At 73.9% G+C, this 86,987-nt stretch carries 85 protein-coding genes, 1 tRNA gene and 4 pseudogenes (1 of these 90 cut by a window edge); 58 read left to right on the top strand and 32 right to left on the bottom strand.

Going from position 1 to position 86,987, the window contains the following annotated elements; genetic code table 11:
• Window positions 1-102: 102 nt before the first annotated feature.
• From ABZ858_RS15320 to ABZ858_RS15305, 4 genes are read right to left on the bottom strand one after another with little or no spacing between them, the layout of a single operon-like run.
• A complete protein-coding gene (locus ABZ858_RS15320; protein WP_361377150.1) occupies window positions 103-1,173 on the bottom strand; it encodes an acyl-CoA dehydrogenase family protein in 1,071 nt (356 codons plus the stop codon).
• Window positions 1,170-2,291, bottom strand: coding sequence for an acyl-CoA dehydrogenase family protein (locus tag ABZ858_RS15315; RefSeq protein ID WP_361377147.1), 1,122 nt, complete (start codon window positions 2,289-2,291; stop codon window positions 1,170-1,172). The genes ABZ858_RS15320 and ABZ858_RS15315 overlap by 4 nt, the downstream gene beginning before the upstream one ends.
• On the bottom strand, window positions 2,291-3,460 hold the full coding sequence (locus tag ABZ858_RS15310; RefSeq protein ID WP_361377144.1) for an acyl-CoA dehydrogenase family protein: 1,170 nt from the start codon (window positions 3,458-3,460) through the stop codon (window positions 2,291-2,293). Before ABZ858_RS15310 ends, ABZ858_RS15315 begins: the two co-directional genes overlap by 1 nt.
• On the bottom strand, window positions 3,460-4,338 hold the full coding sequence (locus ABZ858_RS15305; protein WP_361377141.1) for an enoyl-CoA hydratase: 879 nt from the start codon (window positions 4,336-4,338) through the stop codon (window positions 3,460-3,462). The genes ABZ858_RS15310 and ABZ858_RS15305 overlap by 1 nt, the downstream gene beginning before the upstream one ends.
• A gap of 46 nt (window positions 4,339-4,384) precedes the next feature.
• Here ABZ858_RS15305 and ABZ858_RS15300 point away from each other — a divergent pair, with 46 nt between their 5' ends.
• From ABZ858_RS15300 to ABZ858_RS15280, 5 genes are read left to right on the top strand one after another with little or no spacing between them, the layout of a single operon-like run.
• Window positions 4,385-5,551 carry an acyl-CoA dehydrogenase family protein gene (locus ABZ858_RS15300; RefSeq protein WP_361377138.1) on the top strand — a complete coding sequence of 389 codons (1,167 nt, stop codon included), beginning with the start codon at window positions 4,385-4,387 and terminating at the stop codon, window positions 5,549-5,551.
• Window positions 5,548-6,363 carry an SDR family oxidoreductase gene (locus ABZ858_RS15295; RefSeq protein ID WP_361377135.1) on the top strand — a complete coding sequence of 272 codons (816 nt, stop codon included), beginning with the start codon at window positions 5,548-5,550 and terminating at the stop codon, window positions 6,361-6,363. Before ABZ858_RS15300 ends, ABZ858_RS15295 begins: the two co-directional genes overlap by 4 nt.
• A gap of 14 nt (window positions 6,364-6,377) precedes the next feature.
• Window positions 6,378-6,998 carry a TetR/AcrR family transcriptional regulator gene (locus ABZ858_RS15290; RefSeq protein WP_361377132.1) on the top strand — a complete coding sequence of 207 codons (621 nt, stop codon included), beginning with the start codon at window positions 6,378-6,380 and terminating at the stop codon, window positions 6,996-6,998.
• Between the two features lie 30 nt (window positions 6,999-7,028).
• On the top strand, window positions 7,029-8,186 hold the full coding sequence (locus ABZ858_RS15285) for an acetyl-CoA C-acetyltransferase (protein ID WP_361377129.1): 1,158 nt from the start codon (window positions 7,029-7,031) through the stop codon (window positions 8,184-8,186).
• A 26-nt stretch (window positions 8,187-8,212) separates the two neighbouring features.
• Window positions 8,213-8,815, top strand: coding sequence for a PadR family transcriptional regulator (locus tag ABZ858_RS15280; protein WP_361377126.1), 603 nt, complete (start codon window positions 8,213-8,215; stop codon window positions 8,813-8,815).
• Between the two features lie 101 nt (window positions 8,816-8,916).
• Here the strand turns inward: ABZ858_RS15280 and ABZ858_RS15275 are convergent, their stop codons facing one another.
• The 5 genes and pseudogenes from ABZ858_RS15275 to ABZ858_RS15255 all read right to left on the bottom strand — a co-directional run bounded on the left by ABZ858_RS15275 (window position 8,917) and on the right by ABZ858_RS15255 (window position 13,530).
• Window positions 8,917-9,858, bottom strand: a complete 942-nt coding sequence (locus tag ABZ858_RS15275; RefSeq protein ID WP_361377123.1) for a tyrosine-protein phosphatase — start codon at window positions 9,856-9,858, stop codon at window positions 8,917-8,919.
• Between the two features lie 76 nt (window positions 9,859-9,934).
• Window positions 9,935-10,999 (bottom strand): nitronate monooxygenase, encoded by a 1,065-nt coding sequence (locus tag ABZ858_RS15270; protein WP_361377120.1) that lies wholly within the window; start codon window positions 10,997-10,999, stop codon window positions 9,935-9,937.
• The gene (locus ABZ858_RS15265) at window positions 10,996-11,766 is read right to left on the bottom strand and encodes a CoA-transferase (RefSeq protein WP_361377117.1); all 771 of its coding nucleotides are present in this window, start codon (window positions 11,764-11,766) and stop codon (window positions 10,996-10,998) included. Before ABZ858_RS15265 ends, ABZ858_RS15270 begins: the two co-directional genes overlap by 4 nt.
• Entirely contained in the window at window positions 11,763-12,701 is a 939-nt protein-coding gene (locus tag ABZ858_RS15260) for a CoA-transferase (protein ID WP_361377113.1), read from the bottom strand. Before ABZ858_RS15260 ends, ABZ858_RS15265 begins: the two co-directional genes overlap by 4 nt.
• A pseudogene (locus ABZ858_RS15255) lies at window positions 12,698-13,530 on the bottom strand (enoyl-CoA hydratase family protein). The gene ABZ858_RS15260 and the pseudogene ABZ858_RS15255 overlap by 4 nt, the downstream one beginning before the upstream one ends.
• Before the next feature lie 79 nt (window positions 13,531-13,609).
• On the opposite strand from ABZ858_RS15255, the gene ABZ858_RS15250 reads away from it, so the two are divergent.
• The 8 genes from ABZ858_RS15250 to ABZ858_RS15215 all read left to right on the top strand — a co-directional run bounded on the left by ABZ858_RS15250 (window position 13,610) and on the right by ABZ858_RS15215 (window position 20,989).
• Window positions 13,610-14,386, top strand: coding sequence for an SDR family oxidoreductase (locus ABZ858_RS15250; protein WP_361377110.1), 777 nt, complete (start codon window positions 13,610-13,612; stop codon window positions 14,384-14,386).
• Between the two features lie 69 nt (window positions 14,387-14,455).
• A complete protein-coding gene (locus ABZ858_RS15245) occupies window positions 14,456-15,367 on the top strand; it encodes an SDR family oxidoreductase (protein ID WP_361377107.1) in 912 nt (303 codons plus the stop codon).
• A 211-nt stretch (window positions 15,368-15,578) separates the two neighbouring features.
• Window positions 15,579-16,361, top strand: coding sequence for a 2-keto-4-pentenoate hydratase (locus tag ABZ858_RS15240; protein ID WP_361377104.1), 783 nt, complete (start codon window positions 15,579-15,581; stop codon window positions 16,359-16,361).
• Between the two features lie 7 nt (window positions 16,362-16,368).
• Entirely contained in the window at window positions 16,369-17,280 is a 912-nt protein-coding gene (locus tag ABZ858_RS15235) for an acetaldehyde dehydrogenase (acetylating) (protein ID WP_361377216.1), read from the top strand.
• A 12-nt stretch (window positions 17,281-17,292) separates the two neighbouring features.
• On the top strand, window positions 17,293-18,324 hold the full coding sequence (gene dmpG / locus ABZ858_RS15230; RefSeq protein ID WP_361377101.1) for a 4-hydroxy-2-oxovalerate aldolase: 1,032 nt from the start codon (window positions 17,293-17,295) through the stop codon (window positions 18,322-18,324).
• A 191-nt stretch (window positions 18,325-18,515) separates the two neighbouring features.
• A complete protein-coding gene (locus tag ABZ858_RS15225; protein WP_361377098.1) occupies window positions 18,516-19,664 on the top strand; it encodes a Rieske 2Fe-2S domain-containing protein in 1,149 nt (382 codons plus the stop codon).
• 1 nt (window position 19,665) lies between these two features.
• Window positions 19,666-19,893, top strand: coding sequence for a hypothetical protein (locus tag ABZ858_RS15220; protein ID WP_361377213.1), 228 nt, complete (start codon window positions 19,666-19,668; stop codon window positions 19,891-19,893).
• Window positions 19,886-20,989 (top strand): ferredoxin--NADP reductase, encoded by a 1,104-nt coding sequence (locus ABZ858_RS15215; protein WP_361377095.1) that lies wholly within the window; start codon window positions 19,886-19,888, stop codon window positions 20,987-20,989. Before ABZ858_RS15220 ends, ABZ858_RS15215 begins: the two co-directional genes overlap by 8 nt.
• Window positions 20,990-21,153: 164 nt before the next feature.
• Here the strand turns inward: ABZ858_RS15215 and ABZ858_RS15210 are convergent, their stop codons facing one another.
• Window positions 21,154-22,062, bottom strand: coding sequence for an IclR family transcriptional regulator (locus ABZ858_RS15210; RefSeq protein ID WP_361377092.1), 909 nt, complete (start codon window positions 22,060-22,062; stop codon window positions 21,154-21,156).
• 273 nt (window positions 22,063-22,335) lie between these two features.
• Here ABZ858_RS15210 and ABZ858_RS15205 point away from each other — a divergent pair, with 273 nt between their 5' ends.
• The 7 genes from ABZ858_RS15205 to ABZ858_RS15175 all read left to right on the top strand — a co-directional run bounded on the left by ABZ858_RS15205 (window position 22,336) and on the right by ABZ858_RS15175 (window position 30,313).
• Window positions 22,336-23,991 (top strand): FadD3 family acyl-CoA ligase, encoded by a 1,656-nt coding sequence (locus ABZ858_RS15205; RefSeq protein WP_361377089.1) that lies wholly within the window; start codon window positions 22,336-22,338, stop codon window positions 23,989-23,991.
• Window positions 23,992-24,127: 136 nt separating this feature from the next.
• Window positions 24,128-25,294: a 3-hydroxy-9,10-secoandrosta-1,3,5(10)-triene-9,17-dione monooxygenase oxygenase subunit gene (gene hsaA, locus ABZ858_RS15200; protein WP_361377086.1), complete on the top strand. Its 1,167-nt coding sequence runs from the start codon at window positions 24,128-24,130 to the stop codon at window positions 25,292-25,294.
• A 61-nt stretch (window positions 25,295-25,355) separates the two neighbouring features.
• On the top strand, window positions 25,356-26,240 hold the full coding sequence (gene hsaD / locus ABZ858_RS15195) for a 4,5:9,10-diseco-3-hydroxy-5,9,17-trioxoandrosta-1(10),2-diene-4-oate hydrolase (protein ID WP_361377083.1): 885 nt from the start codon (window positions 25,356-25,358) through the stop codon (window positions 26,238-26,240).
• A 64-nt stretch (window positions 26,241-26,304) separates the two neighbouring features.
• Window positions 26,305-27,198: a VOC family protein gene (locus tag ABZ858_RS15190; RefSeq protein WP_361377080.1), complete on the top strand. Its 894-nt coding sequence runs from the start codon at window positions 26,305-26,307 to the stop codon at window positions 27,196-27,198.
• Entirely contained in the window at window positions 27,186-27,686 is a 501-nt protein-coding gene (locus ABZ858_RS15185) for a flavin reductase family protein (protein ID WP_361377077.1), read from the top strand. The genes ABZ858_RS15190 and ABZ858_RS15185 overlap by 13 nt, the downstream gene beginning before the upstream one ends.
• Window positions 27,687-27,746: 60 nt before the next feature.
• Window positions 27,747-28,655 carry a MaoC/PaaZ C-terminal domain-containing protein gene (locus ABZ858_RS15180; RefSeq protein WP_361377074.1) on the top strand — a complete coding sequence of 303 codons (909 nt, stop codon included), beginning with the start codon at window positions 27,747-27,749 and terminating at the stop codon, window positions 28,653-28,655.
• Complete coding sequence (locus ABZ858_RS15175) at window positions 28,652-30,313, top strand: FAD-dependent oxidoreductase (protein WP_361377071.1); 1,662 nt, start codon at window positions 28,652-28,654, stop codon at window positions 30,311-30,313. Before ABZ858_RS15180 ends, ABZ858_RS15175 begins: the two co-directional genes overlap by 4 nt.
• A gap of 179 nt (window positions 30,314-30,492) precedes the next feature.
• Here the strand turns inward: ABZ858_RS15175 and ABZ858_RS15170 are convergent, their stop codons facing one another.
• From ABZ858_RS15170 to ABZ858_RS15160, 3 genes are read right to left on the bottom strand one after another with little or no spacing between them, the layout of a single operon-like run.
• Window positions 30,493-31,452, bottom strand: a complete 960-nt coding sequence (locus tag ABZ858_RS15170; protein WP_361377068.1) for an alpha/beta hydrolase — start codon at window positions 31,450-31,452, stop codon at window positions 30,493-30,495.
• On the bottom strand, window positions 31,449-32,195 hold the full coding sequence (locus tag ABZ858_RS15165) for a glucose 1-dehydrogenase (RefSeq protein WP_361377065.1): 747 nt from the start codon (window positions 32,193-32,195) through the stop codon (window positions 31,449-31,451). The genes ABZ858_RS15170 and ABZ858_RS15165 overlap by 4 nt, the downstream gene beginning before the upstream one ends.
• Window positions 32,192-33,385: an LLM class flavin-dependent oxidoreductase gene (locus ABZ858_RS15160; protein WP_361377062.1), complete on the bottom strand. Its 1,194-nt coding sequence runs from the start codon at window positions 33,383-33,385 to the stop codon at window positions 32,192-32,194. Before ABZ858_RS15160 ends, ABZ858_RS15165 begins: the two co-directional genes overlap by 4 nt.
• Before the next feature lie 191 nt (window positions 33,386-33,576).
• Between ABZ858_RS15160 and ABZ858_RS15155 the strand changes: the two genes are divergently transcribed.
• Together ABZ858_RS15155 and ABZ858_RS15150 are read left to right on the top strand one after the other, a co-directional pair.
• Entirely contained in the window at window positions 33,577-34,374 is a 798-nt protein-coding gene (locus tag ABZ858_RS15155; protein WP_361377059.1) for a glucose 1-dehydrogenase, read from the top strand.
• Window positions 34,375-34,381: 7 nt separating this feature from the next.
• Window positions 34,382-34,960: a HutD family protein gene (locus ABZ858_RS15150; protein WP_361377056.1), complete on the top strand. Its 579-nt coding sequence runs from the start codon at window positions 34,382-34,384 to the stop codon at window positions 34,958-34,960.
• A 3-nt stretch (window positions 34,961-34,963) separates the two neighbouring features.
• On the opposite strand, the gene ABZ858_RS15145 is transcribed toward ABZ858_RS15150, so the two are convergent.
• Complete coding sequence (locus ABZ858_RS15145; RefSeq protein ID WP_361377053.1) at window positions 34,964-35,410, bottom strand: MerR family transcriptional regulator; 447 nt, start codon at window positions 35,408-35,410, stop codon at window positions 34,964-34,966.
• 116 nt (window positions 35,411-35,526) lie between these two features.
• On the opposite strand from ABZ858_RS15145, the gene ABZ858_RS15140 reads away from it, so the two are divergent.
• From ABZ858_RS15140 to ABZ858_RS15130, 3 genes are all read left to right on the top strand, one after another.
• A complete protein-coding gene (locus ABZ858_RS15140; RefSeq protein ID WP_361377050.1) occupies window positions 35,527-36,933 on the top strand; it encodes an MFS transporter in 1,407 nt (468 codons plus the stop codon).
• Window positions 36,934-37,011: 78 nt separating this feature from the next.
• Window positions 37,012-37,368, top strand: a complete 357-nt coding sequence (locus tag ABZ858_RS15135; protein WP_361377047.1) for an NIPSNAP family protein — start codon at window positions 37,012-37,014, stop codon at window positions 37,366-37,368.
• Window positions 37,369-37,424: 56 nt separating this feature from the next.
• A complete protein-coding gene (locus tag ABZ858_RS15130; RefSeq protein WP_361377044.1) occupies window positions 37,425-37,955 on the top strand; it encodes a GNAT family N-acetyltransferase in 531 nt (176 codons plus the stop codon).
• A 24-nt stretch (window positions 37,956-37,979) separates the two neighbouring features.
• Here the strand turns inward: ABZ858_RS15130 and ABZ858_RS15125 are convergent, their stop codons facing one another.
• Window positions 37,980-38,975 (bottom strand): MBL fold metallo-hydrolase, encoded by a 996-nt coding sequence (locus ABZ858_RS15125; RefSeq protein ID WP_361377041.1) that lies wholly within the window; start codon window positions 38,973-38,975, stop codon window positions 37,980-37,982.
• Between the two features lie 123 nt (window positions 38,976-39,098).
• Between ABZ858_RS15125 and ABZ858_RS15120 the strand changes: the two genes are divergently transcribed.
• The 3 genes from ABZ858_RS15120 to ABZ858_RS15110 all read left to right on the top strand — a co-directional run bounded on the left by ABZ858_RS15120 (window position 39,099) and on the right by ABZ858_RS15110 (window position 41,354).
• A complete protein-coding gene (locus tag ABZ858_RS15120; protein ID WP_361377034.1) occupies window positions 39,099-39,308 on the top strand; it encodes a hypothetical protein in 210 nt (69 codons plus the stop codon).
• Window positions 39,295-40,701 (top strand): amidase, encoded by a 1,407-nt coding sequence (locus ABZ858_RS15115; RefSeq protein ID WP_361377031.1) that lies wholly within the window; start codon window positions 39,295-39,297, stop codon window positions 40,699-40,701. The genes ABZ858_RS15120 and ABZ858_RS15115 overlap by 14 nt, the downstream gene beginning before the upstream one ends.
• A gap of 95 nt (window positions 40,702-40,796) precedes the next feature.
• The gene (locus ABZ858_RS15110; protein ID WP_361377028.1) at window positions 40,797-41,354 is read left to right on the top strand and encodes a TetR/AcrR family transcriptional regulator; all 558 of its coding nucleotides are present in this window, start codon (window positions 40,797-40,799) and stop codon (window positions 41,352-41,354) included.
• A 116-nt stretch (window positions 41,355-41,470) separates the two neighbouring features.
• Here the strand turns inward: ABZ858_RS15110 and ABZ858_RS15105 are convergent, their stop codons facing one another.
• From ABZ858_RS15105 to ABZ858_RS15095, 3 genes are all read right to left on the bottom strand, one after another.
• Window positions 41,471-42,355 carry a CAP domain-containing protein gene (locus tag ABZ858_RS15105; RefSeq protein ID WP_361377025.1) on the bottom strand — a complete coding sequence of 295 codons (885 nt, stop codon included), beginning with the start codon at window positions 42,353-42,355 and terminating at the stop codon, window positions 41,471-41,473.
• A 443-nt stretch (window positions 42,356-42,798) separates the two neighbouring features.
• Window positions 42,799-43,914, bottom strand: coding sequence for a PP2C family protein-serine/threonine phosphatase (locus tag ABZ858_RS15100; RefSeq protein WP_361377022.1), 1,116 nt, complete (start codon window positions 43,912-43,914; stop codon window positions 42,799-42,801).
• 88 nt (window positions 43,915-44,002) lie between these two features.
• Window positions 44,003-44,830, bottom strand: a complete 828-nt coding sequence (locus ABZ858_RS15095; protein WP_361377019.1) for an alpha/beta hydrolase — start codon at window positions 44,828-44,830, stop codon at window positions 44,003-44,005.
• 240 nt (window positions 44,831-45,070) lie between these two features.
• Between ABZ858_RS15095 and ABZ858_RS15090 the strand changes: the two are divergent.
• The 3 genes and pseudogenes from ABZ858_RS15090 to ABZ858_RS15080 all read left to right on the top strand — a co-directional run.
• Window positions 45,071-45,277 (top strand): annotated as a pseudogene (locus tag ABZ858_RS15090) (thiamine pyrophosphate-binding protein); the annotation flags it as partial.
• Window positions 45,278-45,303: 26 nt separating this feature from the next.
• Entirely contained in the window at window positions 45,304-45,513 is a 210-nt protein-coding gene (locus ABZ858_RS15085; RefSeq protein WP_361377222.1) for a hypothetical protein, read from the top strand.
• Window positions 45,514-45,772: 259 nt separating this feature from the next.
• On the top strand, window positions 45,773-47,311 hold the full coding sequence (locus ABZ858_RS15080) for a helix-turn-helix domain-containing protein (RefSeq protein WP_361377016.1): 1,539 nt from the start codon (window positions 45,773-45,775) through the stop codon (window positions 47,309-47,311).
• 57 nt (window positions 47,312-47,368) lie between these two features.
• Here the strand turns inward: ABZ858_RS15080 and ABZ858_RS15075 are convergent, their stop codons facing one another.
• Entirely contained in the window at window positions 47,369-48,019 is a 651-nt protein-coding gene (locus ABZ858_RS15075; RefSeq protein ID WP_361377013.1) for an NAD(P)H-dependent oxidoreductase, read from the bottom strand.
• Between the two features lie 148 nt (window positions 48,020-48,167).
• Between ABZ858_RS15075 and ABZ858_RS15070 the strand changes: the two genes are divergently transcribed.
• From ABZ858_RS15070 to ABZ858_RS15060, 3 genes are all read left to right on the top strand, one after another.
• Window positions 48,168-48,560: a helix-turn-helix domain-containing protein gene (locus tag ABZ858_RS15070; RefSeq protein ID WP_361377010.1), complete on the top strand. Its 393-nt coding sequence runs from the start codon at window positions 48,168-48,170 to the stop codon at window positions 48,558-48,560.
• A gap of 136 nt (window positions 48,561-48,696) precedes the next feature.
• A complete protein-coding gene (locus tag ABZ858_RS15065; protein ID WP_361377210.1) occupies window positions 48,697-50,097 on the top strand; it encodes a cytochrome ubiquinol oxidase subunit I in 1,401 nt (466 codons plus the stop codon).
• Between the two features lie 39 nt (window positions 50,098-50,136).
• On the top strand, window positions 50,137-51,168 hold the full coding sequence (locus ABZ858_RS15060) for a cytochrome d ubiquinol oxidase subunit II (RefSeq protein ID WP_361377007.1): 1,032 nt from the start codon (window positions 50,137-50,139) through the stop codon (window positions 51,166-51,168).
• 499 nt (window positions 51,169-51,667) lie between these two features.
• Here ABZ858_RS15060 and ABZ858_RS15055 read toward each other — a convergent pair whose 3' ends face one another.
• A complete protein-coding gene (locus tag ABZ858_RS15055; protein ID WP_361377004.1) occupies window positions 51,668-52,618 on the bottom strand; it encodes a TauD/TfdA family dioxygenase in 951 nt (316 codons plus the stop codon).
• A 612-nt stretch (window positions 52,619-53,230) separates the two neighbouring features.
• Here ABZ858_RS15055 and ABZ858_RS15050 point away from each other — a divergent pair.
• The 8 genes from ABZ858_RS15050 (at window position 53,231) to ABZ858_RS15015 (ending at window position 63,674) form a co-directional block, all read left to right on the top strand.
• Window positions 53,231-54,460 (top strand): ROK family protein, encoded by a 1,230-nt coding sequence (locus tag ABZ858_RS15050; protein ID WP_361377001.1) that lies wholly within the window; start codon window positions 53,231-53,233, stop codon window positions 54,458-54,460.
• A gap of 63 nt (window positions 54,461-54,523) precedes the next feature.
• Window positions 54,524-54,607: a putative leader peptide gene (locus ABZ858_RS15045; RefSeq protein ID WP_361377207.1), complete on the top strand. Its 84-nt coding sequence runs from the start codon at window positions 54,524-54,526 to the stop codon at window positions 54,605-54,607.
• A 296-nt stretch (window positions 54,608-54,903) separates the two neighbouring features.
• On the top strand, window positions 54,904-56,493 hold the full coding sequence (locus ABZ858_RS15040) for an ABC transporter substrate-binding protein (protein WP_361376998.1): 1,590 nt from the start codon (window positions 54,904-54,906) through the stop codon (window positions 56,491-56,493).
• Entirely contained in the window at window positions 56,493-57,437 is a 945-nt protein-coding gene (locus tag ABZ858_RS15035; RefSeq protein ID WP_361376995.1) for an ABC transporter permease, read from the top strand. The genes ABZ858_RS15040 and ABZ858_RS15035 overlap by 1 nt, the downstream gene beginning before the upstream one ends.
• A gap of 4 nt (window positions 57,438-57,441) precedes the next feature.
• On the top strand, window positions 57,442-58,305 hold the full coding sequence (locus ABZ858_RS15030) for an ABC transporter permease (RefSeq protein ID WP_361376992.1): 864 nt from the start codon (window positions 57,442-57,444) through the stop codon (window positions 58,303-58,305).
• Window positions 58,302-60,284, top strand: a complete 1,983-nt coding sequence (locus tag ABZ858_RS15025) for a dipeptide ABC transporter ATP-binding protein (RefSeq protein ID WP_361376989.1) — start codon at window positions 58,302-58,304, stop codon at window positions 60,282-60,284. Before ABZ858_RS15030 ends, ABZ858_RS15025 begins: the two co-directional genes overlap by 4 nt.
• 110 nt (window positions 60,285-60,394) lie before the next feature.
• Complete coding sequence (locus ABZ858_RS15020; RefSeq protein WP_361377204.1) at window positions 60,395-61,261, top strand: formylglycine-generating enzyme family protein; 867 nt, start codon at window positions 60,395-60,397, stop codon at window positions 61,259-61,261.
• A gap of 100 nt (window positions 61,262-61,361) precedes the next feature.
• Window positions 61,362-63,674, top strand: coding sequence for an arylsulfatase (locus ABZ858_RS15015; RefSeq protein ID WP_361376986.1), 2,313 nt, complete (start codon window positions 61,362-61,364; stop codon window positions 63,672-63,674).
• A gap of 38 nt (window positions 63,675-63,712) precedes the next feature.
• Here ABZ858_RS15015 and ABZ858_RS15010 read toward each other — a convergent pair.
• Window positions 63,713-64,069, bottom strand: a pseudogene (locus tag ABZ858_RS15010) (NUDIX hydrolase); the annotation flags it as partial.
• A 269-nt stretch (window positions 64,070-64,338) separates the two neighbouring features.
• Between ABZ858_RS15010 and ABZ858_RS15005 the strand changes: the two are divergent.
• From ABZ858_RS15005 to ABZ858_RS14990, 4 genes and pseudogenes are all read left to right on the top strand, one after another.
• Window positions 64,339-64,851, top strand: a pseudogene (locus tag ABZ858_RS15005) (ATP-binding cassette domain-containing protein); the annotation flags it as partial.
• A 304-nt stretch (window positions 64,852-65,155) separates the two neighbouring features.
• Window positions 65,156-65,584: a heme-binding protein gene (locus tag ABZ858_RS15000; RefSeq protein WP_361376983.1), complete on the top strand. Its 429-nt coding sequence runs from the start codon at window positions 65,156-65,158 to the stop codon at window positions 65,582-65,584.
• Between the two features lie 71 nt (window positions 65,585-65,655).
• Window positions 65,656-66,450, top strand: coding sequence for an SDR family oxidoreductase (locus tag ABZ858_RS14995; RefSeq protein WP_361376980.1), 795 nt, complete (start codon window positions 65,656-65,658; stop codon window positions 66,448-66,450).
• 92 nt (window positions 66,451-66,542) lie between these two features.
• Entirely contained in the window at window positions 66,543-66,995 is a 453-nt protein-coding gene (locus ABZ858_RS14990; RefSeq protein ID WP_361376977.1) for an SRPBCC family protein, read from the top strand.
• Window positions 66,996-67,059: 64 nt separating this feature from the next.
• On the opposite strand, the gene ABZ858_RS14985 is transcribed toward ABZ858_RS14990, so the two are convergent.
• Both ABZ858_RS14985 and ABZ858_RS14980 read right to left on the bottom strand, forming a co-directional pair.
• Window positions 67,060-67,133, bottom strand: a tRNA-Met gene (locus ABZ858_RS14985).
• 116 nt (window positions 67,134-67,249) lie between these two features.
• Window positions 67,250-67,753 carry a nucleoside deaminase gene (locus ABZ858_RS14980; RefSeq protein WP_361376974.1) on the bottom strand — a complete coding sequence of 168 codons (504 nt, stop codon included), beginning with the start codon at window positions 67,751-67,753 and terminating at the stop codon, window positions 67,250-67,252.
• Between the two features lie 224 nt (window positions 67,754-67,977).
• Here ABZ858_RS14980 and ABZ858_RS14975 point away from each other — a divergent pair, with 224 nt between their 5' ends.
• Window positions 67,978-68,706 (top strand): 4'-phosphopantetheinyl transferase superfamily protein, encoded by a 729-nt coding sequence (locus ABZ858_RS14975; protein WP_361376971.1) that lies wholly within the window; start codon window positions 67,978-67,980, stop codon window positions 68,704-68,706.
• Between the two features lie 123 nt (window positions 68,707-68,829).
• On the opposite strand, the gene ABZ858_RS14970 is transcribed toward ABZ858_RS14975, so the two are convergent.
• The gene (locus ABZ858_RS14970; protein ID WP_361376968.1) at window positions 68,830-69,786 is read right to left on the bottom strand and encodes a class I SAM-dependent methyltransferase; all 957 of its coding nucleotides are present in this window, start codon (window positions 69,784-69,786) and stop codon (window positions 68,830-68,832) included.
• A 276-nt stretch (window positions 69,787-70,062) separates the two neighbouring features.
• Window positions 70,063-71,619, bottom strand: coding sequence for an MFS transporter (locus ABZ858_RS14965; protein ID WP_361376965.1), 1,557 nt, complete (start codon window positions 71,617-71,619; stop codon window positions 70,063-70,065).
• 75 nt (window positions 71,620-71,694) lie between these two features.
• Here ABZ858_RS14965 and ABZ858_RS14960 point away from each other — a divergent pair, with 75 nt between their 5' ends.
• On the top strand, window positions 71,695-72,609 hold the full coding sequence (locus ABZ858_RS14960) for a LysR family transcriptional regulator (RefSeq protein WP_361376962.1): 915 nt from the start codon (window positions 71,695-71,697) through the stop codon (window positions 72,607-72,609).
• An 80-nt stretch (window positions 72,610-72,689) separates the two neighbouring features.
• On the top strand, window positions 72,690-73,142 hold the full coding sequence (locus tag ABZ858_RS14955) for a flavodoxin domain-containing protein (RefSeq protein WP_361376959.1): 453 nt from the start codon (window positions 72,690-72,692) through the stop codon (window positions 73,140-73,142).
• 124 nt (window positions 73,143-73,266) lie between these two features.
• Here the strand turns inward: ABZ858_RS14955 and ABZ858_RS14950 are convergent, their stop codons facing one another.
• Window positions 73,267-74,643: a serine hydrolase domain-containing protein gene (locus ABZ858_RS14950; protein WP_361376956.1), complete on the bottom strand. Its 1,377-nt coding sequence runs from the start codon at window positions 74,641-74,643 to the stop codon at window positions 73,267-73,269.
• Window positions 74,644-74,757: 114 nt separating this feature from the next.
• Between ABZ858_RS14950 and ABZ858_RS14945 the strand changes: the two genes are divergently transcribed.
• Both ABZ858_RS14945 and ABZ858_RS14940 read left to right on the top strand, forming a co-directional pair.
• A complete protein-coding gene (locus ABZ858_RS14945) occupies window positions 74,758-75,456 on the top strand; it encodes a TetR/AcrR family transcriptional regulator C-terminal domain-containing protein (protein WP_361376953.1) in 699 nt (232 codons plus the stop codon).
• Window positions 75,457-75,514: 58 nt separating this feature from the next.
• Complete coding sequence (locus ABZ858_RS14940; RefSeq protein WP_361376951.1) at window positions 75,515-76,159, top strand: dihydrofolate reductase family protein; 645 nt, start codon at window positions 75,515-75,517, stop codon at window positions 76,157-76,159.
• A gap of 175 nt (window positions 76,160-76,334) precedes the next feature.
• Here ABZ858_RS14940 and ABZ858_RS14935 read toward each other — a convergent pair whose 3' ends face one another.
• Complete coding sequence (locus ABZ858_RS14935) at window positions 76,335-76,553, bottom strand: ferredoxin (RefSeq protein ID WP_361376948.1); 219 nt, start codon at window positions 76,551-76,553, stop codon at window positions 76,335-76,337.
• 7 nt (window positions 76,554-76,560) lie between these two features.
• The gene (locus ABZ858_RS14930; RefSeq protein ID WP_361376945.1) at window positions 76,561-77,751 is read right to left on the bottom strand and encodes a cytochrome P450; all 1,191 of its coding nucleotides are present in this window, start codon (window positions 77,749-77,751) and stop codon (window positions 76,561-76,563) included.
• Window positions 77,752-78,051: 300 nt separating this feature from the next.
• Here ABZ858_RS14930 and ABZ858_RS14925 point away from each other — a divergent pair, with 300 nt between their 5' ends.
• The 5 genes from ABZ858_RS14925 to ABZ858_RS14905 all read left to right on the top strand — a co-directional run bounded on the left by ABZ858_RS14925 (window position 78,052) and on the right by ABZ858_RS14905 (window position 82,584).
• Complete coding sequence (locus ABZ858_RS14925; RefSeq protein ID WP_361377201.1) at window positions 78,052-78,618, top strand: TetR family transcriptional regulator; 567 nt, start codon at window positions 78,052-78,054, stop codon at window positions 78,616-78,618.
• A 139-nt stretch (window positions 78,619-78,757) separates the two neighbouring features.
• Window positions 78,758-79,342 (top strand): hypothetical protein, encoded by a 585-nt coding sequence (locus tag ABZ858_RS14920; RefSeq protein WP_361376942.1) that lies wholly within the window; start codon window positions 78,758-78,760, stop codon window positions 79,340-79,342.
• Window positions 79,342-79,950, top strand: coding sequence for a toxin (locus tag ABZ858_RS14915; protein WP_361376939.1), 609 nt, complete (start codon window positions 79,342-79,344; stop codon window positions 79,948-79,950). Before ABZ858_RS14920 ends, ABZ858_RS14915 begins: the two co-directional genes overlap by 1 nt.
• Complete coding sequence (locus tag ABZ858_RS14910) at window positions 79,947-81,140, top strand: MAB_1171c family putative transporter (protein WP_361376936.1); 1,194 nt, start codon at window positions 79,947-79,949, stop codon at window positions 81,138-81,140. The genes ABZ858_RS14915 and ABZ858_RS14910 overlap by 4 nt, the downstream gene beginning before the upstream one ends.
• On the top strand, window positions 81,133-82,584 hold the full coding sequence (locus ABZ858_RS14905; RefSeq protein ID WP_361376933.1) for an FAD-dependent oxidoreductase: 1,452 nt from the start codon (window positions 81,133-81,135) through the stop codon (window positions 82,582-82,584). Before ABZ858_RS14910 ends, ABZ858_RS14905 begins: the two co-directional genes overlap by 8 nt.
• 30 nt (window positions 82,585-82,614) lie before the next feature.
• Here the strand turns inward: ABZ858_RS14905 and ABZ858_RS14900 are convergent, their stop codons facing one another.
• Together ABZ858_RS14900 and ABZ858_RS14895 are read right to left on the bottom strand one after the other, a co-directional pair.
• Window positions 82,615-83,613: an alpha/beta hydrolase gene (locus ABZ858_RS14900; RefSeq protein WP_361376930.1), complete on the bottom strand. Its 999-nt coding sequence runs from the start codon at window positions 83,611-83,613 to the stop codon at window positions 82,615-82,617.
• 161 nt (window positions 83,614-83,774) lie between these two features.
• Window positions 83,775-84,455 carry a hypothetical protein gene (locus ABZ858_RS14895; RefSeq protein WP_361376927.1) on the bottom strand — a complete coding sequence of 227 codons (681 nt, stop codon included), beginning with the start codon at window positions 84,453-84,455 and terminating at the stop codon, window positions 83,775-83,777.
• Window positions 84,456-84,758: 303 nt separating this feature from the next.
• On the opposite strand from ABZ858_RS14895, the gene ABZ858_RS14890 reads away from it, so the two are divergent.
• The gene (locus tag ABZ858_RS14890) at window positions 84,759-85,157 is read left to right on the top strand and encodes a VOC family protein (RefSeq protein ID WP_361376924.1); all 399 of its coding nucleotides are present in this window, start codon (window positions 84,759-84,761) and stop codon (window positions 85,155-85,157) included.
• A gap of 172 nt (window positions 85,158-85,329) precedes the next feature.
• Window positions 85,330-85,962: an AraC family transcriptional regulator gene (locus ABZ858_RS14885; protein ID WP_361376921.1), complete on the top strand. Its 633-nt coding sequence runs from the start codon at window positions 85,330-85,332 to the stop codon at window positions 85,960-85,962.
• Here the strand turns inward: ABZ858_RS14885 and ABZ858_RS14880 are convergent.
• A complete protein-coding gene (locus tag ABZ858_RS14880) occupies window positions 85,941-86,597 on the bottom strand; it encodes a class I SAM-dependent methyltransferase (protein WP_361376918.1) in 657 nt (218 codons plus the stop codon). The genes ABZ858_RS14885 and ABZ858_RS14880 overlap by 22 nt on opposite strands.
• Before the next feature lie 65 nt (window positions 86,598-86,662).
• Window positions 86,663-86,987: the 3' portion of a DUF4157 domain-containing protein gene (locus tag ABZ858_RS14875; RefSeq protein WP_361376915.1), read on the bottom strand. It continues 1,796 nt past the right edge of the window; only the last 325 of its 2,121 coding nucleotides appear in the window; its start codon lies off the right edge, out of view; its stop codon occupies window positions 86,663-86,665.

The raw sequence follows: 86,987 nt of genomic DNA, 5'->3' as shown, positions 1-86,987 counted from the left end.
AGGTCCTCCAGGCCGGTATCGCCGCCATCGGCACCACCCTCAAGGTCGAACTCGACATCCAGGCCGTCCAGGGCGACACCCTCCCCACCACCTGACCCGGCCTCACGAGGTCAGCCCCAGCTCGGCGGCGAGCCGGCGCCGGTGCCAGGCCGGGGTGCCGAAGAGCTGGGCGGAGCCGTGCGCGCGCTTGAAGTAGCGGTGGGCGTCGTGCTCCCAGGTGATGCCGATCCCGCCGTGCAGCTGGATCATCTCGCCCGCCACCGCCGAGAACGCCTCCGAACAGGCGGACTTGGCGGCGGCGGCGTACCGGCTGGACGCGGGCGCTCCCGAAGCCGCCGCGAAGGCCGCGCCCAGGGCCGCCGAGCGGGCCGCCTCCACGAGGACATAGGCGTCGGCCAGGCGGTGCTTGACGGCCTGGAAGGAACCGATGGGCCGGCCGAACTGCACGCGCTGCGCGGCATACGCGACGGTGAGTTCGAGGCACCGCCCGGCCGCCCCCACCTGTTCCGCGGCCAGGGCCGCGCACCCGAGGTCCAGGACGCGGGACAGCACCCGGTCGCCGTCCCCCTCGGCCCCGATCAGCCGCCCCTCGGCGCCCTCGAAGCCGAGCCGCGCCAGCGCGCGTGTCCCGTCCATGGTCACGCACGGCTCGCCGCGCACCCCCGGGTCGTCCGGGGCCACCTCGAAGAGGCCGACGCCGCTGCCGGTGCGGGCGGCCACGAGGAGCACCCCCGCTTCGGCGCCGTCGAGCACGTACTGCTTGACGCCGTGCAGCCGCCAGCCAGCGGCGGGACCCGGTACGGCGGTGCAGCGGATCGCGGCGGGGTCCCACGAGCCCGCTTCCGCCCAGGCCAGCGTGGCCACGGCGGTCCCGTCGGCGATACCGGGCAGCAGCCGCGCGCAGGCCGCGCCGTCGCCGGAGGCGAGCAGCGCCTGCGCCGCCACCACGGCCGAACCCAGGTACGGGACGGGACTCAGCACCCGCCCCAGCTCCTCCATCACCACCTGCACCTCCACCGCCCCGCAGCCCGCCCCCGCGTACTCCTCGGGTATGCCGAGCCCGGCGGCGCCGACCTGCCCGGTCAGCGGCCGCCAGGCGCTCGCGTCCCGGTGGTGGTCGAGCAGGGAGCGCACGGCGGACCGCAACTCCCGCTGCTCCTCGGACAGCCTCACGCGGACGCCCCCTTCCCGGCGACCGGGGACGCGCCCCCGGCCCCGGCCTCGATTCCGGCCCCGATCCCGGTGCTCGCGAGGACCCGTGCCCGGCATACGGACGGAGTGCCCCACGCGTCGCGCAGCGGCCGCGCCTTGCGGACCCACAGGGAGAGGTCGAGTTCGTCGGTGTAACCGAGGGCGCCGTGCAGGTGCAGGGCCGTCAGCGCGGTGGCGTGGGCGGCCTCGCCCGCCGCGACCTTCGCCGCCGCGATCTCGCGGTCGGCGGACAGATCGCCGACGGACAGATCGTCGGCGGACAAACCGTCCGTGGACAGGCCGTCCGCGCACGGATCGCCGCCGGCCAGGGCAAGGGCGGCGGAGTGGACCAGTGGCTGTGCGAACTCCAGGGCGATCAGGGCGTCGGCCAGCCGGTGCTTGACCGCCTGGAACGAGCCGATCGCCACCCCGAACTGGGTACGCCGCCGGGCGTGTTCGACGGTGTGCGCCAGCAGGGCGCGGCCCAGCCCGAGCGACTGCGCGGCGGTGGCCAGCCGGGCGACACGCGTGGCGTGCGCCGCCGCGGCGCGCACCGCCGGGCCCTGGGCCAGGACGGTCCCGCCGAGCGGCCGGGCGAGTCTGCGGGCCGGGTCGGCGGAGGGCTGGACGGCGCCCGCCGACTCCGCCAGGCGCACGGTGTCCCCGTCGACGGCGAACACGGCGTCGGCCGTGTCCGCGTCCAGGGCGTAAGGGCCGCCGGGGGAGAGCACGGCGAAGGAGACGGCGGCCGTGCCGGACGCGATCGCCGGCAGCCACGCGGCCGCCGTCACCCCGTCGCCCAGCCGGTCCAGGAAGGCCGCCGCGGCGACCGTCTCCACCAGCGGGCCGGGCACGGCGTGGCGGCCCAGCTCGGTGAAGGCGACGGCCAGTTCGGCCGGCCGGAGCCCGGCGCCCCCGTGCCGCTCCGGCACCGCGAGCGCGAAGACACCGGCCGCGGCCAGCCGCGTCCACAGCGCGCGGCCCGGCGCGGTGTCCCCGGCGGCCCAGGCCCGGACGAGGGCGGGGGTGCCGGCCGCCGTCAGCAGGGCGTCCAGCGAGCGGGCGAAGTCGCGCTGTTCGAGGTCGGGCAGGAAGCGCATCACCGGCGTCCCTTCGGCAGGCCGAGCAGCCGCTCGGCGATGATGTCCCGCTGGATCTCGTTGGTGCCGGCGTAGAGGGGACCGGCGAGCGAGAAGGTGTGGCCCTCGGCCCAGCGGCCGTGCTCCGGCGCGTCGGCGGCCTCGTCGGACAACTCGCCCAGCGGGCCGAGCAGATCGAGGGCGGTCTCGTGCAGGGCGAGGTCCAGCTCGGACCAGAAGACCTTGTTGAGGCTGGACTCGGCGCCGATCGCCCGCCCCGCCGCGATCCGCGCCGCCCCGGCGTACGCGAAGAGCTGGTACGCGCGGGCCCCGATGACCGCGTCGGCGACCCGGTCGCGCAGGGCGGTGTCGGCGGGGTCCGCGGCCGAGCGCCACAGGGTGGCGAGCCGCCCGGCGGCGGCGGTGAACCGGCCGGGGCTGCGCAGGGTCAGCCCCCGCTCGTTGCCTGCCGTGCTCATCGCGACCCGCCAGCCCTGGCCGGGCTCGCCGATGACGTCCTCGTCGGGCACGAAGACGCCGTCGAGGAAGAGTTCGGCGAAGGCGGGCTTGCCGTCGAGGCGGCCGATGGGCCGTACGGTCACGCCCTCGGCGTCCAGCGGGAACATCACGTACGTCAGGCCCCGGTGCGGCCGGTCCGCGTCCCGGTCGCTGCGGAAGAGGCCGAAGGCGCGGTCGGCGAAGGCGGCCCGTGACGACCAGGTCTTCTGCCCGCTGAGCAGCCACCCGCCCGCGGTGCGTTCGGCCGTGGAACGCAGGGAGGCGAGGTCGGAGCCCGACTCCGGCTCGGACCAGGCCTGCGCCCAGATCACCTCGCCGGCGGCCATGGGCGGCAGGACGCGGGCGCGCTGCTCGTGCGTGCCGTGCTCGAAGAGGGTGGGGGCGAGCAGGCTGATGCCGTTCTGGCCGACCCGGCCGGGCGCGCCCGCCGCGTAGTACTCCTCCTCGAAGATCAGCCACTCCAGCAGCGAGCTGTCCCGGCCGCCGTACTCCGTCGGCCAGGAGACCGCCGACCAGCGGCCGGCGGACAGTGTGCGTTCCCACGCGCGGTGGGCGGCGAAGCCCTCGGCCGTCTCCAGGGACGGCAGCGGCACCGGTGGGACGTGGGCGGCCAGCCAGTCGCGGGCCTCGGCGCGGAAGGCGTCCTGGCCGGGGGTGAAGTCGAGGTCCATCAGGCGGAGTCCTCCTTCATGGCGCGGACGTCCATGCCGCCGAGCGGGTCGGCGGCGGTCTCGGCGTTGTGCGCGTGCGCCAGGTGGTGCAGCCCGAAGACCGAGTCCAGGCCGCTGTGCAGGCCCTGGAGGTCCTCGGCCTGGTTGACGGCACGCTTGGCCAGGGCCAGGCCCATTCGGGGCATTACGGCGATCCGCTCCGCCAACTCCATGGTGTGCAGCGCGAGTTCGGCACGTGGGACCACCCGGTTGACCATGCCCACCTCGTGGGCGCGGCGGGCGGTCATCCGGTCGCCGGTGTAGAGGAACTCCTTGGCGATGCGCGGCGGCATCACCCAGGGATGCGCGAAGTACTCCACGCCGGGGATGCCCATGCGGACCACCGGGTCGGCGAAGAAGGCGTCCTCGGAGGCGACGATCAGATCGCACACCCAGGCCAGCATGAGGCCGCCCGCCACGCACGCGCCCTGCACCGAGGCGATGACGGGCTTGGGCAGTTCGCGCCAGCGGCGGCACATGCCGAGATAGACCTCGGACTCGCGGGCGTAACGGCTCTCGGCGCCTTGCTTGTCCGAGTGGTCCCACCACAGTCCGGCCGTCCGCTCGAAGGACAGGTGGGCGTCGCGCCGCGGGGTGCCGATGTCGTGTCCGGCCGAGAAGTGCTCCCCGGCGCCGGCCAGGACGACGACCTTGACGCTGTCGTCGGCCGCGGCGCGGTAGAAGGCCCGGTCCAGGGCGTAGGTCATCGCGGAGTTCTGGGCGTTGCGGTACTCGGGCCGGTCCATGGTGACGGTGGCGACCGGGCCCCGCCGGTGGTAGCGCACGGGACCGTCCTGCGGCTGCGGGCGCTCGTCCGGCTGGTCGTGGGCAGCGGGCATCCGCCCCTCCTTCCCTAACAAGTGTTTGGTAGGTTAACGTACGGCCATGACCGGCGTCGAGGAGTTCCGTACCGAGGTCCGCGGCTGGCTGCGGGCCCACCTGACCGGTGAGTTCGCGGGCCTGCGCGGCCGCGGCGGGCCGGGCCGCGAACACGAGGCGTTCGCCGAACGGCTCGCCTGGGAGCGGCACATGGCCGCGCACGGCTGGACCTGCGTGGGCTGGCCCGAGGAGCACGGCGGCCGGGGCGCCACCCTCGAACAGCAGGTCGCCTTCCACGAGGAGTACGCCCTCGCGGAGGCCCCCGCCCGGGTCAACCACATCGGCGAGCAACTGCTCGGCCCCACCCTGATGGCCTTCGGGACACCCGAGCAGCGTGCCCGCTTCCTGCCGCCGATCCGCGCCGTGCGGGAGCTGTGGTGCCAGGGGTACAGCGAGCCGGAGGCCGGATCGGACCTGGCGAACGTGCGCACCCGCGCGGTGCGCGACGGCGACGCGTGGACGGTCACCGGGCAGAAGGTGTGGACCTCACTGGCGCTCCAGGCCGACTGGTGCTTCGTCCTCGCGCGCACCGAGCCGTCCGGCACCCGCCACCGGGGACTGTCGTACCTGCTGGTCCCGCTGGACCAGCCCGGCGTGGAGGTCCGCCCCGTCACCCAGCTGACCGGCACCTCCGAGTTCAACGAGGTCTTCTTCGACCGGGCCCGCACCCACGCCTCGCATCTCGTCGGCGCGCCGGGCGAGGGCTGGCGGGTCGCGATGGCCACCCTCGGCTTCGAACGCGGGGTGTCCACCCTCGGCCAGCAGGTCGGCTTCCGCCGCGAACTGGAGGCCCTCATCGCCCTGGCCCGCCGCAACGGCGCCGCCGCCGACCCGCTGATCCGCGACCGGCTCGCCCGCGCCTGGACCGGCCTGGAGACCGTCCGGTTCAACGCGCTGCGCATGCTGGAGGGCGCCGCCGCCGGAGCGCCCGGCCCGGAGGCGTCCATCGGGAAGATCTACTGGGCCACCTGGCACCGGGAACTGGGCGAACTCGCCATGGACGTGTGCGGCGCCGACGGCCTGCTCGCCGCCGGTGCGCCCTACGACCTCGACGACTGGCAGCGGCTGTTCCTCTTCTCCCGCGCCGACACCCTCTACGCCGGCTCCAACGAGATCCAGCGGACCGTCATCGCCGAGCGGGTGCTCGGCCTCCCGAAGGAGCCCCGCCCGTGACCGTCCCGCCCCCGGCGACCCCGCCCGCGAGCACGGCCCCCGACTACGTCCCCGGCCACCGCCTGCTGCAAGGCCGTACCGCCGTCGTCACCGCCGCCGCGGGCGCCGGCATCGGCGGCGCCACCGCCCGGCGGCTGCTCGAAGAAGGCGCCGACGTCGTCCTCTCCGACGCCCACGCCCGCCGGCTGCGCGAGGTACGGGACCGGCTCGCCGACGAGTTCGGCGCCGCCCGCGTCCTGGCCCTGCCCTGCGACGTCACCGACGAACGCCAGATCGGCGCGCTGTTCGACCTCGCCGTGGAGCAGCATGGCCGGCTGGACGTCGTGGTCAACAACGCCGGCCTCGGCGGCACCGCCGACCTGACCGCCATGAGCGACGAACAGTGGGACGCGGTCCTCGACGTCACCCTGGGCGGCACCTTCCGCTGCACCCGCGCCGCGCTGCGCCGGATGAAAGCCGCCGGGAGCGGCGGGGTGATCGTCAACAACGCCTCGGTGATCGGCTGGCGCGCCCAGAAAGGGCAGGCCCACTACGCCGCCGCCAAGGCCGGGGTGATGGCGCTCACCCGCTGCGCCGCCCTGGAGGCCGCCGCGTACGGGGTGCGGGTCAACGCCGTCTCGCCCAGCCTCGCCATGCACCCGCACCTGGCCAAGGTCACCACGCCCGAACTGCTGGCCGAGCTGGCCGCCCGGGAGGCGTTCGGCCGCCACGCCGAGCCGTGGGAGGTGGCCAACGTGATCGTCTTCCTCGCCAGCGGCTACTCCTCGTACCTGACGGGCGAGGTCCTGTCCGTCAGCAGCCAGCGCGCCTGAGCGAGGATGGACGGGTGCCAAAAGTCAGCAGGAGCAAGAAGAACGCGACCGCGCCCTCGCCCGAGCGGCGCGAGGAGATCCTGGCCACCGCCGCCGAGGTGTTCGCGGCCCAGGGCTACAACGCCACCACCGTCCGCAGGATCGCGGACGAGGCGGGCATGCTCGCGGGCAGCCTCTACTACCACTTCGACTCCAAGGAGTCGATGCTCGACGAGATCCTCTCCACCTTCCTGGACGAACTCTGGGGACGGTACGACGCCGTGCTGGCCGCCGGGCTGGGACCGCGGGAGACCATCGAGGCCCTCGTCACCGAGTCCTTCCGGGAGATCGACCGGCACCGCGCCGCCGTCGCCATCTACCAGAAGGAGTCCAAGCACCTGCAGAGCCAGCCGCGCTTCGCCTATCTCGCCGACTCCCAGCGCAGGTTCGAGAGGGCCTGGCTGGGGACGCTGGAGCGCGGCGTGGCCGCCGGGACCTTCCGCGCCGACCTGGACGTACGGCTCACCTACCGGTTCGTGCGCGACACCGTCTGGGTCGCCGCCTCCTGGTACCGGCCGGGCGGACAGCACAGCCCGGAGGAGATCGCCCGCCAGTACCTGTCGATGGTGCTGGAGGGCATCGCCGTACGGACCTGACCCGCAGACCTCACACAAGGAGCAGCAGCCATGGCCGAGGCATACATCGTCGACGCGGTCCGCACCCCGGTCGGCCGCCGTGGGGGCGGCCTGTCCGCCGTCCACCCGGCCGACCTGGGCGCCCAGGTGCTCAAGGAGCTGATGGCCCGCTCCGGCGTCGACCCGGCCGCCGTGGAGGACGTCGTGTTCGGCTGCCTGGACACCGTGGGCCCGCAGGCCGGCGACATCGCCCGCACCTGCTGGCTGGCGGCCGGGCTGCCGCAGGAGGTGCCCGGCGTGACCGTGGACCGGCAGTGCGGATCGTCCCAGCAGGCCCTGCACTTCGCCGCCCAGGGCGTCCTGTCGGGCACCCAGGACCTGGTGGTCGCGGGCGGCACACAGAGCATGTCGCAGATCCCGATCGCCTTCGCCGGCCGCCAGGCGGCCGAGCCGCTCGGACTGACCGAGGGCCCCTACGCCGGCTCCGCGGGCTGGCGCGCCCGCTACGGCGACCAGCCCGTCGACCAGTTCCACGGCGCCGAACTCATCGCCGAGCAGTGGGGCATCACCCGCGAGCAGATGGAGGAGTTCGCGCTGCGCTCGCACCGGCGGGCCGTCCGCGCCCTCGACGAGGGCCGCTTCGACCGCGAGACCGTCGCGTACGGGGACGTGACCGCGGACGAGGGGCCGCGCCGGGACACGAGCCCGGCGAAGATGGCCGCCCTCCGGCCGCTCACCGAGGGCGGCCGGCTCACGGCGGCGGTCGCCTCGCAGATATCCGACGGCGCCTCCGCCGTCCTGCTCGCCTCCGAGCACGCGGTGCGCGAGCACGGGCTCACCCCGCGCGCCCGCGTGCACCACCTCTCGGTGCGCGGCGAGGACCCGATCCGGATGCTGTCCGCCCCGATCCCGGCCACCGCCTACGCCCTGAAGAAGACGGGGATGTCCCTCGACGACATCGACCTGATCGAGATCAACGAGGCGTTCGCCTCCGTCGTCCTGGCCTGGCTCAAGGAGACCGGCGCCGACCCCGCCAAGGTCAACGTCAACGGCGGCGCCATCGCCCTCGGCCACCCGCTGGGCGCGACCGGCACCAAGCTGACGGCCACGCTGCTGCACGAACTGGAGCGCACCGGCGGCCGGTTCGGCCTCCAGACCATGTGCGAGGGCGGCGGCCAGGCCAATGTCACCATCATCGAACGCCTCTGACCCGCCCCGCTCCGTAGACTGCGCGTGTGGCTGAGCACAGGACGAGTGGCACGAGGACCGGCGACGAGCGGCCGGCGCTCCCGGCGACCAGCTGGGCGGTGCTGGGACTGCTCTCCTTCGGTGAGGAGCTGTCCGGTTACGACCTGAAGAAGTGGGCCGACTGGTCGCTGCGGTTCTTCTACTGGAGTCCGTCCTTCAGCCAGATCTACGGCGAGCTGAAGCGGCTGGAGAAGGCCGGGTACGCCACCTCCCGGATGGTCGCCCAGGAGACCGGCAACCGCGACAAGCGCGTCTACCGGATCACCGCCGAGGGCCTGGACGCGGTCCGCACCTGGGCGCGCGAGGCGCCGGTGGAACCGCCGGTCCTCAAGCACGGCGTCATGCTGCGGCTGTGGCTCGGGCACCTGCTGGAGCCCGAGCAGATGCGCGAGGTGCTCGGCCGGCACCGGGAGTACGCGGAGACCATGCGGCGGCGCGCCCGGGCCGACGTCGAGGGCGCGGGCGACGAGGAGGCGTGGGCCTATCCCGCGCTCACCCTCAAGTGGGCCGAGCGCTACTACGCCGCCGAACGGGACCTCGCCGACGCGATGCTGGCCGACATCGAGGAGCTTCACCGCCGCCAGGCGTAGGGCTCCCGGCCACGGCCCGCCGGGGCGGGCCGAGTGGACCTACCGTCTGGGCGGCCGCGTGGACCTGACCGGCCGGGCAGCCGAGTGGACACGACCGCCCGTCACCCCACCAGCCGCGCCCGCAGCGCGGCCAGGGTCCGGTTGTCCAGGCCGAGCCCCCGGGTGAGGTAGCCGTGCAGGCCGCCGTAGTCCCGGCCGGCCTGGTCGAGGGCCGCTTCGAGATAGCCGGCGCGGACCTCCTGCAGCGGGATCAGCAGGTCCGGATCGCGCATCAGGCCGGACTCTCCGAGCTGCTCGCGGGTCCGGCGGTCGGCCGCCGCGCGGAAGCCGTTGGAGAGCAGGTAGTCCCGCTCGGCGGTGGCGGCCGGGACCCCGCCGGCCCGCAGCAGCACATAGCTCAGCCAGCCGGTGCGGTCCTTGCCGGAGGTGCAGTGCAAGAGCAGCGGGGTCTCGCGCCGGTCCGCGATGTCCCGGAGGGTCTCGGCGAAGCGGCGGCGGTCGTCCGGGTCGGTGACGAAGGACCGGTAGACGGACCGCATCAGCCGCTCCGCCCGGCCGCCGCCGAGCGTGCGGCGCTGCGCCACCGGGTCCTCGGAGGCGATGACCTCCGTCGTCGTCGTGTACAGCCCGAGGTCGTGCACCGGACGGGAGGTCACGGCCAGGCCCGCCGGCAGCCGGTCGGCGCCGTCGCCCCTGACCTCCTCCGGGACCCGGAAGTCGACGACGGTCCGCAGCCCGAGCCGGGACAGTTCCACCACGTCCGCGTCGGTCAGCCGGCTCAGGGCGTCGGCGCGGAAGACCTGTCCGTAGCGGACCCGGCCGCCCCCCGCGGTGCGGTAGCCGCCGAGGTCGCGGACGTTGACCGCGCCCTGGAGGGCGAGGGAGCGGACGGAACCGGCGCTCCCGGTGCCGTACGCGGCGGTGGCGGGGGGCCGGGCCCCGGGCAGGGCGTCGGCGGGTGGTGCCGGGAGGGCGGGCAGGCAGCCGAGGGCCGCCAGGGAGAGCATCAGCCCGGCCGGCCGGGACAAGCGGGAAGCGCGCATCGGATCAACTCCACGGGGAGAGGGAAGGGTCCCTGGACTGGAGCGGGGGGAGGGGGTGCGGTGGGGAAGGGGCGGGTCAGTCGGCCGGGGGCAGGGCGCGCAGGGTGGCGCGGGCCTGCGTCATGATCCGGTCGACGAGTTCGGCGCAGGACGGCAGGTCGTCGATGATCCCGGCGACCTGCCCGGAGGCCATCACCCCGAGGTCGGTGCGGCCCTCGACCATGGAGGCCCGCAGCAGCATGGGGGTGTTGGCGGCCAGCAGGACCTGGCTCCAGGTCAGTTCCCCGCCGTGCCGCATGGCGAGGCCGTCGCGGACCATCCGCGGCCAGCTCATGCCCGTCTCGCGCCGGAAGGCCGCCGCGTGCCGCACCGCGCGCAGCAGGGCGCCGACGCGGCCGGAGCGTTCGAGGGCGTCGACCAGATCGCTGCGCAGCATCCGGTGGGGGAGCCCGTCGACCTTCGTGGTGAGGGTGACGTCCTTGACGGTGGCCGCCAGGTACCGCGCCTTGACCGCGTCGGGGACGGGGCTGTCGGAGGTGAGCAGGAAGCGGGTGCCCATGGCGATGCCGGCGGCGCCGTGGGCGAGCGCGGCGACCAGGCCGCGGCCGTCGTGGAAGCCGCCGGCCGCCACGACCGGGATGCCGACCGCGTCGACGACCTGGGGGAGCAGCACAGTGGTGGCGGTGTCCCCGGTATGGCCGCCGCCCTCGCCGCCCTGCACCAGCACGGCGTCGGCGCCCCACTGGGCGACCTTCTCGGCGTGGCGCCGGGCGCCGACGGACGGGATGACGACCACTCCGGCGTCCTTGAGCCGGGCGATCAGCTCCCGCGAGGGCGCCAGCGCGAACGAGGCCACCCGGACGCCCTCCTCGACGATGATCCGCACGCGCTCGGCCGCGTCCGAGGCGTCCGCCCGCAGATTGACGCCGAAGGGCGCGTCGGTACGGGACCTGACCTCGCGCACGGCGGCCCGGAGCCGGTCCACGGGCAGGGTGGCGGAGGCCAGGATCCCGAGAGCGCCGGCCTCGGCGGTGGCCGAGACCAGCCGGGGCCCGGCCACCCAGCCCATACCGGTCTGCACGATCGGGTACCGCACCCCGGTCAGCTCGGTGAGCGGCGTGCTGAGCGCGCGGCCGGTCACGCCGGCACCTCGCCCTCGCGCAGCGCCGCCGGATCGAGTACCTCGCGGATCAGCCGCAGCTCCTCGGCGGCGGGCGCCCGGGTGTACGGCACCTCGTCCGGGACCACGAGCGGGAACCCGGTGGCCGCGACGACCTGCCCGACGCTCACCCCGGGATGCAGCGAGCGCAGCCGCATCGACCGGTCGGGGGTCTCGAAGTCGAAGACGCCCAGGTCGCTGACGACGTCGGTGAGGCGGTGGAAGCGGGTGGCGGAGGGCCCGGCGGCGGCCGCGCGGTCGTAGCCCACCCCGCACACCATGTCCGCCTTCGCCACGAACACGCGCCGCGAGTGCCGGGGCACCCAGTAGGCGGTCGGGTTGTTGAGGGTGTTGACGGGCGCGCCGCGCACGCCGAGCAGTTGCCGGGCGGGCCGCCGCCAGTCGCCGACGCAGGAGATGTTCTGGTTGCCGTACCGGTCGAGCTGGCTCGCGCCCATCATCACGTGCCGCCGCCCGGTGGCCACCAGGGACAGGTGCCGCCGGTAGGGCAGCCAGCCCTCCACCACCTCGGGCCGCGCGCCGACCGCCGGTACGTCACCGATGAGCAGCGCCTCGCCGTCGGTGAGCAGCAGGCCGGGGGAGAAGGTGAGCTTCGCCAGCCGGGCCCCGATCGCCGGGACGGTGCCCATCGGGGCGGCCAGCACCTCGCCCGCGCCGCGCCAGACCTCCGCGCAGGCCACCACGCAGTACTCGGCCCGGGTCACCGCCGTCGTGACCGTCCCGCTCATGCCGCCTCCTCCTTCTCCGGGTCCGCCGGGTTCGCCGGGGTCTCCGGGTTGTCCGGGTTCTCCTGGTGGAACGCCGTCACCGCGGCCTGGTACGCGTCCTCGTCGCCCGACAGGAACCGTTCGGTGAACTCCCGCCAGGCCCGCGGCTCGGCGGCGGCCCGGGCGTAGGCACGCTGGAAGACCTCGTCCCGCCCGTAGTCGGGGACGCACGAGGTGAAGTGCGCGCCGCGCGGCGCCTCGACCACGCCGGTCACGAACGCGCGCGGCACCAGCAGGGTCTGCGGGCCGGCGTCCCCCAGCAGCCGGGCGCTGTCCACGATCCGTTCGCAGGAGACGTACGCGGCGTCGGCGGCCTGGCAGAACAGGTCGTCGAAGTAGGGGTCGGGCCCGAGGTACTGGGCGTTGCCGTGCGCGTCCGCGCGGTTGAGGTGGACGAGGGCCGCGTCCAGGCGCAGGCCGGGCGCGGCGACGAGTTCCTCGCCGTCCTCGTACGGTGAACGGACCGTGCGCAGACCGGGGTTGACCTCCATCACGTCCGACCCGAGACCGGCCCTGATCGGCATGAACGGCAGCCGGTGCGCGGCGGCGGTCAGCCCCCACATGAACATCGCCTCGTCCAGCTCGGTCAGCTCCAGCGCGTCGCGCTCCCTGGCCGCGCGGAAGTGCGGCTCCAGCGGTACGGAGTCGAGGGTGACGAAGGCCGCGACCAGCCTGCGGATCTTCCCGGCGGCGGCCAGCAGCCCCACGTCCGGGCCGCCGTACGACACCACCGTGAGGTCGGTGACGTCCGAGCGCAGCAGCGCCCGGACCAGCGCCATCGGCTTGCGCCGCGATCCCCAGCCGCCGATGCCGACCGTCATGCCGCTGCGGAGGCGCCCGACGACCTCCTCGGCGGTCATCGTCTTGTCCCCGGCCATCGGCCTGCCGCCGCTCATGCCCGCTGCTCCTGTCCCGTCCCTGTCCCCGTCCCTGTCCCCGTCCCTGCCCCTGTGCCCGCGCCCATCCCCATCCCCGTCCCCGTCTCCGTCTCCGTGCCGAAGGTGTCGCGGACGCGGCCGGCGACGCCGCTGAGGCCGGCCTCGAAGGTGAAGCCCTGTTCGAAGCGGTAGCTGCGCCGTACGTCGACCGGATCGATGCCGTTGATCGCGGCCTTGGCCAGCCGGATCAGCGTCCCGTCCTTCGCGGCGATCTCCCGCGCCAGCTCCCGCGCGGCCTCGTCGAGCCGTTCGCGCGGGACCACCCGCCACACCGAGCCGTGCCGGTGCAGCTCCTCGGCGGTGACCGTGCGCGAGGTGTAGTACAGGGCCCGCATCAGATGCTGCGGCACCAGCCGGGCCAGATGGGTGGCGGCGCCCAGCGCGCCCCGGTCCAGCTCGGGCAGGCCGAAGACGGCGTCCTCGGCGGCCACGATCGCATCCGCGTTGCCGGCCAGGCCGACACCCCCGCCCAGGCAGAAGCGTGCACCGCCGCGACCACCGGGACCGCGCAGTCGTACACGGCCGCGAACGCCTCGTAGCAGCCCCGGTTGGCGCCGACCAGGGCCTCGTGCCCGGCCGTGCGCCGCAACTCCTTGATGTCGACGCCCGCGTTGAAACCGCGGCCGGTGGCGGCGAGCACCACGCAGCGCACCGCCGGGTCGGCGCCGGCGGCACGCACCGCCGCGGCCAGTTCGTGCCAGCCCCGCACGGGCAGCGCGTTGACCGGCGGGAAGTCCACGGTGACGACGGCGACGCCCGCTTCGGGGACGGAGGTGGAGACACCCATGAGCAGATCAGCTACCTTTCCACCAAACGTTTGTTAGGCGAGAAGGTAGCAGCGGAGCGCGCGCTGCGGGAGGTGTCCTTTGACGGCGATCATCGATCTCACCGGACGCGTGGCGGTCGTCACCGGCGGAACCCGGGGCGTGGGAGCGGGCATCGCCCGGGCCTTCCTGGAGGCCGGCGCGCACGTCGTGACCTGCGCCCGGCGGCCCCCGGACCGGCCCGTCGAGGCGGCCGGCCGCACCGCCCGTTTCCTCCCCGCCGACCTGCGCGACCCCACGGCGGCGGCCGCCCTCGTCGACCGGGTCCGGCAGGAGCACGGACGCCTGGACACCCTCGTCAACAACGCCGGCGGCACCCCCTTCCGGCTGCTCGGCGAGGGCGGTGCCGCGCGGCACGCCCGGGTGGTCGAGCTGAACCTGCTCGTCCCCCTGACGGTCTCGCTCGCCGCGTACGAGGTGATGTGCCGTCAGGACGGCGGCGGGACCATCGTGATGGTCGGCAGCGTCAGCGGGACCCGCCCGTCGCCGGGCACCGCGGCGTACGGCGCCGCCAAGGCCGGCCTGGACAGTCTGGCCCGGACCATGGCCGTGGAATGGGCGCCGGAGGTGCGGGTCAACACGGTCGTCCCCGGTATGGTCCGCACCGAGCTGGCGCACCTGCACTACGGCGACGAGGACGCCGTCGCCGCCGTCGGCCGCACCGTGCCGCTCGGCCGCCTCGCCGCGCCCGCCGACATCGGCGACGCCTGCGTCTTCCTCGCCTCCGACCGGGCCGCCTACATCAGCGGGGCGAGCCTGCACGTCCACGGCGGCGGCGAGCGCCCCGCCTTCCTCGACGCGGCCGGCGTCAACGGATGAGACCCGCATGCCCGCTTCTCCCGGCATCCCCGCCGGCATCCCCTGAAATCCTGGGAAAGGACTCCCGTCATGACCGGACTGTGCACCGGACGCGTCGCCGTCGTCACCGGAGCGGGCCGCGGCCTGGGCCGCGCCCACGCGCTGGCCCTCGCCGCCGAGGGCGCCCGGGTCGTCGTCAACGACCTCGGTGTCGGCCTCGACGGCACGGGCGGCACCGGCACACCGGCCCAGCGGGTCGCGGACGAGATCCGCGCGGGCGGCGGCGAGGCGCTCGCCCACGGCGGCGACATCGCCACCTCCGCCGGCGCGGCCTCCCTCGTCACCGCTGCCCTCGACACCTACGGGCGGCTGGACACCCTGGTCAACAACGCTGGGTTCCTGCGCGACCGGATGCTCGTCAACCTCGACGAGGACGACTGGGACGCCGTCCTGCGCGTCCACCTCAAGGGCCACTTCCTGCCGCTGAGGCACGCCGCCGCGCACTGGCGGGCCGAGGCGAAGGCGGGCCGCGCGCCCGTGGCCCGCGTGGTCAACACCACCTCCGGTGCCGGGCTGCTGGGCAGCGTCGGCCAGGGCAACTACGCGGCGGCCAAGGCCGGGATCACCGCCCTGACCCTGGTCGCCGCCGCCGAACTGGGCCGCTACGGCGTCCAGGTCAACGCCGTCGCCCCGGCCGCCCGCACCCGGATGACCGCCCAGACCTTCGCGGACACCATGGCCGCGCCGCCGGACGGCGGCTTCGACGCCATGGCCCCGGACAACGTCTCCCCGCTCGTGACCTGGCTGGGCTCCGCCGCCTGCGCCGGGGTGACCGGCCGGGTCTTCGAGGCCGAGGGCGGCAGGATCACCGTCATGGAGGGCTGGCGCCCCGGCCCCACCACCGACAAGGGCGCCCGCTGGTCCCCGGCCGAGGCGGGCGCGGCGACCCTGGCACTCCTCGCGGCGGCCGAGCCCGTACAGCCGGTGTACGGCACGCGGTAGCCCGGCAGGCCGGCCGCGCGAGGACGGCAGCGGGACGGGAGCCCTTTCCCGGTCAGCGGGACCGGACCCCTTTCCCGGTCACCGGGACCGGACCCCTTTCCCGGTCACCGGGACCGGATCCCTTTCCCGGTCAGCGGGATTTCCCGCTCCCCGCCGCCGGCGGCGTCCGCTTAACCTCCCCGAACAGCCCGACGCCCCACCAAGGACCCCCATGCTCACGGACTCCGCAAGGCGGCACGCGGCGCGCATGCTGCGTCGCGCCGAGCACAGCGTCACCCCCGTCGCGCCGCTGACCGAGACCTTCCCCGGTATCGGCACCGAGGACGCGTACGAGATCCAGCTCGCCAACATCCGCCGCCGCCTGGACGCCGGGGCCCGGGTGCGCGGCCACAAGGTCGGCCTGTCGTCCCCGGTCATGCAGCGGATGATGGGCGTGGACGAGCCGGACTACGGCCATCTGCTCGACGACATGGAACTGTCCGGCGACCGGCCCGTGCCCGTCGCCCGCTACTGCCGCCCGCGTATCGAGGTGGAGGTCGGCTTCGTGCTCGGCGCCGACCTGCCCGGCGAGGACTGCACCACGGCCGACGTCCTCGCCGCCACCGAACGCGTCGTGCCCGCACTGGAACTGATCGACAGCCGGATCAGCGACTGGCGGATCTCGATCGCCGACACCATCGCGGACAACGCCTCCTCCGCCGGTTTCGTCACCGGAGCGGGCCGCGACCCGCGCGAACTGGACCTGAAGGCCATCGAAGCGCGGCTGACCAGCGGCGGCGAACTCCTGGCCGAGGGCCGCGGCGACGCCGTGCTCGGCGACCCGGCCCGCTCCGTCGCCTGGCTCGCCCGGACCGTGGCCCGCTTCGGCGTCCCCCTGAAGAAGGGGCACGTGGTGCTGCCCGGCTCCTGCACCCGGGCCGTCGACGTGACGGCGGGCGCCACCTTCACCGCCGAGTTCACCGGGCTGGGCCCGGTCCGTCTCTCGTTCATCTGAGGTGATGATGACCACCAAGACCAAGGCGACCGCAGCGATCGTCGGCTCCGGCAACATCGGCACCGACCTGCTGTACAAGCTGCGGCGCTCCGCACTCGTCGAGCCGCGCTGGATGATCGGCGTCGACTCCGGCAGCGAGGGCCTGGCCCGCGCCCGCCGGGCCGGACTGGAGACCAGCCACGAGGGCGTCGACGGGCTGCTCGCCCGGCCCGAACTGCCCGACCTCGTCTTCGAGGCGACCTCCGCCCACGTCCACCGGGCCAACGCCCCCCGCTACGCCGAACTCGGCATCACCGCGATCGACCTGACCCCGGCCGCCGTCGGCCCCGCCGTGGTACCGCCCGCCAACCTGCGCGAGCACCTCGACAAGCCCAACGTCAACCTGATCACCTGCGGCGGGCAGGCCACCATCCCCATGGTGTACGCCGTCTCCCGCGTCGTCCCCGTGGCGTACGCGGAGATCGTCGCGTCCGTCTCCTCCGTCTCCGCGGGCCCCGGCACCCGCGCCAACATCGACGAGTTCACCCGCACCACCTCGCGCGGCATCGAGACCATCGGCGGCGCCGCGCGCGGCAAGGCCGTCATCATCCTCAACCCGGCCGAGCCGCCCGTCGTCATGCGCGACACCGTCTTCTGCGCGATCCCCGAGGACGCCGACCAGGCCGCCGTCGCCCAGTCCGTCAAGGAGATCGCCGAGCAGGTCGCCGCGTACGTACCCGGCTACCGGCTGCGCGGCGAGCCGCAGTTCGACCCGGCGCGGGACGAGAACGGGGGCATGGCCCGCGTCGCGATCTTCCTGGAGGTCGAGGGAGCGGGCGACTACCTGCCGCCGTACGCCGGGAACCTCGACATCATGACCGCCGCCGCCACCAAGGCCGGCGAGGAGTTCGCCAAGGCGCTCCTCGCCCCGGCCGCGTAAAGGAAGCCCCAGATGCCCCAGGCCGCGTACTCGGACACCCTCGACATCCGCGTCACCGACTCCTCGCTGCGCGACGGCTCGCACGCCGAGCGGCACCGGTTCACCGCCGACGACGTACGCTCGGTCGTCGCCGCCCTCGACGACGCCGGAGTCCCGGTGATCGAGGTGAGCCACGGCGACGGACTCGGCGGCTCGTCCTTCACCTACGGTTTCTCCCGCACCCCCGAGCAGGAGCTGATCCAGGTCGCCGTGGACACCGCGCGCCGGGCCCGGATCGCCTTCCTGATGCTGCCCGGACTCGGCGTCAAGGACGACATCCGGGCCGCCCACGGCAACGGCGCGAGCATCTGCCGCATCGCCACCCACTGCACCGAGGCCGACATCGCCGTCCAGCACTTCGGGCTGGCCCGGGACATGGGCCTGGAGACGGTGGGGTTCTTGATGATGGCCCACTCCACGACCCCCGAGGCGCTGGCCCGGCAGGGCCGGATCATGGCCGACGCGGGCTGCCAGTGCGTGTACGTCGTCGACTCCGCCGGGGCCATGGTCATGGACGACGTCACCGCGCGCGTCCAGGCGCTGGTGGCCGCACTCGGCGAGGACGCCCAGGTCGGCTTCCACGGCCACGAGAACCTGGCGCTGGGCCTCGGCAACTCGATCGCCGCGATCCGGGCCGGCGCCGTCCAGATCGACGGCTCCACCCGCCGCCTGGGCGCCGGCGCGGGCAACACCGCCGTCGAGGCACTGGCCGCCGTCTGCGCCAAGATGGGCATCCGCACCGGCATCGACGTACTGAAGATCATCGACGTGGCGGAGGACGTGGTCCGCCCGGTCATGGACGAGGAATGCCGGCTCGACCGGCTCGCCCTGCTGATGGGCCACGCCGGCGTCTACTCCAGCTTCCTCAAGCACGCCTACCGGCAGGCGGACCGCTACGGCGTCTCCGGCGCCGAGATCCTGCTGCGCGCCGGCGAACGCCGCCTGGTCGGCGGCCAGGAGGACCAGCTGATCGACATCGCGGTGGAACTCGCCGCACGGAACTGAGCCACCGGGCCGGCGGCCACGACGCCCCGGCACCCATGAACACCCGGCACCCACGGGCACCCGGCACCCACGGGCACCTGGCACTCACGGGCACCTGGCACCCACGGACACCCGGCACCCACGGACACCCGGCACCCACGGGCACCTGGCACCCACGGACACCTGGCACCGACAGACATCGGAGGGACGAGATGGCCGCGCTCGACGAACAGATCCGGGTCATCGAGGCGGGCACACCGCCGACCCGCTTCGCCCGGGGCTGGCACTGCCTGGGCCTCGCCGACGACTTCAAGGACGGAGCACCGCACCAGATCGAGGCGTTCGGCACCAAGCTGGTCGTCTTCCGGGGCGAGCACGACGGGCAGCCGCACGTGCTGAACGCCTACTGCCCGCACATGGGCGGCAACCTCGCCCGGGGCAGCGTCAAGGGCGACGCCGTCGCCTGCCCGTTCCACGACTGGCGCTGGTCGGGCGACGGCCGCTGCGCGGGCATCCCCTACGCCCGCCGGGTGCCGCCCCGCGCCAAGACCCGCGCCTGGCTCACCCTGGAACGCAACAGGCAGCTGTTCGTCTGGCACGACCCGCAGGGCAACCCGCCACCGCCCGAGGTCACCGTCCCCGAGATCGCCGGCGTCCACGGCCCCGAGGCCGACCGGTGGAGCGACTGGACCTGGAAGACGCTCCTGGTCGACGGGGCCAACTGCCGCGAGATCGTCGACAACGTCGTGGACATGGCGCACTTCTACTACGTCCACTACGCCTTCCCCGAATACTTCAAGAACGTCTTCGACGGGCACATCGCCACCCAGTACATGGAGTCCAGCCCGCGCGGCGACATGGAGCTGGGCACCCTCAGCGCCGGCCGGCTGCGCTCGGACGCCTCCTACTACGGCCCCTCCTACATGATCGACCACCTCTACAGCGACGTCGGCGGCGGCACCGAGATGGAGATCGTCCTGATCAACTGCCACTACCCGGTCACCGCGAACAGCTTCATGCTCCAGTACGGCGCGATCGTCAAGCGGCTGCCCGGCATGACCGACGAACAGGCCGCCGAGGCCGCCGCGCTCACCGCCGAGGGCGCGACCGTCGGCTTCGAGCAGGACGTGCGGATCTGGCGCGACAAGACCCGGATCGACAACCCGCTGCTCACCGAGGAGGACGGCCCGGTCTACCAACTGCGCCGCTGGTACGAGCAGTTCTACGTCGATACCGACGACGTCAAGGACGAGATGACCCGCCGCTTCGAGTTCGAGGTCGACACCGAGCGGGCCAACCGGGCCTGGCGCGCCGAGGTCGCCGAGAACCTGGCGCACCGCCCGGCCGGGACCGGTGCCTGAGATGCGGCCGGTGGAGTGCGCGGTGTGCGGCAACCGGGTCCTGTGCGAGAAGTTCAGCGTCGCCCACACCTCCGTGCAGTGGACCGCCGAGGCGGCCGTGGTCTGCGCCGAGTTCCGCGGCCGGGTGGCCCAGGGGCAGACCACCGCCCGCATCCCGACCTGCCGGGCGCTGCGCGACAGCATCGACCGCGCGGTCGAGGAAGGCACCCTGGAGGTCGCCGATGCCTGACACGGCGGCAGGGGAAGGACCGGGCCCGGAGGCAGAAGCGACGGAGGCGGCGGACGGCCCGGCGGCCGGGGTACGCACGTACCGGCTGCGCGTCACCGAGGTGATCGCCGAGACGGCCGACGCGCACTCCCTGGTCCTGGAGGCGCCACCGGAGAGCGCGCACCGGTTCGCCTACCGCCCCGGGCAGTTCCTGACCCTGAGACTTCCCGGGACCGACGGCGGGCACGCCGCCCGCTGCTACTCGCTCGCCAGCTCCCCGCACACCGGCGAACCCATGAAGGTCACCGTCAAGCGGGTGCCCGGCGGACACGGCTCCAACTGGGTGTGCGACCGGATACGAGCGGGTGACGAACTGGACGTGCTGCCCCCGGCCGGCACCTTCACCCCCGCCTCGCTCGACACCGGCCTGCTGCTCGTCGCCGGCGGCAGCGGCATCACGCCGGTGCTGTCCATCGCCAAGTCGGTCCTGGCCGGCGGCCGCGGCGAGGTCGTCCTCCTCTACGCCAACCGCGGCGAGCACGCGGTCATCTTCCGCGACGAACTGCGCCGGCTGGCCGAGGACCATCCGGACCGGCTGCTGGTGATCCACTGGCTGGAGTCCCTCCAGGGGATGCCGACGCCCGAGCGGCTGGGCACCGTCCTCGCCCCGTACGCCGACCGCGAGGCCTACGTCTGCGGTCCCGCGCCGCTGACCGACGCCGTGGAGCGGAGCCTGCGCTCCCTCGGCACGCCGGGCGACCGCATCCACCGGGAGCGCTTCTTCTCTCTGGGCACGGACGTCTTCGCCGCGCCCACTCTCCCGCAGACACCGCCCGCCGAGGGCGCGGGCACCGCACGCGTGGAACTCGACGGCGAGACCCGCACGCTCGCCTGGCCGCCGGGCACACTCCTGCTCGACGTCCTCCTCGCCGCGGGCCTCGACGCGCCCTACTCCTGCCGGGAGGGCTCCTGCGGCGCCTGCACCTGCCGGGTCGTCTGCGGCGAGGTGAAGATGGTCCGCAACGACGCCCTGGACGACCAGGACATCGCCGAGGGCTACGTCCTGGCCTGCCAGGCGGTCCCGCTCACCGCATGGACCGAGATCAGCTACTCCTGACCTTCCTCGCCGCAGACCTCACCGCCCCGCGCACCCGCTGCCCAACGGGCTGACCCGGCCCACCCGTCCGCCCCGGCCCACCCGTCCGCCCCGGCCCACCCCTCCGCCCCGGCCCACCCCTCCGCCCCGGCCATTCGCCCGGCGCGCCCACCACGCCCCCGGTGTCACATCCACTCGCTGAACCGCAGCCAGGACATCATGCTGTCCATCGCCGGCCGCGGCACGCCCGGCGTCGGCGCGGGCGCGGGCGCGGGGGCAAGTGCAGGCGCGGGCGCCGTCCGCTCGGGCCGTGCCCGGTTCCCGGTGTGCCGGCCCGGCCCGAACATGTCCCGCCACACCGAGCGGGCGCAGCCGCGCACCAAGGGGGCGATCCGCTCCAGCTCCCGGTGGGCGCCGTTGCCGCACACGGAGATCGCGGCGACGGCCCGGCCGGCTCCGCGCAGCGGTGCCGCCACGCAGGAGACGCCCCGGAACCCCTCCTCGTGGTCGAAGGCCACCCCGCGCTCGCGCACCGCCGTCAGCTCCGCGCGCAGCGACTCGGGTCGGACGAGGGTACGGGGCGTGCGCGGCCGCAGGCCGCCCCGGATCACCTGCTCCACCAGCGCGGCGTCGCCGAACGCCAGGATCGCCTTGCCCGCCGCCGTGCAGTACGCGGGCTGCCGTCCACCCACCCGCGAGGGCACGCTGCCGTCGTCCGACCCGCCGATGCGTTCCAGATAGACCACCTCCGTGCCGTCGAGCACCGTGAGGTGCACCAGATGGCCGGTGGTCTCGTGCAGCGCGTGCAGATGGGGCAGGGCGACCCGCCGCAGCCGGTTGTGGTGCGAGGCCAGGGCGCCCAGCTCCAGCATGCCCATGCCCAGCCGGTAGTCGTGGCCCTCGCGCTCCAGCCAGCGCAGCCGCACCAGTTGGTCCAGGATGCGGTGGGCGGAGGAACGGGGGATGCCGGAACGCTGGACGACCTGGGTCAGGGTGAGCCGTGGCTCGGCGCTCTGGAAGGCGCTCAGCACCTTCGCGGCCTTCTCGAGCAGCGACAGGGGCGGGAATCCGGTCTCGGCGGCCTGCGCGGTCATCGGCACCTCACCTCACACGGACGGCCGGCGGCCCGGGACCGCGGCCGTGTCCTGCGGTACTGCCGGGAGACTGCCAGCCGATCCCGCCTGCCGGGAAGAGGGTGTTTCGTTTCGGAATAGTAACGCGTACTTTCCCTCCCGTCAGCAGTGCCGACGGACCCGCGTGCCCGCACCGGCCGCCGCTCGCCCGGCCCACCTCTCCCGCCCCCCTGGTCGCTTCCGCAACCGCCGCCCGGCATCCCCGCACCCCGGCCACGTACCACGGAAAGAGGCATGACCAGCGTGTTCAACGACCTGCCAGAGCCCCCCGCCACGGCCGGCACAGAGCCCCCCGCCACGGCCGGCACAGCGGCCCCCGCCACCCTCGCGCAGCTCGCCGACTTCGCCGCGGACGCCTACGGCCGGCGGGAGGCGCTGGCCGACGGCGAGGTGCGCTGGAGCTTCGCCCGGCTGCGCGACGAGATCGCCGCCTCCGCCCGGGCCGCCCTCGCCCGGGGCGTCCGGCCCGGCGACCGGGTGGCCGTGTGGGCGCCCAACACCCGTCAGTGGATCACCGCCGTGCTCGGCGCGGTCTCCGTCGGCGCCGTCCTCGTTCCGCTCAACACCCGGTACAAGGCCGCCGAGGCCGCCGACATCATCCGCCGCAGCGGCGCCCGGCTGCTCTTCACCGAGCGCGGCTTCCTCGGCATCGACTACGTGGCGATGCTGCGCGAGGCCGGCGAGGACCTCGGACGGCTCGACACCATCGTGGTGCTGCGCGGCGAACCGGCGGACGGGACGACGGGCTGGGCCGGCTACCTGGCCGCCGGCGAGCGCGTACCGGAGGGTGAACGGGCCGCCCGCGCCGCCGCCGTCCGCCCCGGCGACCTGGCCGACATCCTGTTCACCTCCGGCACCACCGGCCGCTCCAAGGGCGTACTGAGCACGCACGACGCCACCCTGCGGGTCTTCGCCCAATGGTGCCGCGCGGTCACCCTGCGCACCGGGGACCGCTACCTGCTCGTCAACCCGTTCTTCCACGTCTTCGGGTACAAGGCCGGCATCGTCGCCTGTCTGCTCCAGGGCGTCACCATGGTCCCCGAGGAGGTCTTCGACCTGGACCTGATCCTGCCCCGGCTGGCGAAGGAGCGGATCAGTGTCCTGCTGGCCACGCCCACCGTCTTCCACAGCCTGCTCGACCACCCCCGGCGCGCCGCACACGACCTGACGTCGCTGCGGCTGGCCGGCGCGGGCGGCAGCGGCGTCGGCCCCGCGCTGATCGAACGCGTCCGCGCCGAACTGGGCATCCGGGCCGTGTTCAGCGCGTACGGCCTCACCGAGTCCACCGGAGTGGTCTGCGTCTGCCCGCCGGACGCGGACGCCAGGACCCTGGCCGTCACCGCCGGTCCGGCGCTGCCCGGCACCGAGGTACGCGTGGTGGCCGCCGACGGCACGCCCCTGCCGCCCGGCGCCCCGGGCGAGGTGGTGGTGCGCGGCTACAACGTGATGCGCGGCTACCTGGACGACCCCGAGGCGACCGCCCAGGCCGTGGACGCGGACGGCTGGCTGCACACCGGGGACGTCGGCGTGCTCGACGAACGCGGCTACCTGTCCCTCACCGACCGGCTCAAGGACGTCTACATCGTCGGCGGCTTCAACGCCTACCCGGCCGAGGTGGAGCACGTCCTGCGCGGCCACCCGAAGATCGCCGACGTCGCGGTGGTCGGCGCCCCCGACCCGCGCCTCGGCGAGGTCGGCGTCGCCTTCTACGTGCCCGCCCCGGGCGCCCGCCCCGACCCGGCGGAGCTGACCGCCTGGGCGCGCGAACGGCTCGCCAACTTCAAGGTCCCGCGCCGCTTCCACGCCGTGCCCGAACTGCCGCGCAACGCCGGCGGGAAGATCCTCAAGGCCGAACTGCGCCGCACCGCCCGCGAGTCGGCGCCGACCTGAACAGCCCCGGCGCCCACCCCCGCCGGTTCCCCTCCCCGCCCTTCCCGCTCAGCGGGAGCCAGGTATGTCGTTCCGGAACAGTCGGGCGTACGGTCCTGGCACTTCCGCCACCACGACCGCCCGAGAGGTGATGTTCATGGCCGAGGACGTACTGGCGGCGATCCGCGCGCTCGCCCCGAGCCTGCGCGAGCGCGCCGCCGAGACCGAGGCACTGCGCCGGATACCCGAGACCTCCGTCAAGGAGATCGAGGCCACCGGCTTCTTCCAGCTCCTCCAGCCCAAGCCCTTCGGCGGCCGGGCCGCCGACCCGGCCGTCTTCTACGCGGCCGTCAAGGAGATCGCCAAGGCGTGCGGCTCCACCGGCTGGGTGGCCTCCGTGGTCGGCGTCCACCCCTGGCACGTCGCCCTGTTCGACCCGCTCGCCCAGCAGGAGGTGTGGGGCGAGGACCCCAAGACCCGCATCTGCTCCTCGTACGCCCCCACCGGTGAGGCCACCGCGGTGGACGGCGGTTTCCGGCTGTCGGGCCGCTGGCACTTCTCCTCCGGCTGCGACCACACCGACTGGGCCCTGCTCGGCTGCCTCGTGCCGGACGCCGACGGCACCCCGGTCGACATGCGCACCTTCCTCGTCCCGCGCTCCCAGTACCGCGTCGACGACGTGTGGGACACCGTCGGCCTGCGCGGCACCGGCAGCAACGACATCGTCGTCGAGGACGTCTTCGTCCCCGAGCACCGCGCGCTCAGCTTCGGCCCGGTCACCGCCCTGCGGGTGCCCGGCCACACACTGAACCCCGAGCCGCTGTACCGGCTGCCGTACGCCGCCGTGTTCACCACCACCATCTCCACCCCGATCGTCGGCATCGCCGAGGGCGCCTACGAGTCCTACGTCGAGGCGACCGCGCGGCGCATCCGCGTCTCCTACGGGCAGAAGGTCGCCGAGGACCCGTTCGCGCAGGTCCGCATCGCCCGCGCCGCCAGCGACATCGACGCCGGCTGGCTCCAGCTCTCCCGCAACATCGCCGACCTGTACGCCCGCGCGGAACGCCGTGAGCCGCTCCCCATGGCGCTGCGCACCCGCGTGCGCCGGGACCAGGTGCTCGCCACCGAACGCGCCGTCGCCGCCCTGGACCTCCTGATGGAGAACTCCGGCGGCAACGCCATGCGCACCGGACCCGGCCCCCTCCAGCGCGCCTGGCGCGACGCCCACACCGGCCGCGGCCACGCCGCCAACGACCCCGAACGCGCACTGGTCATGTTCGGGCAGGCCGCGCTCGGCATGGACCTCCACGACTCGATGGCCTGAGAGAGGTGCCCCGATGGCAGAACCGATGGCAGACCGGACGACAGGCCCGATGACAGGCCCGATGACAGGCCCGTCGACAGGCCCGAGGGCAGAGCTGACCCGGGAATCGACCTCCCGCACCGCCGAAGCGGCGGGACTGACCCTGCACTACCACGAGGCCGGCCCGCAGGACGCCCCGGTCGTGATCATGCTGCACGGCGGCGGGCCCGGCGCCTCCGCCTGGTCCAACTTCGGCCGCAACCTCCCCGTCTTCGCCGAGCGCTTCCGCACCCTCCTCATCGACCAGCCCTGCTTCGGCCGCTCCGGCAAACCGGTGCTCGACAAGGACTACTTCAGCTACAGCGCGGACGCGATCGCCGCCCTGACGGACGAACTCGGCATCGCACAAGCCCACTTCGTCGGCAACTCGCTCGGCGGCGGCACCAGTGTCCGGATGGCCCTGAACCACCCGCACAAGGTGGGCAAGCTGGTCCTCATGGGACCCGGCGGCGTCTCCGTCAACCTCTTCGCGCCCGACCCCACCGAAGGCATCAAGCGCCTCTTCGAGTTCAACACCGCGCCCCGGCCGGCCAAGGAGCAACTGCGCGCCTTCCTCAGCGTGATGGCGTACGACCAGTCGATCGTCACCGACGAACTGGTCGAGGAGCGCTGGGCCTCGGCCACCGACCCCGACACCCGGCTCGGCAGCGCCCGGATGGCGGCCGCCTTCGCCGAACCCGCCTGGGCCGAGGACTGGATGCTGTGGCGCGAGGCCCACCGCATCACCCACCCGGTGCTGCTCACCTGGGGCCGCGAGGACCGCGTCAACCCGCTGGACGGCGCGCTGGTCGCGCTCAGGACCATTCCCGACGCCCGCCTGCACGTCTTCCCGCACTGCGGCCACTGGGCACAGGCCGAGCAGGCCGACGAGTTCAACCGCCTCGCCCTCGACTTCCTCTCCCACTGATCCCACTGATCCCAGATCCCACTGATCCCACTGAGCCGCGCCGCCGCACCGAAGGGACACCACCATGGACATCCGTGCTCTCGGCTATCTGCGCCTGGAGACCACCCGGCCCGCCGAGTGGCGCACCTACGCGCTCGACCTCCTCGGCATGACCGAGGCGCCCGGCTCCACCGAGGACACCCTGCGCCTGCGCATGGACGACCGCGTCCACCGGATCACCGTGCACACCGGCACCGCCGACCGGCTGCTCGCGGCGGGCTGGGAGGTGGCGGACGCCGCCGCCCTGGACCGGGCCGCCCGCGAACTGGAGGCCGCCGGCCACCCCGTCAAGGCGGCCGACGCCGGCGAACTCGACGAGCGCCGCGTGCGCGGCCTGATCCACGTCAGCGACCCCTGCGGCAACCCGCTGGAGATCTACTGGGGCCAGGCCCAGGACCACACCCCGCTCGGCACGCCCTACGGCAACCGCTTCGTCACCGGCGACCTCGGCCTCGGTCACGTCGTGCTGCCGGTCCCCGACATCGAGGCCGCCCGTGACTTCTACGAGCACCTGCTCGGCTTCCAGCTGCGCGACTCCATGCGGCTGCCGCCGCAGGCCGTGCCGACCGCCACCGCACAGCGGGACTTCCACTGGATGCACTTCCTCAGCCCCAACCGCCGCCACCACAGCCTGGGCCTGTACCCCGGCGCGCTGCCGCCCGGCATCGTGCACTTCATGGTGGAACTGGAGACCCTGGACGACGTGGGCCACGGCCTGGACCGCATGAACGCCGCGGGCATCCCGATCGCCTCCAGCCTGGGCCGGCACACCAACGACCGCATGGTGTCCTTCTACGCCCAGGCACCCGGCGGCTTCCAGGTCGAGTACGGCTGGGACGGCCTGCTCGTCGACCCCGCCGCCTGGGTGGCCAAGGAGATCACCGCCGACAGCTTCTGGGGCCACCGGTGGAACGGCTGAACCGCCCGCGGATCGACGCGGCCGACTTCCGCGACGTCCTCGGCCGGTTCGCCAGCGGCATCACGGTGGTCGCCGGACTGGACGACGGCGAACCCGTCGGCTTCGCCTGCCAGTCCTTCGCCTCGCTCTCCCTGGACCCGCCGCTGGTCATGCTGGCCGTCGGCAGGACGTCCACCAGCTGGCCGAGACTCCAGCGCACCGGCCGCTTCTGCGTCAACATCCTCGCCGCGGACCAGCAGGCCACCTGCGCGGCGCTCGGCCGCAGCGGCCCCGACAAGTTCACCGGCGTGCCCTGGAGCGTCAGCGACCACGGCACCGTACGCATCGACGGCGCCCTGGCCACCGTCGACTGCCGCCTCGCGGACATCCGCGAGGCGGGCGACCACCACATCGTCACCGGCGAGGTCCTCGACCTGGCCGCCCGCGGCGACGGCCGCCCGCTGCTGTACTTCCGCAGCCGCTACGCCACCGGCACGTTCTGCACCTGAGCCGGCCCCGCACCGGACGAGCCGCCCCGCCGCCCGGCCGAGCGCGAAGGAACCCCGCCCATGCCCATCGACGCCGAGAAGGCCCTCGCCGCGCCGCCCGTGCGCACCCCCGTGACCTGGGACGACCATGACGTACGCCTCTACCACCTGGCGCTGGGCGCGGGCGTCCCGGAGACCGGCCCGGACGAACTGCGCTACGTCCACGAAGGACATGAGCGCGGACTCCAGGTGCTGCCCACCTTCGGGCTGGTGGCCGGCGGCACCGGGGGAGTGGGCTTCGAGGTCTTCCGGACACCGGGTGTGGACATCGACCTGGCCGCCGTGCTGCACGGCGGCCAGGAGATCACCGTGCACCGCCCCCTGCCCACCGCGGCCCGCGCGGTCACGGTCACCCGCGTCCGGGACGTGTACGACAAGGGGAAGGCCGCCGTCCTCGTCCAGGAGTCCACCCTGCGCACCGAGGACGGCACACCGCTGATCACCCAGACCAACCACGTCTTCGTCCACGGCGAGGGCGGTTTCGGCGGGCCCCGCGGCCCCCGCGAGCGCCTGCCCCCACCGGACCGCGCCCCCGACCTCGTCCTGGACGTCCCGACCCTGCGCCAGCAGGCGCTCCTGTACCGGCTCACCGGGGACCGCAACCCCCTGCACGCCGACCCCGCCACCGCCCGCCGGGCCGGCCACGACCGTCCCGTCCTGCACGGACTGTGCACCTTCGGCATGGCGGTCAAGGCCGTCACCGACCACCTGCTGGACGGCGACGCCAGCCGCGTCGCCGGATGCCGCACCCGCTTCGCCGGAGTGTTCTTCCCGGGCGAGACCCTGCGGCTGCGGGTATGGGACACCCCGGACGGCTACCGGCTGACGGCGGGCGCGGCGGACCGCGCCGACACGCCGGTCCTCACCGACGCCCGCGTCACCGCCCGCCCGGCCCGCCGAGACCGACCGAGAGGACGCACGACCCTATGAGCACCGCATGGGACCACACCTACGACGTGGTGGTGGCCGGTTCCGGCGCCGCCGGGATGGCCGCGGCCCTCACCGCCCGGCTGCGCGGACTGACCGCCTTGGTGGTGGAGAAGACCGACCGCTACGGCGGCACCACCGCCCTGTCCGGCGGCGCGATCTGGGTGCCGGGCAACTTCCACCTGGACGTCGCCGGCCTCGGCGACACCCCCGAGAAGGCCCGCGCCTACCTCGACGCCACCGTGGGTGACCGCGTCCCCGCCGCACGCAAGGACGCCTACGTCACCCACGGGCCGCGCATGGTCCGCGAGTTCCACGACCGCACCGCCGTACGGTTCGCCTACACCCCCGACTACAGCGACTACTACCCCGAACGGCTCGGCGGCTACCCGCAGGGCCGCTCCGTCGAACCGCTGGTCTTCGACCTGAACCGGCTCCCGCCCGGGCAGCGCGCCGGCCTGCGCCGGGCCGGGCTGCCCACCCGCGGACTCACCATCACCTCCGCGGACTTCCGGCACCTGAACATGGTCGCCCGCACCTGGGCCGGCAAGCGCACCTCGCTCAAGGTCGGCGTCCGCGCGGTCGCCGCCCTCGCCGCCGGCCGCAAGCCGCTCGCCCTCGGCGAGGCGCTGGTCGCCCGGCTGCGGTACTCGCTCGACCGGCTCGGCGGCGACCTGTGGCTGTCCGCGCCGGTGACCGCGCTGGTGGAGGAGGGCGGCCGGATCACCGGCGTCCGCGTCGTCCGCGACGGCCGGGAGACCACGGTGAGGGCCAGGGGCGGTGTCGTCCTCGCCTCCGGCGGCTTCTCCCGCGACCAGCGGCTGCGCGAGAAGTACCTGCCGGCCCCGACCTCCACCGAGTGGACCTCCGCCCCCGAGGGGCAGACCGGCGACGGCCTGGACCTGGGCGTCGCCGCCGGCGCCGCCGTCGACCTGATGGACAAGGTGTGGGGCGCGCCGTCCGTGGTGCCGCCCGGCGGCACCCCGTTCTTCCTGGTCGCCGACCGCGGCATCCCCGGCATGGTGATCGTCGACGGCGCGGGCGAGCGCTACGCCAACGAGGCCGCGCCGTACCACGAGTTCGTCGACGCGATGTACGCGGCCGACCGGCCCGGCGCGAGCACGGTGCCGTCCTGGATGATCCTCGACGCCACCGCCAAGGCCCGCTACCTCTTCCTCGGCCTGTTCCCCGGGCAGCCCTTCCCCAAGGCGTGGCGGGAGAGCGGCTTCGTGAAGCAGGCGCCGACCGTGGAACGGCTGGCCGGACTGATCGGCGTGGCGCCCGAGCGGCTGCGCGCCACCGTGGACCGCTTCAACGGCTTCGCCCGCGCGGGCCGGGACACGGACTTCCACCGCGGCGACAGCGTCTACGACCGCTACTACGGCGACCCGAGGCTGCCCAACCCCAACCTCGCACCCCTGGAGAAGGGCCCCTTCCACGCCGTGCCGGTGCACCCCGGCGACATCGGAACCAAGGGCGGCCTGGTCACCGACGCCACCGCCCGGGTACTGCGCGAGGACGGCACGGCGATCGACGGCCTGTACGCCTGCGGCAACGTCTCCGCGGCGGTCATGGGCGAGACCTACCCCGGACCCGGGGCGACCATCGGACCCGCCATGACCTTCGGCTGGCTCGCGTCCGACCACATCGCACGCTCCTGACCCGGTCCGGGGCGGACGGGGGACGGGCGGAGGGGGAGGCGGACGGGGACTCCGGGCCGGTGCTGCGGGCCGGCCCGGAGTCCCCGCGCGGCCCGGTTCCCGCGCCCCCGGCGTGGCCCGCCCCCTCGTGCGGCCCGCCCCTCCCGCGCGGCCCCGGTTCCTCTCCGCCCGCCCGTGTTTCACCGCCCAGGCCGCGCCAACACCTCCCGCAGCGCGCCCGCCGCCTCGGCGAGTGCCCGGTCCGCCTCCGGCAGCAGCCCTCCCAGCCCCAGGAAGCCGTGGAACGTGCCCGGCCACACCCGCACCCGGGGCGCGGCCCCCGCCGCCACCAGCCGCTCCGCGTAGGCCAGCGCGTCGTCGCGCAGCGGGTCGCACTCCGGCAGCACCAGCACGGTCGGCGGCAGACCGCCCAGGTCGGAGGCGAGCCCGGGAGAGGCGTACGGGTGCGCCCCGTCCCCGGCGTCCGCGAGGTACTGCTCCCAGTACCAGCGGGTGTGAGCGGTGGTGTGGAAGAAACCCGTCGCGTAGGCGCGGTAGGAGGCGGTGGCCATCCGGTGGTCCAGGACCGGGTACACCAGGAGTTGCGCCGCGATGGGGGGCCCGCCCCGGTCGCGGGCCATCAGGGCCACCGCCGCCGCCAGGTTGCCGCCGCTGCTGTCGCCCGCGACGGCCAGCCGGCCAGGGTCGCAGCCCAGGCGCTCCGCGTGCGCCGCCACCCAGGCGGTGACGGCGCAGGCGTCCTCGGCCGCCGCCGGGAAGCGGTGCTCGGGCGCGCGGCGGTAGTCCGCCGAGACCACCACCGCCCCCGTACGGACCGCGAGTTCCCGGCAGAGGCCGTCATGGGTGTCCAGGTCGCACAGCACCCACCCGCCACCGTGGAAGAAGACCACCACCGGGCGTGCCGTACCGCCGTCCACCACCGGTTCGTAGACCCGTACCGGCACCTCGGGCGCGCCCGGCGGCCCGGGCACGGACCGGTCACCGACGCGGGCCACCGCGCGTCCCGGACCGCGCCCGGCGCCCGCCCGCGCGGCCCGCCGGAACGCGGCCGGATCGACGGGTCCGAGCGCGGGGTCGGGGAACCCCGCCGACAGGGCGTCGGCGAGTTCCCGGGCCCGTGGGGTGAGAGGATCGCTCATTTCGCGGTCAGCCCGCCGTCCACGGCGAACTCGGCGCCGGTGACGTACGCCGAGGCGTCCGAGACCAGGAACAGCACCAGTTCCGCGACCTCCTCCGGGCGGCCCATCCGGCGCAGCGGCACGTTCGGCCAGTCCTGCCGCCCGGCGTCCGGGCCGAGCGCGCCCGCCACCATCGGCGTGTCGATCATTCCCGGGTGCACGGAGTTGACCCGGATGCGGTGCGGCGCGAGATCCAGCGCCGCCGACTTGGTCAGCCCGCGCAGCGCGAACTTCGTCGCCCCGTAGGAGGCGTGGCCCTCGATGCCCACCAGGCCGGCGGTGGAGGAGATGTTGACGACCGACCCGCCGTCGCCGGTGGCGCGCAGCGCCGGGACGACGGCCTGGATGCCCAGGAACGGCCCCACGAGATTCACCCCCAGCAGCCGCCGCAGGTTGTCCTCGGTGTCCTCCTCGATCGGGGCGGTGCGCCACAGCGCGGCGTTGTTGACCAGCGCGTCGATCCGTCCGAAGGCGTCGAGGGCCGCCCGCACCACCCGCCGCCAGCCGGCCGCGTCACCCACGTCGTGGACGACGAACAGGCCCTGGTCGCCCAGTTCCCCGGCGACCGCGCGGCCCTCCTCCTCGCGTACGTCCGTGACCACGACCCGGGCGCCCTCACGGGCGAACAGCCGCGCCTCGGCGGCCCCTTGACCACGCCCCGCGCCCGTGACGACGACCGTCCGGCCCGCCAGCCGCCCGCTCACGCCGCCGTCCCCTTCTCAGCCGTCCCCTTCTCCGCCGTCCCCTTCTCCGCCGTCCCCTTCTCCGCCGTCCCCTTCTCCAGGGCACGGAAGTGCGGGATGACCTTCCCGCCCCACTGGCGGATGGTCTCCAGGCAGGCGTCCTGGGGCACGGTGCCCATCTGGACCAGGCACATCACCTCGTCGACGCCGATCTGCCGCAACTGCTCGACGTAGGCGATGGCGGTGTCGGCGGTGCCGTAGGCGTGCTCGGCGTTGAACTGGCCGGTGTCGGCCGGGCGGACGGGGACGCGTGCCTCGTGCAGCCGGGCGACCAGCGCCTCGCGGTCCCGTTCCATGGCGGCCACATGGTCCTCGCCCTCGTCGTCCCCGGTGGGCGCGGGCCCGTTGCCGTACCAGTGGGCGATGGACTCGGCGAAGAACCGCTGCCCGCGGGTGCCGATCCGGTACGCCGCCTCGGCGTCGTCCAGGACGATCGTCGGGCACAGCGCGGAGAAGTGGTCGTTGGCCTCGGTGGAGACGAACCGGTCGCCGTCGCGGGTGGCGATCGCCTCGTCGTAGATCTCGCGCATCTCGCGTACGTCGTCGGCCCCGGCGAAGCCCAGCACCAGGGCGCCGATGCCCAGTTCGGCGGCGAGCCTGAGGGTGTCGTGCTTGCTGCACGCCATGAACAGCGGTGGGTGCGGGGCCTGCACCGGGCGGGGCAGCACGGCCCCCGGGCCGATGTCGATGGACCCGTGCCACTCGAACCGCTCCTCGCGCCAGGCGTTGCTGAAGATCCGCAACGCCTCCTCCAGCTGCGGGTAGGTGTCCTCGGGCCGCACCCCGTACATGGACATCTCCTGCCGGGTGGCGCCGCGGCCCGCCCCGACGTCGACCCGGCCGCCCGACAGGACGTCCAGCATGGCGGCGCGTTCGGCCACCCGCACCGGATGCTGGTAGCCGAAGGGCATGGTGACCACGCCGTGCCCGATGCGGATGCGGGAGGTCCGCGCCGCCACCCAGGCGAGGAACACCTCGGACGCGCTCATGTGCGCGTACTGGGTGAGCGCGTGGTGCTCGACCGCCCAGATCCGGTCGAACCCCATCTCCTCGGCCAGCACGGCCTGTTCGACGCAGTCGTGAAGGACCTGGCGCTCCCGGCCGGGGGACGGGTCCGCCATCTGCGCCTCGAAGATCATCGAAAACTTCACGGCAGCTCCCTCGCTGTTCCCGTTTCTATTCCTGTTCGGAATATGCCTAGCAGTAATACAACGCGGGAGGCGGGTGGGCGAGGTCCCGTTCCCGCTCAGCGGGAGGACCGGATTCCGGCCCGGGCGGGGGAGCCGTACGGTCCTCTCGCCGCGCACACGGGAGCAGGCGGCGGGGAACAGGGGAGGGGCGCATGACGGACCTTCGGGGCAAGGTCGTGATCATCACCGGTGGGGCGCGCGGCCTCGGCGCGGCGGCGGGCCGGGCGGCCGTCGAGGCCGGGGCCCGGGTGGTGCTCACCGACGTACTGGAGGAGGCGGGCCGGGCCACCGCCGAGGCGCTCGGGGACGCCGCCCGGTTCGTCGCGCACGACGTCACCGGCGAGGCGCGGTGGCGGCGGGTGACGCAGTACGCGGCCGCCGAGTTCGGCGGCGTCGACGGACTCGTCAACAACGCGGGCGTCTCGGGCGGTTCGCACCGGCTGGAGGACCAGACGCCCGAGGACTTCCGCCGCGTCCTGGACATCGACCTCACGGGTGTCTTCCTCAGTATGCGCACCGTGATCCCGCACCTGCGGGCGCGCGGCGGCGGCGCGATCGTCAACGTCTCCTCGGCGGCGGGCCTGACGGGCCTGGCCATGACCGCCGGCTACGGAGCCGCCAAGTGGGGGGTGCGCGGACTGACCAAGGTGGCCGCCGTGGAGCTGGGCGCGGCCGGGATCCGCGTCAACTCGGTGCATCCCGGCATGACGTACACCCCGATGACCGCGCACGTCGGCTTCGAGCCGGGCGAGGGCGGGTTCCCGTCCGCTCCGCTGGGCCGGGTCGGGGAGCCCCCGGAGATCGCGCGAGCGGTCGTCTTCCTGCTGTCGGACGCCGCCTCGTACATCACGGGCGCCGAGCTGGCCGTGGACGGCGGATGGACCGCGGGACCCACGCCGCGGCGGCCGGGTGGTACCGGCAGCACGGGGGAGGCGGGGGATCGGCCATGATGGGGGAATGCCAGAGCCGATCAAGGAACCGGGCGTCTTCAGGGCCGAGAACCGGCCGGCCGTGCCCTGGAAGAACGGCGGCGGGGTCACCCGCGAGGTCGCCGCGGGACCGGCCGGCGCCGGACTGGACGACTTCGCCTGGCGGGTGAGCCTGGCCGACATCGGGCAGGAGGGGCCGTTCTCCCCGTTCGCCGGGACCGACCGGGTCATCACCCTCCTGGAGGGCCCGGCGGCGCGGCTCACGGTCGACGGCACCCCGCACACCCTCGCCCCCGGCAGGCCCTTCCGCTTCCCCGGGGACGCGGCCACCGACTGCCGGCTCCCCGGCGGTCCCGTCCGCGTCCTCAACGTGATGACCCGCCGCACCGCCGCGTCGGCCCACGTCGCCGTCGTGCACGAGGACCTGTCCGTGGCGCCGCGCCCCGGTGAGCTGGTCCTCGTCCTGGCCCTGGAGGGGACGGTGACCTTCGAGGGGACGGGCCTCGCCCTCGGCCGGTACGACGCGGCCGTGTGCTCCGGGCCCGGCGCCGGCACCGTACGCGTGGCGGGAGCGGCCGCGGTCGCCACGGTGACGGCCGCGACCTGAGCGTCAGGTGCCCGAGGAGTCGCCGACCACGCCGTGGAACTCCTCGCCCGAGAGGGCGGCGTCGACGCGGGCACGGAGGTGGGCGCCGGTCACGGGGCAGGTCATCGGGTCGTGCGCCGGACAGTCCAGCAGGTGCCGCAGCAGGGCGGCGGCCCCGGTGAGCCGCTCGATCCGCTCCCGCATGACGGCGTGCTGGGCGGCGATCAGCGCATGGCGTTCCCGCGCGTGTGCCGTGGTCAGCACGGCGGCGGTGGCCGCGACCGTCATCATCCCGTCGTCGTGCCACAGCTGGGCGTAGGCGAGCCGTTCCAGCGCCGCGCGGTCGTACTGGCGCACCCGGCCGCGCCGCGCGGTGGGCCGGACCAGCCCGCACTCCTCGTAGTAGCGCAGCGTCGGGACGGACACCCCGAACGCCCGGGCCACCTCACTGATCGAGTACAGCTGCTCCATCGGTCCCTCCAGGTACGGGTGCGGGCGCGCGGGGCGGCCGCGCGCTTGCACTCAAGTGGACTTGAGCGTGCAGGGTTGCGGCAAGTCTCCCACCTGTGTTCTGGAGGACACCCGACATGCCCGCATCCCCGACGCCGCCGACGGCAGTCCCCGCCATCCGCCGCCGTATCCGCGGCACGCCCCGGCCCGCCCGGCCCGTCCGGCGCGCGGGCGCGCTGCTCGTCCTCGGCTTCGTGCTGCTGAGCCTGAACACCCGGGTCGCCTTCGGGCAGATCGGACCGCTGGCCCCGGTGGCGGGCCTCGGTCCCGCCGCGGTCTCCGTGCTCGGCCTGCTGCCGCCGCTGTGCATGGGCGCCTTCGCGCCGCTCGCGGCCGTGCTGCGGCGGCGCCTCGGGGAGGAGCGCGGCCTGTGGTGGGCCGGGCTGGTCCTGGTGGCGGGCGCGGTGCTGCGCATGGCCGGTATGCCCGGCCTGTTCGCGGGGACCGTGGTGGTCAGCGCCGCCACCGCCGTGGTCAACGTGCTCATCCCGGTCCTGGTGCGCACGCGGTTCCCGCGGGAACGCACCGGCGCGATGATGGGCGTCTACGCCCTGTCGATGGGCGCGGGCTCGGCCCTGATCGCGGCCCTGACCGTCCCCGTCGCCCAGGCCACCGGCTCCTGGCGGCCTGCCATCGGCCTGGCGGTGGTCCCGGCCGTCCTGGCCGTGGCGGGCCTGACCCCGCAACTGCGCCATCGGCCGGAGCGGTGCACTCCGCTCGGCTTCCGCGCGGGGCGCGCCGGGGGCCCGGTACGTACTGACGGCGCCGGAGGCGTCGAAGACACGGGGAGCGCCGCAGGAGCAGGAGACGCGGGAAGCGCAGGAGAGTCAGGAGGCGCAGGCGGCGTCGGACGTATCGGACGCACCGGAGGCCCCGGGCACCCTGAAGGTCCCGGACACCCCGGACACCCCGGGCGCCCGCACGTGGCGCGGACCGCCGTCGCCTGGAGCCTGACCGCGTTCTTCGGCGTCCAGACCCTCGCCTTCTACACCACGCTCGCCTGGCTGCCGTCGATCCTCGTCCAGGCCGGGCTCGCCCGCGGGACCGCCGGTGGCGCGCAGGCCCTGCTGATCCTCTGCGTCGCCGTCGGCGGCTTCGTCGCGCCGGTCCTGGCCGCGCGCCGCGCCGACCAGCGCCCGCACATCCTGGCGACCGTCCTGGTCTGCGCGGCCGGCCTGACCGGGCTCGCGCTCGCCCCGGCCGGCACCGCCCCGCTGTGGGTGGCCGTCCTCGGCCTCGGACTCGGCGCAGGTCAGGCGCTCCCCGGGGTGCTCTACGCCCACCGGGGCACCGACCACGATCATGTGACCGCCCTGTCCACCATGGCCCAGACCTGCGGCTTCCTCCTGGCCGCCACCGGCCCGGCCCTCGCCGCGGCCCTGCACACCGCCACCGGCTCCTGGACCGTGCCGCTGACCGCCGTGAGCGCCGCCCTGCTCGTCTGCGCCGCGGCCGGCCTCCGCGCCGGTCACGACCCCGCGTGAGCGTCGGCCAAAGACACGGGGCCATCAACGATCCGCGTGACAGGACATGATCTACAGGAACCGGCCTACTCTTGACCCATGATCACATGCGTCGTGCGGTACGTCATCGACCCGAAAAAGATCGCGTCCTTCGAGCAGTTCGGCCGCCGCTGGATGGAACTGGTGCAGGCGCACGGCGGCACGCACCACGGCTACTTCCTTCCCGCGGAGGGGGCGAGCGACGAGGCCCTGGCCCTGTTCAGCTTCCCCAGCCTGGCCGCCTACGAGGAATACCGGCAACTGTTCGGCCGGGACCCTGAGTTCATCGAAGCGGACCGCATTCGCGACGAGAGCGGCTGCGTACTGCGCTATGAACGCACCTTCATGCGCCCCTTGCTACCCGGCGACCTCGCGTCGGTGGACGGCGCACCCGGACCGACGACTGACGACCGATGACCGGCGACCGATGACCGATGACCGATGACCTGAGCGGAACGCCCTAGGCTTCCGCCGTGAACGACACGACACAGGCCCTACGGATCAGACCCGGCGCCCCGGCCGACGCACCGGCCATCCTGGACATGCTCGACTCCGCGGTGGCCTGGATGAACGCCCGCGGCAACACCGAGCAATGGGGCACGACGCCCTACTCGCAGCAGCCCGGCGGGACGGCGCGGGTCGAGCAGTACACGACGGAGAACACCCCGTACATCGCGGAGTGGGGCGGAACACCCGCCGGGGCCCTGGTGCTGGACACCGGGCCCAGTCCGAAGATGCCGATCGCGCCGGCCGCGGAACCCGAACGGTACGTACGGCTGCTGGTCTCCGACCGGCGGTACGCCGGGAAGGGCATCGGCGCGGCGCTGCTGGCCCATGCCGCCGAGGAGACCCGGCGAGCGGGCGTGGAACTGCTGCGGGTGGACTGCTGGGCGGGTGGCGGCGGTGAACTGGTCGCCTTCTACGAGCGCAACGGCTTCACTCCCACCGACCGCTTCCTGTCCGGACAGTGGCCGGGCCAGGTGCTGGCCCGGCGCGTGGCCTGACGGCCGTCAGCAGGCGGCCGGGGATCACGCCGGAGGAACCGGCAGCAGCCGATAGGCGCCCTCGTCGGCGGTCACCCGCCCCGCCGTGGGCGGCGGGAAATGGGTGCCCAGCAGCAGGGTGCCCGTTCCGGCGAGGGAGGCGAACAGCGACCGGCGCGTGGCCTCGGCCCGCGCCGGATCGATGTCGACGCACGAGCCGATCGCGGGGTCGGTGAACTGCACGGGATGATGGACGCAGTCCCCGGTGATCAGAGCCGTGTCACTCCCACTGCTACTACCACTGCCGTTGCCGTTGTCACCGCCGCTGCCGCTGCCGCTGCCGCTGCCGCTGCCGCTGCCGTTGTCACCGCCGCTGCCGCCGCCGAGCCGGACGGCGATGTGCCCGGGGGTGTGGCCCGGGGTCGGCACCAGACGCAGGCCGGGGGTGACGTCGACCCCGTCGTCCGGTACGTCGACGAGGTCGAGGAGCCCGGCCTCCTCTACGGGGACCACGGAGTCCCGGAACATCTGCTCGCGCGCCGCGTCCATGGCGTGACCGGTCCAGAACTCCCGCTCGGCGCGGGAGACGAGGTACCGGGCGCGGGGGAACGTGGGAACCCAACGGCCCTGCGCGCGGCGGGTGTTCCAGCCGACGTGGTCGGTGTGCAGATGCGTGAGGATCACGAGGTCGACGGAGTCCGGGGCGAACCCGGCGGCGGTGAGCCGTTCGAGGTAGTCGGTCCGCAGGTCGTGCCAGGCCGGGTTGGCCCGGGTCTTGCCGTTGCCGATGCCGGTGTCGACCACGACGCGCAGTCCGCCGGTCTCGATCGCGAAGCTGTGGCTGTCCAGGCGCAGGACGCCTTCGGGTCCGGCGAAGTCCGGGCGCAGCCAGTCATGTCGGGCGACCAGTGGGGCGGTGGCGCCGGGCAGCAGCCAGGCCCCGGTCGCGGGCGGCAGCGGGACCTCGTCGATGCGGTGGACGGTGGCGTCGCCCACGGTCCAGACGGGCGCGGCGGAGACCGGTCGGGTCGGGATCTGCATGGTGCGCTGGTTCCTCTCCTCGGGCACTAAAAGCAATTCGTTTGCCTTAAGTCGACCGTAGGCCCTACAGTGCTATTAACGCAAACACTTAGCTTTTATGTCACCCAGGAAGCAGCCGTATCCATGTCCGCCGAAGCGCTCACCCCGCCCGAAGCCGCCCGCTCGGCCGCCCGGGCCGGTCTTCCCCTGCCGCCCGAACGCCACGCCGTGGTGGCGGCCACCGCCGAGCACATCCACTCCGTCGTCCAGGTCCTGCGAGAACTGGACTTCGGGGACACCCCGCCCGCCACGGCCTACCGCGCCGGACAGGAGGACCACCGTGCAGCCGTATGAACTCACCCTGACCGCCGCCGCCGAGGCCGTCCGCACCCGGCGGCTGTCCCCCGTGGAACTGGTGGACTCGGTCCTCGACCGCCTCGGCCGGGTCGAGCCGCGGCTGAGGGCCTACGTCGCGGTCGCCGAGGACGACGCCCGCCGGGCCGCCCGCGAGGCCGAGCGGGACGTGGCGCGGGGGCACTACCGGGGCCCGCTGCACGGCATCCCGATGGGACTGAAGGACCTGATCGACGTCGCCGGCACGGCCACGTCGGCGAGTTCCCGGGTCCGGGCCGGCCACCGGGCGGAGGCGGACAGCACCGTCGCCGCCCGCCTTGCGGCGGCCGGCGCCGTCCTGATCGGCAAGACGCACACCCACGAGTTCGCCTACGGACTGACCACACCGCAGACCCGCAACGCCTGGGACCAGGAGCGTGTCGCGGGCGGCTCCAGCGGCGGGTCCGCCGTCGCCGTCGCCGCGGGCGCCGCCACCTTCGCGCTGGGCACCGACACGGGCGGATCGATCCGGGTGCCCGCCGCGCTCAACGGGGTCGTCGGGCTCAAGCCCACCTACGGACTCGTCCCGAGGCACGGCGTGACCTCCCTGTCCTGGTCCCTGGACCACGTCGGGCCGATCACCCGCACCGTCTCCGACGCGGCCCTCGTCCTGTCCGCCCTGACCGGCCACGATCCCCGCGACCCCGCCTCCCTGGACACACCCGCCGAGGACTACCGGCCGGCCGGCGGCGACGACCTGACGGGGGTGCGTGTCGGCGTCCCGCGCACCTACTACGTCGACCATGTCGCCCCGGACGTGGCGGCCGCGGTGCGCCGCGCCGTGGACCGGCTGCGCGACCTCGGCGCCCGGCCGGTCGAGGTCGACATCCCGATGGGCCGCTACGTCCGGGCCACCCAGTGGGGCCTGATGGTGCCGGAGGCCACCGCCTACCACGAACGCACCCTGCGCGCCGCCCCCGAGCTGTACCGGACGGACGTACGCGTGCTGCTGGAGGCCGGTGAGCTGATGTCCGCCGGTGACTACCTGCGCGCCCAGCGCTCCCGGACGCTGATGCGGCGGGAGTGGGCCCGGCTGCTGGACGAGGTCGACGTCGTCGCGGCCCCCACGGTCCCGGTGACCGCGGTACGGGCCGGGCAGGAGACGGTCACCTGGCCGGACGGCACGGTGGAGGGCGTCTCCGACGCCTATGTGCGCCTTTCGGCCCCCGCCAACATCACCGGGTTCCCCTCGCTGACCGTCCCCGTCGGCCACGACACGGCGGGCCTGCCGGTGGGCATGCAACTGCTCGGCCGGCCGCTCGGGGAGCGGACACTGCTGCGGGTGGGCCACGCCTACGAACGGTCCCGGCCCGAGCCCGCGCCCGTAAGCCCGCCGGCGGCCCTCGCCTCCTAGAGACCCCGGCATCCCGCACCGGGAGACCCCCCGTCCCCAGAGGCCCTGGAATCCCTCACCCTCCAGAAGCTACCTCTTTGCTTTAAGCTGGACGGATGAGCAGGCAGATGGTGCGTCCGGGCGGGCGCAGCACCCGGGTCCAGGCGGCGGTGCACGCCGCCGTCCGGGAACTCGCCGCGGAGCTGGGCCGGGACGCGCTGACGGTACCGCTGGTCGCCCAGCGGGCGGGCGTGACCCCGTCGACGATCTACCGCCGCTGGGGCGACCTCCAGGAACTCCTGTCGGACGTCGCCGTCGAGCGGCTGCGCCCCGACACCGCGCCGCGCGACCACGGCGCCCTGGCCGAGGACCTGGCCGCGTGGGCCGAGCAGTTCCTCGACGAGATGTCCTCGCCCTCCGGCCGCGCGTACATCCGCGACGCCCTGCTCGGCGACCCGGACGGCAGCAACGCCGGCCGCTGCTCGGCCTACGCCGCCGAGCAGATCGGGGTCGTCCTGGCCCGCGCGGCCGGCCGCGGCGAGCGCACGCCGGACGTCGAGACGGTCATCGACCTCGTCGTCTCCCCCCTGATGTACCGCATCCTCTTCCGCCCCGGCGGACTCACCCCCGCCTACGCCCACCGACTCGTGGAACGCGTCCTCGCCGCACGCTGAGCGGACGCGGCGACACCCCCCAGGGGGCGGCACCCCCAGGGGTACGTCCACGATGGCGCGCCCATCCCGGGGAGCGCGCCAGACGTCGCGGGCGGACGGGAAGGAGACGCAGGGGACTAGCGCGGCGTGCCGAAGTCCTGGGTCCAGTAGCTGCCGGGCTGGGCGAGGCCGACGCCTATCTCCTTGAACGAGCAGTCGAGGATGTTGGCCCGGTGGCCGGGGCTGGCCATCCAGCCCGCCATGACCTCTTCGGGAGTGGCGTAGCCGTAGGCGACGTTCTCGCCGTAGGCGCTCCAGTCGTAACCGGCGGCCGAGATGCGGTCGCTGGGGGCGGACCCGTCGGACCCGGTGTGCGACATGTTCTGGTGGGCCGCCATGTCGGCGCTGTGTTCCTGCGCCGCCTTCGTCAGGGCCGGGTCCAGGGTGAGGGCGGAGCAACCCGCCTTGGCGCGCTCGGCGTTGACCAGCGCGACGATACGGGCGGTGGTCCCGGACGCCGTGGCGCCGCCCGCCGGGGTGCTGGAGGCGGTGACGGCCGGGGCGGGGGAGCCGGTCGCCTGTGTGGCGACGGGGGACACGGTCGTCGTCCCGGCCCCGGCCGCCGTGGCGCTCGGCGTGCCCGACGCCTTGCCGGCGCCGGACTTCGCGGGGGCGGCGGTCCATGCCGCGTGCGCGGGCGAGTGCGTGCGCGGGGACGCGGGGGCTCCGGCACCGGCCGGAAGGCGGGTCGCCGGAGTGTGCGCCGAGGGGGACGCGGGGCCCGGCGTGCCCGGCGCCGCCGTGGTGGGCTCGCCGCCGTCGGGGCTCAGGCCGATGCCGTCGCCCGGCTTCCAGGACGTACGCCAGCCGCTCTGCTCGACGGCGGCGCCGGTGAGCCGGTCCTGCCCGCCGTCGGGCCAGTGGGCGCACGCCATGGCGGCGGACGGCACGCCCACGGCGGCGACGGCGACCGCGGCGATGGCGGCCCGCCGGTGACGCGTTCCTCTGCGGTGCTTTCCCATGCGTGACCTCACTAGGTAGTCGCCGAGCGCCCCTCGCGGCTGACTTGGCGTCGGCTCCGCTCCTGAGCTGCGGAGACGTCCTGCGGGCCCTCATTCTTAGGACGGCCTCACACACAGCGCAAAGGACCCTTCGTACTACCTCGCCTCGTAGGCCGGCACGGTCCTTGCGGGGCCGCCGGTGACGTGCTGACCCGGCTTTCGCCCCCTGCCCGCCCCGCTGCCGTCCCGTCAGAGTCCCGCCCACGGCGACGGATGGGCCCCGACCTCCGACAGCCGGCGCACCCGCGGCCCCGGCCCGGCCCCTGCGGGCGGCAAGCCGGACAAATCCCCGAATGTCACCGACGCGGCGGCTACTAAGGAACCCGCATAGATCCCCCAGTTCCTGTGACGCATGTCACCGCAACCTCGCGCCCCTGCCCGGCGTCGCCTGTCCCGGCGGTGGCTCAGACGTGCCCCGACGTGCGGTGGATGGCCACGACGGCCGCGTCGTCGCCGAGGGTGCCGTCGGCGTGGGCGAGCAGGTCCCGCCGGATGCGCTGCACCAGCGCCTCGGGACCGCACCGGCCCCACTGGGCCACCCTCTCCGCCAGCGGGTAGAAGGCGTCGTCGCCGTCGCGGGCCTCGATCACACCGTCGGTGTAGAGCAGCAGCGTGTCACCGGCCGCGAAGGTGAACGCGCGGGCGTCGTGCCCGCCCGGCACCAGCTCGCCCATGCCCAGCGGCGGCGCCGGATGCGGGCTGTCGATCGGCGTCACCCGGCCGTGCCGGATCAGCAGGGGCGGCGGATGGCCCGCGTGGGCCACCTGAGCGGTGGCGGACCGGTCGGGCAGTTCCAGCAGCAGCGCGGTCACGAACTGCTCCTGAGCCTGCTCGTCGGTCTCGTGCAGCTGGGCGAGATGGCGCGCCATGCTGCGGTCCAGCGCGTCGGCGAGATCCGGCAGCGCCGCGTAGTGCTGCGACGCCTCCCGGAACGCGCCCAGCAGCGTGGCCGCCTCCCCGATGGCGCCCAGCCCCTTGCCCCGGACGTCGGCGATGATCACCCGGGTGGAACCGGCGGCGCGCGTCACGGCGTACAGGTCGCCGCCGATCCGGGCCTCCTTCTCGGCCGCCAGGTACACGGACGCGATGTGCAGGTGCCCCAGCCTGTGGGGCAGCGGGCGCAGCAGTGCCCGCTGCGCGGCCTCGGCGACCGAGCGGACCTGCGCCAGCTCCAGGGCGCGCCGCTCCCGCACGGAGCAGACCACCACCAAGAAGACCGACAGGATCGTCAGCGCGCAGATCTGCGCGATGTGGTTGGTGGTGGTGAGGCCCCCGTGCAGTACGGCTATCAGGACCTGGGCGGCCACGGCGAGCGCCCCGACCGCACCGGTCAGCCGGGGGCCGGCGAAGGAGGTGGTGAGCGCGGGGGCGACGACGAGGAGCGGGCCGAGGTGGACGTCCTGCGGTACGCGGATGTCCGCCAGGGTGATCGCCACGATCAGCCCGAGGGGGATCGCGGCCAGCGCGTGGCTGGACCGCCACCGCCGCCGCGCCGAGGCCAGGTGCCGCCCGACGTGCATGTCTCCAATGTGCCTCATCCGCCGCGGGCGCACACGGCCGGCGGGCGACCGGGCCGCCCCGCGCGTTCCGGCGGGCCGAGCCGCCCCCTCACCGGCGGAGGAAGGCGAGCAGGTCCTCGTTGAACCGCTGCTTGTCGCCGTCGACCATGGCGATACCGTGGCTGCCGCCCTCGTACACCTTGAGTTCGGCGCCGGGCACCAGCCGGGCGGTCTTGCGGCCGGTGGCTTCGAGGGGCACGATCCGGTCGTCGTCGCCGTGCACCACGAGCGTGGGGATGTCGAACTTCTTCAGGTCCTCGTGGAAGGACGTCGTGCCGAAGGCGTCGACGCAGGCCACACCGCCCTCGATGGTCTGCGCCATGGCCATGTACCAGAACGCGTCCTTGTTGCCCTGGGTGACCTTGCTGCCGGGCCGGCCGGCCGAGTAGAAGCCCTCGGCGGTGTCCTTCCAGAACTGCGAGCGCTCGGTGAGGATGCCCGCCTTCAGGCCGTCGAAGACGCTCTGCGGGACGCCCTCGGGGTTGTCGGGGCCCTGCAGCATCAGCGGCGTGATGGCGGACAGCAGCACAGCCGAGCGCAGGCGCCCGGTGCCGTGGCGGCCGATGTACCGGGCGAGTTCGCCGCCGCCCATGGAGTGCGCCACCAGGGTGACGTCGCGCAGGTCGAGGTGGTCGAGCAGGTCCCTGAGATCGTCGGCGAAGGTGTCGAAGTCATAGCCGTCGTAGACCGGGGTGGAGCGGCCGTGCCCGCGCCGGTCGTGGGCGATGCCCCGGTACCCGGCGTCGGCGACCGCCTTGAGCTGGTCCTGCCAGGCGTCCCCGTTCAGGGGCCAGCCGTGCACGAAGACCACCGGCCGGCCCCGCCCCCAGTCCTTGTAGAAGATCTCGGCACCGTCACGCGTGGGGCATACGGCCATGCTCGTCACCTTCTCGTCAGGGGGGCGGCAGCGGGTGCGACAGCCGGGCGGAGGGCACGTCCCCGGGTGTCCGTGTTCCCCGTTCATCCTGCCCGCCCGCGCCGCACCCGCAATCGGAGCGGGGGAGCGGAGCCCGGCCGCAGCCGTCCCGGTGAACCCGCCGGCGGCGGACATAGCGGGCGCGGGGGCGTGGGACCCCGGTTCCCACGGCCCGGGCGGCGAGCGAGGAAGCGCCTGCGCATGAGTGACCGCCCCACCCCGGACCCCGCCTCCCGCACCACCTCCGATCTGGTGGTGGAGCGACTGCTCGCCTGGGGCATCGACACCTGCTTCGGCGTCTGCGGGGACCAGGTGAACGGCTTCTTCGAGGCGCTGCGCACCCATCCGCGGATGCGGTTCGTGCATGTGCGCCACGAGGAGAACGCGGCCCTGGCCTGCGTGGGCTACGCCAAGTTCACCGGCCGCCCGGCGATGTGCGTGGCCACCGCGGGGCCCGGGGCGGTGCACCCGAGGCGCCCTTCGCCGAGAGCCTGCTGCCGACCCACGCGCGGCATCTCGCACGGGCCTACGGCAAAGGCGAGCCCGACGCCGCCGCGATGGTCCGCAACCTCCTCGAACCCGGTCGCCTGGCCCCCTCCCCGGCTCTGCGGCAGTACCGCGACGACATCGGCCGCCACCGCTGACACGCACGCGCGACCGGCTCGGACGGGCTCTCGTTCACGAGGTCATGGACACCGGGCCCGGACAAGGCCCGGACATCGGCGCACGGCACGGAAACGGCACGGAAACGACGGCGTTCGCGGCCCCCTCCTGGAGGATCGGCTGAGAGGCATACCGCTCCGTATGCCTAGCACTTACCATGCGTAGATGCGTATTCCCCTGGTGAATGCGAGCCGGGCCTCACACCCCGCTGCCCGGCGACCGTACGAGGAGCCGGAGCACATGCACGTCGAACACCTCCTGCACGACGCCTCCCTCGGCCTGCGCCCGCTGTGGGCCGAGGACGCGCTGCTGCGCCGGGAGATCACGGGGGTCACCGTCACCGACCTGGAGGACCCGGCCCGTTTCGTCCGGCCGGGCGAGGTCGTGCTCAGCGGGCTCGTGTGGTGGAGCGCGGACGGCGGCCGGGACAAGGCCGAGCGGTTCGTCGCCGCCCTGAAGGACGCCGGCGCGGCCGCGCTGCTCGCCGGCGAGGAGACCCACGGCTCGGTGCCCGAGGACCTCGTCGAGGCGTGCGTACGCCATGGCGTGCCCGTGGCGGGCGTACCGGCCCAGGTGATGTTCCGGGCGATCACCGACACGGTGTACCTGTGGCAGTGGGGCGGGCTGAGCCGGCACCACGTCCTGCCCGAGCACGTGCGCGGCCGGCTGGACCGGCTGGTGACCCAGGACGCCGACCCGGCCCTCGTCCTCACCACCGCCTTCGCCCACCTGGGCGGGATCACGGCCTACCTCCTGACGTCGACCGGCCGCACCGTCGCGGCCACGCCGGACGCGCCGCCCCTGGCCGCCCGCGCGGCCGCGGCGCTGCCCGGCAGCGACACCGGGGTGACCCTGCCGGTGGACGACGGCGCCGCCGGTTCCCACGAGCGGTGGTGGCTGCACCTGCCGGAGCCGGCCGCCGCACCGCCGCGCCTGCCGCACGAGATCGCCGCCGTGCTGGGCCGCTGCCAGGAGGCCCTCGCCTCGCGCAGGGCCGCCGAGCGCCGCACGGCCGACGCGCTCGGCAGGCTGCTCACCGCCGCCGACGCCGAGCCCGCCGCGCTGGAGTCGGCCGCGCGCGCCTGCGGTCTCGCCTTCGGCGAGCCCTACCGTGTCGTCGTCGCCGGCACCGGCGCCCGCCACGAGCACCTGGCGCAGGGCGCCCTCGCGGAAGTCGTCGCGCACACGGCCCCGGCGTCCGCCGCCGTGGGGCGCCTGCCCGACGGCACCGCGTTCGCCGTGGTGCCCGAGGCCGCCGCCGGTGCGCTGGCCGCGTGCTGGCCGCTGGTGGCCGCCTGCGAGCCGGAGGTCCTCCTGCACGGCGGACTCGCCTCACGGGCCGCCGACGTGTCCCGGCTGCCCGGCGCCCTGGGCGAGGCGCGCTACGCCCTGGCCTCGGCGCGGGCGACCCGGCCGGACACCTCGTCGCTGACCGACGCCACCACGCTCACCGCGCTGGACACCCTGCTCACCGGGATACCGGCCGAGGTCCGCACCGCCTACAGCCGCACCGTCCTCGGGGCGCTGCTCGACACCGGCAAGAAGTCCGCGGCCTCCCTGCTGCACACCCTGGAGGTGTTCCTCGTCCACGACGGCTCCTGGGCCCGTACGGCCGAGGTCCTGCGCCTGCACGTCAACACCGTCCACTACCGGGTCCAGCGCATCGAGCACTTCACCGGCCGGGACCTGTCCAGCCTGCGCGACCGCCTCGACCTGTGGGCGGCCCTGCTGTGCCGCGCGGACCCGGGGGCGCCGGTCACCGTGTCCGCGCGGCACTGACCGGCGGAAGCCCGAGGGCCGCCGAGGGCTCGCGAGTGTCCTGGGGGCTCCCGGGGTTCAGGCCGCCAGGCGCTGCGCGAGCTGCTTCGCCTTCGCGGCGGCCTCTTCGAGGGCGCGGTCGCGGGAGGCCTCGAACAGCGGGACCAGTTCGGTCATCGCCGGGTTGTGCGGGGCCATGGTCAGCTCCGGGACGATGAAGTCGACCGCCAGGCCCAGGCCGGTGCCCAGGACGGCCGTGAGGTAGTTCCGCACGTACTCGAACGGCTCGCGCGGGGTGCCGGGCGCGTAGGAGCCGCCCCGGCTGGCGACGACGGTCACCGGAGTGCCCTCGGCGGACGGGGACTCGCCCGCGGTGCGGCCCATGAGGATCACGTTGTCCAGCCAGGCCTTGAGGGTCGAGGGGATCGTGAAGTTGTACATCGGGGCGCCGATCAGCACCGCGTCGGCCTGCTCCAGCTCCTCGATGAGCCGTATCCGCCCGGCGAACGCGGCGGCCTGCCCGGGCGTGTGCGTGGCCGGGTCGGCGAAACCGGCGGTGTGCGCGTCGGCGGTGATGTGCGGCACCGGGTGCGCCGCCAGGTCGTGGTAGACGACCGTGCCCTCGGGGTGCTGCTCCTGCCAGTGGGCGCGGAACGCCGCCGTCACGGCACGCGAGGCCGAGGCCGCGCCCGGGAAGACGGAGGAGTCGATGTGCAGCAGGGTGGCCATGTCTGTCTCCAGCTCAGCGAGAAGTGGAAAAGAGCGGAAAGGGGCAGCCCGCTCCGGTGAGGAGGGGCTGATGTTCCGTACACGACTATCTCTAACACAGGTACTTACTTTTTTTCATCCCCTCACGGCAGGGTAGTACCCTGATCCCATGGCGGCGGAGCGGAATCCGGACAGTGCGGCGTGCAGGCGGGTGGACGACGGCATCACCCGCGTCTTCCAACTGCTGGGCAAGCGCTGGAGCGGCCCGATCGTGGCCGTCCTGGTGGAGCGGCCCGCGTACTTCGCCGACCTGCGCCGGGCCGTCCCCGGCATCAGCGAGCGCATGCTGTCCGACCGGCTGGCCGAACTCGGCGCCGCCGGTCTCGTCCGGCGCGAGGTCGACGAGGGCCCGCCGCTGCGCGTCTCCTACCGGCTGACCGAGTCCGGCGCCGCCCTGGAGCCCGCGATCAGGGAACTCGGGCAGTGGGCCAGGACGCACCTGGCGGACGCCGGACCGTGTCCCGGCGCCCTCCCGGCGCGTCCGGCCGACACGCGGGCGTAGGCCCCCGGACATCCGGTCCGGCTCCTGGCCGTCCGCCGGCCGGGCAGGTTCCGTTCATGCCTTCGGGTTGCTGTGCCGGCGGTCCGCCGGTGCGGCCGGGCCGGTGCGGGTAGGGACGGTTCTCGTGACGCGCACTGTGCTCAGCGGCCCCTGGATCCTCACCGTGTTCGCGGCCGGCGGCCCCACCTCGGAGGGCGATCTGGCGGCGGCGCGGGCGCAGATGGGCTTCTCGCTCGCCTGGCACATCGTGGTGGCCTGCCTCGGGGTCGGCCTGCCCGCGCTGACCCTGCTCGCCGAGTGGTACGGCATCCGCACCGGCAACCCCGCGCACCGCCTGCTGGCCCGCCGCTGGGCGCGCGCCATGGGCGTGCTGTTCGCGGTGGGCGCCGTCTCGGGGACCATCCTCAGCTTCGAACTCGGCCTGCTGTGGCCGGGCCTGATGGGCAGGTTCGGACAGGTCATCGGGTTGCCGTTCGCCCTGGAGGGCATCGCCTTCTTCGTCGAGGCGATCTTCCTCGGGATCTACCTGTACGCCTGGGACCGGCTGCCGCCCCGCCGTCATCTGCTGACCGGCGTCCCGATCGTGGTCGCCGGCACCCTGTCGGCGTTCTTCGTGGTGTGCGCCAACGCCTGGATGAACCAGCCGCGCGGCTTCACCCTGCACGACGGCAAGGTGACCGAGGTCGACCCGTGGGCGGCCATGCTCAACCCGGCGAGCCCGCCGCAGACCGTGCACATGATCCTGGCCGCCTTCATGGTGTCGTCGTTCCTGACCGCCTCCGTGTACGCGGTGGCCCTGCTGCGCGGACGCCGGGACACCTACCACCGCACCGGGTTCTTCCTGCCGTTCGCGCTGGGCGCGCTCGTCGCGCCCTTCCAGATCTACGTGGGCGACTGGGCGGCACGCTTCCTGGCCGACCACCAGCCGACCAAGCTCGCGGCGATCGAGGGCGTCTACCGCACCGGCGGGCACGTCCCGCTGACCATCGGCGGCATCGCCGGCGAGCACGGGCTCCGCTACGGCCTGGAGATCCCCAGCGGTCTGTCGCTGCTGGTCGGCTACCGCACCGGCACCGTCGTACAGGGCCTGGACCGCGTCGCGGTCGCCCGGCGGCCCCCGGTCACCCCGGTGCACTGGGCGTTCGACCTCATGGTCGCCGCCGGATTCTTCCTCCTCGCCCTGGGCGTGTGGCTGCTGTGGCAGTGGTGGCGCTCGCGCCGACGCGGCGGCGCCCCGGCCACCCCCCGCCTCTTCCTGGCCCTGGCCGCGCTCGGCGGCCCCGCGGCCGTGATCGCCCTGGAGTGCGGCTGGACCGTGACCGAACTCGGCCGGCAGCCCTGGATCGTCTGGGGCGTCATGAGCGTGCGCGACGCCGTCAACCCCGCCCCCGGCCTGATGGCCGGCCTGTGGCTGGTGCTGGTGGTGTACGCCGCCATGACCGTCGCGACCGTCTACGTCCTGCGCCGCCTGGCCCGGGTCACCCCGGTGCCGCGCGCCCCGCGGGAGGAGGACGTCACGGGCTACCCCGTCGTGTGAACCTCCGCCCTCCCGTCGTACGACCCCCTGGAGGTACCCGTGCTCGCGGACGCGGCGCTCGCCGTCATGTGGGTGGGCCTGACCTGCTACGCCCTGTTCGGCGGCGCCGACTTCGGCGCCGGCGTCCGGGACCTGCTCGCGGGCGGCGCCGAGCGGGGCCGGGACCGCCGCCGGCTCATCGAACACAGCATCGGGCCGGTCTGGGAGGCCAACCACGTCTGGCTGATCTTCGTCGTGGTGATGCTGTGGTCGGCGTTCTCGCCCGTGTTCGCCGCGGTGATGTCCACGCTGTACATCCCGCTGACCCTGGCCGCGCTGGGCATCATCGCCCGGGGCGCCGCCTTCGCCTTCCGCAAGGCCAGTACCGAGCTGTGGCAGCAGCGCCTGTTCGGGGCGTGCTTCGCCCTGTCGTCGCTGCTCACCCCCTTCTTCCTGGGCACGGTGGCCGGCGGCGTCGCCTCCGGGCGCGTCCCGCCCGGCCTCGCCCGCGGGGACGTGCTCACCAGCTGGCTCAACCCGACCTCGCTGCTGGGCGGGGTGCTGGCCGTGGTGACCTGCGCGCATCTGGCGGCCGTCTACCTGTGCGCCGACGCCGACCGCGAGGGGCGGCCCGACCTGGCCGCGGCCTTCGCCCGGGACGCGGTGGTCAGCGGACTGGCCGCGGGAGTCGTCGCCCTCGCCGGCATCGCCGTCCTGCGCGCGGACGCCCCCGTGCTCTTCCACGGCCTCACCCACCGCGCGCTGCCCCTGGTGATCGTCAGCGCGGTCGCCGGGGTGACCGGGCTCCTCCTGCTCGGCCGCGGCCGCCATGTCGCGGCCCGCGCGGCCGCCGCGCTCGCGGTCGCCGCCATCCTGTGGGCGTGGGGCGCGGCCCAGTACCCGGCCCTGCTGGTCGGGGGCACCACGGTCGCCCAGGCCGCGGCGACCGGCTCCGTGCTGCGGGCCGTCCTGGTGTCGCTGGGCGTCGGCGCCCTCGTGCTGGTGCCGTCCCTGTGGCTGCTGTACGCCACCTTCCAGCGGGCGGCAGCGGGACGGCACGACCAGGCCCAGGCACGCAGGGGTACGCGGTAACGCATGATCTGCGCGTCCCCGAGGAGGCCGAGCGTCTCTGCGCGGCGGCGACGGCGGGCGGGCGGCCGCTGTCCGTGGTCGCCCTGAACACCGGCGCCGGCCGCTGCGGAGCCTTCGGCGACACCGACCTCGTCAGGACGGCCGAGCCCGGCTCCGGCGAGTCGGATGTTGTCCGGCCGGTGGCCGTGGGTGAGCGTTCTTCATGGCCGCGGGGCCGCTCACGGTGTCGAAACGGCCCACGAGGGCGGCCGGTCCGGTCCCACCGGGGGTGGCCCCCTTGTCGTACCAGCCGGTCGCGGTGGGGCACTGGCCCGTCCGGAGTGCCGAACGGGCCGGCGCGCGGACCGGGTCGGGGTGATCGCGTACTCGGCGAGCGTGCCCTCTCGGGCCGGCCGGCCGAACTCCGGGGTCACCCCCACCCCGTTCCCGTGCACCCCCGCGGTGTCCCCGCGCTGCTGGTCGGTGAGGACCCCCGATCACCTGGGACGGCGGGGAGCGGTCAAGCCGCCGCGGCCGGCTCCGCCGAGGCGCCCGACGCCGGGCCGAACGCGGGGGCCGGCACCGACTCGGGGGCGAGCAGGACTGAGGGACGGCCGTCCACGCCCACCGGCACGTCGCCGTCGATGGTGACCCGGCGCAGCTTGCGCTCGTGGTCGTCGGAGTCGTCCACGCCGTAGTGCTGTGTGGCCCGGTTGTCCCAGATCGCCACGTCTCCTACCTGCCACTGCCAGCGGACGGTGTTCTCGGGGCGTTCGATGTGCGACTGGAAGAGCTGGAACAGCGCGCGGGAGTCGGCCGCGGTCAGCCCGCTGACGCGCTGCACGAAGCTGCCCAGCAGCAGCACCCGCTCACCCGTCTCCGGGTGCACGCGCACGACGGGGTGCTCGGTGAGGAACTTGGTCGACGTGAACACCTCCCGGTAGCGGACCAGTTGCTCGGGCAGCGCGCCGGGCCGCAGGGCCGCGTAGTCGTAGTCGTTGGAGTGCACGGCACGCAGTTCGTCGGCCAGCCGGCGCAGCGGCTCGGGCAGGCCGGCGTAGGCGGTGGCGGTGTTGGCCCACAGGGTGTTGCCGCCGTACGGCGGGACGACCGAGGCGCGCAGGATCGAGAACGCCGGATAGGCGGGCACGAAGGTCACGTCGGTGTGCCACTGGTTGGCGCGGCCGCCCTGGTCGGAGTCGATCGGCAGCGAGTAGCGGCCGTCGGCCGACGGGACGGTCGGGTGCGCGACCGGGGTGCCGAGCAGCCGGCCGAACGCCTCGTGCTCCGACTCGTCCAGGTGGTCCTGGCCGCGGAAGAACACGACCTTGTGGGCGAGCAGGGCGGCACGGATCTCCGCCACGGTCCCGGCGGCGAGGCCGCCGCCGAGCCGGACGCCGGAGACGACCGCGCCCAGGCGGCCACCGAGCTGGTGCACGGTGAGGGCGGGGGAGGGGGCTGTGGTGGGCATGGTGCTTCCTTTCGGAGGGGCGGTCGGTCCCGGGGTACGGGGTGCCGCCGGGTCGATCGCGGAGAGGGTTAATTGCGGAGAGGAAGAAATTGCGGTGTGCGGTGGGCGACGCATGCGGGGTGGTGCGCGTGGGACGAACGACGGCGCACGGGGTGCGGGATGATGGTGCACCGCGGCGCGGGACGACGGTGAAGCGCGGCGCGCGGTGCGGCGTGCACGCCGGGGGCGTCAGGCCCGGGACTCCCTCGCGGGCCGGGGGGTCCGGGCGCCGGCGTGGCTCAGCGGCGGATCGTACAGAGGGCCCGGGCGGTGCGCGGCCCGGTGGCGCCGGACCGCGGCCCGGCGGCGGCCGTGGCGGACATGACAGCGGAGACTGGCAGCGCCCCGCGGCCCCCGTCAAGGACGCGACCGGTGCCGCCGGGACATCTGACAGTGGTTCAATCTGCGTCTGGACACACCCCGGCCCGGCCGCGCCGCACCCGTCCTGACCAGCGGCTTCGCCGAGCGCGGCAAGCGGCCGGGGCCCTCCCGGCCGGTCGCGGGCCGCCCCGGCGGCCACGCCCTGGAATTCACGCGCCCGCAATGTTGCCCGCACCGTCGAGAGAGACACCGATGACTTCAGCGCCCCACCCGCCGAGAATGGTCGGTGACGGCCGGCGCGACGCCAACGCCGCCCTCGTGCTGCGGACCGTCCTCGACCACGGCCCGGTCGCCCGCAGTGCCGTCGCCCGCCTCTCCGGTCTCAGCCCGGCCGCCGTCTCCCGGCAGGCCACCGACCTCACGGGGCTGGGGCTGCTGCGCGAACTGCCCGACCTCGCCGAGGGCGGGGCCGTGGGCCGGCCGCAGATCCCGGTCGACCTGAACCTCGGGGCGCTCGGCGGCCCGGTGGCCGGCGGTGTCCACCTGGGTGTGCCCGCCTCGACGCTGGCCCTGGTCGACCTGCGCGGCAGGGTGCTCGCCCGGCGCCTGGTCCGGCACGACGGACTCGCCCCGGACCGGCTGCCGGCCGTCCTCACCGGCGAGCTGCGCGCCTTCCTCGGTCAGCACACCGGGACCCGCCCGCTGCTCGGCGTGGGCGCGGCCCTCGGCGGCTGGGTCGACCCGGCGTCCGGCACGGTGGTCCGGCACGACGCGCTGGGGTGGCGGCGTCGGCCGCTGGCCGCCGAACTCGCCGACGGGCTGGGCGGCGTACCGGTGCGCACCGACAACCACGCGCGGGCCATCGCCCAGTCGGAGATCCTCTTCGGCCGGCCCGCCGCGCGGCGCAGCCTGGTGCACCTGTTCGTCGGGAACGTCGTGGACGCGGCCCTCGGTGTCGCGGGCGTGGTGCACCAGGGGCCGGGCTCGGCGGCGGGCGACGTGGCCCATCTGCCCGTGCCCGACTCCACCGTGCCCTGCCCGTGCGGCCGTTCGGGCTGCCTGGAGGCGACCGCGGCCAACCCGGCCGTCGCGGTGACGGCGCTGCGGCGCGGGATCGTGCCGGAGGCCGACGCCTTCCTGGTGGTGGACGCCGCCGCCGCGGGCGACCGCCGCGCGGACCGGCTGCTGCGCGAGCGGGCCCGCGCGGTGGGCCGGGCGGTGGCCCTGCTGCTCGACGTCGTCAACCCCGACCTCGTGGTGGTCACCGAGCACGCCAGCCTGCTCAACCCCGAGTACCTGGAGGAGATCCGGGGCGCCGCGATCGACCTCTCGCACGTCTGCGACGACGCCGAACGCATCGTCAGTCCACATGCTGGAGCGGCCGTGCTCCCCGTAGCAGCCGGTACCGTCCTGCTGAACCCCCTGTTCAGAGCCCCTTTGCGGACCGTGCGGGAGATCCGCGGCGAGAGCGGGACGGACTGAACGAGTCTCATCTGGCGGACAGACTCGTTGACCGGCGGCCGACGGCACTGTCATATTGCTGCCGTGAATCCGGACAAGCGCCTCGTCTCCCGCAGGCATGTCGACCTGTGTCGGCAGGCCAGCGCGGTCTGTGCTGTCCGCGACTGATCACCCACGTCTGATCACCCACGTCTGATCACCGCGTCTGATCACCACGGCCGGGAGCGGGCGCTGACCACGCGCTGACGCTCCGCCGCCTCCCGCTCTTCCCGCATCCTCTTTTCTCCTCCGGTCTCCCCCCGGCACGCAGGCTCCGTCCGGCGCGTCGGTCACCGGCGCCGGGGCACGGGCTGCATTCCGCTCGCAGCGGAACGAATTCCCGCCCGGCCGACCACCCCGGAGCGTGCGTGGTCCAGCGACGCCCGGTTCCCGTTCACCCTCGATCTGTCACAGGCAGGCATCCGATGACCGAGATGTACCCTTCCACGCCCGGCACACCGTCCCGGCGCAGCACCTTGCGTGCCGCCGGCGGCGGCGCCCTGCTCCTCGGGTTCGGGCTGGCGGGCTGCCGCTCGGCCGTCTCCGAGTCCGGCTCCGCCGGGGCGGGCGCCGCGAAACCGAGGCGCGGCGGCACCCTGAGCGTCGCGATCAACAGTGACTTCACGCCCAGCCTGCTGTTCGCGCAGAGCAGCCAGTCGTACCAGCACCGCCTCCTCTACAACACGCTGACCCGCTACGACGACCAGCTCACGCCGCACCCCGAACTGGCCACCTCCTGGGAGTACGCCCCGGACGGCCGCAGCATCACCCTCCACCTGCGCACAGGGGTGACCTTCCACGACGGCCGCCCCTTCACCGCCGACGATGTGGTCTTCGCCGTCCAGAACCTCCAGAACCCCGTCCGCGCCGCCCAGTTGAGAGCCACGGCGGCCGTGGTCACCGGCTTCGAGAAACGCGGTGACCACGAGCTGGTGCTCAAGCTCGCGCACCGCGTCAACAACCTCTTCGACCTCTTCGAATTCATGATCATCACCGACCGGCACTCCGTCGACGACGCGGTCAGGGGCACCCGGCTCAACGGCACCGGCCCCTTCAAGCTCACCAAGTGGAGCCCCGGTTCAGGACTGAGCTTCGTCCGCAACGACGCCTACTGGCAGCACGGCCGCCCCTACCTCGACGCCGTCGAGTTCCGCGTGGTGCCGCAGGGCGACGCCCTCGTCTCCTCGCTGCGCACCGGCCAGTCCCAGCTGTCCTTCGACGTGCCCGGCAAGAACCTCGCCGTCGTCAAGAGCGACCCCGGCCTGGGCGTCACCGCCTACGACACCGGCGCCGGAGCGCTCTACCTCGGCGTCAACACCACGGTCGCCCCGCTGGACGACCGGACCGTCCGCCAGGCCCTCGCTCACGCCGTCGACCGCGAACGCCTGCTCCGGCAGACCCTCGGCGGCTACGGCCTCGCCTCGGCGGCCCCCTGGCCCAAGTCCTCGCCCGCCTTCACCGAGGCCGGCCGCACCCACTACACGTACGACCCCGCCAAGGCGCGCGAGCTGCTGAAGTCCGCCGGCCACACCCGGCTCCACCTGCCCCTGCTCCACCTCGGCCTGCCCGGGGACACCGCCGTCGCCGAGTCCCTCCAGTACGACCTCAAGCAGGCCGGCGTCGACGTCACCCTGCAACCCACCGACCCGGCCACCGCGCAGAAGAACCTGATCTCCCAGAAGATGCCCGCGCTGTGGACCATGAGCCACGGCTTCGCCCAGGTCCAGCCCTCGACGCTGGCGGTCAGCGCATACCCGTTCAACGAGGCCAAGAACACCTCGAAGTTCCACTCGGCCGAGTACACCCGCATCGTGCGCGAGGCATGGACGAGCCCCGCGACCGGCGCTGCGGCGGGCCGGCTGCACGACGGGATCTCCCGCATCCTGCTCGACGAGGCGTTCATCATCGACCTGGTCATCCGCGGCAACGTCCAGGCCGCCGCCCGCAAACTGCACGGCGTCACCCTCAACAAGTTCTCCTACCTCAACCTCGACGACGCCTACCTGGCCGCCTGATGCGCGGCCACCTCCTGCGACGGCTGCCGTCCGCCCTCCTTATCCTCTTCATCGCCTCCCTGCTGATCTTCGCCGTGCTGCGGCTGGTGCCGGGCGACCCCGCCACCTCCCTGGCCGGACCGGACGCCGGACCCGCGACCGTCGCCGCCATCCGCGACCGCCTCGGCCTCGGCGACCCCCTCGCCCTCCAGTACGTCCACTGGATCGGCGGCCTGCTCACCGGCGACCTCGGGCCCTCCTACGCCATCGGCGGCCAGACCGCCGACCTCATCTCCGACGGACTCGGCGCCACCGTGGAACTCACCGCCGGCGCCCTGCTGTTCGTCGTCGTCCTCGGCACCGCCTTCGGCGTGCTCGGCGCCACCGCGCGCCACGCCTGGATGCGCGGCACGGTCCGCGCCCTGACCACCGGGGCGCTCGCCGTCCCGCCGTTCGTCAGCGGAGTGGTGCTCGTCCTCGTGTTCGCCGTGCTGCTGGGGGTGCTGCCCCCAGGCGGCCGGGTGTCCTTGCTGACCGCCCCCGACATCGGCGCCCAGTACCTGCTGCTGCCCGCGCTCTGCCTCGCGCTGCCCAGCGCCGCCATCCTCGGCCGCTACCTCAAGGACGGCATCGAACACGTCCTCGCCGAGGACTACGTGCGCACCGCCACCGCGGCCGGCGTCCGCCCCCGCCGCCTGCTGTGGCGCCACGCCCTGCCCAACGCGCTGCCACCGGTGATCACCCTGCTCGGCATGCAGACCGGGCAACTGCTCGGCGGAGCGGTGCTCGTCGAGGCCATCTTCGCCTGGCCCGGCCTGGGACAGCTCGCCGAACAGGCCCTCAACCGCCGGGACTACCCGGTCGTCCAGGACCTGCTGCTGCTCCTGGTCACCGTGTTCGTCCTCGTCCAGCTGACCACCGACCTCGTCCATGCCTGGCTCGACCCCCGGATCAGGTGGGAGTGACACCATGACCGCCACCACCCTCCCGGCCCCCGCCGAACGCGTCCGCACGGCCCCGCGCCACCCCTACCGCGCCGCCCTCGGCTCCGCCCGGGGCCGCACCGGGCTCGTCCTCGTCGCCCTGGTCGTGCTCGCCGGGCTCCTCGCCCCGCTGCTCGCCGGCCACAGCCCGACCGACCAGTCCAGCAGGTCCCTGGCCTCCTTGGGCGCGCCCGGCCACCCGCTGGGCACCGACGACCTGGGCCGCGACCTGCTCGCCCGGCTGCTCTACGGCATCCGCGCCGACCTCGGCATCATCGCCCTCGCCGTGCCCCTCGGCGCGCTCCTGGGCTGCCTGTTCGCACTGCTCGCCGCCCTGCACCCGGCCGTGGACACCGCCGTCCAGCGGATGTTCGACCTCATCCTCGCCTTCCCCGGACTGATCCTCGCTCTCGCCGTCACCGCCATCCTCGGCCCCGGCCGGCTGCCCGTCGTCCTGGTGATCGCGCTCGCCGAGATCCCCGCCTTCGGACGCCTGCTGCGCAGCGGCATCCTGGTCGAACGGGAACGTGAGTACGCCACCGCCGCCCGTGTCGGCGGCTCCTCCCGCACCCGCGTGCTGACCCGGCACGTGCTGCCCAACGCGGCGGACCCGCTCGTCGTGCAGATCGCCGTCTCGCTGACCGTCGCCGTCTTCATCGAGGGCGCGATGAGTTTCCTCGGCGTCGGCGTCCGGCCCCCGCAACCCACCCTGGGCTCCGTACTGAGCCAGTCCATGCCCTACCTGGCCGACGCGCCGCACTTCGCCGCCGGCCCGCTGATCACCGTGACCGCGCTCGTCCTCGGCCTCTCCCTGATCGCCGAGGCACTGAACCGGGAGATACGCCGATGACCGCCACCGCGCTGCTCGAAGTACGCGGCCTGAACGTGGAGTTCACCGCGCCCGACGGCACCGCCACCCGCGCCGTGCGGGACGTGTCCTTCAGCCTGCGCCGCGGCGAGCGGCTGGCCGTGGTCGGCGAGTCCGGCTCGGGCAAGTCCACCACCGCGCTGTCCCTGCTGCGGATGCTGCCGGGCACGGGACGCGTCACCGGCGGCTCCGTCCTGCTCGACGGACACGACCTGGCCCGGGCCGGCGAGGAGGAACTGCGCCAGGTGCGCGGCGCCCGTATCGGCATGATCTTCCAGGACCCCATGACCGCCCTCAACCCGCTGCTCACCGCCGGCGCCCACCTGGACGAGGCACTGCGCGCCCACGGCGCCCGGCACCGGGCCGCCTGCCGCGCCCGCGCCGCCGAACTCCTCGAACTCGTCGGCATCCCCGACCCGAAGGCCCGGCTCGACGACCACCCGCACCAGTTCTCCGGCGGCCAGCGCCAGCGCATCCTCATCGCCATGGCCCTGGCCGGCGAACCGGACGTCCTGGTCGCCGACGAGCCGACCACCGCACTCGACGCCACCGTCCAGGACCAGATCCTCACCCTGCTGGCCGACCTCAACCGCCGCACCGGCACCGCCCTGGTCCTCATCACCCACAACATGGGCGTCGTCGCCCGCGCCTGCGAACGCGTCCTGGTCATGTATGGCGGGACGGTCGTCGAGGACGGCCCCGTGACCGACGTCCTCACCCGCCCGCGCCACCCCTACACCGCCGGCCTGCTCGCCGCGGTGCCCCGGCTGTCCACCCCGTCCGGCACCCGCCTGACCGGCATCCCCGGCGCCCCGCCCGACCTCGCGCTGCTCACCGACGGCTGCGCCTTCGCCGACCGCTGCACCCGCGCCGAGGACCGCTGCCGCACCACCACCCCGCCCCTGACCGAACTGCCCGCCGTCCCCGACGGCCTCGACGGACCCGACAGCCTCGACGGACCGGTCGGCCTCGACGGACCCGACAGCCTTGACGGACCGGGCGGCCTCGACAGGCCGGTCGGCCCCGCCGGACTCGACGCGCCGCCCGGCCCGGTACGCGTCGCCTGCTGGCCCGCCGCCGAACACCCCGCCCCGCTGCCCGCGCCGCCCCCGCCCGCCCCCATCGACCGCCCCCGGCCGGGAGCCGTGGTCCTCACCGCCGACGCGCTGCGCAAGACCTACCGCGGCCGCGGCCGGCGCGGCCGTACCGTCACCGCGCTGGACGGCGTCTCCCTCACCCTGGCCGCCGGGGAGACCCTCGGCATCGTCGGTGAGTCCGGTTCCGGCAAGTCCACCCTCGCCCGCGTCCTCGCGCACGCCCACCCCAGCGACTCCGGCACCCTGCGCCTGGACGGCGAGGACATCACCCGGCCCGCACGCCGCGACCTGCACGCCGTACGGCGCCGGGTCCAGCTGGTCTTCCAGGACCCGTACGCCTCGCTCAACCCCCGCATGACGGCGGGCGAGATCATCGCGGAGCCGCTGCACGCCTTCGGGATCGGGGACCGCGCCGACCGCGCCCGGCGGGTCCAGGAACTGCTGCTGCTCGTCGGACTGGAACCGGGCGCGGCCCACCGCCGCCCGCGCTCCTTCTCCGGCGGCCAGCGCCAGCGCATCGGCATCGCGCGCGCCCTCGCCCCCGAACCCTCCGTCCTCGTCTGCGACGAGCCGGTCTCCGCGCTCGACGTCTCCGTGCAGGCCCAGATCGTGGGCCTGCTCACCGACCTCCAGCGCGACCTCGGCCTGTCGCTGGTCTTCATCGCCCACGACCTCGCCGTGGTCCGCCAGGTCAGCCACCGCATCGCCGTCATGCACCGGGGCCGGATCGTGGAGACCGGCACCGCCGACGACATCTGCGAGAACCCGGCCGACCCCTACACCAGAGCCCTGCTCGCCGCCGCCCCCGACCCGGTCCCGGCGGCCCGGCGGCCGGCCCACCGGGCCACGGAGGTCCCCGCGTGAACGCCTGCTGCACCCCGGGCCGCTCCTGCGCCACCGCCGGGACCGGCCCCGCGGTGGACCTGCTGCCCCTGCCCCGCACCCGCCGTACCGGCAGCCCCGCCCACCCGGCCATGACGGAACTGCCCGGCGGGACCTTCCTGATGGGCGACGCCTTCGACGAGGGCTACCACGCCGACCGCGAGGGCCCGGTGCGCGAGGTGACCGTGGCCCCCTTCGCCCTCGACGCCACCGCCGTGACCAACGCCCAGTACGCCGCGTTCGTCGACGCCACCGGCCACCGCACGGACGCCGAACGCTTCGGCTCGTCCTACGTCTTCCACCTCCTCGTGCACCCCGCCGCCGCCCGCCATGTCCTTGGCCGGGTCGCCCAGGCACCGTGGTGGCTCGGTGTCTCCGGGGCGTCCTGGCGCGCCCCCGAGGGCCCCGGCTCCGACCTCGACGGGCGCGCCGACCACCCGGTGGTGCACGTCTCCCACCACGACGCCCTCGCGTACTGCGCCTGGGCGGGACTGCGGCTGCCCACCGAGACCGAGTGGGAGTACGCGGCACGCGGCGGCCTGGCGAGCGCCCGCTATCCGTGGGGCGACGACTTCACCCCGGGCGGCCGCGAGATGTGCAACACCTGGCTCGGCCGCTTCCCGCACCGCTCCGACCGCCCCGGCGGCCGCACCGGAACGATGCCGGTCACCGCGTACGCCCCCAACGGCCACGGCCTGCACAACATGGCCGGCAACGTCTGGGAATGGGTCAGCGACGCCTACGGCCCCGGCGAACGGGTCATCCGCGGCGGCTCCTACCTGTGCCATGCCTCCTACTGCCACCGCTACCGCGTCGCCGCCCGCTCCCACAACACCCCCGACTCCTCCACGGGCCACGGCGGCTTCCGCTGCGCCCGCGACGCGCAGTCACCCGCAACGCCGGCGACTCCCGCCAGCACATCGCCGCCTTCACCGGGCAGCCCGACCGCGCATGACTGACCGAGCCGGCCCCTGAACCGGCCCGCCTCTTCCCGGCACCCGCCGCCACCGGCCCCTTCGCCCCCACCGACCACAGCGCACAGGACACGGAGACCCCCGTATGAGCGACAGCACCCGACGTGACCCCTACGCGGGCTTCCCCGGCCGCATCGGCCGCACCTTCGCCGAGTCCGAACCGGCCTGGCCCGCGCCCGCCCGCACCGGCAAGGCACCCAACATCGTCGTCGTCCTCGTCGACGACATGGGCTACAGCGACATCGGCCCGTTCGGCTCGGAGATCCCCACCCCCGTCCTCGACCAGCTCGCCGAGGACGGCGTGCGCCTGTCCAACTACCACACCATGCCCCTGTGCTCGCCGGCCCGCGCCGCGCTGCTCACCGGCCTCAACCCGCACCGCGTCGGCTACGCCATGGTCGCCAACTCCGACCCCGGCTTCCCCGGCTACGGCATGGAGATCGCCGACGACATCCCCACCCTGGCCGAACTCCTGCACGACGCCGGATACGCCACCTACGCCGTCGGCAAATGGCACCTCGTGCGCGACTCCGCCTCCAACGCGGCCGACGACCGCGCCAACTGGCCGCTGCAGAAGGGCTTCGACCAGTACTACGGCGTCCTGGAGGGCCTCACCAGCCTCTTCCACCCGCACCAGCTGGTGCGCGACAACAGCCCGCTCGACATCGACGCGTTCCCCGACGACTACTACTACACCGACGACCTCACCGACCAGGCGATCGCCATGGTCAAGTCGCTGCGCGCGCACGACCCCGACAAGCCCTTCTTCCTCTATCTCGCCCACAACGCCGTCCACGGCCCCCTCCAGGCCAGGGCCGAGGACATCGCACGCCACCGCGGACGCTACGACGAGGGCTGGGACGCGCTGCGCGAGCGCCGCTTCGCCGCGCAGAAGGACACCGGCCTCTTCCCGCCCGGCACCGAACTGCCCGCCCGCAACAGCGAGGCCGGCCTCGACGTACCCGCCTGGGACAGCCTGACCGAGGCACAGCGGCGGCTGTACGCCCGGTACATGGAGGTGTACGCCGCACTGGTCGACAACATCGACCAGAACCTCGGCCGGCTCACCGACACCCTCGACGCGCTCGGCGAACTCGACAACACCATCATCGTCTTCACCTCCGACAACGGCGGCACCGGCGAAGGCGGCGCCGAGGGCACCCGCTCCTACTTCAGCCGCTTCGTCCACCACCCGCACCTGCCCGGCGACTGGGACCCCGACGTCGACCGCGATCACGACCTCATCGGCGGCCCCCGCAGCCTGGTGCACTACCCGCGCGGCTGGGGCATGGCCTCCAACACCCCCTTCCGCCTCTACAAGGGTCACACCTACGCCGGCGGCGTACGGGTCCCCTTCGTCCTGTCCTGGCCCGAGGGCACCCGGGACGGCCGGCTCACCCCGGGCCTGCGCACCCAGTACCAGTACGTCACCGACATCACCCCCACCCTCCTCGAACTCGCCGGCCTGCGCCGCCCCGGGGCCCGGCGCGGCGTCACCCTCCAGGAACCCGACGGCGCCAGCTTCGCCCCGGTCCTGGCCGACACCACCCACGCCTCCACCCACGGCGAGCAGTACTGCGAGATGAGCGGCAACCGCAGCTACTACCGCGACGGACACAAACTGGTCACCCTGCACCGGCCCGGCACGCCCTACGACGACTCCGAATGGGCCCTGTACGACATCCGCACCGACCCCACCGAGATCCACGACCTGGCGGCCGAACGCCCGTCTCTCGTCGCGGAGTTGTCCGAGGCATGGGAGCAGGCGGCATGGCGCAACGGCGTCTTCCCGCTGCCCGACGGCAGCGGCGCCCTGGCCCGCCGCAACCCCGCCGAACAGCGGCTCGCCCGGCCGCTCACCCTGCTGCCCGGCACCCCGGAACTGGAGCGCTACCGCTCCTCCCGGCTCATCTCCCTGCGCTCCTTCGAGGTGGAGGTGCTGCTCGACGAGACCGGCGAGGGAGTGCTCGTCTCCCACGGCGACCAGGGCGGCGGCTACAACCTGCACATCGAGGACGGCCGGCTGCGCCTGGCCTACAACGAGTACGGCGTGCTCCACGAGACCGACGCCGGACCCCTCGACGCGGGCGCCCACCGCGTCCTGCTCGGCGCCACCGCCGAGGAGGGGCTGCGCTGGCGGTTCACCATCACCGTCGACGGGACCGAGCGAGCGGTCTCCGACAGCGTGCACCAGCTCATCGGCATGGCCCCTTTCCAGGGCATCAGCGTCGGCGTCGACCGCAAGTCCCCCGTCTCCTGGCCGCTGTACGAACGCCACCGCGCCTTCCGGTTCACCGGCCGGCTGCGGTCGGTGACGTACCGGCCCGGAGCGCCCGGCCCCGACGCCCCCGAAGCGGTGGCCTCGGCACTGCGGGAGGCGGCGGCCGCCTTCGAGTGAGGACGCCGGGGACGGGCGCGTCGCACCGCCGGGCCGCGTCACCGGCCCGGCTTGCGCCGCTGGAAGGGGGTGAAGTGCGCCGGCGTGTGGTCCACGGGCAGGTCGGGCCGCCAGGCGGTGAGGATCTGCGCCGAGCAGACGAACAGACCCTGCGGCAGGCCGTCCAGCGGGAACCACCGCCAGTCGCCCCCGCGTTCGTCCGGCTGGTCGGCCGGTTCCCCCTCCCGGGCCGTGACGACGGCGCCCACGGTGACACGCGGCACGTCCCGCACATGGTCGACCAGCGTGCCGAGCAGGGTGACGTCACCGGGGTCCGCGCGCCGGCCGGTCTCCTCGGCCAGTTCACGCACGACGGTGTCCTCGAACGACTCACCGGCCTCCACGGTGCCCGCCGGGGGAAGCGGGCGGGTTCGTGGATTTCCGGCCGGTGAGTCGCAGGAACCGACGCGTGAGTGGTTCACCGACGGCTACGAGTATGTCGGGTTCGCGGCCGAACGAGTTCGGGGCGAGCGGCCTGTCATCGCTGCGGTGTGTCTGGCCGGTCGGCGATCTGAGTGCCGTGGTCGGAACGGGCTTGACCTTGACGCTGGGTCAACCCTCCATCCTTCCGGGAGGAGTTTCCGCGCAGTCGCCTGGAACAGCTCCGCGAAGGAGGCAGATGACCATGACAGCCCAATCGATCGCCGGTCCGGCGATTCGCGTGCAAGGTCTCAAGAAGTCGTACGGGAAACTCGAAGTGCTGCGCGGTGTGGACTTCGACGTGGCGCCGGGCAGCATCTTCGCCCTGCTCGGTTCCAACGGGGCGGGCAAGACCACGACCGTGAGGATCCTCGCCACACTCCTGAAAGCCGACGCGGGGGCGGCGAGCGTCAATGGCTTCGACGTCGCCACGCAAGCGGCGAACGTGCGGGAGTCCATCAGTCTCACCGGGCAGTTCGCGGCCGTCGACGAGATCCTCAGCGGTCGGGAGAACCTCGCCCTGGTCGCCAGGCTGCGCCACCTCAAGGACCCTGGCGCGATCGCGGATGACCTGCTGAGGCGTTTCTCGCTGAGCGAGGCGGGCGCGCGGCGAGTGTCCACGTATTCGGGTGGGATGCGCCGCCGGCTGGACATCGCGATGAGCCTCATCGGGAATTCTCCGGTGATTTTCCTGGACGAGCCGACGGCCGGACTCGACCGCCGGACGCCCGGGAGCTGGCCGAAACGCCGGTGCCGGAGACGGGTGAGGCCAGTGAGGCGAGTGGGGCGTACGAAGTCGTGAGGCGCAGCGATCTGGCGAGCCCCGGCCGGGACCCGGCCGAACCTCGACCGCCGTTGAAGATTGCGTAAGCCCATTGCACGCGTTTGAAATAGAGCGCGCCTGCAAGTAATGTCGGGTGAGCGCGCACGGCCCGGCGCCGAGGCGCGCTCCGACCACCCGAGGGCCGCCGGCCCCACCCGCCCGGCACCCCCTCCACACCCGCACACGGAGAGACGTCGCCATGACCACCCCCGCCACCGCAGTCACCCCACTCACCACCGGCGACGCCGAGTTCCTCATCGACCGGGCGCGCTCGGCCGCCGAAGCGGCGGGCGTGGCCGTCGCCGTCAGCGTCCTGGACGCCGGCGGCCACCTGCTGGCCTTCCGGCGGGACGACCGGGCCGTCCTCATCGCCGGTGAGACCAGCACCCGCAAGGCGTACACCGCCCTGCAACTCGACGCGCCCACCGCCGGCCTGGTCGACGCCGTCCAGCCCGGCGCCCTCTTCCACACCCTGCCGACCGCCCTGGACCGGCCGCTCCTGTTCATCGCCGGGGGAGTGCCCGTCCACCGCGACGGCCGGCTGGTCGGCGCCCTCGGTGTCGGCGGCGGCGCTCCGGAGCAGGACCACTCCTTCGCCGACGCGGCCGTCCGGGCGATCGAGGGCTGAACCACCGCCGGTGCCGTCCCCGCCCGGGGTATCCGGGCGGGAACGGCCACACGAAAGAAGGGCACGAGGAGATGCAGATCGATCTGAAGGGCCGCACGGCACTCGTCACCGGCTCCACCCAGGGCATCGGAGCGGCGATCGCCGCCGGACTCGCCCGTGCCGGGGCCCGGGTGGGCGTCAACGGCCGCAGTCGGGAACGGGTGGCGCAGAGCGTCGCCCGGCTGGCCGAGGAGGTGCCCGGCGCCGACCTCGTGCCGGTCGCCGCGGACGTCACCACCGAGGAGGGCGCGCGCCGGGCGGCCGAGGCGCTGCCACGGGTGGACATCCTCGTCAACAACCTCGGGATCTTCGGCGCCGCCGACCCGCTGCGCATCACCGACGACGAGTGGCGGCGCTACTTCGAGGTGAACGTGCTGGCCGCGGTCCGGCTGACCCGTCAGTACCTGCCGGGCATGACCGAACGCGGCTGGGGACGGGTCCAGTACATCGCCAGTGACTCGGCCGTCGTCATCCCCGCGGAGATGATGCACTACGGCATGTCCAAGACGGCGCTGCTCGCGGTGGGCCGCGGCTTCGCCAAGCAGGCCGCCGGCACCGGCGTCACCGTCAACTCCGTGATCGCCGGGCCCACCCACACCGGAGGCGTCGAGGACTTCGTCTACGAACTCGTCGACCGCGACCTGCCCTGGGACGAGGCCCAGCGGGTCTTCATGCGCGAGCACCGGCCGCAGTCGCTGCTGGAGCGCCTGATCGAACCGGAGGAGATCGCGAACATGGTCGTCTACCTCAGCTCCGACCAGGCGTCGGCCACCACCGGCGGCGCGCTGCGGGTGGACGGCGGGTACGTGGACTCCATCCTGCCGTGACCGGTCGCGGTCGGGAGGAATACCCGCGGCCGAGTCTGGAACCCGGTCCTCACCAACGCCCACAGGAACGTCTACAGGTGAGGTAACGCATCGTGTCGCAGATCGAGCAGTCCATCGAGGTCGACGTCCCGGTCCACACCGCCTACAACCAGTGGACCCAGTTCGAGACCTTCCCCGGGTTCATGGACGGGGTCGAGAGCATCGAGCAGCGCACCGACACGCTCACCCACTGGGTGACGAAGGTCGACGGCGTACGCCGGGAGTTCGACGCCGAGATCACCGAGCAGATCCCCGACGAGCGCGTCGCCTGGACCACGGTGAGCGGTGAGGCCCGGCAGGCCGGGGTCGTGACGTTCCACCGGCTGGACGACTCCACCACGAAGGTGATGCTGCAGATGGAGATCGACCCGCACGGCCCGGTGGAGACCGTCGGCGACAAGCTCGGCGTCCCCGCGCGCCAGGTCACCGGCGATCTCAAGCGCTTCAAGAAGTTCATCGAGGAACGCGGCGGCCGGGAGACCGGCGGCTGGCGCGGCGAGGTCTGATCCCCGGTCCCGCGGGGATGCCGAAGGGGCCCGGTTCCTCAAGGAACCGGGCCCCTTCTCGCAGTAGCGGGGACAGGATTTGAACCTGCGACCTCTGGGTTATGAGCCCAGCGAGCTACCGAGCTGCTCCACCCCGCGTCGGTGAACACCACTCTACGGCATGCGGGAGGGTGCCGGTGACCAGCCCGGCCCCGGCCGCGCCCGGCGGACCCGCGCGGGAACCTCTGTGACCTCTGTGACCTCTGTGAACTCCGTCAGTAGCCGACGCGGTCGGCCGCGGCCCGCCACGCGTCGAATGGTGCCGTGCGGTTCGGCGCGTCCAGCCGCTCCACCGTCAGCGGCCACATCGACCGGGGCTTCCTGTCGAACAGCTCGTGGAACGCGCGGTCGTCGAAGCCCGCCGCCGCGGCGTCGTACCGGTCGGCGCAGTGGACGACCCGGTCGAGGCGCGCCCACAGCGCGGCGGCCAGGCACATCGGGCACGGCTCGCACGACGTGATCAGGGCGCAGCCGTCGAGCGAGAAGGCGCCCAGTTCCTTGCAGGCGGCACGCATCGCGCTCACCTCGGCGTGCGCCGTCGGGTCCAGCGTCGAGGTGACCTGGTTGGTCCCGGTCGCGACGATCTCGCCGTCCTTGACGACCAGGGCGCCGAACGGGCCGCCGCCGTCGGCCACGCTGTCGGTGGCCAGGGTGATCGCCCTGTCCATCCAGGCGCGCTCGGACGCGTCGGCGCCCGTCTCCTGGGTGTGCGTGGCCATGGTCACTCCTTCGCGGACGAACGGGACGCGCGGGACGCGCTGCCCGGACGGCCGACGGCACACCGGTACCACCGAGGCCACCGATGCCATGCGACGCCACCGGTGTCGCCGTCGTGTCCCTTCCCGTTCCCCCCGCGCGCGATAAGTACACGGCGTCTTCCGCCGAAGGCCGTAGGGCCCGCTCGGCCGCCCGGGCCGCGCACGGGCGGCCGTATCCTGCGCGGATGAGGGTGAGGAAGAGTGCGGTACACCGGCCCGTGGAGCTGGGTGACGGCTCGGCGGGCGAGCCGCCGGTGCTGCCCGGCGGCGACGGCCGGCCGGCGCTGTGGCTGGTACGGACCGACCGGTTCCGTGCCGTGGCGGCCAGGGCGGCCGCCACCGTGCTCGACGCCGAGGAGCGGCGGCGGGCGGCGGCGTTCCGCAGGGCCGAGGACCGGGAAACCTATGTGGCAGGACACGTGGGCCTGCGGACGCTGCTCGGCGCCTACCTCGAACTCCCGCCCGGGGACGTCCCGTTGGAACGCCGGCCCTGCTCGTTCTGCGGGCAGCCGCACGGACGTCCGGTCGTGCGGGGCAACCCCGTGCACTTCTCCCTCTCGCACACCGCCGGCCTGTGCCTGCTGGCCTTCGCCACCGCACCCGTGGGCGTGGACATCGAGGGGGTGCCCGCCCTCGCGGTCGCCGCGGAGGCCGGCACGGCCCTGCACCCCCGGGAGATCGCCGAGCTGGACAGGTGCGACGCGGTGGAACGGCCGGCCGCGTTCGCCCGGGTGTGGGCGCGCAAGGAGGCGTATCTCAAGGGGCTCGGCACCGGCCTGGGGCGCGCCCCGTCCCTCGACTACCTGGGTACGGCACCGGACGCGGCGACCGCCCCGCCGGGCTGGACGGTCGATGACGTCACCGTGGACCAGGGCTACACGGCGGCCGTCGCCGTCGCCACCGCCGGAGGGTGAGGCCGAGCAGCGTCCCGGGCCCACCACCGGGGAGTGACACCGGGCGGCGGCCCGGCCCACCGCCGTGGGCCGCGGCGGTGGGCGGCTCGGTTGCGCGGAGCGTCTCAGGCGGTCCCGGAAGGGTCACTTGCCGGCATCGGCCGCCCGCGCCCTGCGGATGGCCCGCGTGACGACCGGCGGCAGCAGGTCGACCGCGACCCGGCGGGCCCGGCTGGCGCGCCGGGGCACGCGCCGAGCGGGGACGGCCGGGGCGGCGGCAGCGGGCTCCGGTACCGGCGCGGGCTCCGGGGTGCCGGGCGCCGTACGGGCGGCCTCCTCCGCGTACCGGGAGGGCGGGAACACGGGCGCCGTCATGCCCTTGGACTTCAGGCGGATGATCCGGTGCCCGGCGGCCTGCTGGACGCTGAGGTGGCAGTCGGACCGCTGCCGCACCATGGCCAGCAGCGCCTCCTGGACGGGCTCGGGGTCGCCCCAGGTGCCGTAGAACTTCTGCGTGCTCAGGCAGACGGGGTTCAGCCCCCGGCTGAGCACGGCCTCCCAGGTGGCTATGGACACACCGGGCGTGTGCTCGGAACGGAAGTCGTCGAGGACGACGATGCCGCCGGGCAGCAGCAGGTCGCGGGCGGCGCCTATGTCGCCGTGCACGTGCTCGTACAGGTGCGAGGCGTCGATGTGCACGAACCGGCAGGAGCCCGCCTCGACCTCGGCGGACACCACGGAGCTGGGTCCCTGGAGCACACGGGGCAGTTCGTCGTGGAAGGAGCGGTAGTTCGCCTCGAAGGCGTCCCGGGTCAGCGCGGAGTACGACTTGGTCGACTCGGCCCGGTTGGCGTCGTCGGGCGCGTCGCCCTCGAAGAGGTCGCACACGGTGTACTTCTCGCCCGGCTGCCGGTGCCGGCCGATGAAGATTGCGCTCTTGCCCATGAAGACCCCGACCTCCAGGAGGTCGCCACGGGTCCCGGCGGTCTCCTGCCGGTCCAGGAACCAGTCGAAGAGCGTCTGGTCGAGCACCGGGAGCCAGCCGGGCACGTCGTCGAGACAGCGGGGCGGTCGCGTCGGTTCCTGGGTGGTGGTGGCCATGAGACGGAGGCACTCCCTCGGGTACGGCGGGCTGCGGGATCGCTGCGGAAAGCGCGTGGAAGGCGCGGCAGGGCCACACCGTACGTGCCGCGGACCGCGGTTGTGACCCGACGAGGTGAACGGCCGCCCAACTTCCGGCTCGCCACCCGGCACGGCCGGTTCACCCTCCGAGCCGACTGCAATCGGACTATGAAAAAGAGGAGTTGGACCGGCTCCGGACCGCCGCCCGGCGCTCGGGGCACCCACGGAGAGCCCCGAGTCCGGTACCGGGCCGTGTCAGGAAAGCCGATCGGACCGTTCCGGGCGCGTGCCGCGTCGGCGCGACAGCAGTGGCTCCAGGACCACGAGCAGGCCCAGGACGAGTACGGTCACGCCGATCACGCGCAGGGCCGACTCGGTGCCGGAGACGAACGCGGAGACGATGTCGTGGGCGCGGTCCGGTGCGGCGGCGAGGGCCTGGGCGACGGTGTGCGGATCGTGCGCGGCGCGGAGGTCGGCGGGCAGCGCGGCGGTGAACCGCGCGGTGAGCACGGTGCCGATGACGGCCACGCCGAGGGCGCTGCCGAACTCCCGGGTGGTGGACTGCAGTCCCGCCCCCACCCCGGCCTGCTCCGCGGGCAGTGACACGGCGATGGCGCCCGACAGCGACGGCAGCGCCAGCGCCACCCCGATCCCGGTCACCACCAGCCACGCGGCGTACCCGGCGTACGGCGTCGAGGTCCCGCAGGTGGACAGCCCGAGCAGGCCGCCGCCGACGAACACGAACGCGAGGGCCACCGTGGCCTGGAGGCCGATACGCCCCGAGACACGGCCGACGTAGCGGGCACCCAGGATCAGCGGGACGGTCAGCGGGATGATGCCCAGACCGGTCACCAGCACGCCGTACCCCTTGCCGTACTGCAGGAAGGAGGCGTTGACGTAGAACAGCGCGAACATGCCGAAGAAGACGGCCGTCATGCCCAGGCAGGCGCTGCGCAGGGCCGGGGAGCGCAGCAGCCGGGGGTCGAGCAGCGGCTGCGCGGTGCGCAGTTCGACGAGCGTCCACACCGCGAACAGCACCGCCGAGCAGACGAACGAGCCGATGACGAAGGCGCTGCTCCAGCCCGACTCGGGGCCCTGGACGATGCCGAGCAGCAGCGCCACCGACGCGGCGACGAGCAGCACCGTGCCGGGGACGTCCAGGCGGCGGTCGTTGCGGGGTGACACCGGGGCGGTGCGGCCCACCAGCGCGGCGAGCACCAGCGCGACCGGCACGGCCGCGACGAACAGCCACCGCCACGATCCGCCGGTCAGGACCGCCCCGCCGCCGACGTTCCCGACGATGCCGCCGATGCCGGTCATCGAGGCCCAGGTCGCGATCGTCGCCCCCTTGCGGTCGGCGGGGACGGCGTGCAGCAGCACGGCGAGCGTGTTGGGCAGTACGGCGGCGGCGCCGACGCCGGTGACCGCCCGCCCCAGGAGCAGCACGGCCGTGTCGGGCGCCGCCGCCGACAGCAGCGCGCCCGCCGCGAACAGCAGCAGCCCGGCGAGCAGGACACCCTTGCGGCCCAGCCGGTCGCCCGCGGCTCCGCCGGGTATCACCAGGCAGGCGAAGAAGACCACATAGAGGTCGACGATCCAGACCACCGCGGCGGCCGAAGGGTGCAACGCGCTCGCGGCGAGCATCGGCACGGCCAGGTTGACCGCGGCGACCATGCCGACGACCAGCACGACGCAGGCGCACATGACCGCGAGGAGGCCCCGAGGCCCGCGCGGGGGACGGGGACGGACCGGGCGGGAGGAGGCGCGGGACGCGGTCGGCCCGCGCCCGTGGGACAGCAGATTCTGAGGCATGGCCCCGACGGTAGGGAGCCGGTCACCCCTCGCGCCACGCAACATGGGCAAGTCAGAGTTGCGTACAGTGCAACCATGGTGGCCGAGCAACTCGATCTCAACCTGCTGCGCGTCTTCGACGCCCTCTTGCAGGAGCACAGCGTCACGGCGGCGTCCGAGCGGCTCCATTTGTCCATCCCGGCCACCAGCCGGGCCCTGGGCCGGCTGCGGCGGGCGATGAACGATCCGATCCTGGTGCGGGCCGGCCGCGGCATGGCCCCCACCCCCTTCGCGCTGCGGGCCGCCCCGCGCGTACGGTCCCTGCTCGACGAGGCGGCCGCGCTGGTCCACGACGACCGGGCGTTCAGCGCCGCCGACCTGGAACGCACCTTCACCCTCCGCATCAACGACGGCGTCGCCGCAACGCTGGCGGCCGCGGCGGTCAACGCCGCGGCCGCCGCACCCGGCGTGGTGCTGCGCTTCGTCGCCGAGGGCAGCGAGAGTGTCGAGGACCTGCGCGACGGCTCGATCGACTTGGACATCGGCGCCGGTGACGCCACACCCCCCGACATCCGCTCGGCCCCGCTCTACCGCGAGCGGATGGTCGGCATCGTCCGCGCCGGCCATCCGCTGGCCCGGCACACCGCCCCGACGCTCGCCCAGCTCTGCGAGCATCCGCATGTCTCCACCTCCCGCCGGGGCCGCCTGCGCGGTCCCCTCGACAGCGCCCTCGAAGCCGAAGGACTCACCCGCCAGGTCGCCGCCGTCGTCCCCGCCTCCGCCGTCGCCGTCCTGCTGGTCGCCTCCAGCGGATACGTCGGCCTCGTCCCCGAACGGCTGGCCGTACAGCACGGCCAGGCGCTCGGCCTGCGCTGGTTCCCCCTGCCCGTGCGGCTGCCGGACCTCCGGATCCGGCTGTCCTGGCACGCCCGCCTCGACGCCGACCCGGCCCAGCGCTGGCTGCGGGACACGATGCGCGTGGCGGCGGCCCTGAGCGCGCCGGGGGAGTGACGCGCATCACACCCATGTCCTGTCAGTTCCGGCGCGGCCGCCCTGTCATCAGTGCGGGAGCGAGAGAGAGGACCGTCAGGATGAAGGCCGTCATCGTGTGCGTCTCCGTGTCGCACGGCAATACGCGCCGGGTCGCCGGCACCATGGCCGAGGTGCTGGACGCGAAGGTCGTGAGCCCCGAGGAGTCCGACCCGGCGGAACTGGCCGGCGCCGACCTCGTCGGCTTCGGCTCGGGCGTCTTCCACACCCGGATGCACCCCGCCCTGACCGGCTTCGTCAGGGGGCTTCCCGCCCGGCCGGGCCGCGCGTTCGTGTTCGCCACCAGCGGGCTCCCCGAGCCGCCGTTCGCGCCCTTCACCCGTCCGCCGGTCCGGCTCCTCGAAGGCAAGGGCTACGAGGTGAGCGGGACCTTCGTGTGCCGGGCGTTCGACACCTGGGCGCCTTTCAGGCTCGTCGGCGGCATCAACAAGCGGCGGCCGGACGGCGCGGACCTGGCCGCCGCGCGGGCCTTCGCCGCGCGGCTGCGGGGCTGAACGGCCACGGGGCCGAGCCGCTGCGGGGGCTGAGCGGCCGCGTGCCCGCGGGGCTGGATGCCGGGGGCGACGGCCCAGGCCCACGGTCCGTGGGCCGCCCCGGCGCCAGGGCCTGCCGGACAGGTCAGACGCGCTGCGTGGCCCGGCCGAACAGCCGGCCGGCGAGGTCGACGCCGGTGACCGTACCGTCGTCGGCGCGCGAGAAGTAGCCGCGCTGCCCGGCCAGACCGCCCTCGGTGATGACGTACTCGTCGCCGTCGCCGGGAAGGAGGCCGATCGCCGCGGCCGGGTAGTCCGGGGGCATCTCCTCGTCCGACGCCGCCCGGATCTCCGGCTTGATCCCGACCGCCAGCGTGAGGCGGGTGCCGTCGGTGGCGATGTCGAGGTTCATGGCGTCGATCTCGTAGTGGCCGGCGACCTGCCGGGCCCGCTCCTCGTCGTACGGGACCGGCTCGGGCTCCCGCTGGACGATGCCGAGGTGGTGTTCGAGCACCCACCGCACGACGGACTGGTTGAGGAGGTAGCCGTCCGGGCCGGCGTTGGCCAGGGCGACCACCGCGACGTCGTGTTCCGGGACGATGAGCAGCTCGGCGAACTGCCCGTTGCCCGAGCCGCCGTGCCCGAACGCCTGGACGCCGTCCAGGTCGTGCAGGAACCAGCAGACGCCGAAGCCGTCGCCGAGCGTGCTCGCGCGCAGCGCGACCGTCTGTTCCCGCATGCGGTGCAGCGCCGGGGCGGGCAGTACGCCCCCGCCGTCACCGAGGTGGAACCGCGCCCAGCGCAGCAGATCGCTCACCGAGGAGGCGAGCCCGCCGCCGGGGTTGTCGGCGCGCGCGCCCTCCTTGAACGCCCCCCACGGCCGGGCGAGGCGCGCTTCGCCGTCGTCGCCGAAGTTGTGGCCCACCGCGAACTTGCGGAGCATCACCTCGGCCAGGCCGTACACGGTGTCGGTGAGGCCCACGGGTTCCAGGACCAGCGCGGCCATGGCCTGCTCGAAGGGCAGCCCGGTGACCTTCTCGATGATCCGGCCGACCAGGTTGTACCCGGCCTGGCTGTACGACGGTCGGGCGCCGGGCGGCGCGATCAGCGGCAGCTCGGACAGCTTCGCCACGAGCCCGGTCAGGGAGCGGTCGCCCATACCGTCGTCGATCAGGTTCCAGTCGAGGCCCGCGGTGTGGTTGAGCAGGTTGAGGACGGTGATCGTGGCCGCGGTCCCCTCGTCGGCGAGCCTCAGCTCGGGGACGTAGCGCCGCACCGGCGCGTCCAGGTCCACCTTCCCCTCCGCGACCAGGCGCATCAGCGCGGTCGCCGTGAAGGACTTGGACACCGAGGCCAGATGGAACAGGGTGTGCTCGTCCACCGGCTGCGGGTTGCTGAGATTCGTCACCCCGTGCGACACGTAGGTCTCCCGGCCGCCCGACAGCACACCCACGGCCGCACCGGGTACCGCGAACCGCTCGGCCTGGACTCGGACGAACTCCGACAGCTGTTCCTGGAACATCGCTCCCCCATCAGGGACTCGAACCGACTTGAACTAAGTACGAGACACAGCGTAGAGCGTTTCTTGAACAAAGTGCAAGAGCATTCCTGAACTAAGTGCAAGTAAGCTGTGGGCATGCCACGGGACACGCTCACCGCCGACCGGATCATCCGCGCCGCCATCGAACTGCTGGACGAGGAAGGACTGGACGGCCTCAACATGCGCAGCCTCGCCAAACGGCTCGGCTCGGCCGCCACCGCCGTCTACTGGCACATCAAGACCAAGGACGATCTGGTCCGGCTGGCCGGTGACGTGCTCTGGACCGAGATCGACCAGCCCGACCCCGACACCACCGACTGGCGTACGGCCGCCACCGCCCAGGCCACCGGCATGCACGCGATGCTCACCCGGCACCCCTGGCTCGGCCAGGCGTTCGGCAGCCACTTCCTGTACGGCCCCGGCCAGTCCCGCCACAACGACCTGAGCCTGGCCATCTACGAGAAGGCGGGCTTCGGCGCCGCCGACGCGGACCGGGCGGCCGCCACCGTGTTCGTCTTCGCGCTCGGCAGCGCGCTCGGACCCGCCTCGCAGATCTCGCTCACCCGCCGGCTCGCCAGGAACGGCGAGGACGCCGAACAGCGGATGAACGACGCCATGGCGAGCGCCACCGAGACCGCCCTGCGGTTCCCGCGGCTGCGCGAGCGTCTGGGCACCCCCGCCGCCGAGCAGTACGCCGCGGCACCCGAGGACGCCTTCGTCTTCGGTCTCCGGGCCGTCCTCGACGGCTTCGAGGCCCGCCTCGCCGCGGCGGACGACATCCGGCGCGAGCGATGAGTTCTCCCGGTCCGGGGAGTCATGTCATCGTCAGTCAGGCGGAACACGGGAGGACCACATGCCCCAGCTGCTGAGGGTGCAGAACTTCAACGTATCGAGCGACGGCATCGGCGCCGGGGAGGACCAGACCCTCCAGCGGCCGTTCGGCCATGTCGATCCGGAGCGGCTGTTCGCCTGGGCGGGGGCCACGGCGAGCTGGCCCATGCGGACCGACCCCGGGGGCAGCCGGGGCCTCGACGACTACTTCACACGGGACTACGGGCGCAACATCGGCGCCGAGATCATGGGCCGCAACAAGTTCGGACCCCAGCGCGGGCCCTGGCAGGACGACGAGTGGCGCGGCTGGTGGGGCGACGAACCCCCGTTCCGCACCCCGGTGTTCGTGATGACCCACCACGAACGCCCTTCGTTCACGCTCTCCGACACCACCTTCCACTTCGTCGGCGGCGACCCGGCCTCCGTCCTCGCCCAGGCGCGGGAGGCGGCACAGGGCAAGGACGTCCGGCTCGGCGGCGGCGCCACCACCATCCGGGAGTTCCTCGACGCCGACCTCGTCGACACCCTGCACGTGGTGGTCTCCCCGATGAAGCTCGGGTCCGGAGTGCGGCTGTGGGAGTCGCCCGACGAACTGCTCGACCGCTTCCACCTCGACGTCGTGCCCAGCCCGAGCGGTGTGGCGCACCACGTGTTCTGGCGGAAGTGACCCACGGGTGACCGTCGGAGGCGACCCGCGGGTGGCTGTCGGAGGCGGCCCGCGGGTGATCGCCGGAAGCGGCCCGCGGGTGGGCGTGGGCTCGCGGCCGGGGTGATCCGGGGTGCGGGGGAGAGGCCGCCGGTGCCCTCCGGTGCCTTTCCCCCGCGCCGCCGCGTGCGGCGGGTCAGTCCCGCGGCCCGATCTCCCGGCCCTGCGCGTCATGGACCGTGATGGCCACCATCGGGCAGATGTCGGCGGCCTCCAGCGCGCGGTCGTCGTCCGGGATGCGCTCGTGCACGGGGCGGGCGTGCTCGTCGTCGAGGGCGAACAGGTCCGGGGCGGCGCCCGCGCACATCCCGGAACCGATGCAGCGTGCGCCGTCGACCCTCAGCTGCCAGCTCACGGCCGCCTCACCAGCCCACCGGCATGACCCGCGGCCCGCGCACCAGCATCTCCGTCTTCCAGGAGATGTCACCGGCCAGCCGCAGCCGCGGGAAGCGGGTGACCAGCGCGCCGATGGCCTCCTGGAGTTCGAGCCGGGCCAGGGGCGCGCCCAGGCAGTGGTGGACGCCGTGGCCGAAACCCAGGTGGGGATTGCCGCCGCGGGAGAGGTCGAGGGTGCCGGGGGCGGAGAAGCGCAGCGCGTCGCGGTTGGCCGCGCCGACGGCCACCAGGACCGGCTCCCCGGCCCGCACCAGGGTGCCGCCGACCTCGATGTCCTCGGTGGCGTAGCGGGGCTGGCCGGCTCCGCTGCCCAGCGGCACGAACCGCAGCAGCTCCTCGACCGCGCCGGTGATGAGTCCCGGCTCGGCGCGTAGGCGGGCCAGTTCACCGGGGTGGTCGAGCAGGGTGAGGACGAAGTTGGGGATCTGGGTGGCGGTGGTCTCGTGACCGGCGACGAGGATGCCCACGCAGAGGTCGACGAGTTCCAGCTCGGACAGCCGGTCGCCGTGGTCGCGGGCCTCGATGAGGGCCGTCATCAGGTCGTCCCGCGGGTGCTCGCGATGCCCGGTGATCAACCGGGCCATGTAGGCGCGCAGTTCGTCGCGGTTGCGGAGGAACTCCTCGGCGGTCAGCGAGCTGGTGGACAGGGCGGCGTCGCTCCACTCGCGAAACCGCGGCCGGTCCTCCTCCGGCACGCCGAGGAGCCGGCAGATCACCGCGACCGGGATGGGCAGGGCGTAGCGGTCGACCAAATCCACCGGCGGCCCCGCCGCCTCCATCTCGTCCAGCAGGCGGCCGGTCAGCTCCCGCACCTGGGGGCGCAGCTTCTCGACCTGGCGCACCGTGAAGGCCTTGGCCACCAGGGAGCGCAGCCGGGTGTGGTCGGGCGGGTCCATGCTGAGGATGCCGCTGTCCCGGCTGCCCTCGGAGGCGCGCGGCTCGTCGTGCTCCAGGCCCAGCGCGCGACTGAACCGCTGGTCGCCCAGGACCAGCCGGGCGTCCGCGTAGCGGGTGGCCAGCCAGGCAGGCTCCCCGTACGGCATCTGGACGCGCAGGAGCCCCGGGGTGTCGCGGGCGCGCTCGTACGCCTCCGACAGGGCCAGGTCGCTGCTGGAGTTGAAAGGGTAGGCGAGGGGTGTGTCGTTCGTCGTCGTCACAGCTACCTCTCTTGTGTAAGCAGGCGCTTACAAAGCGTAGGAGCCGGGTCCGGTGCGGTCAACGACGCGAACCAGCCGTTACCCTGGCGGGTCCTTGGCGGGGCTGATCGGCGTACGGCGGCAGAAGGAGCGCAGGTGGACAGCAGCGGGGACATCCGGCACCGGGCGCGGCACGACGGCGCTATCACGCCCGAGCGGGCCCCGGTGGGGCGGGCCCCGGCCGAACAGACGCCGCCCGAGCAGGCCCCGCCCGAGCGGACCCCGCGCCGACCGCGTGACGCCGGGGCGACCCGCACCCGCATCCTGCGGGCCGCCGGGGAACTCTTCGCCGAGCGGGGCTACGAGGCGGCCACCGTCCGGGACATCGCCGCCCGGGCCGGTGTCAACCAGGCGCTCATCTTCCGCTACTTCGGCTCCAAGAGTGCCCTGCTCACCGAGGTGATGGCCCGCAGCGGCCAGGAGCAGATCACCGGCACACCGCCGGAGCGGCTGTTCGAGACGGCCCTGCGGGGCGTCCTCGCGGGCGGCGCCGGAGGGGACGCGGACCAACTGCTGGCCGTGTACCTGCGTTCCATCGGCGGCGCCGACACCGCTCCCGACACGGTCCGCGAGCTGGGCGACCAGTACGCCGCCGTGCTCGCCGCCCTCTCACCGGCCGACGACGGCGCCCTGCGCGCCCAGCTCGCCATGGCCTGGCTGCTCGGCATCGGCCTGATGCGGGTCGTGGTGGGCCAGGAACCCCTGGCGGGCGCGGACCCGGATCAGGTCTGCGCCCATGTCCTCGCGGCCGTCGACCGTCTCCTGGACGGCACGGCGGGGGAGGAGAGTGGCGGCCCGCGCGCGACGAGTGCGCCGGCCGCGGGGTGACGGCGGCGGTCAACGATCATTTTGGGCTGGTAAACGATCGTTGAGAGTCGGGTAGGTGTCGCGTAGGGTGCGCATGCACAGCAGCTACCGCCCCTGCGACCCTGGGAGTCCACCGGTGGAGACGGCCTGCCAACTCCCCGTGACACTCGCGAGACTGGACGCCGCGATCGCCCGACGCGGCCTGCGGCGCCCGGAGTTCCTCGACCCCGCCGCGCTCGCCGCCCGCACGGCGCTGCCCGAGAACGTCGTGCGCGGGCTGCTGCGGGGCGACCCGATGCCGGCGGACACGGTCAACGACCGGGTGCGGCTGCGGATCAGGGCACTGGCCGCGGCCGACCTGGCACGCACCGGACGGCGCATGTCCGAACTCGCCGCGGAAGTCTCCCACCGCCTCGGTGTCTCGGAGTACTGGGCGCGGCAGATCTGCGACGGGAGGAAGGTGCCCAGCGTCGAACTCCTGCACGGCCTGGTCCGGTTCTTCGGGATCGAGGACGGGGAGACGTTCTTCACGGCCCCGGCGGCCGAGGCGCTCAACCGCGCCCTGCTGCCGGCCCTGCACGAGCTGGAGCACCCCGAGGCGGACCCGGTGCAGGCCCTCATGGCACGTTACGGCGTGACCGGAACGGACCTGCGGGCGCACGGCTCCCTCACCCGGGACCAGCTGGAACGCGTACTCGAAGGAGTCCTGCGGTCGGTGCTGCCGCCACAGGGAGATGCCCGCTGATGAGTACCAGAGTGATGAAGTCCCGGCTCGCCGAACTGTGCCGGGAGGCGGCGAAGTCGGTGCAGCGGCCCGCCGAGCCGAAGGCCGTCATGCACGCCTTCTGCCAGGCCATGAGCGTGCGCGCCGGGCGCCCGGTCCAACTGGTCTTCCGCGCGTTCCCACCGGACATCCCCGTCTCGGGCCTGCGCCTGGACTGCGGGGACCACTCCATCATCGTGGTCGAGGCCGGGACCGTCCCCGAGGCCCAGCTCGTCATCCTCGGACACGAGTTATGGCACGAGGAGCAAGGCGACTGCGGCCACCACGTGGGCGGCCTGCCCGCGGCCGCCCGCGCGCCCGGCACCTGTCACACACCGCAGGCCCTGCACCGCGCGGCCCGGCAGATCCTGGCCTCGGCCGAGGTGCCCCGCGAGGCCGTCCTGGCCGTGGCGGCCCGCGCGGACTCCGCCGACGCGCACGAGGTGGACGCCGAGACCTTCGGCCTGCTGTTCGGCCGCGAGGTGCGCACCTGGATGACCGGCCGGTACGCGCAGGGCCCCGTCACCGCGGCGACCGTCGAAGGACGCATCAACCTCTCCCTCCTCAGCCGAGGGGGCCGCATCCTTTGACGAATCCGTACTTCCACATCCCCTACGTCGTGCCGACCGCCCTGCTGGCCACGGCGCTGGTCCTGAAGTTCCCCACGCTCGCGCGGGCCTGGCGCGATCCCGACGTACGGGCGACCATGCTGCTGCTGACGTGGGCCACCGCGGTCCTCGTCGTCATCACCCCGGTCAACATCGACCGGCTCAACCGGCTGACGGGCGTCCCCAACATCTCCTCGCCGTGGGCCTACTCCTTCCTCACCGCGTTCTGCGCCACCGCCCTCACCATGATCATGCGCTGGCGCGAGGAGCCGTCCTCGCGCCGGCGGCGCAAGATGCGGCGGGTCCACTGGATCTACGCCGGTGTCGTCGCCGCCCTGTGGGGCACCTTCTTCCTCGCCCATGTGCCCGAGCCGCGCATCTACGACCTCGACACCTACTACGCCAACACGCCGTGGATGCGCGAGCACATCCTGCTCTACCTGGCCGCGCACATGGTCTCGTCCCTGGTCGCCGCCGCCATGCTGTGGAAGTGGTTCCCCCGGATCGGCAACCGCTGGCTGAAGACCGGCGTGGTCCTGCTCCAGGTCGGCAACGCCTGCGGGCTGCTCTTCGACATCGCCAAGCTGATCGCGATCGGCGCCCGCTGGGCCGGCGACGACCTGGACGTCCTCAGCACCGAAGTCGCTCCGCCCTTCGCGCTGTTGGAAGCCACCCTGGTCGCCCTCGGCTTCATCGCCCCCCAACTGGGTCCTTCCGCCCAGCAGTGGGGCCGCGACCAGCGCGACCACCGGCGGCTGCGGCCCCTGTGGCGGGCGCTGCGGGTCCTCGAACCGGCCGCGGCCGCCGCCCGCATCGGCTTCTGGGCGCCGCTGGACCTGCGCCTGCTGCAACGCCGGCAGCGCATCCACGACGCGCTGCGCCTGCTCGCCCCCTACTACGACGGCGACTTCTACCACCGCGCCCACCGGTCGGCGTCGGCCACGCACCCGCCCCAGGAGGCCCGCGCGATCGCCGGAGCCGTCGCCCTGCGGGCCGCCGTCGACGCGTACCGCGGCGGCACCCCGAGCCCGCCGAAGGCACGGCCGGCCCAGATCGGACCGGAGATCAGCGACCAGCTCGACGCCGTCGCGCACGCCATGCGCCGCCCCCGCCTCATCGACAGCGTCCTCCGGACGACAGCCGGCCGAGAAAGCCTGAACGCCCATGCCTGACACCACGACCGCGCGACGGCCCACGGCCGTCGTGATCGGCGCGAGCGCCGCGGGGCTGTTCGCCGCGGCCGCGCTGACCGAGTTCGCCGACGTCACCGTCGTCGAACGGGACACCCTGCCCGGCGGCGTCGCACCGCGCCGCGGTGTGCCCCAGGCCCGCCACGCCCATCTGGTCTGGAGCGGCGGCGTACGGGCCTTCGACGACCTCCTGCCCGGTGTCGTCGACGACGTCGTGAGCGAGGGCGGCCGCCTCGCGCACATCATGGGCGACATGGTCTCCCGCGCCCCGAACGAGATCTGGTTCCGGCGCTTCACCTCCACCCACCACCGCAACCTCGTCTGCTCCCGGGACCTGCTCGACGCCGTGCTGCGCGACCGGGTCCTCGGCCACGAGCGGACCACCCTCCTCCAGGACACCACCGCCCTCGGGCCGGAGGGCGACGCCCACCGTGTCACCGGTCTGCGGCTGCGCACCGCGGGCGAGGAACACACCCTCGCGGCCGATCTCGTCGTCGACGCCACCGGCCGTGGTTCGCGCGCCCCCGGCTGGCTGGCCGGCCTCGGCCTGCCGGGCGCCACCGAGCGGGAGGTCGACGCCGGCGTCACCTACGCGACCCGCCTCTACGAGGCCCCGGGCACTACCGCCGGCACCGGCTTCCCCCTGGTCAACGTGCAGGCCAACCCGGCCACTTCCCCGGGACAGGGCGGCATCGTCCTGCCCGTCGAGGGCGACCGGTGGATCGTCACCCTCTCCGGCACCCGCGGCGGCGAGCCGAGCGGCGACCCGCACGCCTTCGTCGAGTTCGCCCGGGGCCTCGCGGACCCCGTCATCGGCAGGCTGATCCAGCACGCCCGGCCCCTCGGTGACGTCACCCTCTCCCGCAGCACCGCCAACCGCCGCCGCTACTACGAGAAGATGAGGCGCTGGCCCGACGGCTTCCTCGTCCTCGGTGACGCCGTCGCCGGGTACAACCCCGTCTACGGACACGGACTGACCGTCGCCGCGCAGGGCGCTCTCGCCGTCCGCGGACTGCTCCGCTCCACCGGCCTCACCGCTCCCGGCACCGCGCGCCGCCTCCAGCGCGCCGCCGCCCGCCCCGTGGCCGCCGCCTGGGAGCTGGCGGTGGGGCAGGACGCCTTCTACCCGGGCGCCACCGACACCCCGCCCACCGTCCTGGAACGGTGTCTCGCGCGGTACGTCGACCGTGCCGTGGCGACCGGGGCCCGCGACCCGCGCGCACTCGGCGCCCTGCTGGACGTCATGAGCCTGGAGCGGCCCGCCACCCGCCTGTTCGCGCCCGGCATGCTCCTGCCCATGCTGTTCGGCCCGAAGAAGGCCCGGTTGCCGGGGCCCCCGTTGACCGACGCCGAGTGGGAGACCGCCCTGCCGACGACGGCGGCCACGACGGTGGAGGCGGTGGAGGCGGTGGAGCGGCCGGTGTGACCCCGGGCCGGGGGCCGGTCCCGCCGGTGGTCAGCGGGACCGGACGGCGGCCGCGGGAAGTGCCGCCAGCCAGTCGACGAGGAGACCGTTGACCTCCTCGGGGCGTTCCTGCTGGATCCAGTGGCCGCAGCTGTCGACGAGGTGGCAGGAGACCAGCCCGGGCAAGGTGACCGGGTACGCGTCGATCGCGTCGGCCAGCCAGGTCGTGGAGGCGTCCAGGGTGCCGCCGGCGAACAGGGACGGCTGGGTGAGGGGAGCACCCCTGAAGGCGGCGAGGTCCTCCCAGTCGCGGTCCATGGCCCGGTAGCGGTCGAGCGCTCCGGTCAGGCCGGTCCGCTCGAACTCGCCCGCGTACACGTCGAGGTCCTGTTCGCTGAGCCAGGAAGGGAGCCGGCCGGTGGGGAACCGGTCCCGCAGGGTCCCCGCCGCACCGACGAAGTGCGGGTCGGGGGCGCCGGGCGCGGGCATGGTGTCGGCCGACAGGGCCGCGTAGAAACCCGCGAGCCAGCCGCGTACATCGGGTTCGATCTCGGCCTCGGCGCGGCCCGGCTGCTGGAAGTAGGAGACGTAGAACTCCTCCTCGCCGCCCATCCGGGCGAAGACCTCACTGGGCCGGGGGCCGCCGGGCGGCGTGTAGGGAACGCTCAGCAGGCCCACCGCGCCGAACACGTCCGGCTCGACCAGGGCGGAGGTCGCGGCGATAGTGGCACCCCAGTCATGGCCGACGACCACCGCCGACTCCGCACCGAGGGCACGCACCACCGCGACGTTGTCCGCCACCAGTTCCAGCAACCGGTACGCGTCCGGTCCGGCCGGCCGTGAGGAGCGGCCGTACCCGCGCACGTCGATCGCGACCGCGCGGTATCCCGCGGCGGCGAGGGCCGGCAGCTGGTGCCGCCAGGAGTACCAGGACTCCGGGAAGCCGTGCACGAGCAGCACCAGCGGCCCGGACCCCTGCTCCACGAGATGGATGCGGCCGCCCGGAGAGGGGACCAGCCGATGTACCGCCCTCGCCGGGCCCTGCGCCATGTGTGCTCCTCGTCGCCCTGGTTCCGCCGGCTTCGGACCGATCATGCGCAGGACCGTGCCGGGAGGCGAGCGGGTTTGCCGGACCGGCAAAACGGGTGCCGCACGGAGCAGCTGCCGCCGGAGGTGTCCCGGCGGTTCAGCTGCCCGTGCCGGCGTCGCGCTCAGGCGTTCTGGTCCTGCTTCTGCTCGGCGGCCGGGGCGGCCTCGGCGGCCTCGTGCGCCGTGTAGAAGACGGAGGTGCCCTGCTTGCTGCGCTGGGCCTGGTTCTTGGCCACCAGACCCTCCAGGGTGGTGCGCACCACGGTGGTCTTGACCGAGCGGTCGGGGTGCTGCCGGCCCAGCTCGGTGGCGATCTCGGCCGCGGACCGCGGCTCCTTCTGCGCGGCCAGGTGCTCGCGGACGATCTCGACGAGGGTGGGCTGCGCGGCCGCCGGAGCCGACTCCTGCTTCTGGTTCTTCTGGCTCTTCTGGACCTTCGGGTCCTTCTGGTCCTGCTTCGGCGTGGCCTTCCCGGCCGTGGCGGTGCGGGCCGGCGCGGCGGACTTCTTGGCCGGCGTGCGCTTGCTCGCGGCCGGCTTGGCGGGCGCCTTCTTGCGGGGCGCGGGCACCGACTTGGCGGCACGGCCGGTCGCGGGCCGCTGCGGAGCGGCGGTGACACCGAGGGCCTGCTGGACGTTCACCAGGACCGCGTGATCCTGCTGGAGCGAGGCCAACTGCTCCTGCAGAGAGGCGACTTCACCGCTGATACGTTCCTGTGCCTTGAGATTGTTCTCCAGGTCCGTGGCCACCTGAGCGGCGTACTGCGTGGTCAGGCCGGTAGCAGCAGTGTCGGTCTTCGACATGAGGGATGTGGCTCCTTCCGCGGCGGCAGTGCGTGACTGCGTGCCCGTGGACGTATGCGAATACGAACTGGTGTTCAGTTCGCGCTGGCTCTCGGCGCCTGCAGCCGTTGCTGCTGCAAGCGGTGTTCCCGTGATGGTACGGAACAAAGACATGTGCCGGTATCGGTCGGGGCGCCGAGAACCGGGTCATGGAGCCGCCGCGGGAAGACGTACCGGAATACCGGGCGGATTCTGTCCTCTACCTGTTCTAGCGTTCTGAGTGTTCGGCCCCGTGCACCAAGTACAGCAACCAAGGACAGCACCATGAACTTCGTCTCGATCCGCGTCATCACCGCCGACGTCGCCCGCCTCGTCGCGTTCTACGAGAAGGCCACCGGTGTCCCGGCGGACTGGTCCACCGAGGACTTCGCCGAGATCAGGACGGCCGGCGCCACACTGGCCATCGCCGGCACCCGCACCGTCCCGCTGTTCGCGCCGGGCTCCTCCCGCCCGGCCGACAACCACAGCGTGATCCTGGAGTTCCTGGTCGACGACGTCGACCGCGTGCACCGCAACCTCACCGGCTTCGTCACCGACTTCGTCAACGAGCCCACCACCATGCCCTGGGGCAATCGCTCCCTGCTGTTCCGCGACCCCGACGGCAACCTCGTCAACTTCTTCACCCCGGTCACCCCGGAGGCCGTCGAGAAGTTCGGCCGCTGACGGCGCGAAGCCCGGCCGCTCGGTAGATTGCCGTGGTGACCGACACCATCGAAGTGCGCGCCGCCACGGCTGCCGGCGCCGTGACGCGGTTCCCGGAGCTGAGGCCGTGATGGTTCCGCGGAGCGGGCCGCGTTTCGCCGTCGGGGACGGCTTCGCCCTCTATCAGGGCCCTGTGAGGGACAGTTCCCAGCACGCCCATGCGGCGTTCCAGGTCGCCCTCCCCGTCGAGGGCGACGAGGTCGCCGTCATGGACGCCTCGGGGGTGTGCCATCGCGGTGCGGCGCTGGCCGTACGGCCGATGACACCGCACCGGATGCTCACACGGAAAGACGTCCTCACCTTCTTCATCGAGCCGCAGTGCGCGTTCGCCGACGAGTTGCGGGCGCGGTGCGGTCAAGGCATCACCGTGGCCGGTGACCTGCGCGGCCTGCGGGAGGAGGACGTGCGCCGGGCCGGCGCGCACCCGTCCGGCGCACTGGACCCGCGGCTGAGGGCGGCCATGGGCCTGGCCACGGAGCGGGACATGCCCATGCCCGGCCTGGCCGCCCGGGTGGGGCTGTCACCGCAGCGGCTGCGCGCGCTGGCACGGCACCAACTCGGCATGCCGCTGACCCGCTGGCGGATGTGGGCGCGGTTGCGCAGGACGGTCGAGGCGCTGGAGGACGGGCACACCCTGGCCGGTGCCGCGGTCATCGGCGGCTTCGCCGACCAGGCCCACTTCACCCGGTGCATGCGGGAGTTGACGGGGGTCACCCCGGCGTCCGTGCTGCCGCTGCTGCGCGCTCACTCCCGGCGCGCGGTGTAGAGGGAGATCGACCCGGTGGCCGTGGGTACGACCTCGGCCTCCCGTACGTCCTGGAACCCGGCCTCGGACATCAGCGACGGAAGGACACCGTCGGCGTTGGGCTGGGTGTCCTGGGTGCCGTCGGCGAACTGGACCACACGGAAGGCCAGGCGCATCAGCCGGGTGCGCTGCAGGCCGTAGTCCGCGATCACCAGCCGTCCGCCGGGGCGCAGCACCGTCGCCATGGACGCCAGGATCGCCCGCTTCATCTCCATCGGGCACTGATGCAGGACGAGCGTGGACACCACGGCGTCCACGGAGCCCGCCTCCAGCAGCGCCGGCAGTGTGTCTCCCATGCCGACCCGCCACTGAGGTGCGGCACCGGCGTCGTCGGCCTTGCGCCGCGCCCTGGCCAGCACCTGGTCATCGGGATCGACGCCGATGACGCGGGCCTGCGGCTGGGCGGCGTGCAGCAGCAGCGCCAGTGAGCCGGTGCCGCAGCCCACGTCGACCACCAGCTCACCGGGGCGCGGCGCCACCCGTGCGACGACCAGCCGGCGCCATACGCGCTCCCGTGCGACGGTGGCGACGACCGGATCGTAGAACCGCGTGGGAGCGAAGCGGCCGAGGGCGGGAGTGAAGGTTCTCTCTGTCATGCCCGCAGTCTCGGCCGCACCCGTGGGTCACGTCTTGAACGAACCGCTCGTCCGCCGTCGCCGGGTCAGGGCCCTTCCTCCGCGGTGACCTTGGCCTTGGAGATGTCCACCGTGTTGGGGATCATCGCCTGGTTCTTGATCAGATGGCGCAGCAGGAAGTTCATCAGGTCCGCGCCGCTCATCTCCTTCAGGCTCTTCGCGAGCGCGGGGTTGGTCTGCTCGAAGCGCATGATCTCGACCACGACGCGGTCGACCAGTCCGGGCAGGATGTCGGGGCCGGCGAGGATGTTGTTGTGCAGCAGCTCGGGGCGCTGCAACTGGTTCCCCGGTCCGTAGCTCATGTGGCTGCCCGGGTCCATGTGGGCGTACTGGCGGGCGAGTTGGTGCGCC

Origin of the sequence: Streptomyces sp. NPDC047017, assembly GCF_040644175.1 — a bacterium.
Taxonomy (GTDB): domain Bacteria; phylum Actinomycetota; class Actinomycetes; order Streptomycetales; family Streptomycetaceae; genus Streptomyces.
The sequence above is the reverse complement of the archived record's forward strand: the minus strand, read 5'-3'. Positions and strand labels throughout refer to the sequence as shown.

Excerpts from the sequence above, each read along its gene's own strand:
- ABZ858_RS15015 (WP_361376986.1), top strand. The coding sequence starts at position 61,362 with ATGAGCGACAGCACCCGACGTGACCCCTACGCGGGCTTCCCCGGCCGC.
- ABZ858_RS14950 (WP_361376956.1), bottom strand. The coding sequence starts at position 74,643 with ATGTTCCAGGAACAGCTGTCGGAGTTCGTCCGAGTCCAGGCCGAGCGG.
- ABZ858_RS14940 (WP_361376951.1), top strand. The coding sequence starts at position 75,515 with ATGCCCCAGCTGCTGAGGGTGCAGAACTTCAACGTATCGAGCGACGGC.
- ABZ858_RS15070 (WP_361377010.1), top strand. The coding sequence starts at position 48,168 with ATGGCGGCGGAGCGGAATCCGGACAGTGCGGCGTGCAGGCGGGTGGAC.
- ABZ858_RS15305 (WP_361377141.1), bottom strand. The coding sequence starts at position 4,338 with ATGCCCGCTGCCCACGACCAGCCGGACGAGCGCCCGCAGCCGCAGGAC.
- ABZ858_RS15300 (WP_361377138.1), top strand. The coding sequence starts at position 4,385 with ATGACCGGCGTCGAGGAGTTCCGTACCGAGGTCCGCGGCTGGCTGCGG.
- ABZ858_RS15310 (WP_361377144.1), bottom strand. The coding sequence starts at position 3,460 with ATGGACCTCGACTTCACCCCCGGCCAGGACGCCTTCCGCGCCGAGGCC.
- ABZ858_RS15205 (WP_361377089.1), top strand. The coding sequence starts at position 22,336 with ATGACCAGCGTGTTCAACGACCTGCCAGAGCCCCCCGCCACGGCCGGC.
- ABZ858_RS15100 (WP_361377022.1), bottom strand. The coding sequence starts at position 43,914 with ATGCACGTCGGGCGGCACCTGGCCTCGGCGCGGCGGCGGTGGCGGTCC.
- ABZ858_RS15145 (WP_361377053.1), bottom strand. The coding sequence starts at position 35,410 with ATGGAGCAGCTGTACTCGATCAGTGAGGTGGCCCGGGCGTTCGGGGTG.
- ABZ858_RS15285 (WP_361377129.1), top strand. The coding sequence starts at position 7,029 with ATGGCCGAGGCATACATCGTCGACGCGGTCCGCACCCCGGTCGGCCGC.
- ABZ858_RS15095 (WP_361377019.1), bottom strand. The coding sequence starts at position 44,830 with ATGGCCGTATGCCCCACGCGTGACGGTGCCGAGATCTTCTACAAGGAC.
- ABZ858_RS14975 (WP_361376971.1), top strand. The coding sequence starts at position 67,978 with ATGAGGGTGAGGAAGAGTGCGGTACACCGGCCCGTGGAGCTGGGTGAC.
- hsaD (WP_361377083.1), top strand. The coding sequence starts at position 25,356 with ATGACAGGCCCGTCGACAGGCCCGAGGGCAGAGCTGACCCGGGAATCG.
- ABZ858_RS14915 (WP_361376939.1), top strand. The coding sequence starts at position 79,342 with ATGAGTACCAGAGTGATGAAGTCCCGGCTCGCCGAACTGTGCCGGGAG.
- ABZ858_RS15030 (WP_361376992.1), top strand. The coding sequence starts at position 57,442 with ATGACCGCCACCACCCTCCCGGCCCCCGCCGAACGCGTCCGCACGGCC.
- ABZ858_RS15040 (WP_361376998.1), top strand. The coding sequence starts at position 54,904 with ATGACCGAGATGTACCCTTCCACGCCCGGCACACCGTCCCGGCGCAGC.
- ABZ858_RS14970 (WP_361376968.1), bottom strand. The coding sequence starts at position 69,786 with ATGGCCACCACCACCCAGGAACCGACGCGACCGCCCCGCTGTCTCGAC.
- ABZ858_RS15000 (WP_361376983.1), top strand. The coding sequence starts at position 65,156 with ATGACCACCCCCGCCACCGCAGTCACCCCACTCACCACCGGCGACGCC.
- ABZ858_RS15190 (WP_361377080.1), top strand. The coding sequence starts at position 26,305 with ATGGACATCCGTGCTCTCGGCTATCTGCGCCTGGAGACCACCCGGCCC.
- ABZ858_RS14960 (WP_361376962.1), top strand. The coding sequence starts at position 71,695 with ATGGTGGCCGAGCAACTCGATCTCAACCTGCTGCGCGTCTTCGACGCC.
- ABZ858_RS15025 (WP_361376989.1), top strand. The coding sequence starts at position 58,302 with ATGACCGCCACCGCGCTGCTCGAAGTACGCGGCCTGAACGTGGAGTTC.
- ABZ858_RS15020 (WP_361377204.1), top strand. The coding sequence starts at position 60,395 with ATGACGGAACTGCCCGGCGGGACCTTCCTGATGGGCGACGCCTTCGAC.
- ABZ858_RS15055 (WP_361377004.1), bottom strand. The coding sequence starts at position 52,618 with ATGCCCACCACAGCCCCCTCCCCCGCCCTCACCGTGCACCAGCTCGGT.
- ABZ858_RS15240 (WP_361377104.1), top strand. The coding sequence starts at position 15,579 with ATGCTCACGGACTCCGCAAGGCGGCACGCGGCGCGCATGCTGCGTCGC.
- ABZ858_RS15225 (WP_361377098.1), top strand. The coding sequence starts at position 18,516 with ATGGCCGCGCTCGACGAACAGATCCGGGTCATCGAGGCGGGCACACCG.
- ABZ858_RS15135 (WP_361377047.1), top strand. The coding sequence starts at position 37,012 with ATGATCACATGCGTCGTGCGGTACGTCATCGACCCGAAAAAGATCGCG.
- ABZ858_RS15215 (WP_361377095.1), top strand. The coding sequence starts at position 19,886 with ATGCCTGACACGGCGGCAGGGGAAGGACCGGGCCCGGAGGCAGAAGCG.
- ABZ858_RS14995 (WP_361376980.1), top strand. The coding sequence starts at position 65,656 with ATGCAGATCGATCTGAAGGGCCGCACGGCACTCGTCACCGGCTCCACC.
- ABZ858_RS14945 (WP_361376953.1), top strand. The coding sequence starts at position 74,758 with ATGCCACGGGACACGCTCACCGCCGACCGGATCATCCGCGCCGCCATC.
- ABZ858_RS15235 (WP_361377216.1), top strand. The coding sequence starts at position 16,369 with ATGACCACCAAGACCAAGGCGACCGCAGCGATCGTCGGCTCCGGCAAC.
- ABZ858_RS15245 (WP_361377107.1), top strand. The coding sequence starts at position 14,456 with ATGACCGGACTGTGCACCGGACGCGTCGCCGTCGTCACCGGAGCGGGC.
- ABZ858_RS15140 (WP_361377050.1), top strand. The coding sequence starts at position 35,527 with ATGCCCGCATCCCCGACGCCGCCGACGGCAGTCCCCGCCATCCGCCGC.
- ABZ858_RS15275 (WP_361377123.1), bottom strand. The coding sequence starts at position 9,858 with ATGCGCGCTTCCCGCTTGTCCCGGCCGGCCGGGCTGATGCTCTCCCTG.
- ABZ858_RS14880 (WP_361376918.1), bottom strand. The coding sequence starts at position 86,597 with ATGACAGAGAGAACCTTCACTCCCGCCCTCGGCCGCTTCGCTCCCACG.
- ABZ858_RS15035 (WP_361376995.1), top strand. The coding sequence starts at position 56,493 with ATGCGCGGCCACCTCCTGCGACGGCTGCCGTCCGCCCTCCTTATCCTC.
- ABZ858_RS15175 (WP_361377071.1), top strand. The coding sequence starts at position 28,652 with ATGAGCACCGCATGGGACCACACCTACGACGTGGTGGTGGCCGGTTCC.
- ABZ858_RS15155 (WP_361377059.1), top strand. The coding sequence starts at position 33,577 with ATGACGGACCTTCGGGGCAAGGTCGTGATCATCACCGGTGGGGCGCGC.
- ABZ858_RS14965 (WP_361376965.1), bottom strand. The coding sequence starts at position 71,619 with ATGCCTCAGAATCTGCTGTCCCACGGGCGCGGGCCGACCGCGTCCCGC.
- ABZ858_RS15105 (WP_361377025.1), bottom strand. The coding sequence starts at position 42,355 with ATGGGAAAGCACCGCAGAGGAACGCGTCACCGGCGGGCCGCCATCGCC.
- ABZ858_RS14905 (WP_361376933.1), top strand. The coding sequence starts at position 81,133 with ATGCCTGACACCACGACCGCGCGACGGCCCACGGCCGTCGTGATCGGC.
- ABZ858_RS15210 (WP_361377092.1), bottom strand. The coding sequence starts at position 22,062 with ATGACCGCGCAGGCCGCCGAGACCGGATTCCCGCCCCTGTCGCTGCTC.
- ABZ858_RS15120 (WP_361377034.1), top strand. The coding sequence starts at position 39,099 with ATGTCCGCCGAAGCGCTCACCCCGCCCGAAGCCGCCCGCTCGGCCGCC.
- ABZ858_RS15260 (WP_361377113.1), bottom strand. The coding sequence starts at position 12,701 with ATGAGCGGCGGCAGGCCGATGGCCGGGGACAAGACGATGACCGCCGAG.
- ABZ858_RS14890 (WP_361376924.1), top strand. The coding sequence starts at position 84,759 with ATGAACTTCGTCTCGATCCGCGTCATCACCGCCGACGTCGCCCGCCTC.
- ABZ858_RS14955 (WP_361376959.1), top strand. The coding sequence starts at position 72,690 with ATGAAGGCCGTCATCGTGTGCGTCTCCGTGTCGCACGGCAATACGCGC.
- ABZ858_RS15220 (WP_361377213.1), top strand. The coding sequence starts at position 19,666 with ATGCGGCCGGTGGAGTGCGCGGTGTGCGGCAACCGGGTCCTGTGCGAG.
- ABZ858_RS15170 (WP_361377068.1), bottom strand. The coding sequence starts at position 31,452 with ATGAGCGATCCTCTCACCCCACGGGCCCGGGAACTCGCCGACGCCCTG.
- ABZ858_RS14980 (WP_361376974.1), bottom strand. The coding sequence starts at position 67,753 with ATGGCCACGCACACCCAGGAGACGGGCGCCGACGCGTCCGAGCGCGCC.
- ABZ858_RS15050 (WP_361377001.1), top strand. The coding sequence starts at position 53,231 with ATGACTTCAGCGCCCCACCCGCCGAGAATGGTCGGTGACGGCCGGCGC.
- ABZ858_RS14895 (WP_361376927.1), bottom strand. The coding sequence starts at position 84,455 with ATGTCGAAGACCGACACTGCTGCTACCGGCCTGACCACGCAGTACGCC.
- ABZ858_RS15125 (WP_361377041.1), bottom strand. The coding sequence starts at position 38,975 with ATGCAGATCCCGACCCGACCGGTCTCCGCCGCGCCCGTCTGGACCGTG.
- ABZ858_RS15315 (WP_361377147.1), bottom strand. The coding sequence starts at position 2,291 with ATGCGCTTCCTGCCCGACCTCGAACAGCGCGACTTCGCCCGCTCGCTG.
- ABZ858_RS15075 (WP_361377013.1), bottom strand. The coding sequence starts at position 48,019 with ATGGCCACCCTGCTGCACATCGACTCCTCCGTCTTCCCGGGCGCGGCC.
- ABZ858_RS15150 (WP_361377056.1), top strand. The coding sequence starts at position 34,382 with ATGCCAGAGCCGATCAAGGAACCGGGCGTCTTCAGGGCCGAGAACCGG.
- ABZ858_RS15110 (WP_361377028.1), top strand. The coding sequence starts at position 40,797 with ATGAGCAGGCAGATGGTGCGTCCGGGCGGGCGCAGCACCCGGGTCCAG.
- hsaA (WP_361377086.1), top strand. The coding sequence starts at position 24,128 with ATGGCCGAGGACGTACTGGCGGCGATCCGCGCGCTCGCCCCGAGCCTG.
- ABZ858_RS15180 (WP_361377074.1), top strand. The coding sequence starts at position 27,747 with ATGCCCATCGACGCCGAGAAGGCCCTCGCCGCGCCGCCCGTGCGCACC.
- ABZ858_RS15080 (WP_361377016.1), top strand. The coding sequence starts at position 45,773 with ATGCACGTCGAACACCTCCTGCACGACGCCTCCCTCGGCCTGCGCCCG.
- ABZ858_RS15265 (WP_361377117.1), bottom strand. The coding sequence starts at position 11,766 with ATGAGCGGGACGGTCACGACGGCGGTGACCCGGGCCGAGTACTGCGTG.
- dmpG (WP_361377101.1), top strand. The coding sequence starts at position 17,293 with ATGCCCCAGGCCGCGTACTCGGACACCCTCGACATCCGCGTCACCGAC.
- ABZ858_RS14900 (WP_361376930.1), bottom strand. The coding sequence starts at position 83,613 with ATGGCGCAGGGCCCGGCGAGGGCGGTACATCGGCTGGTCCCCTCTCCG.